Below are 113619 nucleotides of genomic sequence, written 5' to 3' on the forward strand. Positions count from 1 at the left end.
AGCAGTGACTCCCAGCCGAACCCGTACCACACCTGTCCGACGTTGACGATCGACAGATACAGCAGCCACAGCACCAGCCACATCAGCATCGCGACCCACAGCGGCACCCGGTCCGCGGCCCCCGCCACCACCGCGGCGGCGAGCGCGGCCCCCAGCCAGGCGCAGCCGGTGAAGAAGCGGTCCGAGAAGTGGAGGTGGAACAGGCTGGGGGAGCGCCGGAACGGCATGTGCGCGGTGAACCGCGGCACCGGCGTCAGGCCGCGCTCGCCGATCAGGGCCCGCCCCTGGTTCGCCGCGACCATAAAGGCGATCACATACAGGGCCGCCAGCCCCTGTTGGAAGACCAGCCGGGTCAGCCAGTAGTCGGATGAGGTGAACCAGTCCATGCGGAACCGCTCCCTGGGCCTGTTTCCCGGCTCGGTTCGCCCTCGCCGCCGGGCACCCGGCTATCCGTACCACCTACCGCCGGACGCGCGCTGTCCGGCGGGCCCCGGGGCGGGCCGAGTTCATCCGGTCGGCGCGGTGCGCCCGCCGGTCCTCGCTTAACCGGTTCAGGGCCGTCGTGGCGGGGCGGTGCTGCCGCGCGGGGTGAGGGCCGGGGTGGGCGCCTGGTGGGCGCTGGGCGCCGCCTGGCCGAGCACATCGAACAGGCGGCGGGCGACCTCGGCACCGAAGCCGAAGACGTCATGGCTCATCGCCGACAGCGTGGGGTGGGTGAGCTGGCACAGCTGGGAGTCGTCCCAGGCCAGCAGCGAGACGTCGGCGGGCACCGAAAGCCCCATCTCGGCGGTCACCGACAGGCCGGCCACCGCCATGATGTCGTTGTCGTAGATGACGGCCGTCGGCCGGTCCGCCGAGGCCAGCAGCGCCCGCGTGGCGCGCGCCCCTTCCTCCCCCGAGAAGTCGGTGGCGACCGTGCGCCCGTCGGCCAGGCCCAGCTCCCGTACGGCCGCTTCGAAGGCAGCGGTACGGATCACGCTGTGCCCCAGCGTGGCGGGGCCGCTCACCCGGGCGATCCGCCGGTGGCCCAGCGCCGCCAGATAGCGAACCGCCTCGGTGACGGCCGTGCCGTCGTCGGTCCATACGCAGGTGAATCCGCCGGCCAGAGAGGGGTGCCCGGCGGCCACGGCGGGCACCCCGAGCCGGTGCAGCTCGGGGACGCGCGGATCCCCGTCGTGGAGGTCGACGAGAATCGACCCGCCGACCTGCCGCCCCCGCCACCACGCCTCCTGGACCTCGATCTCCTCGCGCACATCCCGCACCAGCCGCAGCAGCAGCGAGCAGGACCGCTCGACGAGCACGCTCTCGATGCCCGAGACGAACTCCATGAACCACGGCTCGAGCCCCAGCATCCGGGCCGGCCGGGCGATGGCCAGGCCCACGGCGTCCACCCGTGCGTTGGACAGCGACCGGGCGGACAGATGCGGCGCCCACCCCAGCTCCCGGGCGGCCTCGAAGATTCGAGCCCGGGTGGCCTGGGAGACGCCCGGGCGGTCGTTGAAGGCCAGCGACACCGCGCCCTTGGAGACCCCGGCCCGCGCGGCGACGTCCTTGATGGTGACGCGCCGCGCCGGCCCTGCCGTGACCTCGCTGTCCATGCACCGACTCCCGCTGCTCGGCTGCCGCTCGCGACGAACGCCACACCCTACCGCGTCGGTAAACCGGTCAAGGTCGATTTTCCGGTGCCCTGGCCGCGAACGGCCACCGGCCGCGCCGCTCGCGGCTCCTCACCCACTCCGCCGGTACGCCGACGAAGCGGATGCCGACGAAGCGGAAGCCGATGGAGCGGAGAAGGGCCCGCGGCCGAGTACCTGGCCGAGCGCGCCCATCGGCGGTTTGAGCAGATCGCCGGCGCGGGGCAGCGACGAGCCCGGCGCCACCAGGCCCCGCAGCCCGGCCGGAAGGGGCAGCCGGTGCCAGGGCACATACCGGCCCACCAGGCCGAAGGCCGCGCGTAGCGGGGCCTGCAGGACGGCGACAGGGCGCGGTGTGACGGGGGTCGGCGGTCCGGCGGGGGCGAGCAGTCCGGTGGGGGTCAGCCGCAGCCCCAGCCGCTGGGCGCCGCTCGCCTCGTATGCGGCCTTGCGGGCGCGGTTGAGGTTGCCCAGCGGGCGGAACTCCTCCGTGGTGTGCCAGGGGTCGAAGGCCAGCCGCTCCACCCGGCGCGCCGCCGAGCGGGCCGCGGCCGCGTCCAGGTCCTGTCGCGGCACGGTCAGCAGGGCCACCGGGATGACGGGCGCGTCGCTCTCCCGCCACTCCACCGAGCCGTCCTCCACCGGGGTGCGGCGCTCGTCCAGATACCGCTGCACACACAGCTCGAAGCTGATGTCGCCGGTGAACAGGCGCTGTGTCAGCTCCCGGTGGAGATAGTCGGGATCGCCCCGGTCGGGCGGCGGGGCCGGGGTGCCGCCGGGAGCGGGGCGCAGCTGGTAGCGGACCGGCCCCGCGTCGCCCCACAGGATCGCCCCGCTGCTCCAGAAGGTCTCGCGGGCCAGCGAGCCGACGGCGTGCCGGGCGGCGGTGTGCACATTGCGGCGCATCCGGGCAGCGGTGGACCAGCCGACGGCCAGCGGCAGCTTCACCAGCAGCCCGAAGGCCTGCTCGGCGGCGCTGCCCGCGCCCGCCATGGCCTTGGCGAAGGCGACGTATTCGCGCGCGTCGGCGGCGTGCGACACCGGGAAACCGGTGGCCAGCAGGTCGTGTGTCCCCTCGGCCCCGGCCCGCACCCGTACGGCCATCCGCCGCAGACCGGGCGCGGCGTGCGGCCGCTCGGCGCCGCGCGCGTCGGACAGCCGCACCGCGGCCGAATACTCGGCGCCCGGCTGCGCGTAGCCGACCCGCAGCACCTCCGGCAGGTCGTCGTGGAAGCGCAGCCGGGCGTTGTCCACGCCGAGTGCCGGCCTGGCCTGGAAGGTACGCAGCAGACGCGCGGGGCTGCCGCCGGGCCGGTACGCCCCCCGCACGCCCACCAGCTCGTGCGCCAGCTTGTCCAGGACCCGCCGCTCCGCCTCCAGGCTGCCGCCCTCGTACCGTTCGTAACAGAGAAATGACGCAGCGTGACGCAGCGTGGGCCGCTCGTGCTGTGCGGTGTCGACCATGGGGGAAGCCTCCGTGCGGAACGGGGAGAGACGCGGTACTGCGGGGCGGCGCGGGCGTGCCGAGCCGGTGCGCGGCGCAGGTCCGGCTCTTGGGTCAGCGTAGGGGCGGGGCATCGGACCCGCAGCTCAGCGCCGCTGGAGGGGTGACCAGCCGGGTCCCGGCCGCTGGGGCACACTGGTCATATGCCGGAATTGCCCGAGGTGGAGGCCCTGGCGCAGATCCTGGCCGAGCGCGCCGTCGGCCGGGAGGTCGCCCGTGTCCACCCCGCCGCGGTCAGCGTCCTCAAGACGTACGATCCGCCGCTGACCGATCTCGAAGGGCGCACCGTCACCGCGGTGCGCCGCCACGGCAAGTTCCTCGACCTGGCCACCGACGGCCCGCATCTGGTCCTCCACCTCGCCAGGGCGGGCTGGCTGCGCTGGCGGGACGGCCTCCCGGAGGACCCGCCCCGCCCTGGCAAGGGCCCGCTGGCGCTGCGGCTGCGCCTGGCCGGCCCGGAGGGCGCCGGCTTCGACCTCACCGAGGCGGGCACCCGCAAGGCGCTGTCCGTCTACTGTGTGCGCGACCCCCAGGAGGTGCCGGGCATCGCCCGGCTGGGGCCGGACCCGCTCGCGGAGTCCTTCACCATCGAGGAGTTCGCCGAGTTGCTGCGCGGAGTGCGCCACCGGATCAAGGGCGTGCTGCGCGACCAGAGCGTCATCGCCGGGATCGGCAACGCCTATTCGGACGAGATCCTGCACGCTGCCCGGATGTCGCCCTACCGGCTGGCAGGCGACCTGACGGAGGAGGAGATCGCCCGGCTGTACGAGGCGATGGGCACCACGCTGCGCGACGCCGTCGGGCGCTCTCTGGGGCTGGCGGCGCGCGACTTGAAGGCGGAGAAGCGCAGCGGTATGCGGGTGCACGGCCGCACCGGCCAGCCCTGTCCGGTGTGCGGCGACATGGTCCGCGAGGTGTCCTTCGCGGACTCCTCCCTGCAGTACTGCCCGACCTGCCAGACCGGTGGGAAGCCGCTCGCCGACCGGCGGCTGTCCCGGCTGCTGAAGTAGCGCCGGCCGGGGCCCTTCAGGCGCGCGTCGTACGCTCGCCGGGGCCGCCTCAGGCACGCGTCGCACTCTCGTAGTCGCCCAGGAAACGGAACTGCCCCTTCTCGACCCGGTTGAGGAACAGCGCGGTGCCCGGCGTCAGGGAGCCGTTTCCCCGCTCGAAGGCGTACGTCTTGGTGATCCCCCGGTACCGGACCGCGCGCAGCCTGCGCGCCATGGACTCCCGGTCGACGCCCTGTGGACCCAACTCGCGCAGCGCCTGGGCGATGAGCCCGACGACGTCGTACGCCTCGGCGGCGTAGCGCCCGGGCGCGGACCCGTACCGCTTCCGGTAGGCGGCAGCGAAGGACCGCGCCGCGGGCAGGGCCGTCGTGTCGCTGAAGGCCGAGCTGAGCAGCCAGCCGTTCGCGGCCTCGCCATGCACACGCCCCGTCCAGCACCGCCCAGGCGCGCGGGTCGTTCTCGAAAGGGTGCTGCCGTACGAAGTCGGCCCCGAGTCCTGCGGCCCGGCGATCACCTGGCGGGCAAGCCGCAGCGCCCGCGCGGAGGTGTCGGGCACCCGGTCGGGGCGCACCGTGAAGTCGGGGCCGGACGGGGTCGGGCTCGCCCGCGGCGCGTCGTTCACCGACGCGGCGCCCCCAAGTCCGAAGGCGTACCCGGGCGCTTGGGGCCCGTCCCGCCGGACCCCGACGAACAGCCGGCCAGAAGCAGGCCGACCGACAAGGCGGCCACACTGCCCCGAAGCACCCCGTGACATCGCACAGTTGCACCCTCCCCCCACACACGACCGTCAATGACACCTTAAAATGCCGCCGTTCCACACCAGACCCGGCGTCATATCCGCCGGGGACTGGACGGCATTGGCCGACCCTGATAGCGCTGTGCCGAGAAGTACCCGCACCACCCACTGTCCCCCCACTCCACTCCACTCCACGGAGCACCATGACCAATGCCCTGATCATCGGTGGCGGAATCGCCGGAACCGTGACCGCGATCGCCCTGCGCAAGGCCGGAATCAACGCGGCCGTGTACGAGGCATATCCCCCAGACGGCACGGCAGGCACAGACGGCACAGCCGACGCAGCCGCCACCGAAGCGGGTGCGTTTCTGCTCATCTCCGCCAACGGCATGGAGGCGTTGCGCACCATCGGCGCACACCAGCCGGTGCTGGACAACTCCTTCCCGGCAGGCCGCGCCGACTTCATCAGCAACACCGGCAAACGGCTCGGCGGGCGACCCATGGCCGGCTCCGAGGAGGGCGCGCTGAGCGCCCGTACGATCAAACGTGCCACCCTGGCACGGGTGTTGCGCGAGGAGGCGGCGCGCCGCGGTGTGCGCGTCGAGCACGGCAAGCGCCTCCTGGCGGCCCAGACCGGCCCCGACGGACGCGTGGTGGCCTCCTTCGCGGACGGCGGGCGGGCCCAGGGGGACCTGCTCATCGGCGCCGACGGAATCCACTCCCTCATCCGCAGGACCATCGAAGCCGCGGCGCCCCGGCCACGCTTCACCGGCCAGCACACGGTGTGCGGCTACACTCGCGACGCCGCGTCGCCCCCGGACCCCGACAGCTACGCCATGATCTACGGCAAGCGCGCGTTCTTCGGCTGCACCACGGCCCCCGACGGCGAGGTCTGGTGGTTCGCCAACACCCCGGGCGCCGAGCTGTCCAAGGACGAGCTCGCGGCGATCACCCCGGAGCAGTGGCGGGAGCAACTGGCCGGTCTGTTCGCGGACGACAACACCCCGGCGGCCGAGATCATCCGCGCGAGCGGCGAGTCCATCGTCGCCACCAACGCCTACGACATCGCCTCGACGCCCACCTGGTCCGACGAGGCGATGGTCCTGGTGGGGGACGCGGTGCATGCCTGTGCGCCGAACGCCGCCCAGGGTGCGTCCCTGGCCATCGAGGACGGCGTGGTGCTCGCCAAGTGCCTGCGCGACCTGCGCACGCCCCGGTCGGCGTTCGCCGCGTACGAGCGGCTGCGCCGCGAGCGGGTGGAGCGGGTGGTCGCGACGAGCGCGGGCCTGGTCCGCCGCACCGTGCCCGGGCCGGTGGGCCGGGCCCTGCGGGACGCGATACTCCCGCGGAAACTCGAGCGGGCGGACGCCGACGGCGGCGCGGACTGGCTGACCGGTTACCGCATCGACTGGGACGAGCGCGTCACCGGGGAGGTGGCACGGGCCCGTCGATAACGAGCCGCGGACGCGGCACGCCGGCTCGGCCTCAGGCCCCCTGGGGTCCGGTCGGCCGGGGGCACCTCCCAGCGGTAGCTGAGGGCGAGCCGAAGGGGCGCGGTCGCTGTCGAAAGGGAGAGCGCGCGGAGGCCCTGAGGTACGAAGGGCCGAGCACGGTCGACCGTCGACAGGGGCTTCAGCGCCCCTCGGGGGCACCTCCCAGCGGTAGCTGGGGGAGAACCGAGCCAAAAAAGGGGCGCGTTTGGCCTGGGCGACCGGGGGGCACTCGAAGCGTTCCGTGAGATCCGCACGCCCGGGAGCCCCGCGTGAACCGAGTCCGCATCGTGATCGTCGGCGCCGGATTCGCCGGCTACCAGGCGGCCCGTACGCTCTCCCGCACCTTGCGGGACGAGGCGGAGATCGTCCTGGTCAACCCCAACGACTACTTTCTGTATCTGCCGCTGCTGCCGCAAGTGGCGGCCGCCCTCCTGGAACCCCGCCGGGTCTCGATCTCCCTCACTCAGACCCTGCCGGGGGTCCGCCTGGTGCTCGGCGAGATCGAGTCGGTCGATCTCGACGCCCGCCGGATCAACTGGACGGACCCCGAGGGCCGGCGTGGCCGGATGGACTACGACCGGCTCGTGCTGTCCGTCGGCAGCGTCAACAAGTTGCTGCCGATCCCCGGCGTGGCCGAGCATGCGCACGGCTTCCGGGGCATGCCCGAGGCGCTGTATCTGCGCGACCACATGATCCGCCAGATGGAGCTGGCCGGGGCGGCCGACGACCCCGCGGAGCAGGCCGCCCGCCGCACCTTCGTGGTGGTCGGCGCGGGGTACACCGGCACCGAGGTGGCCGCACACGGCGTGCTGCTCACCGACGCCCTCGCTCGCCATAACGGCGCGCTGCGCGGCGCCCCGCCGCCGCGCTGGCTGCTGATCGACATCGCGGACCGGGTGCTGCCCGAGCTCGACCGGAGGCTGTCCGACACCGCGGACCGGGTGCTGACCAAGCGTGGCGTGGACATCCGTACGGGCACCTCGGTCAAAGAGGCCACCAAGGATGGCGTGTTGCTCGACACCGGTGAGTTCATCGCGACCCGGTCGCTGATCTGGTGTGTGGGCGTCCGTCCGGACCCGCTCGTGGACGACCTCGGTCTGCCGACGGAGCGGGGGCGGCTGTGCGTCGACCCGTATCTCGCCGTGCCGGGTCACCCCGAGGTGCTGGCCTGCGGGGACGCGGCGGCGGTGCCCGATTTGACCCGGCCGGGCCAGTTCACGCCGATGACCGCGCAGCATGCGCAGCGGCAGGGCAAGGTGGCGGGCCGCAATGTGGCGGCCACGCTGGGGTACGGCACGCGGCGCCCGTACAAACACCACGACCTCGGCTTCACCGTCGACCTCGGCGGGGTGCAGGGAGCCGCCAATCCGCTGCATGTGCCGCTGTCCGGACCGGTGGCCAACCTGGTCACCCGCGGCTACCACCTGATGGCGATGCCCGGCAACCGCGTCCGGGTCGCCACCGACTGGCTGATCGACATGGTGCTGCCGCCGCAGGGCGTACAGCTGGGCATGGTGCGCTCCTGGGCGGTCCCGCTGGACACCGAGGCGCCCGGGCGGGTCCGGATGCCCCATACGGCCCCGGACGGCCGCTGATGGGCCAGGGACCAGAGACCACGAAGGAGCGATATGCAAGACCATCTGCTCAGCGAGCTCGGGCAGCAGCTCCGAGTGGACTCGGTACGGGCCGCGGCGGCGGCCGGATCCGGCCATCCCACCTCGTCGATGTCGGCCGCGGACCTGATGGCCGTCCTGTTGGCGAACCATCTGCATTACGATTTCGAACAGCCCCGCCACCCCGGCAACGACCACCTGGTCTTCTCCAAGGGGCATGCGTCCCCGCTGCTGTACTCCCTGTTCAAGGCGGCCGGGGCGATCAGCGACGAGGAACTTCTCACCTTCCGCAAGCTCGGCAGCCGGGTGGAGGGACACCCCACACCGCGGCTGCCGTGGGTGGATGTGGCCACCGGTTCGCTGGGACAGGGGCTGCCCATCGGCGTCGGCCTGGCGCTCGCCCGCAAGCGCCTGGACAAGGTGAACAGCCGCGTCTGGGTGCTGTGCGGGGACAGCGAACTGGCCGAGGGTTCGGTGTGGGAGGCCGTCGAGCACGGCTGGTACGAGCACCTGGACAACCTCACCGCCATCATCGACGTGAACCGGCTGGGCCAGCGCGGGCCCACCCGCCACGAATGGGATCTGGGCGCGTATGCGCGCCGTCTGCACGCCTTCGGCTGGCACACCATCGAGATCGACGGCCATGACGTCGCCGCGATCGACCGCGCCTACGGCGACGCGGCCTCCACGGTCGGCCGGCCCACGGCGATCATCGCCCGTACCGTGAAGGGCCGGGGCGTGGCCGCCGTGGAGAACCGCGAGGGCCTGCACGGCAAGCCGCTGCCGGACCCCGAGGAAGCGGTCGCCGAACTCGGCGGCGTACGGGAGATGGCCGTACCGGTCCTCGGGCCGCCCGCGGTCGGCGTCGCGCAGCCGTTTCGCGAAGGTCCCCTGACGCTGCCGCGTTTCGACCCGGGCGAAGAGGTCGCGACACGGGACGCGTTCGGGCAGGCGCTGGCCGCGCTCGGCACGGCCCGCGGCGATGTGGTCGTGCTCGACGGCGAAGTGGGCGACTCCACGCGCACCGAGCTCTTCGCCAAGGAGCACCCCGAGCGGTTCTTCGAGTGCTACATCGCCGAACAGCAACTGGTGGCCGCCGCCGTCGGGATCCAGGCACGCGGCTGGACCCCGTACGCGTCCACCTTCGCGGCCTTTTTCACCCGCGCCTATGACTTCATACGGATGGCCTCCATCAGCCGGGCCGACCTCAACCTGGTCGGGTCGCACGCCGGGGTGGCCATCGGCGAGGACGGCCCCTCGCAGATGGGACTCGAGGACCTGGCGGCCTTCCGCGCGGTGCACGGCAGCACGGTGCTGTACCCGTGCGACGCCAACCAGACCGCCCGGCTCACCGCCGAGATGGCCGAGGAGTCGGGCATCCGCTATCTGCGCACCACGCGCGGCAAGACCCCGGTCATCTACCCGCCCTCCGAAAGCTTCCCGATCGGCGGCAGCAAGCTGGTGCGCGCCACGGACGACGACCACGTGACCATCGTCGCGGCCGGAGTGACCCTGCACGAGGCGATCGCCGCCGCCGACCGGCTCGCCCAGGAGGGCATTCACGCCCGCGTCATCGACCTGTACACGGTCAAGCCGGCGGACGCCCAAACCCTGAGGGCCGCCGCCGACCTGACGGGGGGCCTGGTCACCGTCGAGGACCACCACCCCGAGGGCGGGCTGGGTGACGCGGTGCTGGAGGCCTTCTGCGACGGCTACCCGATGCCCCCCACGGCCCGGCTCGCCGTGCGCGACATGCCGACCTCCGCCACCCCGGCGCAGCAACTGGCCGCGGCCGGGATCGACGCGGAGGCGATCGCCGCCGCCGCCCGCCAACTGGTCGGCGCGGCGAACTGACGTACAACCGCTGTGACTGTACGAGGAGCGGATCATGAGCAACGACCGCGGAAAGCGTGTGGTGGTGTTCGGCGCCACCGGCAACACCGGCACCAGCGTCCTCCGGGCGCTCGGCGAGGACCCGGACGTCGCCTCCGTCGTGGGGGTTGCCCGCCGTATCCCCGCCTGGACGCCGCCGAAGGTGACCTGGATCCGGGCCGATATCGCGGAGGAGGCGGACGACCTGGTCCGGCCCCTCGAAGGCGCCGACGCCGTGATCCATCTGGCCTGGCTCATCCAGCCCAGCCACGCCCCGGTGACCACCTGGCGGACCAACGTCCTCGGCAGTATCCGCCTCTTCGAGGCCGTCGCGGCCGCGGAGGTGCCGGTGCTGGTGTACGCGTCCTCGGTGGGGGCGTACTCGCCCGGCCCCCAGGACCGCCGGGTGGACGAGTCCTGGCCCACCCACGGCTGGCCCGAGGCCGCGTACTGCCGCGAAAAGGCATACCTGGAACGGGTGCTGGACGCCTACGAGGGCGAGCATCCGCAAGTGAGGGTGGTGCGGATGCGCCCCGCCTTCCTTTTCAAGGAGCAGTCCGCGGCCGAGCAGCGCCGCCTGTTCCTGGGACCGTTCCTGCCCCGCCGACTGGTGCGCCCCGCCCTGCTGCCGGTGGTGCCCGACATCCACGGACTGCTGCTGCAGGCCCTGCACACCGACGACGCGGCCGAGGCCTATCGGCTCGCGATCGGCCGGGATGTGCGCGGCGCCTTCAACCTGGCCGCCGAACCCCCGCTCGACGCGCGCGTGCTCGCCGAGATGCTGGGTGCCAGGGTGGTCCGGACGCCGCGCATCGCCGCCCGTTCGGCACTGGCCGCCGCCTGGCACCTTCGCCTGGTCCCCGCCTCCCCCCAGCTGTTCGACGCCGCGCTGCGGCTGCCGCTGATGGACGCCGGCCGCGCCCGCGATGAACTGGGGTGGCAGCCGCGGCGCACCTCCGCGGAGACGATCGAGGAGTTCCTGCACGGTCTGCGGCACGACACCGGCATGGAGACGGCACCGCTGGCGGGACACGCGGCCCCGAGCGGTTGAGGGGGTACGGCTACCCGTCCTCTTCCCTGAAATCCTCCCATCGCGCTCTGACCACTCCGTCGGAGTCCGGCACGACGGCGCGCCAGTTCTCCATGGCGGAATCCTTGAGCATGAACGTGAAGCCCTCGTCGGTGATTTCGGAGAGAGAATCCGCGCCACCCGGATAGGAACGGTAGGTCAACTCTCCGGGCGTCAATGGAGCCTTGAAGGCAGTGAAGTCGTCGTCCAGCAGATCCGCGTCGAGCCGCAATTCGGGGTCGGACACGACGGACAGCAGTGAGCGAGGGCGGACGGCTTCGGCCACCTCGGCGGAGTTTTCCGAGGTCACCCGGAACCATCGGTAGCCGTACGCTCCATGGGCCCAGCGCTCGCACAGCAGGGTCAGCTCCGCGGCAGCGGTTCGTACGGCCGCCCAGAATTCCGCATCGGCCGGCCTGCCGACGATCCGTGATTCATCCGCGGGTTCCGATGCCGCGGTGCGCCATTCGAGACTCGCTTCGCCGCCGTGCAGGCCCGCCATCCGGCCGGCCATTTCCGGCGTCATAAGGAGATGTACGAAACCATTCCATCCCGATTCGATGCGCAGCTGATCCGTGCTGGTCAGCCGGCAGTAGGGACCGTGACCGGCCGCCATGCCCACGGCAAGTTCCACAGCCTCCCGCGGGCTGATCTCCAGCCCGTTGCGGAGCGCGGAGAGCTCGTCGGGCAGCGGCTGGCCGACGAACAACTCGCTGACCTCGAGCGTGTCGGCGCCGCTCGCCTCGATCACGGCCCCGAGCACTCCGCGCAACTCCGCGGCGTAAGCATCCCAGCCCTCGGCTTCGCTGAGCGCGTCTCGCACGTTTTCGTCACGAGGGCCGACGGCCAGCTCGGTGACTACTTCGCGATCCACCTGAGGCCTCGTATCTCTCCATTGGGTCCGACATCCAAATCGTAGGTGCCGTCCCGGGCCGAGTCCTTGGTGGACTGGAAGGGATTCTTGAAGTTGGCGCCCTTGAAAATTCCTCCCTTGTGCCCGGTCCGGTCCCAGGTGATGTAGCGCGGCAGAGTCCGCCCCGGCTTCTTGTGCTCCCAGATCGGGGATCCGCCGGCGGATTTTTTGCCGGTGTTTCTGTAGCCCAGGTACTTGGCGATGTCGTCCGATTGCTGACGTGTGATCGGATTGCAGTTGCCGTTGTTGTGGACCAGGACCGCAGCGGTCTTCGTCAGCACATAGTAGGTGTGTATTCCGCCGACCGAGAGGTCGTATGTGCGCTGTCGGACCCGCTGGTCCAGGACCGCGGTGACCCGAAGGGGCGTGCCCTTGGCGCTCCGGAGCATATTGCCGGGGCGGAGGTCGCCGGCCTTTTTCCACTGCCGTGCGTCGGCCAGCCAGAACGGGTGGTTGTCGGTCGCCGTGAGGGTGGCGGACCCTCGGTCCGTGGCGACGGTGATCCGGGTGAAGTCCTTGTCACCGTCGGTCGTGAAGACCTGGGTCACCGGCCGTGCCGCGGTGATTCCGCGTACGGGGTCGGTGGCCGTCACCCGGTCGCCGGGGCGGATGTCCTCGATGGGGCGGCGGGTGCCGTCGGCGAGGAGCACCCGGGTGCCGGTGGGGAAGCTGTGCGGCCTGGCGCAGTTCGCGCTGTTCCGCTCCTGCTTCACCCGGTCCACGAGCCGCTTCACCTCGACCGTCGCCAGCGCGCGGGCGGTGATCAGGGTGTTGGAGGTGTACGGGATGCGGTACTGGACCGGTCGGCCGCCGTTCGCCCGGGAGCGGGCCCGGGCCTCCGCCTTCTTCTGCGCCTCGATCGAGGCGAAGGTCGGGCCGGCGCCCGGGTTGGAGCAGGACAGATTGCCCGAGACGCTGGTGCCGGTGACGGCGAAGGTGCCCTGCTGACTCGTGCACCCGCCGGCGGACCTGCCGTCGATGGTGAAGGTGGCGCTCATGACGGCGGTGACCTTGCCGTCCACCAGGCGGCTCTTCGCGCTGGTGGTGATCTGTCCGGTGAAGCTCTGGCCGGCGGTGCAGCCCCCGGAGCCGCACTTGACCGACCCCGAGCCGCTGAGCGTGAGGGAGATGCCGCTGTCGGTGGCGTTGTTGAGTTCCTTGGTCCGCTTCTCCAGGGTGTCGAGCATCGGGTCGACGGCGTCCCCGGTGACCGGGGCCAGGTCCATGCCCTGGGAATCACTGCCCTCGAGAGGGCCGTCCGTCACCTCCGGGGAATCCTTGGCCGTGGTCAGGCTCACCCTGCCGGCGGCCCCGCTCGGCGTGGGTTCCGTCAGCCGGGACGGGGCGTAGGGCTCCAGGCGCAGCACTCGGTGCGGCTTCTTCTCGGTGATGAGCAGCCGGCCGGCGGATGTGTCCACCGCGAGGGCCGGTGTGCCGTGCACCGTGCGGGGCGACCGAGCCGACTCGCTCGGGGCCGGGGTGCCCGCCAAGGCGTCCAGGGCCCGGGAGAGCTCAGTCGCCAGCGCGGCCGGGGACGGCCGGTGTTCGACCACTTCCTTCGCCGAGTCGGCGCCGCTCCCGTACCCGGCGTCCCATGTGCCGGGAGCCTCCTTGCCGGGCTTGGCGTCCTTGTCGGGTGCGGGGTCCACCCGCCAGCGGGTGAAGGTCTTGCCGCCCACGTTCAAGATTTCGCGGTCGAGCGACTTCTGGCCGTGGCCCATGGTGCCGAAGCGGCTGCCGGAGGCGGTGACGGTGATGTCCCGCTTCGTGGTGTCGGCTGGCGAGGATTCCTCGTAGCGCAGGCCGGGGGCGAGCAGAAGATTGTCGACCGCCTGCCGGAACGGCGCCAGGTTCAGCTTCGGCAGGCTCTTCCGCTTCGCCTGCGGCTCCTCCGATCCCGAGGTGTCGTTCCAGAGCAGCAGCCCGGCCACCAGCGCCAAGATCAGTGCACCGACCCCGCCGAACAGCAAGAACCGCCCGCGCCGCCCCGAGGGCAGCAGCCGCCGTGCTCCGCCGTGCGGCCCCGGCGCCGGCGGTGGGGGCGGCGGGGGCCAGTACGGTGAGCCCGGCGGCGGTCCGTAGGGGGAGTGCTGCGGGGGTGGGTACGGGGTGCCCTGCGGGGGCGCGTACGGGGGCTCCGGCGGAGGCCCGAAGGCGTCCGGGGGAGGGCCGAACCCGCCGCCCTGCGGTGGAGGCGGACCGTACGCGCCGCCCTGTGGCGGCGGGCTCTTAGGTGGCCACTGGCCGTCCGGGCGTGCCGGCTCCGTCATGACATCCCCCGTGTGCTGTCGATGCCGCCGCCGCGAGGTGATCGCGTCACCCGCGGGACTCCCTGCCCCAACTGCAGGTCAGAGAGCCCATGTTCGCAGCAACAGGGCCTGATGGCCAGGGACGCGACCGGTGGCCCCGCGCATCATCGAGTCGCGGACAGGGGCGGCGTGATGCACGGTGGGAGGGGCAGCTCCACGGTGAGGGGAAGGACCATGTCCAACCACACATACCGCGTTGTCGAGGTCGTCGGGTCATCGGGGGACGGCGTCGACGCCGCGATTGCGAGCGGTATCGACCGGGCGTCGAAGACCCTGCGTGAGCTTGATTGGTTCGAAGTCACCGAGATTCGCGGACACATGGAACAAGGGCGGATCGCGCACTACCAGGTAGGGCTGAAGATCGGCTTCCGGATCGAGGACACAGACTCCTGACGCCCGGCGGGCAAGGTCGCCCGTACTGCCTCGTACTGACGTGCGACCGGCCGCCCGGCCGCCCCGGTCAGGGCACCACGGTCACCGGCCAGCGCCCGGCCTTGACCAGCCGGACCGCGACCGAGCCGACGAAGCGGTGCCCCGCCTGCTCCGACGCGCCCACCACCACGGCGTCGGCCTTGAGCTCGTCGGCCGCCTGCACCAGGCCGTTGTACGGATCGCCGCGGAAGGTGTGGAACTCCCAGCGCACCTCGAAGACCCCGCGCAGCTGCTCCGCCGCCTGACGGATCTCCTGGATCAGCTCCTCGGCGACCTGCTCGGTGGTCTGGGCCACCGAGGCCCCCAGCGCCGCCCCCGCGGCCAGCACCGGCTGTACGTAGACCACGGCGAGCAGCGCGCGCTGCCGCCGGGCCAGGCCGGCCGCGTACGACGCAGCGCGCCAGGAAGAATCGGAGCCGTCCACTCCGACCACGATGACTTTCGGGCCGTCCGTTCCGCGTTCGAAGGACGCGGGGAGTTTGTCCACCACATCTGCGAGGCTAGCGCCAGGAAAGGGTAGGTGATCAACCGGCCCGGACCGCGGCGCCCGCGCCGCGACCCACCATGACCGGCAGCGTACGACAGGAGAATCGATGGGCGGAACGCACCGTGGCGAGCTCCTCGCCATCAGTGATCTGCACGTGGCCTACCAGGAGAACCGGGAGATCGTGGAACGGCTGCGGCCGGGCTCGGACGACGACTGGCTGATCGTCGCCGGGGACGTCGGCGAGCTGTTCGCCGATATCGAGTGGGCGCTGGGCCTGCTGAGCGAGCGCTTCGCCAAGGTCATCTGGTCGCCCGGCAACCATGAGCTGTGGAGCCACCCCAAGGACCCGGAGAAGTCCCGTGGCGTACGGCGCTACCAGGCGCTGGTGGACATGTGCCGGGCGAAGGGGATCGTCACCCCCGAGGACCCCTACCCGGTGTGGGAGGGCATCGGCGGGCCGCTGACCATCGCCCCGCTCTTCCTGCTCTACGACTACTCGTTCCGACTCGAGGGCCTGGAGACCAAGGAAGCGGCCCTGGCCCATGCGCACGAGGCGGGGGTCGTGTGCACCGACGAGCACTTCCTCCACCCGGAGCCGTACGCCACCCTCGACGCGTGGTGCCGGGCCCGTGTCAAGGAGACCGAGGCGCGGCTCGAGGCATGCGACCCCGAGCTGCGGACGGTGCTCATCAACCACTGGCCGCTGACCCGGCTGCCCACCCGGGTGCTGCGCTACCCCGACTTCGCCCTGTGGTGCGGCACCGAGCTCAGCGCCGACTGGCATGTGCGGTTCCGCGCCGAGACGGTGGTCTACGGACATCTGCACATCCCCAGGACCACCGTGGAGGACGGGGTGCGCTTCCAGGAGGTGTCGGTCGGCTATCCGAGGGAGTGGAAGCGCCACGGGCTGCTGCCGGAGGACCCGCTGCGCCGGGTGCTGCCGGTGCCGGTGTCCTGACCCGCCGGCATCCCGTACGCGCCCGTCTTGACGGCACCGGCGGGTGGCGCCGTACGGTCACGGCTGTGAACCCTGACGTGGTGTTCCTGCCCGAGACCTACGCCGCCGGTGTCCCGTACGCGCTCTTCGCCGAGGCGCGCGCCACCCGCCCCGTCTGCTGGATCGAGGAACCCGCGGTCGGGGCGTGGCCCGCGGGCCCCGGCTTCTGGGCTGTCTTCCGGCACGCCGATGTCAAACATGTGTTGCGCACCCCGGAGGTCTTCTCCTCCCATCTGGGTGCCACCCAGATCCGCGACCCGGACACGCCCGGCGATCTGGAGTTCGTCCGGGCGATGATGCTCAATCAGGACCCGCCGGACCACTCCCGGACGCGGCGGGTCGTCGCGGCGGCCTTCACCCCGCGCGCGGTGCGCGAGCTCCGGACGGTCATCGAGGCACGCGCGCGGGCGCTCGTCGAGGGCGTGGCACCGCGGGGCGAGGCCGACTTCGTGGAGCTCGCGGCGGATCTGCCGGTGTGGACGCTGGCCCATGTCATGGGCGTCCCCGAGAGCGACCGGGGGCTGCTGTTCGACTGGGCGAGCCGGGTCATCGGCTACCAGGACGCCGAATACGCCGCCTCGAGCACCGCCGAGGCCGCGGGGCTCAGCCCGATGGGACGCACGGCCCTCGTCCACCGGCCGGGGTCGCTGACCCGCCCGGACGGTCGGCCGATGAATCCGCGCTCCCGCGAGGCCCTGGCCGATATGTTCGCCTACGCCCACGCGCTGGCCGAACGGCCCAGGCCCGGCACCGTGATGGCCCACCTACGGGAGGGCGGTCTGAGCCGCGAGGAGTTCGAGAACATGTTCTTCCTCTTCGCGGTGGCCGGGAACGAGACCTTGCGCAACGGCGTCCCCGGCGGGCTGCTGACCCTGCTGGACCACCCCGAGAGCCATGAACTCCTGCTGGCCCGCCCGGAGCTGACCGACTCCGCCGTGGAGGAGATGCTGCGTTTCTGGCCGCCCGTCATCGACTTCCGCCGCACCGCGACCCGCGAGGTGGAGCTGGGCGGGCAGCGCATCCGGCGCGGCGACAAGGTCGTCGTCTACCACGCCTCCGCCAACCGCGACGAGACGGTCTTCACCGACCCCGACCGCTTCGACATCACCCGCAGCCCCAACGACCACGTCAGCTTCGGCCATGGCCCGCACTTCTGCCTGGGCGCGCACCTCGCCAGGCTCCAGATGCGGGCGATGCTGCGCTGCGCGCTGACCCGCCTGCCCGGGCTGCGCCGGGCAGGCGAGCCGGTGCGGCTCACGTCCAACTTCCAGAACGGCCTCAAACACCTGCCGGTCAGCTGGGAAACAGATCGCTGAACGGGTCGGCCGAGTCCCCGACCGACCGGCCGAAGGGCGCGTCGAAGTCCCAGACCAGGAAGAGCAGAAAGACCATCAGCGCGCAGAACATCGCGGACATCACCAGCTCGCGCGGTGTGCGGCGGATCTGCAGCGTGAACAGCAGTCCGACCACCAGCGCCGCGCCGACGACCAGCCCGAGCCAGACCACTCTGGGCATCGTCGGCCCGGCGTTCTGTGCCCGTGCCTGGCGGGCGGCGTCCACCGCGGCGACCTGGTCCACCAGCGGCTGGTAGATATGCCACTCCCGCTCGGTGCGCGGTGTGTAGTCGGTGACATCGCGCCGCAACTCGGCCAGCAGCGTGGCGCCGCGGTCGGTGAGCTCGCCCTTGTCGATCATCACCTGCCACTCCTTGGACACCAGATGGTCCGCATACGCCCGGGCGTCCGCGCGGATGCGGTCGCGTACCGGCGCGGGGTAGCCGGCCGCGCGCTCGCTCACCTCGTGCAGCGCCTGCGCCTCCGTGCGCACGCCGTCCTGAGCGGTGCCGCGGGCCTCCCAGACGCCGGCGATGGCCAGGCCCAGCACGATGGCGTACACCACGCCGATCATCATGGTCATGTACTCGATGACATCGGGGGTCTCCGAGGGGTCGTCGTCCTCGGGGACCCGCCGCTGGTTGAGCAGCGTGACGGCCACGACGAGCGCACAGACCCCCGCCGTCACGAGAATCAGAATCAGCCATTCGGGCATGGGCAACCTCCGTCAGGTCTCGGCGTCGGCGTCAGCCGCGCGACCCGCGGCCGCGCGCGGCGGAGCGCGAGCGCGAACGGGGGCGCAGGGCGGCGGCCGCGAGCACCGCGGGCGCGGTGATCAGCAGGGTGAAGGTGACCAACGAGACGCCGCCGCCCGACTTTTGGGGGGCGGGGGCGTGGTACGCGCGCAACTCCGTGGTACGGGGCGGGCCGGTCGGCGTCGGTGAGCTCGGCAGCTGCGTCCTGGGCGGCTTCTTGGCGGCGGACCGGGACGGCGCCGGGGGCGCGGTGGGGCGTGCGGGGGGCGGCGCGGCCGAGGAGGGCTTCGCGGGAGGGGTGGGCGCCGCGGTGTGGGTGGGGCGGTGCGTCGGCGTGGGCGCGGTCGTCTGCGTGGGGGTGGGGGTGGGCGTCGGCGTCTGCGTGGGGGTGGGGGTCGGCGTGGGGGTGTCCGTCGGCGTAGGCGTCGGGGTCGGGGTCTTTGTGGGGGTGGGCGTCGGCGTCGGACACCACCCCGGCCAGATCACGTCGAGACCCGGAATGCGCACCTCGATGTGGAGGTGGATGCCCCCGTGCGGGCCATGTGCCGAGTGGTCGGGCCCGTCAGCCCCGGCCCGGTCCGCCTCGGCCACGGGGCCCGCCCCCGCCGAGGCGAGTACCAGGGCCGTGGCGAGAATCCCTGAACGCAACGTGCGTTGCCATCGGTTCACGACCGAGATCTTCGGCTGATCGGACCCGTTACAGCCGTATGCCCGCGTGGATTCCCTCGAATAGGTGATTTTGTGCGGAATCTACCCGTCCGGGCTGTGGCTCTGCCGGGCTGAGCGCCCGGCAGAGCCACAGCCTCGAACAGCGGCCTTGAAAGCGTGAATCAGCGGCTTTAAAAGACAGTCACCGCGCGTCCTTGAGCCGTGCCCGGTCCAGGATCGGGCCGGTGTCCACGCCGGGCGGCAGGGTGCCGAAGGCGTGGCCCCAGTCGCCGTCGAGCCGCGAGGCGCAGAAGGCGTCCGCCACCGCGGGGTGGCTGTACCGCACCAGCAGACTGCCCTGCAGGACCAGCGTCATCTGCTCGGCGAGGCGGCGGGCGAGCAGTTGCGCCCGCTGTGGATCGGCGAGCTGCGGCAGCAGATCGCGGAGGCGGGCGACGGCCGCATCCAGCCGCGCGTCCGCCCCGGCGGCGGTGTCCACCTCGGCCAGGAAGGCGTCCAGCGCCCCCGACTCGCGGCCGAGCGCGCGCAGTACGTCGAGGGCCGCCACATTGCCCGAGCCCTCCCAGATCGACAGCAGCGGCGCCTCCCGGTACAGGCGCGGCATGCCGGAGTCCTCGACATAGCCGTTGCCGCCCAGGCACTCCAGAGCTTCGGCCGCGTGTGTGGCGCCGCGCTTGCACACCCAGTACTTGCTCACCGCCAGCCCCAGCCGGCGCAGCGCCGCCTCCGACTCGTCCCCGGTCTGGGCCCGGTCCAGAGCCGTCGCCAGCCGCATCGCGAGCGTCGTGGCGGCCTCCGACTCGACGGCCAGATCGGCGAGCACATTGCGCATCAGCGGCTGGTCGATCAGCTCCGCGCCGAACGCCCGCCGGTGCCCGGTGTGGTGCAGGGCCTGCCGCAGCCCGGCCCGCATGCCCGCCGCCGAGCCGATCACACAGTCCAGCCGGGTCACATTCACCATCTCGACGATCGTGCGCACCCCCCGGCCCGGCTCCCCGACCCGCCAGGCCACCGCGGCGTCGTACTCGATCTCGGAGGAGGCGTTCGAGCGGTTGCCGAGCTTGTTCTTGAGTCGTTGCAGCCGCATGGCGTTGAGCGTCCCGTCGGGCAGCACGCGCGGCACCAGGAAGCAGGTCAGGCCCTCGTCGGCCTGGGCGAGGGTGAGGAAGACGTCGCTCATCGGCGCGGAGGTGAACCACTTGTGACCGGTCAGCAGGTAGCTGCCGTCCGCCTGCGTGAGCGCCCGCGTGGTGTTGGCACGTACGTCCGAGCCGCCCTGCTTCTCCGTCATCGACATACCGGCGATCAGCCCCCGCTTGCCCAGCGGCGGGCGCAGCCCGAAGTCGTAGACGCGGGCGGCCAGCAGCGGCTCGTAGGCGGCCGCGAGCTCCGGCTCGGCGCGCAGCGCCGGGACCGCGGCGTACGTCATGGAGATGGGGCAGCCGTGGCCCGGCTCGGCCTGCGCGAAGCAGTAGAACTTGGCCGCGCGCACCAGATGCGCTCCCGGCCGGGTCTCGGTCCAGGCGGCGGCGTGCTGCCCGCCGGCCACGGCGGCGGCCATCAGCTGGTGGTAGGCCGGGTGGTACTCGACCTCGTCGACGCGGTGGCCGTACCGGTCGTGGGTGTGCAGCACCGGAGGGTGCTCCTCGGCCATCCGCGCCCAGTCCTGGACCTCGGCGGACCCGGCCAGCGCGCCCAGCTCCCGCACCTCCTGCTCGCCCCAGCCCCCTCCGTCCCGCCGCAGGGCCTCCAGCAGGGCCGGGTCGTCGGCCGTGCTGAAGTCGATCAGCGGCGGGGCCTGGTTGAGGACTTCATGCGTGGCACCCATGGCGTCTCCTCGTGTGCGGGGGCCCTGCTCTCTTACACTTCCATCATGCTTGACGAAGAACTGTAATGGATAGGGTTCGGGCACCTATGGACGACACCCGCGATCCCGCTGAACCCCACGCCGCCGACGGAAGCGCCGCCGCCGGGGCGCTCGCGCTGCGCCCGCTGACGGCCCGCTCGATCGTGCTCAGCACCCTGCTCGGCCACCATCCGCCCCAGCTGACCGCCCGCGCCCTGGTCCGCGTCGGGGCGCTGTTCGGCGCCGCGGAGGGCACCGTCCGGGTCGCGCTCACCCGTATGGTCGCGGCCGGTGACCTCGAGCAGCGCGGCGGCGCCTACCGGCTCACCGACCGCCTCCTGGCCCGCCAGGCGCGGCAGGACGACAGCCGCGCCCCCCGTACCCGGCGTTGGGACGGCGGCTGGGAGATCGCGGTCGTCACCTCCGACCGCCGTGCCGCGCCCTCGCGGGCCGCGCTGCGCCAGGCCATGGCCGCCCTGCGCCTGGCCGAGCTGCGCGAAGGCACCTGGCTGCGCCCCGCCAACCTGGTACGGCCGCGCCCGGCCGTCGCCGCCGAGCAGTGCGCGTGGCTCACCGGCGCGCCCGAGGGCGACCCGGTCCGGCTCGCGGCCCGGCTGTGGGACCTGGACGGCTGGGCCGCCCGGGCCCGGCTGCTGTCGGCTGCCCTGGAGCGGGCCGACGGACCGGCCGAGCGGTTCACCGTGGCGGCCGCCGTGCTCCGCCACCTCCTCGCCGACCCGGTCCTGCCCGCCGGGCTGCTGCCATCCGACTGGCCGGGCGCCGATCTGCGCCGCCGCTACGACGCCTTCGAGCGCGAGCTCCGGGCCCTGCTGCCCCAGTACGCGGGGGACTGACCCCGGGAACCGGGGTGTTTCAGGCCGACTCCCGCAGGACCAGTTCGGTCGGCAGGACCAGCGACGGCTCGATCTGCTCGCCGGAGGCGAGGCGCAGCAGTTGATGGGCGAGCCGTTGGCCGATGTGAGCGATGGGTTGGCGGACCGTGGTCAGCGGAGGATCGGTGTAGCGGGTGGTCTCGATATCGTCGAAGCCGACCACGGCGACGTCGTGCGGCACCCGGCGGCCGGCCTGTCGCAGCGCCCGCAGCACCCCCACCGCCATCAGGTCGGAGGCCGCGAACACCGCGTCGAGACCCGGCTCTTCGCGCAGCAGCTCACGCGTCGCGGCCACGCCCGACTCCTGGGTGAAGTCACCGACGGCGACGGTCGCGGACAGCCGCGCCTCGTCCAGCGCCGCCCGGTAGCCGGCCAGCCGGTCGATCCCGGCGACCATGTCCTGTGGGCCCGCGACGGTGGCGATCCTGGTGCGCCCCGAGCGCACCAGATGGCGCACAGCGGCGGTCGCGCCCCCGACGTTGTCCACGCCGACGTACGGCAGGGACACCGGGCCGAGCAGCCGTTCGTTGGAGACCACCGGGATGCCCATACGGGCGAGGGAGGCGGGCAGCGGGTCGGCGCCGTGTACGGAGGCGACCATGACCCCGTCGACATGGCGCGCCAGGGCGAAGCGCTCGATGCGGTCCCGGCTGGCGGGGGAGCGGGCCATCATCAGCACCAGCTGCTTGTCGGCCTCCTCCAGCCGCTGGCTCACTCCGCGCACCACGCCGGGGAAGAACTGGTCGTCGGAGAACACCCGGCCCGGCTCCTCGGGCAGGACGAGCGCGAAGGAGTCGGTGCGCTGGGTGACCAGGCTTCGGGCCGCCTGGTTGGGCACGTAGCCCAGCTCCCGGATGGCCCGCTGCACCGCCTCGCGGGCGTCCTCGCCGACCCTGGTGGAGCCGTTGACGACGCGGGACACCGTGGCGCGCGAGACGCCCGCGTGCAGCGCCACACTCTCCAATGTCGGCCGGGTCCGGTGCATGTGCGCGATACCTCTGTTCTCCGTCGCTCTCCGCCGAGCCGCTGGTCCGTGCCGGTCGGTCGTCACAGCATGGATCACCCGGTGTAGCGGACGGCACCCTTCGGGCAAACTGTCATCGGCTGACGGCTCCTGGCGGCGTCGGCTCAGGGCGCGAGGACGCGGGCGCGGCAGACGGAGGGGGAGCCCCAAGCGGCGCGCAGCGCACGGGCCTTGCGGATCCACAAGGACAGGTCGTATTCGTCCGTGTAGCCGATCGCGCCGTGCAACTGCAGCGCGGTCCTGGCCGCCGCGTACGCCGCCTCGCCCGCGGCGACCTTGGCGGCGGCGACTTCCGCGCCGGCCCGGCCGGTGCCGTCCGCAAGCGCCAGCGCGGCCCCGTACAGCAGCGGCCGGGCGAACTCCAGGGCGACGAGGACGTCCGCGAGTTGGTGCTTGACCGCCTGGAACGAGCCGATCGGGCGGCCGAACTGGGTGCGCTGCTTGGCGTATGCCACGGTCCGCTCCAGCAGCGCGAGCCCGGTGCCGAGTGCTTGGGCGGCCGTCGCGAACGCGGCCCAGTCCGCGGCGCGCGCGGCCGCCGCCACGACGGCCGGGCCGCTCGCCAGCGTCTCGCCGCCGCCGAGCGGCCGGGCCAGCCGCCTGGCCGGATCCAGCGAGGGCTGCACCGGCCCGTGCCCCGGCGCCGCCCGGAGCCGCTCGCCCTCGGCGGCGAACACCGCGTCGGCGGCGTCCGCGTCCAGCGCGTACGGACCGCCCGCGGGCGCCGCGAGCGTGACCATCGCCTGCCCCGCCGCGATGCGCGGCAGCCACTCCTTCGCCGCCGCCGCTGCCGTGTCGCCGTGCTCGGCGAGCGTCGCGAGGAGGACCGCCGCGGCGGCCGTCTCGGCCAGCGGCCCCGGCACCCCGTGCCGGCCTGCCTCGACGTACGCCACCGCGAGCTCCACCGGCAGCGGCCCCGCGCCTTCGTAGCCTGAAGGAACGGCCAGCGCGAACACCCCGGCCTCGCCCAGCCGCCCCCACACCGCCCGCCCCGGCTCGCGCTCGCCCCGTGTCCAGGCCCGTACCGCCGCCGGGGTCCCGGCGGCGGAGAGCATACGGTCCAGGGTGTGGCCGAAATCCTTCTGCTCCTGGTCCAGCAGGAATCTCATCCGTACCGCCCCTTCATCGCTCGTCCCGGCGGGGGACCCGGCCTCATCCACGGCCCTTCGGCAGTCCGAGCAGCCGCTCGGCGATGATGTCGCGCTGGATCTCGTTGGTGCCCGCGTAGACCGGGCCCGCCAGGGCGAAGGTGTAGCCGTCCGCCCAGGCGCCACGCGCGGGCGCGTCGGGGGCGGAGTCGGCGAGTTCGCCGTGGGGCCCGAGCAGGTCAAGGGCCGTCTCGTGGAGGGCGATGTCCAGCTCGGACCAGAAGATCTTGTTGAGGCTCGACTCGGCGCCCAGAGAGCCACCGGCGGCCAGCCGGGAGGCGCCCGCGTAGGCGAAGAGCTCATACGCGCGGGCGCGGATCACCGCGTCGGCCACCCGGTCGCGCAGCGCGGACGAGACGTCGGCCGCGGGGTCGGCGTCGGGGCCGGAGTCGGTTTCGGGGGTGGTGCCGGGGTCTGCGTCGGCCGCTCGTTCGCGCCACAGCGCCGCCAGGCGGCGCGCGGCCGCGGTGAAGCGCCCCGGGCTGCGCAGGGTCAGCCCGCGCTCGTTCCCCGCCGTGCTCATCGCCATCCGCCAGCCCTCGCCCGGCTCGCCGATCACATCCTCGTCGGGCACGAAGACCTGGTCGAGGAAGAGCTCGGCGAAGGCGGGCTTGCCGTCGAGCCGGCCGATGGGGCGCACGGTCACGCCCGGCGCGCGCAGCGGGAACATCAGATACGTGAGTCCGCGGTGGGGAGCCGACGCCCCCCGGTCGCTGCGGAACAGGCCGAAGGCGCGGTCGGCGAAGGCGGCCCGGGACGACCATGTCTTCAGGCCGTTCAACAGCCAGCCGCCGTCGGTGCGTTCGGCGGTGGAGCGCAGGGACGCGAGGTCCGAACCGGATTCGGGCTCGGACCAGGCCTGCGCCCAGATGACCTCGCCGCGGGCCAGCGGCGGCAGCACCCGGGCCCGCTGCTCGGCCGTGCCGTGCTCGAAGAGCGTGGGGGCCAGCAGGCTGATCCCGTTCTGGCTGACCCGGCCGGGCGCCCCCGCCGCGTAGTACTCCTCCTCGAACAGCAGCCACTCGACGAGCGACGCGCCCCGTCCGCCGTACTCCTCGGGCCAGCTCACCGCCGACCAGCGGTCCGAGGCGAGCGTCCGCTCCCAGACGCGGTGGGCGGCGAAGCCCTCGGCGGTCTCCAGGGAGGGCAGGGGCTCGGCGGGCACATGGGCCGCGAGCCACCGCCGCGCCTCGTCCCGGAACGCCTGCTGTCGCTCGGTCAGGTCCAGATCCACCGGAGCTCCCGCCCCCTCCCCGTTCCCTAACAAGTGTTTGGTAGGTTACCGTGGCGCCGTGATGGACAACAAGGCGGACAGCAAGGCCGACCGAGCGCCCTACGTCCCCGGCCACGGCCTTCTCACCGGCCGCACGGCCGTCATCACGGCCGCGGCGGGCACCGGCATCGGCGGCGCCACCGCCCGCAAATTCCTCGAGGAGGGCGCCCGCGTCGTCATCGGCGACGCCCACGCCCGCCGGCTGAAGGAGACCGTCACGGCGCTCGCCGGGGAGTTCGGGGCGGACCGGGTCGCCGGGACGGCCTGCGATGTGACCGAAGAGGACCAGGTGGCCTCGCTCCTCGACCTCGCCGAGGAGGCCCACGGCCGCCTCGACGCCGTCGTCAACAACGCCGGGCTCGGCGGCACCGCCGAGCTGACCGAGATGACCGACGAGCAGTGGCAGAAGGTCATCGACGTCACGCTGGGCGGCACCTTCCGCTGCACCCGCGCCGCGCTGCGCCGGATGAAGGCCGACGGCCGCGGCGGCGTCATCGTCAACAACGCCTCCGTCGTCGGCTGGCGCGCCCAGGCCGGCCAGGCCCACTACGCCGCGGCCAAGGCCGGCGTGATGGCCCTCACCCGCTGCGCCGCCGTCGAGGCCGCCGCCTACGGCGTACGCGTCAACGCGGTCGCGCCGAGCCTGGCCATGCATCCGCACCTGGTGAAGGTGACCACCCCCGAACTGCTCGCCGAACTCACCGAGAAGGAGGCGTTCGGCCGGTACGCCGAACCGTGGGAGGTGGCCAACGTCATCGTCTTCCTGGCCAGCGGCTACTCCTCGTACATGACGGGCGAGACGGTGTCCGTCAGCAGTCAGCACGCATGAGGCGGAAGGGCCGGAGAGGCGGGGCGGGGACAATGGTCATGTGCCGAAGACCAGCGACAACAGCAAGAAGACCACCGTGACCCCGTCCCCCCAGCGACGCCGCGAACTGCTCTCGACGGCGGCGGAGGTGTTCGCCGCGCACGGGTACAACGCGACCACCGTGCGCCGCATCGCCGACGAGGCGGGGATGCTCGCGGGCAGCCTTTACTACCACTTCGACTCCAAGGAGGCGATGGTCGACGAGATCCTCTCCACCTTCCTCGACGAGCTCTGGGCCGGCTACGAGGCCGTGCTCGGCGCCGGGCTCGGCCCCAGGGAGACCATTGAGGCGCTCGTCACCGAGTCCTTCCGGGAGATCGACCGGCACCGGGCGGCGGTCGCCATCTACCAGAAGGAGTCCAAGCACCTCTCCGCCCAGCCCCGCTTCGGCTATCTCACCGTCTCGCAGCGGAAGTTCGAGGACGCATGGCTGGGCACGCTCGAGCGCGGGGTGGCCGAGGGGGTCTTCCGCGCCGACCTCGACATCCGGCTGGCGTACCGCTTTCTGCGCGACACCGTCTGGGTCGCCGCCTCGTGGTACCGGCCGGGCGGACAGCACAGCCCCGAGGAGATCGCCCGCCAGTACCTGTCGATGGTCCTGGACGGCATCACCCCGCGGGCCTGACCACCGGGCTTTGCACCGGTCAACACGGCTTTACACCGGGCTGAAGGAGCGATCATGGCCGAGGCATACATCGTCGAAGCGGTACGGACCCCGGTCGGCAAGCGGAACGGCGGACTGGCGTCCGTCCACCCGGCCGACCTCGGCGCGCACGTCCTGCGCGCCCTGATGGAGCGCTCCGGCGCCGACCCGGCCGCCGTCGAGGACGTGGTCCTCGGCTGCCTGGACACCGTCGGCCCACAGGCCGGGGACATCGCGCGCACCTGCTGGCTGGCCGCCGGGCTGCCCGAGGAGGTCCCGGGCGTGACCGTCGACCGGCAGTGCGGCTCCTCCCAACAGGCGATCCACTTCGCGGCCCAGGCGGTCCTCTCCGGCACCCAGGACCTGGTGGTCGCGGGCGGTGTGCAGAACATGTCGATGGTGCCCATCGCCTTCGCCAGCCGCCAGGCGACCGTCCCGCTCGGGCTGACCGAGGGCCCCTACGCGGGCTCCGAGGGCTGGCGGGCGCGCTACGGCGACCGGCCGGTCAACCAGTTCTACGGCGCCGAGCTGATCGCCGAGAAGTGGGGCATCACCCGCGAGGCGATGGAGGAGTTCGCGCTGCGCTCGCACCAGCGGGCGATACGCGCCATGGACGAGGGCCGCTTCGACCGCGAACTCGTGCCGTACGGGGAGGTCACCGCCGACGAGGGGCCGCGCCGGGACACCAGCCTGGAGAAGATGGCCGGCCTCAAACCGGTCATGGAGGGTGGCCGGATCACCGCCGCCCTGTCCTCCCAGGTCTCCGACGGGGCGGCGGCGATGCTGATCGCCTCCGAACGCGCGGTGCGCGAACACGGCCTGACGCCGCGCGCCCGCGTGCACCACCTCTCGGTGCGCGGCGAGGACCCGATCCGCATGCTGTCCGCGCCGATCCCGGCGACGGCGCACGCGCTGAAGAAGACCGGCATGACCATCGACGACATCGACCTGGTGGAGATCAACGAGGCCTTCGCGCCCGTGGTGCTGGCCTGGCTGCGGGAGTCCGGCGCGGACCCGGAGAAGGCCAACGTCAACGGCGGCGCCATCGCACTCGGCCACCCCCTCGGCGCCACGGGCACCAAGCTGATGACCACCCTGCTGCATGAACTGGAGCGCACGGGCGGGCGATACGGCCTGCAGACGATGTGCGAGGGCGGGGGCCAGGCGAATGTGACGATCATCGAGCGGTTGTGAGTGGGAGCAACCCTACGGTCGACGGACGGAGTCCGCCGCAGGCGCCCGAAGCCCGTGAGGCCCCCTGGGGCCGAGCGGTGCGAGGGGGCCGTGGAGAGTGGGGACCCGCGGCCGCCGTCACGTAAGCCGGCCCAGGACCTCCGCCGCCTCCGCCATCACCCGCTCCACCAGCTCCGCGCACGACGGCAGGTCGTCGATCACCCCGGCGACCTGCCCGGAGGCCATCACCCCGCTGTCCGTACGGCCGTCCACCATCGACGCCTTCAGCAGCATCGGCGTGTTGGCAGCCAGCAGCACCTGACTCCAGGTCAGCTCCTTGCCGTGCTTCAGCGCGAGCCCGTCGCGCACCATCCGCGCCCAGCTCAGCCCGGACAGCCGCCGGAAGGCCGCGGCGTGGCGCAGCGCTCGCGCCAGCGCCGCGGCGCGCCCGGAGCGTTCCAGGGAGGCGACCAGCTCGCTGCGGAGCATCCGGTGGGGGAGCCCGTCGACCGCCGTGGTGACGGTGACGTCCGTGACCGACGCCGCAAGGTAGCGGGCCTTGACCGCGTCCGGGACCGTGCTGTCGGAGGTCAGCAGAAAGCGGGTGCCCATCGCGATCCCTGCCGCTCCGTACGCGAGCGCGGCCACCAGACCGCGTCCGTCGAAGAAGCCGCCCGCCGCCACGACGGGGATGTCGACCGCGTCCACGACCTGGGGCAGCAGCACGGCGGTGCCGACGCTCCCGGTGTGGCCGCCGCCCTCGCCGCCCTGCACCACGATCGCGTCCGCGCCCCAGGCGGCGACCTTCTCGGCGTGTCGCCGCGCACCGACGGACGGGATGACGACCACGCCCGCGTCCTTCAGCCGGGCGATCAGCTCCCGCGTGGGGGCGAGCGCGAAGGACGCGACTCGCACCCCCTCCTCGATGATGATCCGCACCCGGTCCTCGGCGTCCCCCGCGTCCGCCCGCAGGTTCACGCCGAAGGGCGCGTCGGTGCGCGAGCTGACCTCCCGTACGGCCGAGCGCAGCTGGTGCGGGGCCATGGTGGCGGAGGCGAGGATGCCGAGCGCGCCGGCGTTGGCGGTGGCGGACACCAGCCGGGGCCCGGCCACCCACCCCATGCCGGTCTGGACGATCGGATGGCGCACGCCGACGAGCTTGGTCAGCGGGGTGTCCATCAGGCGGGCACCTCCCGCTCGCGCAGCCCCTCCGGGTCGATGACCTCCCGGATCAGCCGCAGTTCCGCGCCCGTGGGCTCGCGGGTGTACGGGACGTCGTCCGCGATGCCGAGCGCGAAGCCGGTCGCCTCCCGCACCTGCTGGGCGGTCACGCCCGGGTGCAGGGAGCGCACGCGCATGGTGCGGTCGGGCGTGCCGAAGTCGAGTACGGCCAGGTCGGTCACGACGCATGGGATGCGGTGGTAGCGGGTGGCGGACGGCCCCGCGGCGGCCGCCCGGTCGTAGCCGACGCCGCAGACCATGTCGACGCGTTCGACGAAGACACGCCGGGAGTGCCGGGGCACCCAGTAACTCGTCGGGTTGTTCAGCGTGTTGACGGGCGCGCCGCGCACCCCCAGCAGCTGCCGACGGGGCCGCTTCCAGTCGCCGATGCAGCTGATGTTCTGGTTGCCGTGCCGGTCGAGCTGGCTGGCGCCCATCATCACGTGCCGCTTGCCGCCGCTCACCAGTGACAGATGCTGGCGGTAGGGCAGCCAGCCCTCCACCACCCCCGGCTCGGTGCCCAGCAGCATGGCCTCGCCGTCCGTGAGCAGCAGGTCGGGCGCGAAGGTGAGCCGGGCCAGCTGGGCGCCGATGCGTGGCACGGTGCCCATGGGGGCGGCCAGGACCTCGCCGTCGCCGCGCCAGGCCTCCGCGCAGGCCACCACGCAGTATTCGGCCCGAGTGACCGTACTCATGCGCCCTCCTTGACGAATGCCGCCACCGCCGTCTGGTACGCGTCCTCGTCGCCGGACAGGAAGCGCTCGGTGAACTCCCGCCACGCGCCCGGGTCGGCGGCGGCCTTCGCGTACGCGCGCTGGAACGCCTCGTCGCGCCCGTAGTCGGGGGCGCAGGAGGTGAAATGGGCGCCGTTCGGGGTCTCGATCACGCCGGTCACCGCGTGGCGCTTGACCAGCAGCGTCTGCGGACCGCCCGCGTCCGCGAACTCCGCGCTGCCCACGACGCGTTCGCAGGAGACATACGCTGTTTCGGCCGCGTCGCAGAACAGGTCGTCGAAGTACGGGTCCGGGCCCAGATACTGGCCGTTGCCGTATGCGTCGGCCCGGTTGAGGTGCACCAGCGCGGCGTCCAGCCGCAGCGCGGGCACCGCCACCAGCTCCTCCCCGTCCTCGTACGGCGAGGTGACCGTCCGCAGCCCCGGGTTGACGGTCATCACGTCCGAGCCGAGCCCCGCCCGCACCGGCATGAACGGCAGCCGGTGGACGGCGGCGGTCAGCCCCCACATGAACATCGCCTCGTCCAGCTCCACCAGTTCGAGGTCCCCGCGCTCGCGCGCCGCCCTGAAGTGCGGTTCGAGCGGGATCGAGTCGAGCGTGGCGAAGGCGGCGACCAGCTTGCGGATCTTCCCGGCGGCGGCCAGCAGCCCGACGTCCGGTCCCCCGTACGAGACCACAGTCAGATCGGTGACCGGCGAGCGCAGCAGCGCCCGCACCAGCGCCATGGGCTTGCGCCGCGATCCCCAGCCGCCGATGCCGACCGTCATACCGCTCTCGATCCGGCCGACGGCCTCCTCCGGGCTCATCAGCTTGTTGCCGGGCCTCAACGCCGCTCACCCGCCTCGGCAGAAAGGCCGGCAGAAAGACCAGAGGAGGAGCCGGACATGAACGCCTCGCGGTGCCGGTCGGCGATGCCGCTCAGGTTGGCCTCGAAGGTGAAGCCCTGTTCGAAGCGGTAGCTGCGGCGCACATCGACCGGGTCGATGCCGTTGATCGCGGCCTTGGCCAGCCGCAGCAGCGCCCCGTCCTTGGCGGCGATCTCGCGGGCCAGCTCCAGCGCCGCGTCCGACAGCTCCGCGCGCGGTACGACCCGCCACACCGAGCCGTGCCGGTGCAGCTCGTCGGCGGTCACGGTGCGCGAGGTGTAGTACAGGGCGCGCATCAGGTGCTGCGGCACCAGCCGGGCCAGATGGGTGGCCGCGCCCAGGGCGCCCCGGTCCAGCTCCGGCAGCCCGAACGTCGCGTCGTCGCTCGCCACGATCGCGTCGGCGTTGCCGACCAGGCCGATGCCGCCGCCGAGGCAGAAGCCGTGCACCGCGGCGACGACCGGGACCTGGCAGTCGTAGACGGCGGCGAACGCCTCGTAGCAGCCGTGGTTGGCGCCGATCAGGGCCTGGTGCCCCTCGGTGCGCTGCATCTCCTTGATGTCCACGCCCGCGTTGAAGCCCCGCCCGGCGGCGGCGAGGACGACACAGCGCACATCCGGGTCTCTGCCCGCGCCGCGCACGGCCGACGCGAGCTCGTACCAGCCCTGCACGGGAAGGGCGTTGACCGGTGGGAAGTCCACGGTGACGACGGCGACGCCCGCGTGTGGGGCGGAGGTGGAGACACCCATGAGCAGATCCGCTACCTTTCCACCAAACATTTGTTAGGCGAGAAGGTAGCAGCGCTCGGGGCGCAGCGGGAGGTGTCACGTGGCCGTCACCATCGACCTGTCCGGGCGCGTCGCGGTCGTCACCGGAGGGACGCGGGGCGTGGGGGCGGGGATCGCGCGGTCGCTGCTCACCGCGGGCGCCGAGGTCGTGGTCTGCGCCCGTCGGCCAGGGGACCGGCCCGTCGAGGCGGCGGGCCGCACGGCCCGCTTCCTGCCGCTGGACGTGCGCGACGCGGACGCCGTCGGCGCCTTCTTCGAAGGGCTGCGCGGCTCGTACGGCCGGCTCGACCTCCTGGTCAACAACGCCGGAGGCAGCCGGTTCGGACTGCTCGCCGACTCCGGGCCGCGCCACGCGGCCCGCGTCGTCGAGCTGAACCTCATTGCCCCCCTGACCGTCTCCCTCGCCGCCTACGAGGTGATGCGGCATCAGGAGCGCGGCGGCTCCATCGTGATGATCGGCAGCGTCAGCGGGACCCGCCCGTCGCCCGGCACCGCCGCCTACGGAGCCGCCAAGGCGGGCCTCGCCAACCTCGCCCACTCCCTGGCCGTCGAGTGGGCCCCCGCGGTCCGGGTCAACACCGTCGTACTCGGCATGGTCCGCACCGAACTGTCCCATCTGCACTACGGCGATGAGGCCGGGCTCGCCGCCGTCGGCCGCACCATCCCCCTCGGGAGGCTGGGCGAACCGGACGAGGCGGGCGACGCCTGCGTCTTTCTCGCCTCCGACCTCGCCGCGTACATCAGCGGCGCCGCCCTGTGCGTCCACGGCGGCGGTGAGCGCCCGGCGTTCCTCGCCGCCGCCAACGTCAACGAGCAGGAGGACCCAAGATGACCGGACTGTGCGCCGGACGCGTCGCCGTCGTCACCGGAGCGGGCCGCGGCCTGGGCCGCGCACACGCACTGGCCCTCGCCGCCGAGGGGGCCAAGATCGTCGTCAACGACCTCGGCGTGGCCCTGGACGGCGCGGCGGGCCCGGGGAGCCCGGCTCAGGACGTCGCCGACGAGATCCGGGCGCTGGGCGGCGAAGCGGTCGCGCACGGCGGCGACATCGCCACCACCGACGGCGCGGCCTCCCTGGTCGCCACCGCCCTCGACACCTACGGCCGGCTCGACGCCCTCGTCAACAACGCGGGCTTTCTGCGCGACCGCATGCTGATCAACCTGGACGAGGACGACTGGGACGCGGTGCTGCGCGTCCACCTCAAGGGCCACTTCCTGCCGCTGCGGCACGCCGCCGCCCACTGGCGCGCCGAGGCGAAGGCGGGCCGCGCCCCGGCCGCCCGCGTGGTCAACACCAGCTCGGGTGCGGGGCTGCTGGGCAGCGTCGGCCAGGGCAACTATTCCGCCGCCAAGGCCGGGATCGTCGGGCTCACCCTCGTGGCCGCCGCCGAACTGGGCCGCTACGGCGTCCAGGTCAACGCCATCGCCCCGGCCGCCCGCACCCGGATGACCGAGCAGACCTTCGCCGAGACCATGGCCGCCCCGGACCAGGCCGACGCCTTCGACGCGATGGCCCCCGAGAACGTCTCACCGCTCGTCGTCTGGCTCGCCTCCGCCGACAGCGCGGGCGTCACCGGCCGGGTCTTCGAGGCCGAGGCCGGGCGTATCACCGTCATGGAGGGCTGGCGGCCGGGCCCGACCGCCGACAAGGGCACCCGCTGGACCCCGGCCGAGGCGGGCGACGCCGCCCGGAAGCTGCTCGCCGCCGCCGAGCCGCCGAGGCCGGTGTACGGGGCGTCATGAGCCCGCCGCGTCCGGCGTACATCCCGCGTGGCGCAGAGCCGCCAGGAAGCGGGCGGCGAAGACGGGGTGGCCCGCGGGCGCGGGGTGCAGCCGGTCCAGGCCCTCGGGTTCCAGCAGCAGCCGCGTACAGCTGGGCCCGAACACCTTCGGGCCGTGGATGTAGTGCAGATTCGCATCCCCGTGCGTACGCAGCAGCTCGACCGCGCGCCGTATGTGCGCCCGGCACTCGCGCATCGACATACCGGAGGGCCCCGGTACCTCCTCCCGCTCGGGCGCGACGATGCTCGACATCACGGCGAACGGGGTCGTGGGATGCCCCTCGCGCACCGTCTGTACGAAGCCGACCAGCGCCGAGGCCAGCGAGTCGCGGTTGTGGCTGCCCAGCGCCTGGATGTTGATCCCGACGCAGACGGTGAGTACATCGGCCGGCAGGTCCCGCATCAGCCGCGCGGCCATCGGCTGAAGCTGGCAGGCCGCGCCCAGCGCCAGCGAGGTCAGCTCCCAGCCGGCGCGCCGGGCCACCAGGGCGGCCCACGTCCGGCTCGGGGAGGCCGCGCCGCGCCCCTGCGAGATGGAGCTGCCGTAGTGCACCCAGCGCGGCCGCCCCTCGCCGCCGTCACGCTCGACCGCCGCGTCCGCGTCCAGCGTCACCTCGCACAGCCGGAACTGATGGTAGAAGGGCAGCCACAGCTCGACCGCGGCCATCCGCCCCGGCAGGCCGTCGACCCGGAACTCCGCGTCCCCGCCGTGCGTCTGGAGCTCAACGGTGGCCGAGTGCCGCCCCTCGCAGAGCACATCCAGCCGCGCCACCTCCGGCGGGCCATTGAGCTTCGGTGCGGGATCCGCCTGATAGCGGCAGGTCAGCCCGGTGCTGTCGGTACGCAGGCCCACCCGCACCCCCGACGGCATCGCCGCCCGCCCCAGCCCGCCCTCGGGCAGATACAGCGCCGCCTCCGGATGCGGCAGCCGCCAGGGCGCGGTCCAGCCGGGGCCCCGTTGCAGCGATACCGCCCCCCGGTAACGCAGCCGTGGGTCGTCGTGGGCCAGACGCACGCCGCACTCTCCTCCGCTTTCCGGCTCGGGGAAGGGCGCGCACCCCGCCCCACCGCGGGCGCACCATGCCCCACACCTCGCACATCGTGCCACGGAGCGCGGCCGAGGCCGACCGGAAATGCATCGCGGACGGACCCTCCGCTACGACAGACTGACGCGGTGCCTACGCGGAGGGGGTGGTGCGATGCCGTGGCCGCGGCGACGCAAGCGACAGGCCACTGACGAGACATCGGAGTCCGAGCAACTGCTCTTCGGCGGACGGCTCCGGTACGACATGGGATTCAGCCGCTACGACGACGCCTATCTGCATCTGTCGTTATGGGCGATGGCGCGCAGGCTCCCGCGCCTGGTGGGCTCCACTGTACGGCTCGCCTGGGCCGCCGACCGCAGGGCGCTGCAAACGGTCGCGGCGGCGGAGATCGGCCAGGGGATCGGCCAGGCGTTCAGCCTGGTCGCGGTGAACGACGCGCTGGCGGCCCTGCTGTCCGACGGGGCGACCGCTGACCGGCTGCACAGCGCACTGCCGTCGCTGATCGTGGTCGGCGTGGTGGCGGTCCTCGGCGCGCTGCTGGCCTCGGCCTCGACGGCCGGGACCGGCCGACTCGAGCCGAAGGTCGAACGGGTCGCGACCGAGCGGTACTTGAAGTGCGCGGCCCGTGTGGAGCTCTCCGCCATCGAGGACGCGGAGTTCCACCGGCTGCTGGACTCCGCCCAATACGGCGCCTCCTCGGCCCGGCGCATGGTCAAGTACTGCGTGGCGGTGGTCAACGGACTGCTCGCCGTCGTCGCCGCCGCCGGAGTGCTGACAGTTCTGCACCCCGTGCTGCTGCCCCTGCTGGTGCTCATCGCCCTGCCGCGCAGCTGGAGCTCGCTGCGCATCGCCCGCCGCCGCTATCTCTCCTTCCACACCATGATCGAGCACGCCCGCGCGGGCCATCTGCTCAGCCGGCTGCTCACCGAGCGCGAGGCGGCGCAGGAGGTCCGGGTGCACGGCGTCGGCGGCTTCCTGCTGCGGCACTTCCGCCGGATGTCGGAGTCCGCGGAGGCGGAGCAGACCCGGCTGGCCGACGCCGCGGCCGGCACCGAGCTGATCGCCGCGACGCTCACCGGCGCGGCGACCCTCGCCACCTACTCGGCGCTCGGCGGGCTGCTGCTCTCCGGCGGCATGGAGCTGTCCGTCGCGGGCACCGCGGTCATCGCGATCCGCACCGGTTCGCAGAACCTGTCCACGCTGGTGCTGCAGCTCAACCAGCTCTACGAGGAGATGCTGTTCGTCCAGGACCTCGACCGGCTGTGCGAGGACGCCGAGCGGTACGCCATTCCCGAGGGCGGGCTGCCGCTGCCCGAGGAGCCGGAGGAGATCCGCTTCGACTCCGTCTCCTTCAGCTACCCCGGCAGCGACCGGCCCGCCCTGGACAAGGTCAGCCTCGCCATCCCCGGCGGGGGGGTGGTGGCCCTCGTCGGCGAGAACGGATCCGGTAAGTCCACCCTGGTCAAGCTGCTCGCCGGGCTCCATCTGCCGGACTCGGGGCGCATCCTGTGGGACGGCACCGATATCGCGGAGGCCGATCGCGCACAGCTCTTCTCCCGGATCGCCATGGTCAACCAGGACTTCAAGCGCTGGCCGTTCACCGCCAAGGCGAACGTCGCGATCGGCAGCCCGCAGAGCCCCATCCGCGCCGAGGCCCTGGACCGCGCGGCGGCCTACGCCGGGGCCGACGACATCGTCGCCGGGCTGCCGCACGGCTGGGACACCCTGCTGGCCCGGGAGTTCCGCGGCGGCCACCAGCTCTCCGGTGGCCAGTGGCAGCGGCTCGGCATCGCCCGCGCCCGCTACCGCACCGCGCCCGTGCTGCTGGTCGACGAGCCCACCTCGGCGCTCGACGCCCGAGCCGAGCTGGCCGTCTTCGAGCAGATCCGCGCGCTCGCGGGGGAGGGACAGACCGTCGTGCTGATCACCCACCGGCTGGCGTCCGTCCGGCACGCCGACCTCATCCACGTCCTCCACGAGGGGCGGCTCGCCGAGTCGGGCACCCCCCAGGAGCTGCTGGACCGGGGTGGCATCTACGCCGAGCTGTTCCATCTACAGGCCTGCCAGTACGACCTCAGCGGGCCGTGACCACCCCTTGGCCGGCGAGGCCGGAGAGGAGGCGATCCTTGCGGCGCGTGGCCTCGGCCGGGTCGCGGACGTCTGCGCTGAGCATCCCGAGGCGGTCCACCAGCTTTTCGACCGCCGCGTTCTGCGCGGGGGAGCGGTCGGGGAGCAGCGGGGACTCGAAGCCGTGCTGCCACACTCTGGCGATCGCGTGGTCGTTCTTCCAGCGCACCTCGCGCAGGTCTCCAACTGCAGTTGGGCGGCGGTGCGGCTGTCCATGCCGCGGTGGGTCCAGTCCTCCGCCTCGCCGTCCAGGTCGAACACCTCGAGACCGAAGCGGTCGGCCTCCTGCCAGATCGGCATGGTCTCGTCGTTCATCATGAAGACGTAGAGGGCGAACTGGCCTGAGTATTCCGACACCAGGAACCGCCTGGTGTCCTCGCAGAGTTCGGGGGTCTCACCGGGATAGCCGACGATGAACGAGACGAAGGAGTGGATCGAGCTGTTCCGCAGCAACTCGAAGGCCACCCGGTTGGCGCGCGCCTTGACCTGTTCGTGCATATAGCCCAGCGTGGTGTCGTTCATCGACTCGAAGCCGATGGACAGCGCGCGGCAGTGGGCCTGCTCCAGATCGGCCACGACGCTCCGGTCGCGGATCGAGTTGGCCCGCGTATACGCCTCCCAGCCCACGTCCGCCTCCGCCAGCAGCGGCAGCAGCGTGCGCAGCCGGGTCGGCGGCACAGTGAAGCGAGACGCTGACATGGGCCCAGATCGGGCTGCACGACAAGCCGTGCGCCCTCCTCGACACCGACGGCTTCTACCAGCCCCTGCTCGCCTTCCTCGCCCACGCCGCGGCCGAAGGGTTCGTGTCGCGCCGCGACGTGGACGGCATCGTGGTCTGCGAGCGGCCCGGGGACCTCCTGCCCGGGCTCGCCGCGCGCGCCCGCTCAGCCTGCTCGGCCTGCTCAGATGGAGACGCCGTGTGAGCGCAGATAGGCCAGCGGGTTGATATCGGAGCCGTAACCGGGGCCGGTGCGGATCTCGAAGTGGAGGTGCGGACCGGTGGCGTTGCCCGTCGAGCCGCTGCGGCCCACCTGCTGGCCGCCGCCCACCTGCTGGCCCGCCCGGACGGACAGCTGCGACAGATGGGCGTACTGGCTGTATCGGCCGTCCGGGTGCTGGATGACCACCTCGTAGCCGTATGCGTCGGCCCACCCCGCCGAGACCACCCGGCCGGCGCCGACGGCCTTGACCGAGGTGCCGATGCCCACGGGGAAGTCGACGCCGGTGTGATAGCCGCTCGACCAGCTGCCCCCGGCCGCGCGGTACGCCGTGCTCGGGCCGACCCCGCTGACCGGGGCGGTGAACTCCGAGGTGCTGGCGGGCTTCTTGGCGGCGGGCTTGTGGGCGGTCCGGTGGTGGCGGTCCGGTTTGGCGGCCTTCGACGGCCGCTCGGCCTTCGGCTTCGCCTTCGCCTTGGCTTTGGGCTCGGCTTTGGGTTCGTGCTTCGCCTTGGGCTTGGCCTTGGCCCCGGAGTCGTTCAGAGAGAGCTTCTGGCCTGGGAAGATCAGATCCGGGTCGCCGCCGACGGTCTCGCGGTTGGCCTGGTAGATCGTCTGCCAGCCGCCGTCGACATCGTGCCGCTTGGCGATCCGGGTCAGCGTGTCGCCGCTGATGACCACGTACGCGCTGTCCTTGGCTGACGTGCGGCCCGGGAGGCTGGTGGGCGTCGGCGTGTCGCGCTTGGTCTGCGGGGTGCGGTCGGCCTGCTGGTGTGTCGTCGCCGACGCGCCCGCGGCCTTGGGCGCACTCTGCGGGGCGGCGTCGGCTCGGGTCAGCCCGGCCCGCCCCGAGCAGTTCGGCCAGGCGCCGGGGCCCTGGGCGTCGAGCACCTTCTCGGCTACGGCTATCTGCTGGTCCTTGGTGGCCAGGTCGGCCCGGGGCGCGTACGCGTTCCCGCCGTACGCCTCCCAGGTGGACTGGGTGAACTGCAGGCCTCCGTAGAAGCCGTTGCCGGTGTTGATGTCCCAGTTCTCGGTGGACTCGCAGTGGGCGACCTTCTCCCAGGTCTCCCCGGAGGCCGCGCCTGCCCCGGCCGCACCGACCAGCGGCAGGGCGATACCGGCGCCGCCCGCGGTGACGCTGAGCGAGGCGCGGGAGATGCGGTTGGGCTTGTAGCGGCGGTGGCGTCCGCGTAAGGCCATGGACGGCTCCTTCTCATGCGCCTTCGCGGCGCGCTGCCGGGCGCGCCAAAGATTAAGGGTGTGGATTTCGCCACAACAAGAGGGAGTTGGGGCACGGTTGAAGGCCGCAACGCGCTGCGCTGCGGTCTCACCGCTGGAGAGTGACGTGGATCACATTATTTCGGTCGGTGTTGCGGGTGGAACGGAGCGTAGTGATTTCAACAGGGCGTGGTGACAGCGGAGTTGTGCGCCCCCTTGGCCGCAGCGCGCCGGGTCGCGCTCGCCCGATGAGCACCCCGAGACTGAGCGGGGAGGAGGACGACCCGGCGCTCAGCCCCTACATCCGGACCGCGAGCGACAGCGCGAACCGCCCTTCGCCGTCGGTCCACCACCGCCGCGGCTGGAGCCCCGCCGCGGTGAGCTCCGCCCGCACCCGCTCCCGGCGGAACTTCGCGGAGACCTCGGTGCGGATCTCCTCCCCGGCCGCGAGATGCACCGCGAGGTCCAGCGCCGGGATTTTCGCGGTGATGGCACCACGGGCCCGCAGCCGCATCTCGATCCACTCGTGCTCGGCGTCCCACAGCGCCACATGGTCGAAGTCCGCCGGGTCGAAGTCCGCGCCCAGCTCCCGGTCGAGGACGGCCAGCACGTTCTTGTTGAACTCCGCCGTGACGCCCTGCGCATCGTCGTACGCGGCGACCAGCGTGGCCTCGTCCTTGACCAGGTCGGTGCCCAGCAGCAGCGCGTCACCCGGAGCCAGCAGGGCGCTGACCGAGGTGAGGAACCCGGCCCGCTCGACGGGCAGCAGATTGCCGATGGTGCCGCCGAGGAACGCCACCAGGCGCGGGCCCGGTGTGTCCTGCGGAAGGGCAAGCCCCTCCAGGAAGTCGGCGACCAGCGCGTGCACCGTCAGCTCCGGGTGCTCGGCGAGCAGGGCGCGCCCCGCGAGGGTCAGCGCGCTCTCGCTCACGTCCACGGGTACGTAGGCATGCAGATCCGGCAGCGCGCGGAGCAGATGGCGGGTCTTCTCGGAGGAGCCGGAACCGAGCTCGACGAGGGTACGGGCGCGGGTCGCGGCGGCGATCTCCGCGGCCCGGGCGACCAGGATCTCCCGCTCCGCGCGGGTCGGGTAGTACTCGGGCAGCTCGGTGATCCGCTCGAACAGCTCGCTTCCGCGGGCGTCGTAGAACCACTTCGGCGGCAGCTGTTTGGGGGTCCGGGTAAGCCCCTCGGCCACATCCGCGCGCAGCGCGGCGGCCGTGGCGTCGGCGGGCAGGGTGCGGGTGATGGTGAAGGGGCTCACAGGGAAGCCTCCTTGAGCGCGGTGAGCTGAACATCGGAGCGAGTGGCGGTGAGCAGGGTGCGGTCGGGGACGTCGGTCCAGCGCGGGTCGTCGTCGTACGGCTCGGAGGCGACCACCACGCTGTGGCCCGGATCGGCCAGATAGCTGAGGGTGTCGCCCCAGGTGGTGGCGGCGATGGTCTCACCGTCCGTGAGCAGCAGATTCAGCCGCGACCCGGGCGCCGAGGCGGCCACCGTGCCGGTGGTCTCGCCCAGCGCCGTGGGCAGGTCGTGGCCCAGGCGCAGCCGGTGCAGCGTGAGCGCCCACAGGAACGCCGCGTCGCAGCGCGCCTCCAGCCGCAGCAGATCGGCGGGCGGCAGGGTGGTGACGAGGTCGGCCACGGAGTGGGGCCAGTCCTCGACCCTGCCGTTGTGGCTGAACAGCCAGGCCCCCGAGGCGAAGGGGGCGGCGCCCGCCTCCCCGTCGGCGCTCGCCTCCGAGGCGTTGCGCACGGCGGCCAGCAGCGAGCCGGTCCGGATCACCCGGGCCAGATCGGTGAACGACGGGTCGGCCCAGATGGGCCCGGCGCGCCGGTAGCGGGCGGCCACCGGGTCGCCCTCCGCATACCAGCCGACGCCGAACCCGTCGGCGTTCATCCGGCCGTGCCGCTGCCGCCGTGGCTCGTACGACTGGCGGTACAGCCCGTGCGGGGGCGCGATGAGGAGTTCCCCCACGGGGGTGTTGGGTCCGAGATAGGCGAGATGCCGGCACATCGGCATCACCCCCTTCCGGTTCACGCTTCCCCGGGCGCCGCGTCGCGCGCGGTGCGGAAGCCCGAGAAGATCTGGCGGCGTATCGGCAGGTCCCAGTTGCGGAAGGTGCCGCGGCAGGCGACCTGGTCCACGGCGAAGGAGCCGCCGCGCAGCACCTTGTACGCGTCACCGAAGAAAACCTCCGAGTACTCGCGGTACGGAAAGGCCCGGAACCCCGGGTAGGGCAGGAAGTCGCTGGCCGTCCACTCCCATACGTCGCCGATCAGCTGCCGGACGCCGAGCGGCGAGGCACCGCGCGGATAGCTGCCGGCCGGGGCCGGCCGCAGATGGCGCTGGCCCAGGTTGGCATGGACCGGGGTGGGGTCGGCGTCGCCCCAGGGGTAGCGCCGGGACCGGCCGTCGGCCGGATCGTGCCGGGCGGCCTTCTCCCACTCCACCTCGGTGGGCAGCCGCCGGCCCGCCCAGCGGGCGTAGGCGTCGGCCTCGTACCAGCTCACATGCACCACGGGCTCATCGGGCCGCACCGGCTCCGTCACACCGAACCGCCGGCGCAGCCACTGCCCACCCTCGCGCCGCCAGAACAGCGGCGCGGTCAGGCTGTGCTCGCGGATATGGCGCCAGCCCGCCGCGGTCCACCAGCGCCGCCGCTCGTAGCCGCCGTCCTCGATGAACCGCGCGTAGGCGCCGGCCGTGACCGGGGCGGTGTCCATGAAGAAGGCGGGGACCACCCGCCGGTGGGCCGGGCGCTCGTTGTCCAGGGCCCACGGCTCGGTGGAGGTGCCCATGGTGAACGAGCCACCGGGGATCAGCACCTCCGCCGGCAGCGCGGCGCCGTCAGTGCTTTCCGGCGGGGGCGGGGCGGTGAGCGCGGCGGGCCCCTGACGCAGCTGGTGGGTGATGAGCATCGTCTCGTCGTGCTGCTGCTCGTGCTGCGCGATCATGCCGAACGCGAAGGCGGCGTCGACCAGCGGCCCGCCCCGCAGCGGGATCCGCTCGAGCACATCGAGCACCCGGCCGCGTACATCGGCCACGTATCCGCGGGCCTCGGCGGGCGGCAGCAGCGGCAGCGAGGGCCGCTTGGCGCGCGGGTGCTCGAAGGCGTCGTACACCGAGTCGATCTCGGGGCGCAACGCCTCCTGCCCGGCGACCGCGCGCAGCAGCCACTGCTCCTCCTGGTTGCCGATGTGGGCCAGGTCCCAGACCAGCGGTGACATCAGCGGGGAGTGCTGGGCGGTGAGGTCGTGTTCGTCGACGCAGGTGGTGAGGGTGCCGGTGCGCTCGCGCGCGCGCCGCAGCGCCGCTACGGCGCTCAGGCGCAGCGCTTCGGGGTCGGTGTCGGGGCCGGGAGCGGTCATGGCCGGTACTCCTTCCCGGTGACGGGGGTGAGCAGATCGTCGGCGGGACACCTGCCGCGGGCGACATAGCGGTCGGTGAAGGCGGCGACGGCGGAGATGATGGCGGGGGAGGCCCCGAGCCGGGGCAGCGCCTCCAGGGCCGTGGTGAAGCAGACGGTCGCGGCGGCGCGCAGCTCGGGGTCGGCGAGGGCGTGGCGAGCGGCGGAGCGCCACAGCGGATTGGCGGGCGCGGGTTCCGGGCCCGCCGTTTCGGCGAGGGGTTTCACCACGCGGTAGACGGTCTCCGTCGCCTCGGGGTCGTCGAAGAGGGCCACGGTGACGGCGAGCGGCACGATCCAGCCGTCGTCGCCGCGCTGCGCGTCGATCATGCGCAGCTCCAGATGGCCGCGGGGGCGGACGGGCGGGAAGAGGGTCGATATGTGGTAGTCGAGGTCGTCCCGGGTGGGCGGCCGGGGCGCGCCGGTGCGGATCCAGTCGCGGAAGGTGAGCCCGTACGGCACGGCCCACGCCTCCTCGCCGTCCCGGATGGCCATCACGGGCGCGTCCAGCACATACCCGGCCCAGGCGGCCCGCAGGTCCGGGCCGGCAGGTGGCGCCAGCGTCCGGCCCGGGTCCATCGCGGTCCACAGGGCCTGCCGCGTCGAGCGGTAGCCGGTGGGCACGCCCTGGCGCAGGGGAGAGTTGGCGAAGGCGGCGGTCAGCACGGCCCCCAGCAGATGGGCCAGCCGCCAGCGCCGCCCGACGCCGAGCAGTCCCGGCTCGTCGTGGCCGGCGTCCACACACACCTGCACGGAGGCCGTGTTGCACATCATGGAACGCCCGGCCGGTCCACGGCGGTCGAAGTAGCTCTCCATCGTGGCGTAGCGGGGAGTGGCGAGAAACCGGCGTGGCGGGCGCCAGGGGTCGTGCCCGTGGCCGGCTATGCCCAGGCCGAGGCGGGCGAGGAGCGGGCGTACGAGCGCCAGATCGGCGGCGGCGGACTCCACCAGGGCGGTGAGCGAGCCGGCCGGGAGGGAGCTGAGCTCCAGCTGGCCGCCCGGTTCGAAGGTGAGCTTGGACCGGAGCGGCAGTTCGCGCAGTGCGGTGACCGCGGCCTCCAGCCGGGCGGTCTCCACGGGGCGTGCGGGGTGGTGCACATCGTGTACGAGCCATTCGAGCTCGACACCGAACCGCCGGGGCGGTCCGGTCTTGAAACAGATGCCGCGTATTCGGGCCTCTGTCTCGGCTTCGTTGATCGCCTGGTTGTCGGGCACAGTCGTCATCTCCCGTCCCGTGTGGATGGGCTCGGTTCGCGCGCCCTTCTGGGGGTTGCTGCGAGCCGCGTTGCCGCTGCCCACCCTCACCTGTCGGTGGCGTCTGACTCAAGGGCCCATCCAGCCTCAGGGCCCGTCCAGAGTCGCACAAGAGTGCATTCGTCGCCCGGCGGAGTGATCCGGACGCGCCTCGCCGGACGGTTCCGCTGGTCGTACCGACTGGTTAGTATGCGCTCGGCGCGGGGATCGCGCGCCGACCGACAGGGTGTGGGAGGCCACCGGTATGCAGGCATGGCGAGTGCACGAGACGGGCGAGCCGCGTGCGGTGATGCGCCTGGAAGAGGTGGCGGAGCCGGCCGCCGGGCCCGGACAGCTGCTGCTGCGGGTCAGGGCCGCCGACGTCAACTTCCCCGACGCCCTGCTGTGCCGCGGGCAGTACCAGGTGCGCCCGCCGCTGCCGTTCACCCCCGGCGTCGAGGTGTGCGGCGAGGTCCTGGCCGTCGGCGAGGGCGCGCAGGGCCGCCCGGGCGACCGGGTCATCGCCACCCCCGCGCTGCCCACCGGCGGCTTCGCCGAGACCACGGTCATCAGCGCCGCGGCCGCGCTGCCCGCGCCCGACGCGCTGGACGACGCGCAGGCCGCGGCGCTGCACATCGGCTACCAGACCGGATGGTTCGGCCTGCACCGCCGGGCCCGGCTGCAGCCCGGCGAGACGCTGCTCGTGCACGCCGCCGCGGGCGGTGTCGGCAGCGCCGCCGTCCAGCTGGGCAAGGCCCACGGGGCGCGGGTGATCGGCGTGGTCGGTGGCGAGGACAAGGCCAAGGTGGCCCGGGAGCTCGGCTGCGACCTGGTGGTCGACCGGCGGCACGAGGACATCGTGGCGGCCGTCAAGGAGGCCACCGGCGGACGGGGCGCCGATGTGATCTACGACCCGGTCGGCGGCGACGCGTTCGCCAAGTCGGTCAAGTGCGTGGCCTTCGAGGGCCGGATCGTGGTCGTCGGATTCGCCAGCGGCGTCGTCCCCCAGGCCGCCCTCAACCACGCCCTCGTCAAGAACTACGCCATCCTCGGCCTCCACTGGGGCCTGTACAACACCCACGACCCCGCCGCCGTCCGCGCCTGCCACGACGAGCTGACGCGCCTCGCCGCCCAGGGCACGGTCAGCCCCCTGGTCAGCGAGCGGGTGCCGCTGGACGCGGCAGCCGACGCCGTCCAGCGCGTCGCGGACGGCACCACCACCGGCCGCGTCGTGGTGGTCCCGGGCCAGCGCGGGCGAGTGAGCCGAAGGGGCGCGACCCTGTCGAAAGGGAGAGCGCGCGGAGGCCCCGAGGAACGAGGGGCCGAGCACGGTCGACCGTCGACAGGGGCTGAGGCGCCCCGGAGGCGAACCGAGCCTCCGAAGAAAGGGGCGGAGGGCCGATGAGTACGGACAGGGAACAGGTGACCGCCGACGGACTGCGCGACCAGGTCAGGCAGCTGCTCGCCGAGCACCCCGTGGCCACCACGGCCAGGCTGGACTTCCTGCGGGCCCGTTTCGACGCCGGACTCGCCTGGATCCACTACCCGGTGGGGCTCGGCGGCCTGGGTGCCCCCCGCTCCCTGCAGTCCGTCGTGGACACCGAGCTCGAAGCCGCGGGCGCGCCGGACAACGACCCCCGCCGCATCGGCATCGGCCTCGGCATGGCCGCGCCCACCATCCTCGGCTTCGGCACCGACGAGCAGCGCACCCGTCTGCTGCGCCCCCTGTGGACCGGCGAGGAGGTGTGGTGCCAGCTGTTCAGCGAACCGGGAGCCGGCTCCGACCTCGCGGCCCTCGGCACCCGGGCGGTGCGCGACGGCGACACCTGGGTGATCGACGGGCAGAAGGTCTGGACGTCCAGCGCCCACCTCGCCCGCTGGGCGATCCTCATCGCCCGTACCGACCCGGACCTGCCCAAGCACCGCGGTATCAGCTACTTCATCTGCGATATGACCGACCCGGGGGTCGAGGTGCGCCCGCTGCGCCAGATCACCGGCGAGGCGGAGTTCAACGAGGTCTTCCTCACCGGCGTGCGCATCCCCGACAGCCGGCGCCTCGGCGAGGTCGGCGAGGGCTGGAAGGTCGCCCAGACCACCCTGATGAACGAGCGCGTCGCCATCGGCGGCGGCCGCGTCCCCCGTGAGGGCGGCATGATCGGCCGGATCGCCACGGCCTGGCGCGAGCGGCCCGAGCTGCGTACCCACGATCTCCACCAGCGGCTGCTCGGGCTGTGGGTGGAGGCCGAGGCGGCCCGGCTGGCGGGCGAACGGCTGCGCCAGCAGCTCGCGATGGGCCAGCCCGGCCCCGAGGGTTCGGCGATGAAGCTCGCCTTCGCCCGCCTCAACCAGGAGATCAGCGGCCTGGAGGTGGAACTGCTGGGCGAGGAGGGCCTGCTGTACGACGACTGGACGCTGCGCCGCCCCGAGCTCGTCGACTTCACCGGGCGCGAGGCCGGCTACCGGTATCTGCGCGCCAAGGGCAACTCCATCGAGGGCGGCACCTCCGAGGTGCTGCTCAACATCGTCGCCGAACGCGTCCTGGGCCTGCCGTCCGAGCCGCGGACCGACAAGGACCTCCCGTGGAAGGACCTGCCCCGATGAGCACCCCGGACAAGCTCTCTTCCGAGGCCGACCTGCTCTACTCCGAGGCCGAGGACGATCTGCGCGCCGCCGTGCGGTCGCTGCTCGCCGACCGCTGCCCGCCCTCCGCCGTGCTTGCCGAGGTGGAGAGCCGCCGCCCGTACGACCCCGCGCTGTGGCGCTCGCTCGCCGTGGAGATGGGGACGGCCGGGCTGTTGGTGCCCGACAAGCTGGGTGGACAGGGCGCCACCGCACGGGAGGCCGCGGTCGTGCTGGAGGAGCTGGGCCGCTCGGTCGCCCCCGTTCCCTATCTCACCAGCGCCGTGCTCGCCGTCTCCGCCCTGCTGGGCTGCGACACCGATGAGGAGCAGGTGGCCCGGCTGCTCGGCGGGCTCGCCGAGGGGAGTGTGGTCGGCGCGCTCGCGCTTCCGCTGTCCACCGGGCCCGGCGGCGCGCCGCCCGGGACCGTCACCGCTGGCGCCGACGGCGCCCTGAGCGGCCGGGTCGGCGGCGTGGCGGGCGCGGTCGGGGCGGATGTGCTGCTGGTCCCGGCCGAGGGCCCGGACGGGTACGGGCTCTACGCCGTGGGCGTCACCGGTGTCACCGGCGGCGTCACCGTCGAGCCGCTGACCGCGCTCGACCTCACCCGGCCCCTCGCCGCGCTCCACTTCGCTCAGGCCCCGGCCCGCCGCCTCGCCGGGCCCGACCGCGCCCGGGCCGCCGTCGGCCGGGCCGTTATGGCGGGGGCCGGGCTGCTCGCCTCCGAGCAACTGGGTCTGGCCGAATGGTGTTTGGCGGAGACCGTACGGCACACCAAGGAGCGTCATCAGTTCGGCCGCCCCATTGGTTCGTTCCAGGCGCTCAAACATCGAATGGCCAGGCTCTGGCTGGAGCTGGTCTCCGCCCGCGCCGCGGCCCGGCACGCCGCCGACGCGCTCGCCGCGGACAGCCCCGAGGTCCCCATCGCGGTGGCGGTCGCCCAGTCGTACTGTGCGAGGGTCGCGGTGCACGCTGCCGAGGAGTGCGTGCAACTGCACGGCGGGATCGGCATGACCTGGGAACACCCGGTGCATCTCTACCTCAAGCGGGCCAAGAGCGACGAGATCGCGCTGGGCACCCCCGGCCGCCATCGCGAGGCGCTGGCCGGGCTGGTGGACCTGCCCGCCCCTGTCGGCTGAGCAGTCCCGCTCCCGGCCGCCGCGCGTGGTGCTTCGCGCGGCCCCGGGAGCGGCCGGGGCGTGCCGTCCGAGGGCGAGCGGGTTGTGGCATCCGGGAGCGGCCGGGGCGTTCGCACCCGTGATCGGCACTCGTATGGAGCACCGTGATGGCGCGGGTCAAGGGCATAACTGGGCGAAACTGGCGGCCGGATTCCGATCCTCATGAAGCGCCTGAGGAGGCTCGCCATGGCCATTTCGATCTCCGTGGTCCTACTGCTGCTGATCCTGGCGGTGGTCTTCCTGCGGAGCGGAGGGCTGCGTATCTCCCATGCGCTGGTCTGCGTCACGCTGGGCTTCTACCTGGCGAGCAGCAGCATCGCGCCCACCATCTCCGAGGGGCTGGCGGCGACCGCGGACGTAGTCAGCAGCGTCCGGCCCTGACCGGCGGGTCGCGCGGGCTCAGCGGCGGTCGTCGGGCTGGGACGGTACGTCGGGCCGGGACCGTACGTCGGGCCGGGCGCGGCTGAACACCGCGATCCCATTGGGGACCAGCCGCTCGGTGCCGCCCGAGGGATGGTTGCGCACCGTCAACCGCCCACCGTCCGCTTCCCGCGCCACAAGCGTCGAGGAGCCGCCGCCGTCGAGGTTGACCACATCGTCGGCGCCGAGGCCCAGCATCACATCCGCGAGCTCGCTGAGGGTCAGCCCGGCGCGGTAGGTCATCTCGCCGTCCAGCACCAGCAGATACAGCCGATGCCCGCGGTCGCCGATGCCCGCCGCCGTGCGCACCGCCCCGGTGAGCGGGTCGAGCCCGTCCAGCCTGTGGCGGTCGCGCACGATCGGAAAGCCGCCGAGCGCGAAGGCGAACCGTGGGCCGCGTGTATCGCGCAGCCCGTAGTCGAAGCGCACCGGGTCGCCCACCCGCAGCTCGCGCAGCGCCCGCGCCCCCGCCTCCCGCCCCACCAGGACGAACGAGTCGGCCTCGATCGGGCCCTTGCCGGGCGTGACCGCCCGCTCGGCGACCCGGCCCTCACGCACCGTCACCTCGAAGGTCTCCGCGCTGCAGGGCGCCGACCGGGCGGTGTCCACACCGCAGGTGGCCCGCACCCGGGACGCGCTGCCCCACTCGGAGGTGTAGGCCCCGATACCGTCCACGGCCACCGCGTACTGGTTCAGCCCGCGCAGCGGCCTGGTGCCCCGTCCCTCCGCCGTCACCGTGCCGCGCAGGGTCAGCCGACCCACCCGGGCGATCCGGTCGGCGCCGACCCCGATGACGTCCTCGGTGGAGGTGCCCAGCGGTGCCGCCGGGCCGAACCGCTGGCCCTGGGGCACCGCCGACTTGAGTGGCAGCCCGCCCGTGACCTCCGGGCCCACCGCGGCGCCCGTCGCGTCCACGCCGGGGTGCTGGGTCTCGGTGATGTCGAAGAAGTCGCCGTTCACGGCGGCGATCGCGGAGCGCTCGGCGGCCATCGTGGAGACCCGGGCGCGAGAGGCGACCGCGTCGGGGTGGAGCAGGTCGAGCGAGACCTCAGGCTGCCGTAGATCGACGGTGAGCAGATGGCCCAGCGCCGTGCCGTGCGAGGTGGCCAGTGTGAACTGGCGGTACTCCACGCCGGGCGCCGGCGCGGTGTGCTCCAGATAGCGGGGCGCGGCGTGGAGGGTGGGCACGGAACCCGCCCCGGCCGGGCCCGCCCCGGCCAGTACGCCCCAGGCGAGGACCACCGCCACCGCCGCGCACGTCGGCCTGGTGACCGCACATTTCTTCCTGGTTCCCGCGCGTCTTCTCACTGCCACGGCGCGCCTCCCGTCAACCACCAGGCCAGGGCCATCGCTTCGGGGCGCGCCGCGAGTGCCGCGGGAACGGTACGGAAATGGCCGGAGACCACCCGCGGAACTCTTCGCACGCCCCTGCCCAACCGGCCCACGCCGCCCCGATACTCACTGGCGTCCGTCGTGCAACCTCGGCCCCGAGCCGGGGCAAGAGCCGGGAGGCCCCCATGGTCCGCCGTACGCGCCGTGCCTTTGTCATCACCCTCGGAGCAGCTGTGGCGGGCGGGATAGCCGCCCCCGCATACGCGAGTTCGGGCTCCGGCAGGGGCAAGCCGCCGCTGGCCAGAGCCCACGCCCACAACGACTACGAACACCCGCATCCGCTCACCGACGCGCTCTCCCACGGCTTCGGGAGCGTCGAGGCCGACATCTGGCTGGTGGACGGCCAGTTGCTGGTCGCCCATGACGCGGAAGACCTCGACCCCACCCGCACCCTGGAGTCGCTCTACCTCGACCCGCTGGCGCGGCGCGTCAAGCAGAACGGCGGCCGGGTATACCGCGGCCACGACCTGACGCTCCAGCTGCTCATCGACATCAAGACCTCGGGCGAGCCCACCTACCTCGAACTCGCCAAGCGCCTGCGCCCCTACCACTCGATGCTGTCCAGCGCCCACGGCGGCGTCGGCGGCCGGGTGCGCCGCTCCGCGGTGACCCCCGTCATCTCGGGCGACCGTGGCGCGCGGGCCCCCATGGAGGCCGAGCGAGTGCGCCACGCCTTCTACGACGGGCGTCTCGAGGACCTGGGCAGCGGTGTGCCCGCCTCCTTCATCCCGCTCATCAGCAGCAACTGGACGCAGAGCTTCAGCTGGCTGGGCGCCGGTCAGATGCCGTCGGCCGAGCGGGACAAGCTGCGTCAGATCGTGGGCTCGGCGCACGCCAACGGCCAGCGCGTCCGCTTCTGGGCCACCCCCGACGTGGCGGGCGCGGAGCGCGAGGCACTGTGGCGCGAACTCCTGGCCGCCGACGTCGACTACATCAACACCGACGACCTGGCGGGTCTGGAGAACTTCCTGCGCGGCGCTCACTGACCCGCCCCGCGGACTCACGGCAGTCACTGGCAGATCGTATGATCACCACACGCGCCTCCCTGGGAGGCGCGTGTCGGCCAGTCGGGCGACAGCACTGACGACACGCCGAAGCAGGCGGGCCACAGGGCTCAGCCGGGCCGCAGGGCTCCCCCTGGATGCCTTACGCGCCGCCCTCCCTCAGCGCCGCCGGGTCGTCCAGAACCCCCTGAACCACCGAGCCCGCCGCGCCCAGCACCGGGCCGTCGGAGCCCAGCCGGGAGACGGTCACCACGTCCTGGCCCGGCCTGGCGGGATCCGTGAGCCGCTGCGCCAGTTCCCGCTCCAGGGCGGGCAGCAGCCAGGGCGCCAGCGGGGTGAGCGCCCCGCCCAGCACCACCTTCTGCGGGTCGAGAAGGTTCACCGTGCCCGCCAGGGCGATGCCCAGCGCCGCACCGGCGCCGCGCAGCGCGCGCCGCACCTCCTGGTCGCCGTCCGCCGCGCGCCGGGCCAGCAGGGTGATCCGGCTCCCGGGAGCCCGGTGCTCGTCGGCGGCCTGCTCCGCGGGGATGCCCCCGGCCCGCAGCACGGCCTCCTCGCCCGCGTACTGCTCCAGACAGCCGCGCCCGCCGCATACGCACGCGGGGCCCTCGGGCCGCACCGGCACATGGCCCAGCTCGCCCGCGAATCCATGCGTTCCGCGCAGCAGCCGTCCGTCGATCACCACGGCGGCACCGATACCGATCTCGGCCGAGACATGCACGAAGTCACGCGGCGCGGGGTCGTGCCCGCCGAGCCACAGCTCCGCGAGCGCGCCCAAGTTGGCCTCGTTGTCGACGGTCAGGGGCAGGCCCGGCAGCGCCTCGCGCAGTGCGGGGCCCACATCCACGCCCTCCCAGCCGAGGTTCGGCGCCCGCACCACGACGCAGGACTCGCGCGCCACCAGCCCGGGCACCGCGACCGCGAGCCCCACCGGCCGCAGCCCCTCGCCCTCCGCCTCCGCCGCGACACGCCGTACGAGCTCGGCGAGTCGCCCGAGCACGGGGCCCGGCGCGCCGTCCCGGTTCGCCGACTCGACCTGGGCCCGTACCCGCACCCGCCTGCCGAGGTCCATCGCGCACACCGCCAGGTGGTCCACGCCTATCTCCGCGCCAAGACCGGCCGGTCCGCGCTCGTTGAGCTGCAGCGCGCTGCCGGGGCGGCCGACCGTGCCCGGCCGGGACGGCCCGAGCTCCACCAGCAGCCCGTCCCGGGCCAGCTCGTCGACAAGCGTCGAGACGGCGGCCCGGGTCAGCCCGATCCGGGCCGCGACGGCGGCGCGGGACAGCGGGCCGTGCGCGGCCACGGCGTGCAGCACGAGGGAGAGGTTGCGTCTGCGCATCGCCTGCTGAGTGTTGGGCAGTGGCGCTGCCACCTGACGGTTCTCCTGTCTTTCCCGTGGGTCCCGACGGTCCCGGACCCCGCGCTGTGCCTCCGCGGCCCTGCCTCGACCTTAGACCGTCCGGCAGTAGGGCCCGTGGCGTCGCGTGCCGATGGGCGGCTCCCCCGTAGCTCCGCACGGGAGGTGCCCCCAGCCGCACCCCGCTCGTCGCACGCAGGGGGTACCGCCCAGCGGTAGCTGGAGGAGCCGCGCGCTCTCCTCACGGGGCACGCCCATGCTTGCCCCTCGACCCTCCCCCTCGGCCCTGGCGGGCCTGGGCGGTGCCCCCTCCTTCACCCGCGCTCCCTACTGCCGGACGGTCTTACGGCGTGGAGCTGCGCAGCAACGCGTCGGCATCGGACAGGACCCCGCCCAGCCGCTCCAGCGCCACCTCGTCGCGCTTCACCGGCTCGTACGAGGGCCCCTCCGCCGTCTTCCAGCGCCGGGCCACCGCCGCCGGATCCTCGCCCAGCAGCAGGCCCGCGGCCTGGGCGGCCGCGCCGAGTGCGACCAGCTCCTCGGCCTGGGGCACCTGGACGGGCCGGCCACTGAGGCGGCGCACCGTCTCCCGCCACGCCGCGCCCTTGGCGCCGCCGCCGATGAGCAGCAGCGGAGCGTCGGGCGCGGCGTCCGCGTCCAGGACCCGGTCGAGCGCGGTGAGCAGCGCGAACACGGCCCCGTCATAGGCGGCCTGGAGCACCTGACCCGGCGTCGTGTCGTGGCGCAGCCCGTACAGCAGCCCGGAGGCCAGCGGCAGGTCGGGGGTGCGCTCGCCGTCGAGGAACGGCAGCAGGACGGCCGAGCCGCCCGGCTCCACCGCCTCGCGGTCGCGGCCGAGCAGGGCGGCGATCCGGTCCACGGCCAGCGTGCAGTTGAGCGTGCAGGCCAGCGGCAGCCAGGCGTCCCGCGCGTCCGCGAACCCCGCGACCACCCCGGTGGGGTCGGCGGGCCGGTGCGCCGAGACGGCGTAGACGGTGCCGGAGGTGCCCAGGCTCAGCACGGGCTGCCCCGGCCGCAGGCCGAGGCCGAGGGCCGCCGCCATGTTGTCGCCCGTGCCGGTGGCCACCAGGGCGCCGGCGGGCAGCGGCAGGCCGGGCAGATGCCGTACGGTCCCGGCCGCCTCCCCGTGCCGCAGGACGCGCGGCAGCAGCTCGGGGGAGAGGCCGACGCGCTCCAGGATCTCCTCGTCGTACGACTCGGTCGCCGACGCCCACCAGCCGGTGCCGGAGGCGTCGCCCCGGTCGGTCGTGCCCTGGCCGGTGAGCCGTTCGGTGAGGTAGTCGTGGGGGAGCCGCACGGCGGCGGTGGCCCGCGCGGCCTCGGGTTCGGTCTCCTTCAGCCAGGCCCACTTGGTGACGGTGAAGGCGGGTGCGGGCACGCTGCCGATCCGCTCCGCCCACGCCGCGGGCCCGCCCAGCTCCTCGACCAGGCGGTCGCGCTGCGGGGCCGACCGCACGTCGTTCCACAGCAGCGCCGGGCGCACCGGGCGCCCCGCGGCGTCCAGTGTGACCAGGCCGTGCTGCTGGCCGCCGACCGAGATCGCGGCCGCCTGCCGGGCGTGCGCCCCGCACTGGCCGAGCGCCGCTGCAAGCGCCCCCCACCACTGCTCCGGGTCGTTCTCCTTGCCGTCACCCCCCGCTCCACCGCCGACGGTGTGCGGCGCCTGGCCGCGCGCGACGACCTGGCCGGTCGCGGCGTCGACGACCAGCGCCTTCGTGGACTGCGTGGAGCTGTCCACGCCGACCACCAGCGGTCCCTCGGGCACGGGCACGGCTGCTGCTGCCATCGCGCTCTCCCTTTCACGTTCCTGTGTACGGCTGGTCAGGTGTGAGGCTGGTCAGTGTGAGGCCGACCAATCTCCGGCTGACCAGTGTCCGGCTGAGTGGGGCTTCCCCGGAATGCTCGTGCATACTAATTTGTAAAGCGCCATGACGAAATAGGCGAGGGAGCCGCCATGAGCTACAACCCCACCCCCGAGGACAAGTTCACCTTCGGTCTGTGGACGGTCGGCTGGCAGGGCAGGGATCCCTTCGGGGACGCCACCCGCCCGGCGCTCGACCCCGTCGAGTCCGTGACGCGGCTCGCCGAGCTCGGCGCGTACGGCGTAACGTTCCACGACGACGACCTGATCCCCTTCGGCGCCTCCGAGACCGAGCGCGAGTCACACATCAAGCGCTTCCGGGAGGCCCTGGACGCCACGGGCATGACGGTGCCCATGGCCACCACCAACCTCTTCACCCACCCGGTCTTCAAGGACGGCGCGTTCACCGCCAACGACCGGGACGTGCGCCGCTACGCGCTGCGCAAGACCATCCGCAACATCGACCTCGCCGTCGAGCTGGGCGCCAAGACCTATGTCGCCTGGGGCGGGCGCGAGGGCGCCGAGTCCGGCGCCGCCAAGGACGTACGCGCCGCGCTCGACCGGATGAAGGAGGCCTTCGACTTGCTCGGCGCCTATGTCACCGAGCAGGGCTACGACCTGCGGTTCGCCATCGAGCCCAAGCCCAACGAGCCGCGCGGCGACATCCTCCTGCCGACCGTCGGCCACGCCCTCGCCTTCATCGAGCGGCTGGAGCGGCCCGAACTGTACGGCGTCAACCCCGAGGTCGGCCATGAGCAGATGGCCGGGCTGAACTTCCCGCACGGCATCGCCCAGGCGCTGTGGGCGGACAAGCTCTTCCACATCGACCTCAACGGGCAGTCCGGCATCAAGTACGACCAGGACCTGCGCTTCGGGGCAGGCGATCTGCGGGCCGCCTTCTGGCTCGTCGACCTCCTGGAGACGGCCGGCTACCAGGGCCCGCGCCACTTCGACTTCAAGCCGCCGCGCACCGAGGACATCGCGGGCGTCTGGGCGTCCGCCGCCGGGTGCATGCGCAACTACCTCATCCTCAAGGAGCGGGCCGCCGCCTTCCGCGCCGACCCGGAGGTCCAGGAGGCGCTGCGCGCCTCGCGCCTGGACGAACTGGCGCTCCCGACGCTCGGCGAGGGGGAGACCCTGGCCGGTCTGCTCGCGGACCGCGCCGCCTTCGAGGAGTTCGACGTCACGGCCGCGGCGGAGCGCGGCATGGCCTTCGAACGCCTGGACCAGCTGGCGATGGACCACCTGCTGGGCGCCCGCGGCTGACCGCAGGCGGCGGCCGGCCCGCGTGCTGGTGGGGGCCGGCCGCCGACGGTATGGACGTGGGCCGGCCGCCGATCCAGCCCCCCGACGGGACCGGCGGCCGGGTTCCGGGGGACCGGAGCCGTCAGGGCGTCCAGTCGCCCAGCCAGTCCGCGATCTCGTAGTCCGCGGCCTGGGAGTCGCTGAGCTGAGGCCGGTCGGTGCTCGCCGACCCCGAACCCGCCCCGGTGTTCTTGTACTCGGCGAACCGGTCGTCCTTCCAGGAGAAGCCGCTCATATCCGTCCACGGGGTGGTCCGGACCGCGGCGCTCAGGGAGGTGTTGCGGACGATGGCCTGCGGGTCGAGGCTCGCGTCGCCGCCCGCGTGCCAGGGGCGGCCGAGGTAGTGGCTGCGGTCGCTGACATCGCCGGTGACGTTGCTGTTGATGATCAGGAAGCCGTGTTTGCCGGCCGCGGTCGAGGGCGCGGCCACGTATCCGGCCGAGCTGCCGTCGTACCGCTTGACCAGCCGTATCGTCGACTTGGTGATCACGGCGGAGGCGCGGCCGAAAATGAAGTCGACATTGCCCTGGATCCAGGCGTTGTTGACGTACACCCGGCCGACCTTGTCCTTGCTCGCCGAGTCCAGCAGCAGGGTGTCCTGGTCGCCCAGGGCCCCGATGTTGTCCAGGACGATCTTGTCGCCCGCGGTGCGCAGCGCGACCGCCTGCTTGTCGGTGATGCTGGTGTTCGCCTCGTTGAAATCGTTGACGAACTGCAGATTGCGGGCCTGGAAGTCGTCCGCCTCGACCGCGAAGGTCGCGCTGCCGCTGGTGCCGTAGGTCCCGCCGCCGGGCTTGGGGGTGCCCGAGGCGTTGTTGTAGACGATGGTCACGTCGTTCTTGCTGCTGGTGGTGCCCACCAGCCGGATATGCGGCTTGTTGCTGGGGATCTTCACGGTCTCGCGGTACGTGCCGGGCTTGACGGAGATGGTGACGGCGGAGGTGTTGTTCGCCGGCACAGCGTTGACCGCGGCCTGCACGGTGGTGTAGTTGCCGCTGCCGTCCTTCGCTACGACGATCGTCGCCGCGGCCTTGGCCTGCGCCGCCGGTGCGCCCGCGGCGACCAGCACGGCACCTGTGGCCAGGGCGAGTGGGGCGCTGACGAGCGGTCCAGTGAGGCGCCGCCGGGGGCGCCGGTCCGTTGTGGACATGGGGGGTGACTCCATCCCGTGGAGACGTGCCGGACATGCTGATGCCCTGCGGTTGCCGCGCGGGGCGGAAAGGTTGCCGGGTGGGGTTGGCCGGTCGGGGGTACGGGGCTGGTCTTCGCCGGGCCCGCGGGGTCGGGCACGCCCCGGCTACCGCCGGGCGGGGTGCCCGCGGCCTTCGGCCGGGGAGGCGTCTCCGGTCGGCGGTGGCCGTCGCGGCGAGGTCGCGGCCCGCCCGCCGCGGCGCGGCTCCGTGGCCGTCTTCGGCAGTGGTCGGCGAGGGGTGGCGGTGGACGGGCGCGGCGCGGACCCGACGACTGCGCCGCATGGCGCCGCGCCGAGGGCCGGGGGTCGGGGGTGCGCCGTGCGGCGCGGACGGCCGGGGTGACCTCGGCGGCGCGGGCGGTCAAGGGCCCTCTGCCAACCCCGGCCCTCACAGCTCCGGTTGCTGCCGGTCGCCGATGACTCTGCCACGGAGCGCCTGGTTCACCCTGGCGGTGCGGCGGCCCGCCGTCCCTCGCCCAAGTCCCCTCCGCGGCGCCGACGCTCAGGCGCACCGCCGAGCAGTGGGCGCCGCCCGGAGATGGCGGCGGCCAGTACGCCGCGGCGTGGCTGGGCGGCGGGCCCCGCCGCGCCGTCGGGCTGTCCTCTGGCCGCCGCGGGCGGTCGACGGCTCGGCGCGCGGACCGCGTCGCGTAGGACGGGGCGCTGTCCCGGGTCGGCCAGAGGACGGCGCGGCGGCGCCCTGGTGAGAGCGTCCCGTTCAGTGGCGGCCGCTGTCCCCTCGCGGGAGCAGCGGCCGCCGCCCGCGCGGCACCGTCAGCTCGTGGCCCTCGAACCCTCCGCCGCTGCCGCTACCCCCGACGCCGCGGGCGCAGGCACCGCGTCAAGGGTCGCCAGCGCCGCCGCCGGGTCGTGGTTCGACGGCCCGGCCGGCCACCAGCGGCCGCGCTCCTTGCGGTAGGGCCACCAGCGCCCGTCCCGGCCGTAGCGCAGTTGCACGTCCGTGCCGACCACCGTCCAGCGGTGGCCCGCCGCCCGCAGCCGCGGCGCCCGCTCCTCGCCCTCCCAGGCGGCGGCGAGCGAGGCGCGGGCCCGCGCAAGTGCCTCGTCGGCCGGGGTCCACTCCTCTTCCAGGACGGCGAGCCCGGCAGGCCCGCCGTGCCCCCAGGCGCGCACGGCACGCGCCAGTTCGACTCGGTCGCGGCCGCAGCCCGCGGCGAGACGGTCGGCGACACCGGCCGGAGGGCCGGCGGCGGCCAGCCGCACCGCGTCCTGCCAGAGTGTGAGCGCGTTCGGCAGCGGGGCCGTGGTGTGGCCGGGCGCCAGCGCCTCGGCCAGCAGCCGGTGGGCTCGTATCGCGGCGTCCGCCGCCAAGAACTCCAGCGCGGCGACGTCCAGCCCCGGCGCCGGGTCGCTGCCGCCGCTCAGCGCCGGCGGCCGACCGGGCTCGGCCACGGCCGGCGGGGGCGCGGGCAGCGGCGGCCGGGAGGCGGCAGCGGCGAACGCCTCCTGCGCCGACACGCCCTCCGGGGCGTGGCCTGCGGCGTCGTGCGGGGCGCGCTGCCCGGCGGCGCGCGCCACGCTGCGTACCTGGAGCTCGTCCAGGAGTTCGCGCTCCCCCCGGCCGCGCATCAGCAGCAGTACGAACGGGTCCTCGTCCAGCAGCCGGGCGACCTGGTAGCACAGCGCGGCGGTGTGCGGGCAGTGGTCCCAGGCCTCGCATCCGCACTGCGGCTCCAGATCGCCGATCCCCGGGAGCAGTTCGACGCCCGCGGCCGCCGCGTCCTCCGCGAGCTGCGGGGGCATGTCCCGGTCGAGCAGGGCGGCGATATGCCCGGCCCGGTCGGCGACCACGTCCAGCAGCCGTTCCCACTCGGCACCGGTCAACTCCTGCAGCAGCACATCGGAGCGGTGGGGCGTACGGTCGCGATCCCGTACCACCGCCGTGATCCGGCCCGGCCGTACGCACACCGCCCCGACCGCGCCCTCGCGCGCGTGTTTGCGCCCGCGCCCCAGCTGCTGCCCGTCGAGCGCCGTGTCCTCCAGCGCCTTCAGCCACGCCCGGCCCCACCAGGTGCTGGCGAAGCCGCGGCCGCGGGCGGGCGGCAGGGCCTCGAAGGTGCGCTCGCGCCCGTCGTACGCCGCCTGGCCGTCCCCGGTGTCGCTCATCGCTCGGTCCCCCTCAACTCCACGAGCTGTGCCAGCTCGGCATCGGTCAGTTCGGTGAGCGCCGCCTCCCCGGCGCCGAGCACCGCATCCGCCAGTTCCCGCTTGCGCTCGAGCATTGCGGCGATCCGGTCCTCCACCGTGCCCTCGGCGATCAGCCGGTGCACCTGCACCGGCTGGGTCTGCCCGATCCGGTACGCGCGGTCGGTGGCCTGCGCCTCCACGGCCGGGTTCCACCAGCGGTCGTAGTGCACGACATGCCCGGCCCGGGTGAGGTTCAGACCGGTGCCCGCCGCCTTCAAGGACAGCAGGAACACGGGCACTTCGCCCTCCTGGAAGCGGTCCACGAGCTCCTGACGGCGCGCCACCGGCGTGCCGCCGTGCAGCAGCTGCGCGCCGATGCCGCGCGCCGCCAGGTGGTCCTTGAGGAGGCGCGCCATCTGTACGTACTGGGTGAAGACGAGCACGCTCGCGTCCTCGGCGAGGATGGTGTCCAGCAGTTCGTCCAGCAGCTCCAGCTTTCCCGACCGGCCGGGGATGACGGGCCGGTCCTCCTTCAGATACTGCGCGGGGTGGTTGCAGATCTGCTTCAGGCCGGTCAGGAGCTTGACGATGAGCCCGCGCCGGGCCAGCCCGTCGGCGCCGGAGATCTCGGCCAGCATTTCGCGCACCACCGCCTCGTACAGCCCCGCCTGCTCCTTGGTGAGCGACACGGCGCGGTCCGTCTCGGTCTTCGGCGGGAGTTCGGGCGCGATGCCCGGGTCCGACTTGCGGCGCCTGAGCAGGAACGGGCGGACGAGCTTCGCCAGGCGGTCGGCGGCGGCCGGGTCGTTCCCGCTCTCGACGGCCTGGGCGTAGTGGGCGCGGAACCACCCGAGGCCGCCGAGCAGCCCGGGCGTCGTCCAGTCGAAGATCGCCCACAGCTCGGAGAGGTTGTTCTCGATCGGGGTCCCGGTGAGCGCGACGCGCGCCTTGGCGCCGATGGTGCGCAGCTGCTTGGCGGTCGCCGAATACGGGTTCTTGACGTGCTGCGCCTCGTCGGCGACCACCAGACCCCAGCCCTCGGGCACCGCCTCGGCCAGCCGTGGCGCGTCGAGGCGCATCGTCCCGTACGTGGTGAGGACGAACTCCCCGTCCGCCAGGTCCTCCAGGGTGCGCGCGGCGCCGTGGAAGCGGCGCACCGGGGTGCCGGGCGCGAACCGTTCGATCTCGCGCTGCCAGTTGCCCAGCAGGGAGGCGGGCGCGACCACGAGGGTGGGCCCGGCGGCCTCGGGGACGGCCTGGCGGTGAAGGTGGAGGGCGATCAGGGTGATGGTCTTGCCAAGACCCATGTCGTCGGCGAGCGTGCCGCCGAGACCGAGCGACGTCATCCGGCTCAGCCAGCCCAGGCCCCGCAGCTGGTAGTCGCGCAGGGTGGCGGCCAAGCCCGCGGGCTGGGTGACGGGTCCGTGGCGTGGGCCCTCGGGGTCGGCGAGACGGTCCCGCAGCGTGGCCAGCCAGCCGTCGGCCCGCACGTCGACGCCGGTGCCCGCGGCCTCGGTCCGGCCAGTCAGGACGGCGCCGAGGGCGTCGGCGGTGGTGATGTCGCGGTCCTCGCGGCCGCGGGCCCGGCGGACCGCCTCCGGGTCGATGACGACCCACTGGTCACGCAGCCGAACCACCGGGCGGGCGGCCTCGGCGAGCCGGTCCAGCTCCGCCCGGGTGAGCTCCTGGTCGCCGACGGCGAACCGCCAGCTGAAGCGGAGCAGCGCGTCGGCCGACAGGTACGAGGGCATCGCGGATCCGGCCGGGTCCGGCCCCTCGCCCTCGGCACCGCCCTGCGGGCCGACGACGGCACGCGCGGTCAGCCCCCGCGCCAGCTCCTTCGGCCAGTGGACCTGAACTCCCGCGGCGTCCAGCGCCTCGGCCGCCGGGCCGAGCAGTTCGACGACCTCCTCGTCGGCGAGGTCGAGCGCGTCGGGCACGGCGGCCGACAGCAGCGGTGCGAGCGGCGCCCAGGCGCGGGCGGCCCGGCGCAGCGTCAACAGCGCGTCCATACGGGCGCGCGGGCCCAGGGCCGCGGCGGCGGCCGAGGTGCCCGCCCACACCTCGGCGGCGTCCGCCAGCAGGGCCGGGTCGGCCAGGCTGTGGAGTTGCAGGACGGCGCGGAAGCGGGGACCGGAGGGGGCTTTCCCGTTTCCGTCGCGGTGGTCGTTGTTGCGCTCGCCATCGCCGTCGCCGTCACCATCGCCGGTGAGGTCACCGCTGCCGGTGAGATCACCGTCCAGCAGCTCGATCCGCAGCGACAGCCGGACGCCGGCGTCGTGCCCGGCGGCGAGATCCGCCGCCCAGGCCCGCTGCGCGGGCAGGCGCTGCGGCTTGGCCGCGGCGAAGGCAGGGCCGCCGGCGGCCAGGGCCGCCGCGGGCGAGCGCGGCAGCCCGTCCGCGACCGCGTCGAGGAACGCACGGATGTGCCGCTCCGGCTCCGGCAGGCGTAGCGGATCGGTGCCGGGCAGGGGTACGGCGTGGGCGGCCGGGGGCATGGCGGCGGCCAGGTCACGCACCCGCCGCAGATCCTCCTCGGCGAGCGGGCCGACGCGCCAGGCGTCGTGGTCGGTGGCCGTGAGCCCGGGCAGCAGCCGTCCGCGGGCGGCGAGCTGGAGGGCGAGCACCGCGGCGGCGCCCCAGAAGGCCGCCGTGGGATCGGCCTGGGAGGAGGGGGCGTGCGCGGCGCGTGCCCGGGCGCGGGTGAGCACCGGAAGCGCCTCGGCCAGGGGCAGGACGAGGGCCCGTACGGCGCGGATACGGATGCCCGGGCGGCTGCCGTCGGCCCCGGCGTTTCCGTCGTTCGCGTCGTCCCTGTCGTTCTCGGCGGCAAGGGCAGGGACCACGACGGTGATCTCTTCGGTGGTACCCGGGCCGGTGGGTTCCGGACCGTCCGGCCGCCAGAAGGCGACGCGTCCGGTCCGCGCGGGATCGGCGGGGAGGAAGACGGTGGTACAGCGGCTGAGTTCGGCGATCTCGGAGGGCGTTGCCACGGTGGGTGGTGTCACGGAGCTGACGCATTCCTCAAACTTGACTAGTGGGAGCCGCCGAGAGTACCTGACGAGTGGCCCGGCCGGGCGGGCGTCCGGTGTGAAGCACCTCACCTGCATCCTTCGCACTCAGGAACCGCACGCCGTCGGTGTCCGTTGACAGAAGTGAAGCGGCATGAGCCGCGAAGGAGGCAGAGGGAGATGTCCAAGCGCGCTGTGGCCGTCGCCGGGGGTGCGGCGATAGGAGTGATCCTGCTGTGCCAGCTGCTGCCGTTCTGGGCGGCGGTCCTGGTGATCGTCGGTGTTCCCACACTGGCGTACCTGATGCTCGACCCTTCTCAGCGGCGCAGACTGCGCCGGGTGTCGCGCAAGGAGCTTGGGCGCTGACCGCGGCCGTGGCAGCTGCCCCGTCCGCCGGTGACCGGCGCCGCGCCATCGGGTTCGCCCCGATGGCGAATTCCCGGATGGAAACCGGGAGAAGGGGCGCGGCGGGGGACGGCGGACCGTGGCGTGGCGGAGCCGGACCGCCGGCCGGGCTCGGGGCCCGGGGTGACATGCGCCTGGGAGTGACCGCGCAACACCGATCGCGGGTGTCACCCGGACCCCGTCCATCCGCGCCGTGAAGGCCCGGCCGGCCCGGCGGTCCTCGTCGCCTTGGCCCTGTCGGCCCGCGGTCCGATGTTCCTTAAATGACTTGTGCCGTTGACCGGCGCCGGGCCATGATCCGCACCATGACGCATGGAAAGGACGGCCTCGCGATCTCTCGGTGATCGCCCATGGCCGCATACGGAACTCCTCAGCCGCTGACCGCTTCCTGGCTCCGGGCGCACTTCGACCCGCTGCCCTTCCCCGCCCGGATGAGCGCCCTGGCTCGCTACGCCCGCACGCTCTCCCCGGGCGCCTGCAGCGCCCTGCGTACCGCCCTCGACACCTCCCCGGAGCCGGACGACCGGCACCTCGCGCTGTTTCTCGCCGTCGTCCGCCGCGACCTCGATGCCGTGGCAGCCGCTCTCGCCGACCCCCTGCTGCGGCGCCGCGCCCTGTCGGCGGCCATCCGGCTGCCGGTGCCCGAAGAGGCCCTGGCCCAACTCGCCTTGAGCGAGAGCCGTTCCGTACGGCATGAGACGTACCGCGTGCTGCGGGCCGGCCGGCGTACCGCGCTCGCCGACCGGCTGCTGCCGCGGGCGCACGCCGCGTACGGCCCCGCTGACGCCGCCCGTCTGCTGCCCGCGTGCTCACCCGGCGTGGCGGCCGAGTGGCTGCCCCGCCTCGACCCGCCGATCGGTGTCCTGCACACCCTCGCCCGCACCGCCCCGGCGGCCGTCGCCGCCCGGCTGGCGGCCGAATACGACGCGTGCGACGACTACGGCCGACGGCGACTGGCCCGCCGCCACCGCCTGTTGGCCGCCGTCGTGGCCGAACGCGACACCGATGCCGGGCTGCTGCTCTTCGAACGAGCGCCGACGCTGATCGACGGCCGCGGCGCGGTGGCACTGCTGCACAAGCCGCGGGAGGTGCTGGCGATCCTCCGGCGAGCCGCGTCCCGCGCCGACGGCGACGGCGACGGGGCTGGTGGGGTGGGATGGACGCCCACCCTCCGGCTGCCCACTGGGCCGCTGCCCCGGCCCGTGCTGCGGGCACTGCGCGCCCTCACCCCTGAGGAACTGGCCGAGCTGGCCGAAGCGGCCCAGTCGGGCGCCGGTGGCATCCGCTTGTACGGCCCCGACCGGCTCGACATCACCCCCGACCACCTGCTCACGCTCCTCCCCGCCGCGACACGGCGTCGCATCGTCGAAGCCCGCATCCCCGCGCGTGGCCTCGGCAGGAGGGCCCGCTTCAACGCCCTCGCCGCACTCGACCCGGCGGACCGCGCGGACCTTCTGCGCCCCGTCCTCGCCCGGCCGCACCGCTCGCCGACACTGCGCAACCAACTCGCCGCGGTGGCTCCGCTCGTCGACGCCGAACCGATCCTGCTCGAGGCGGCGGCGGGCCACCGCCCCTACGAACGCGCGTACGCCTGGCGTGCCCTCCTCGCATGCGCCGAGCTGAACGCCGACCCCGCGGAATTCGCGCGGATCGTGGCAGCCTGCGAGCGGGCCTGGCACGACAGGGAGGAAGTACGGCGCGTCGCGCTGGAGCAGGTCGCCGGCGCGCCGCGCCGGATGCTGGCCGCGGTACCGCTGAGCGTGTTGCGCGACGCGGCGCTGACCACCGTCCACTCCCGCGACTCCACGCCAGCCACGGTCGCCGCCGCCGAACGGTGGCTGCGCCGCACCACGGAGAGCGCGGCGGCTCGGGGAGACGCCGAACGGGCGGCACAGACGGCCCGTCTGCTGTGCCAGGTCGTACGCGACCCGCGCCGTCGCGGCCCGGTCGCGCCGCTGAGGCTCGACGCCCGGGCGGCGGCGGCCATCTGGGCCGGGACGGCCCCCGACCACGTCGGCGAACCGACCGACCGCCCCTCGGCCCAGGGCGGCGAACCGACCGGACCGGTTGGCTGGCCGAGCGGACCGAGCGGGCAGGCCGTCCGACCGACCGGGCAGACGGAGAGCCACCTCCCCGCCTCCCGGCTCGTACCCCTCGCGGAACTCCTCGCGCCCCATCTCGCCGAACTCCCCACGCTGGATGCGCTGGTGGGCCACACCGCGCTCGACGGGGAGGATCCCGGGACAGCCGCCCGCGCTGCCGCGGCATGGATCGCGGCCCCCGCCACGCGGGAGCGGCGCTGCGCCCAGCTGATCGCTTCTGACCCGTCGTTGGCCACCGTGGAGCCGGTGCTGCGGACCCTGGCCGCCCGCCGTACCGATCTATTGGAGGACGTATTGCGCGCCTCCCGGCACGGGTTGCCCGGTCAGCTGTCGCGCCGCCCCGCCGACCGCTGGGTGCCTCGTCTGCCGTACTCCGTCACCGGCCGGTGGACCGCGCGGACACGCCGCCTGCTGGACACCTACCTCGCGGCGGTGACCGCCGACGACGAGGCTCCGCCGCGCGCCCGCGCCGACGCGGCGGCCCTGCTGCGTGACCCGGCGCTCCTGGCAGACCTGGCGTCCAGCGCACCGCAGCCCGTGGCCGCGGCGGCGCTGACCGCACTGGGCGAAACCGCGGCGCTCGGTGCCTACTTCGACCGCCCGCCAAACACCCGCCAGACCGACCGGCGCGGCCCGGCCGACACGCTGAGCGGCGACACGCCCGACCGCGCTGCGGCCGACCCGGCCGTCGCGGAAGCGCATGTGACTGGTGGCGATGCGGTGGGTGTCGAGGTGCCCGGTGAGGTCGTGGGTGATGCCCGTGCCGTGGGACCAGGCGGGCCTGGCCCGGTCTGGCCCGATGCCTCGGAGCCGGGCATGGCTGACCGGGACACGTCTGCTCCTGGCGCGCCTGGCCGCGGCGCTGCCGGTCCGGGTTCGCGTGACTCCGCCATGCGCGAGGCGTCTGGCCGGGAGCAAGCTCGCCGGGCCGAGTTTGGTCCGGCGGAAACTCGATTGGCCGGTGGCGACGGGCCCGGCGTCGAGCCGCCCGGTGGGGACACCGTCATCCCTCGCCCCGCTGGCCCAGGCGCGTCCGGGCCGCAGACCGCTGACCGGGACACGCCCGTCGGCCCGCACAAGCCCGCGGCCCCCGACGTCGTGCTTTCTCTCCTCCTCCAACACGCCGGAACCGGCGGCGCCCGGGGGCGGGCGGCGATGGCAGGGGTGCGGCGCCTTCTGGGTGGCGTGTCCGATCGGAGGGCCGTCGCACTCCTCGCACCCGCTGTGCGCTCGGTGTCGGCGCCGGTCGGCAGCCGTAAGGAGGCCGTCCGCGCTCTGGCCGAGCTGCCCGGCGACGCGGCGTTCGCCGCGCTGCTCGCGGCCTGGGACGAGCCCGGGCAGCACCGGGACGTGCGGGTGGTGCTCGTACGCCCGCTCCTCGCCCGGGTCGGCGCGCCGGGCGTGGCCGACCGGCTGAAGGAGTGTCTGTACGAGCCGGCCGTCCTCGAGGCCGTGATCGTGAGCGATCCGGAAGCGGCGGGGATCCGTGCTCGCTCGGCGTACGCGTCCTTCCTCGCCGACGTGGTCCGTACCGGGGACGACGAGGCGGCCCGGGCCGCCTGCGCCGCGCTGCCGCACTGCATGGTTGCCAGGACGACCGGGACGTTCGAGGAAGGGACTGGCGCGCTGGCGGCGGCCGCCGTCGCCACGAACCGGCCGTCAAATGTGTGGCGCGCCGCGGTGGACGCGCTCGGGCGTGTCCCTGGAGAAGAGGGAGCCTCCGCCCTGCGCGGCGTGCTCGAGACCTTGGTCGCACGGACACACAGCGACACCGATACCGACACCGACACCGGCATCGACGACGACGGGGCGAGCGGACGAGGCGAACGCGCCGACGCGCTGCGGCGGCTCGCAGGGTGCGGGTCCGCCGTCATCAACCGGCTCGCCCAAGAGACGGCCGGTGAACTCTCGCCGGGCGACGCCGTGGTGGACGCGCTCCTGGCCGCCGGGCTGCGCCGCGAGGCCACCGGCGCCTTGGTGAGCGTTGCCTGTGCCGCCCTGCGCGCGGGCGACCCCGGCCTCGACCGCTGGGAGCGCTGTCTCTCGCTGGCCCGGGAACGGCCGGACCGCCTGCGCTTCGACGACTACGTCGCGTTCGATCACGACGACGAGCATGTGCGGGCGGCGGTGCTCACCGTCATCGGCGTGTTGCGCGAGCGCGGCGACGCAGCGGGTGGGCTGACGGCGCTCGCCTTGGTGAAGGGGATGGGCGTCAGGAGCGGCTGGCCGGACCCGTGGCGGGCGGAGATCGACGAGCTGTGTAGGCACCCCGACCCGGATACGGCCGAGGCGGCCCTCCTCGTCGATCCACACCGCCGCTGGTGACACGAGACGAGGGGTGGCGGTCCGCGGCCGGGGCGATCCGTACGCCGGAGTCCCGTCCACGCACCGGAGGCGGCGATTCGCGCACCGGTCAGGTGGGTGCCGCCCCACAGATCGGGGCGGTGCTCCCTGCCGGTGATCTTCGCCGTAGCCCACTGCGCAGTGCCACTCGCAACTCCGCCCGAAGCAGCGCCACGGCCGGCGGTCCACGGATCCGACGCCGACTCAGCCAGGCCGTACGGCCAGTCGGTCCAGTGCCGTCAGCAGGCCCGGCAGCTCTGGGCCGCGGCCGACCGGCAGTACCTCTCCCGGCGCGTCGTCCATCAGCACGAACGCGATGTCATCCGTACGGGCCACGATGCTCCAGCCGGGCCCGTCGGCCCGCAGGGTCCGCGCGTCACCTGAGGCGAAGGCGGAGCGGACGCGGCCGAGCGGCGGGGGCGCGTCCAGATATCCGCGCGCCTCCTCCAGTACGCGTCGCACACCCCCGTGCGGCTTCTCGCCGGGAGACACGAACGTGACGTCGCTGTCGACCTGTTCGCGCCACAGCGCCCACTGCAGCGCGATCTCGTCCGCGCCTAGCCGCCGCTGCGCCGGGCCCCACCGCTCGGTGTCCGGCGGGGCGAGCGGCGACGTGGACGCCTCCCCGCCCTGTGGGCCGGGTTCGGGGTCGTGCGGCGCGGGGACGCCCGGCGCGGCGACGGCCACCGCGAGTGGCCAGCCGGGGAGGGAGACGACTACCGTGCGCTCGTCGATGGCCAGGTCGTATTCCATCCCGCAGTCCCACGCGGCGACGGCGCAGGCGACCAGCGACGCGTCGTTGGTGACGACGGTCCACCGGGCGCCGTCCCCGTCCTGGCCCATCACCAGGCCGTAGCCGGCCCCGTACGGCTCGAGGCCGAGCGCGGCGCAGGCCTCGGGATAGTCGTCGCCCAGCACGCTCGGGAACTGCGCGGGCGTCAGCACCACCGCGGTGAGCACATACAGCGCGTCGTCGTCCGAGTCCTCACTGGCAGGCACGGCAGCCTCCTCTTTTGCGGTACCGGAATACGGGGCCAATGCGTTGTGCGGCGCACCTTAACCAGCCAGTAGCCACGGCGTCGAGACTTTGTGCGCGGATGCGGATCGAGCCTGTCGGCCGCACCGCCCTCAGGCGCCGCCGGTCGTCCGCAGCGAGTCCAGGGTGCGGCGCAGCCAGGACTGTTCGGCCTGGTTGGTGGCGCGGGCGATGGTGAGGATGCCGCGCCGGAACGGGTCCTCGATCTCCTCGGCGCGCAGCGGCCGGTCGTCGTCGTAGAAAAAGCTCGTGGGTTGCCGCAAGAACGCCAGCCGGCGCTCCAGCACTCTCGCCTGGGCCGCCGGGTCCTCCAGGTGTCGCAGAAACGCGAGCACGGTGAACCAGCGGTTCTCGTCGGTGATATCGGCCTGTGCCGGCTCCGTGAGGCGGCGACGGAGCTCGGCTCGGCCCCCGGCGGTCAGGGTCAGCACGTGCCGTGGCGCGGCACCCGTGCCCGGCTGGGTCTCGCGGGCCAGCAGCCCGGCCATCTCCAGACGCTTGATCGCCGGGTACAGCGTGCTTTCGGCCACGGGTTTGACGTGCCCGGTCAGCGCGGCGATTCGCTTGCGCAGCTCATAGCCGTGCAGCGGCGTGTCGCAGAGGAAGCCCAGGATGGCGAGTTCCAGCATGTGCGCATTGTTCCGCAAGGACGCTGTATCTCGACCTCGTGATACAGCGGCGGCGATGCATGATTCTGTCTGCTCAGCCCTGACGGACCGCGAGGGCCAGGAAGCGCGTGTCCCGGTCCGTGTACGAGGTCAGCTGCCAGCCCGAACGGGACAGCAGCGGGCGCAGGTTGGGCTCGGCCCGCAGATCGTCGGGGGTGATCGGGCGGCCCTTCCGGGCGGCGAGCGCAGCCCGTCCCACGGGGTGGAACAGCGCGAGCCGGCCCTGGGGGCGCACCACCCGGGCGAGCTCCCGCAGTCCTGCCTCGGGCTCGGGAAGGTGGGAGATCAGCCCGGCGCCGAACACCGCGTCCAGACAGCCGTCGCGCAGCGGCAACCTGGTGACGTCGGTGAGGGCGAGCGCCGCGTCCCGGCGCCGGTCGGCGCGGATGGCAGCCGACAGCATCGCGGGCGTGGCGTCGGCGCCGAGGACCGTTCCGGTGGGGCCGACGGCGGCGCGCAGTGCGGGCAGGGCGCGGCCGGTACCGCAGCCGGCGTCGAGCACCGCGTCCCCGGGGCGCAGGCCGAGGTCGGCGACGGCGGCGGCGTAGGCGGGGCCGTCGTCGGGGAAGCGGGTGTCCCAGTCGGCGGCCCGCGGGGTGAAAAAATCCCGGACCTCGGCCAGGCGATCGGCGGGGGTGTGCTGGTGGCTCATACGACTCCTCGGGCGGGCCGGATCTGAAGGTAACTGAGGGGAAACCTCTGAGCGAGAACCTGGATAGTGTGCATGTTCGGGCATCGGCCGATCGTTCTGTCATCTGTCCCTGTCAAATTCCAGCATCTTCCGAATGCGCCCCCTGCGCGCGCCCCCTCCCGGCTAGCGTCCCTGGGCCATGGGACAGCTCCCGACAGAAGGAGAGGGCCATGACCGAGCACCGCAGAATCGCCGCCCGCTTCCCGGACGGCATCGACTGCCTTCTGGATGATCTGGTGGTCCGCGTCGGGGACGTACGACACGCCGTCGTACTGTCCGGTGACGGAGCGACGGTGAGCGCTTCCCGCGGGCTCAACCGCCGTGACGCCGAGCAACTGGCCGCCGTCGCCTCCGGCTTCCACGGCCTTGCCGTCGGTGCGGCGCGCCGACGGGCGCGCGGTGCGGCGCGCCAGACCATGGTGGCGATGGAAGCCGGCAATCTGTTCGTCGTGGCGGCGGGCGAGGGCTCGTACCTGGCCGTCCTGAGCGCGGCCACCGCCGACCCGGCGCTGATCGCCTCCGAGACGGCCCGGCTCGTCGAGCGGGTCGAGGAGCATCTGCGCGCCCACCCGCGCCTCCCGGAGACCCCGGCCGCCCCCGCCTGACCGCGATGCGAGCGCTGACCTGGCAGGGCAGGCGGGGTGTGCGGACGCCCGTGAACCGCGTGAAGGCCGCGCGCGGCTGAGGGCGGGCGCGGCTGAGGGCGGGCGGCCGCTTGGCCGCCCTCCATGCGGGTACTCGCCTGCTCATGGCTGGAATCGAGCTCAACAGTGCCGCGTTCGACGACCACGACCGGATCCCCCGCCGGTACACCAAGGACGGGGAAGACCTCTCGCCGCCGCTGACCTGGTCCGGCGTCCCCGCCGGCACGGCCGAGCTGGCCCTGCTGTGCGAGGACCCGGACGCCCCGTCCGGGCCGTTCGTCCACTGGCTGGTCACCGGCATCGCCCCCTCCAGCGGCGGCGTGGGCAGCGGACGGACGCCCGCGGGCGGCGTGCCGCGCACCAACGGATACCACCAGCAGGGCTGGGGCGGGCCGCACCCGCCCGCGGGTGGTCAGCCGCACCGGTATTTCTTCCGGCTGTACGCCCTGCCCGAACCGCTGGTCCTCCCCGACGAGCCGTCGGCCGACGAGGTGCACCGCGCCGTCGACCGCAGCCAGCTCGCGAGCGGCACGCTGGTCGGCCTCTATCAGCGCTGAGTCACCTGTCCCAAGCCTTGGTACCTGATGTCCCAGGCCCTGAACCGGCTGCCCCTACCCCCAGCCCTCGTCGGAGGCCCGTCGGGGAGCGATGGGTTTCGGCCGAATCCGGCTAGTCGGCGACGTCGGCGAGAGCGATGACTTTCTCGATGCGGACCCGCACCAGCAGCTCGCCCGGGACGCCATTGCGGGCGCCGTACTGCTCCGCAAGGTCCTCACCCATGTACCGAGCCGCGATCCGGGTGGCCCAGTCGCGGACCTCCTCCAGCCGGTCGCTCAGCTCGGCGCGCCCCTGCAAGGTGACGAACGAGAACGGGGGCCGGTCATCGTCCACACAGAGGCTGACCCGCCCGTCGCGGGCCATGTTGCGGCCTTTGACGGTGTCCGCGCCCGTGTTGAAGACGATGTCGTCGCCGTCGAGCAGGAACCACACGGGCGCGATATGCGGGCTGCCGTCGGCCCGCACGGTCGACAGCTTCGCCGTGTGGGTGCCCTCCGAGACGAACTTCTGCCACTGATCCTTGGTCATTTTCCGTGCCATGTCTCCATCTTGTGTCAAGCGGCGCACATCGGCGCGCCGACAGGCGGGCCGGGTTGCCCGGAGAGCGGCAGTGAGAAAGGCTTGCCCGGCAGCTGTGGTGGTTGGCCGGACGGGGAGGAACGGTATGGCACTCAGCAAAGGGCTCGATTGGCTGCTGGACGATCTGACGGAGCGGATCGCACAGATACGGCATGCCTTGGTGCTCTCGAACGACGGGCTGGTCACGGGCGCCAGCTCCACGCTCGTGCGGCAGGATGCCGAACATCTTGCCGCCGTCGCCTCGGGGTTACACAGCCTGGCCAAGGGGTCCGGGCTTCACTTCCGCACGGGGCGGGTGCGGCAGACGATGGTCGAATTCGAGGAGGGCGTGCTGTTTGTGACGGCCGCCGGGGACGGTAGCTGTCTGTGCGTACTCAGCGGCCCGGACGCCGACGTCGGTCAGGTCGCGTACGAGATGGCGCTGTTGGTCAATAGGGTGGGGGAGCACCTGGGGGTCGAGGCGAGACAGGAGAGCGGGGCGCCAAGCGGGCTGTGAGCGGAAGTTATCCACAGGCCTGACGGGCGGTCTCGCTCAGCGGCTACAGTCGTCACTGTCAGTGATCGACCAGTCGCGGGGGAGGACCGTCGTGGTAGTGGGGGACCGTCAGAAGGCGCTTCAGGAGTCGTGTCAAACGCTTCAAGAGTCGCCTCGGACATCGCCGCCTCGGACATCGCGTCAGAAGCCGAGGAAGAGTCCGGTGCCGCCGGTGCCGGACGGGGGCGAGGAGACCATCGCGTTCGACAGAGCCGCCAGGGAGCTGGGCCTCAAGCGCGGCGAGTTCGAGCTGGCCGTGCAGCTGGGCGAGGTGCGCACCGTCGCCGTGGGCGCCATGGGACGCCGGGTGGCGCGTGCGGAGCTGCTTCGGCTCGCGGCTGCCGAGGGCTTCCCGAGCGCGTTGCGCGCCCGGCTGCGCGTGGTGGGCACGGCCGAGGGAGCCGAGCTGCTGGGCATCAGCCAGGGCCGGTTCACCCGCCTGGCGCGCGGTGGCTTCTTCACTCCGGTCCGTTTCTATGTCAACCGGTACCGGGCGGTGGTATGGCTGTATCCGGCCGCGGAGCTCGGCGCGTTCGCCGGGCGGGAGCCCGCCCTGTTGACCGGACGTATCCCGGCCGGGCTGCGTGCCACACTCGACGAGGGGGAGGATCAGCGGGCCGCCAGATGGCGTCGCCGCCGCGTCGAGCAGTTGCTCGCCCTGACCGACGACCCCTGGGAGCGGGCCGCGGTATGGGCCGCGCTGCTGACCCCGGCCGAGCTGGACGCGGTCGTCACCGACCCGGCCGAGCGGGCGTGTCTGCGTGAGCTGATGCCCCGGCTCGCCCCGGTGCCCGCCGGGACCGGCCCGGCGGCGGAGGTGACCGCCGCCCTGGTGGCGGCGGACGACCCCGCGGAGATCCGGCGCTGCCGGGCCGCGCTGGAGACCTGTGTGCAGGACGCCCGCGAGGCGCGACCGATCCAGCCACCCGTCCAGCCGCCCGTCCCGCTGCCGATCGAGGTGGCGGAGTCGCCGGGTAGCGAGCCCGCCCCGTCTCCCGCGCGGCCGCGCAGGCGCCCGCTCTGGCACCGCCTCGTCCGTGGGCGCCGAAGTGCGGCGGACGGCCCCACGGCTGCCTACAGGGGGCGGAAGAGCCCTTCCTGCACTACGGAGACGAGCAGTCGACCGGCCCGGTCGTAGATCCGGCCGCGGGCCAGCCCGCGCCCGCCGGTGGCGATCGGCGACTCCTGGTCGTAGAGGAACCACTCGTCGGTGCGGAACTGCCGGTGGAACCACATGGCGTGGTCCAGCGAGGCCATGTCGAAGCCGCGGCGGCCCCACAGCGGCTCCACCGGCACCCGCACCGCGTCCAGCAGCATCATGTCGCTCGCGTAGGCGAGCGCGCAGGTGTGCACGAGCGGGTCGTCGCCGAGCGGGCCGACCGCCCGCATCCATACAGCGCTGCGCGGCTCGGCGCCCTCGAGCTCCTGGGGCGTCCAGCGCAGCCGCTCCACATACCGGATGTCGAAGGGCTGACGGCGCGCCATTCTCTCGAGCGACTCGGGGAGCGCCCCGAGGTGCTCGCGGATCTCGTCGGCGAGCTTCGGCAGGCTCTCCGGCTCAGGCACCTCGGGCATCGGCAGCTGTTGTTCGATGCCCGGCTCGGGAAGATGGAAGGAGGCAGTCAGATTGAAGATCGTCCGACCCTGCTGGACGGCGACGACCCGGCGCGTGGTGAAGGAGCGACCGTCGCGGACGCGCTCCACCTGGTACACGATCGGCACCCCCGGCCGCCCCGGGCGCAGGAAGTACGCGTGGAGCGAGTGCACCGGGCGCTGCCCGTCGGTGGTCCGTCCCGCGGCCACCAGCGCCTGCCCGGCCACCTGCCCGCCGAACACCCGCTGCAGCGACTCGTCGGGGCTGAGGCCCCGGAAGATGTCCAACTCGATCTGCTCCAGGTCCAGCAGATCGACCAGGCGCTCGGCGGGATTGGTCATCGGTGGTGCTCCTTCACTGGTGGTGCTCACCGCGGGGTTGGGCCCCGCTTGTTCGGGCCCCGACTGTTCCGGGGCCGTGACGCCTGGGAGGCTACAGCTGCCCCACCGCGGTGATCCGCACCACCGCCCGGCCCTCCTCGTCGGAGGCCGCCAGGTCGACCTCCGCCGAGATGCCCCAGTCGTGGTCACCGTTCGGGTCGTCGAAGGTCTGCCGCACCCGCCACAGCCCGTGCTCCGGCTGCTCCTCGATCCGCAGCAGCTTCGGACCGCGCGCCTGCGGGCCGGTGCCCAGGTCCTCGTACTCCTCCCAGTACGCGTCCATCGCCGTCGCCCACGCGTCCTCGTCCCAGCCGGAGTCGGCGTCCATCTCGCCGAGCTCGGCCACCTTGTCCAGCGCGGCGAGCTCGACCCGGCGGAACATCGCGTTGCGCACCAGGACGCGGAAGGCGCGCGCGTTCGCGGTGACCGGCCGGACCTGGTCGGCGCGCTCCTGAGCCTCCTCCGCGGACTCCTCCTCGGGGTTCGCCAGCTGTTCCCACTCGTCCAGCAGGCTGGAGTCGACCTGCCGCACCATCTCGCCGAGCCAGGCGATGATGTCCTGGAACTCATCGGACTTCAGATCGTCCGGCACGGTGTGGTCCAGGGCCTTGAAAGCGCTGGCGAGGTAGCGCAGCACGATGCCCTCGGTCCGCGCCAGGTCGTAGTACGAGGTGAACTCGGTGAACGTCATCGCGCGTTCGTACATGTCGCGGATCACCGACTTGGGCGACAGCGGGTGGTCGCCGACCCACGGGTGGCTCTTGCGGTAGAGGCCGTAGGCGTGGAAGAGCAGTTCCTCCAGCGGCTTGGGGTACGAGACGTCCTGAAGCCGCTCCATGCGCTCCTCGTACTCGACGCCGTCCGCCTTCATCGCAGCCACCGCCTCGCCCCGGGCCTTGTTCTGCTGGGCCGCCAGGATCTGCCGTGGATCGTCCAGGGTCGACTCGACGACCGAGACCATGTCCAGGGCATAGGAAGGGGATTCGGGTTCCAGGAGCTCGAAGGCGGCGAGCGCGAAGGTGGACAGCGGCTGGTTCAGCGCGAAGTCCTGCTGCAGATCCACCGTCAGCCGTACGGTCCGCCCCTCGGCATCGGGCTCCTTGAGCTGCTCCACCACGCCCCCGTCCAGCAGCGAGCGGTAGATCGCGATGGCCCGGCGGATATGGCGCAGCTGGTTCTTGCGCGGCTCGTGGTTGTCCTCGAGGAGACGCCGCATCCCCTCGAAGGGGTTGCCCGGCCGGGCGATGACCGACAGCAGCATCGCGTGGGTCACCCTGAAGCGAGAGGTGAGCGGCTCGGGCTCGGAGGCGATCAGCTTTTCGAAGGTGTTCTGTCCCCAGCTGACGAACCCTTCGGGCGCCTTCTTACGCACCACCTTGCGCCGCTTTTTCGGATCGTCCCCGGCCTTCGCCAGCGCCTTCTCGTTCTCGATGACGTGCTCGGGCGCCTGCGCCACGACAAAGCCGGCGGTGTCGAACCCGGCCCGCCCGGCGCGGCCGGCGATCTGGTGGAACTCCCTGGCCCGCAGCGTCCGCACCCGCTGGCCGTCGTACTTCGTCAGCGCGGTGAACAAGACCGTGCGGATGGGCACGTTGACGCCCACGCCCAAGGTGTCCGTACCGCAGATGACCTTCAGCAGCCCGGCCTGCGCCAGTTTCTCCACCAGCCGCCGGTACTTCGGCAGCATCCCGGCGTGGTGCACTCCGATACCGTGCCGCACATAGCGGGACAGGTTCCGGCCGAACTTGGTGGTGAACCGGAAGTTTCCGATGAGCGCCGCGATCTCGTCCTTCTCCGCCCGCGTGCACATATTGATGCTCATCAGGGCCTGGGCCCGCTCCACCGCGGCCGCCTGGGTGAAGTGCACGATGTAGACGGGCGCCTGCCGGGTCTCCAGCAGCTCGGTCAGCGTCTCGGTCAGCGGCGTGGCGCGGTACTCATAGCTCAGCGGCACGGGCCGGGTCGCGGACCGCACCACCGAGGTGGGCCGCCCGGTGCGCCGGGTCAGGTCCTCCTCGAACCGGGTCACATCGCCGAGCGTCGCCGACATCAGCACGAACTGGGCCTGGTCCAGCTCGAGCAGCGGGATCTGCCACGCCCAGCCGCGGTCCGGCTCCGCATAGAAGTGGAACTCATCCATGACCACTTGACCGATGTCGGCGTCCTTGCCGTCCCGCAGGGCGATGGACGCCAGCACCTCGGCCGTGCAGCAGATCACCGGCGCGTCCGCGTTGACCGACGCGTCGCCGGTGAGTATCCCGACGTTCTCGGTGCCGAAGAGCTTGCACAGCTCGAAGAACTTCTCCGAGACGAGCGCCTTGATCGGCGCGGTGTAGAAGGTGACCTCGTCCCGGGCGAGGGCGGCGAAGTGAGCGCCCGCCGCCACCAGGCTCTTACCCGAGCCGGTGGGGGTGGACAGGATGACGTTCGATCCGGACACCACCTCGATCAGCGCTTCCTCCTGGGCGGGGTAGAGCGAGATGCCCCGCTCCTCGACCCACGTGGAAAACGCCTCGAAAAGGGCGTCGGGGTCGGCGTCGCTCGGCAGCTGATCGATAAGAGTCACGCCCCTATACTGCCTGCTTTCCCGCGTCGGCCGGGAACCGACTGCTGGGACGAAGATCGTCCGCCGCTAGGCTGTGCCCGGCGAGTGGGCCGAAGGGGCACATCGAGCCCTGGAGAACTTCCCAAGAGACAGACCCGCGCATGCGCGGGCACGAACAGGGGCGGGGATAAGACCATGATGGGACCGGCGCATTCGCTGTCCGGGGCGGCGGCCTGGCTGGGGGTGGGCGCGGCGGCTGCGGCTGCGGGCCATGAGATGCCCTGGCCGGTGCTGGTCGTCGGCGCTCTGATCTGCGCCGGGGCGGCGCTCGCCCCCGATCTGGACCACAAGGCCGCGACGATATCCCGCTCGTTCGGGCCGGTCTCCCGGGGCCTGTGCGAGGTGGTCGACAAGCTTTCGCACGCGGTTTACAAGGCGACCAAGAAGCAGGGCGACCCGCGCCGCTCGGGTGGCCACCGCACCCTCACCCACACCTGGCTGTGGGCAGTGCTGATCGGCGCGGGCGCCTCGGCGCTCGCGATGATCGGCGGCCGCTGGGCGGTGCTCGCGATCCTCTTCGTCCATATGGTGCTGGCCGTCGAGGGGCTGCTGTGGCGCATGGCGCGGGTCTCCAGTGATGTGCTGGTGTGGCTGCTCGGCGCCACCAGCGCCTGGATCCTCGCTGATGTGCTGCACAAGCCGGGCAATGGCGCCGACTGGCTGTTCACCGAGCCGGGTCAGGAGTATCTGTGGCTCGGCCTGCCGATCGTCCTGGGGGCCCTGGTACACGACATCGGGGACGCGCTCACCGTCTCCGGCTGCCCGATCCTGTGGCCCATACCGATAGGCCGCAAGCGGTGGTACCCGGTCGGGCCCCCGAAGGGGATGCGCTTCCGGGCGGGCAGCTGGGTCGAGTTGAAGGTGCTGATGCCGGCCTTCATGGTGGTGGGCGGGCTGAGCGGCCTCGGGGCCCTCGGCATCATCTGACCCCGTGGTCAGGCGGCGCGGGCTGACCCCGCGACCCGGCGGCTGGGTTCGTGACCCGGCGGCGCGGAGCGAGCCGCGCCGCCGGGGTGGTCGCTACTGGTGCCAGGAGCGCCACAGCGCCGCGTAGGCGCCGCCCGCAGCGACGAGTTCGTCGTGGCTGCCCAGCTCGCTGATCCGGCCCTGCTCGACCACCGCGATCAGGTCCGCGTCATGCGCGGTGTGCAGCCGGTGGGCGATGGCGACCACGGTCCGGCCCTCCAGCACCCGGCCCAGGGACCGCTCCAGGTGCCGCGCCGCCCGTGGATCGAGCAGCGAGGTGGCCTCGTCCAGGACGAGCGTATGCGGATCGGCCAGGACCAGCCGGGCCAGAGCGATCTGCTGAGCCTGCGCCGGGGTCAGCGCCAGCCCGCCCGACCCGACCTCGGTGTCCAGACAGTCCTCCAGGGCCCGCGCCCAGCCGTCGGCGTCCACCGCGCTCAGGGCCGCCCACAGCTCGGTGTCCCGCGCGGAGGTGCGGGCCAGCAGCAGATTGTCGCGCAGCGACCCCACGAAGACATGGTGCTCCTGGTTGACCAGCGCCACATGCTCGCGCACCCGCTCGGCCGGCATCTGCGCCAGCTCCGCGTCGCCCAGCGTCACCGTGCCGGTCCGGGGCGCGTAGATCCCGGCGAGCAGCCGACCCAGGGTGGACTTGCCCGCGCCGGACGGTCCGACCAGGGCCAGCCGCGTCCCCGGCCGTACCCGCATGGTCACCCCGTGCAGCACATCGCTGTCCGCCCGATATCCGAACCGCACCTCGTCCGCGCGCACCTCCCGGCCGCCGGGCGTCACCGTGTCGTCGGCCGAATCCGGCTCGATCTCCCGCACCCCCACCAGCCGGGCCAGCGACACCTGCGCCACCTGCAGCTCGTCGTACCAGCGCAGAATCAGCCCGACCGGCTCCACCAGCATCTGGGCCAGCAGCGCCCCCGTCGTCAGCTCGCCGACCGTCATCCAGCCATGCAGCACAAAGGCGCCGCCGATCATCAGGACCGACCCGGTGATCAGCGAGTACGTCACATTGATCACGGGGAAGAGCACGCTGCGCAGCCAGAGTGTGTACCGCTCCCACGCGGTCCATTCGCGGATCCGGCGGTCGGACAGGGCGGTCCGCCGGTCACCCAGCCGCTGCGCCTCGATGGTCCGCCCGGCGTCCACCGTCTCGGTGAGGGACGAGGCCACCGCCGCGTATCCGGCGGCCTCCGAGCGGTAGGCGCTCGGCGCCCGGCGGAAGTACCAGCGGCAGCCGATCACCAGCACCGGGAGTGCGATCAGCACCGCCAGCCCGAGCGGCGGCGCCGTCACGGTCAGCGCGCCGAGCAGCAGCACCGTCCACACGACCCCGATGGCCAGCTGGGGCACCGCCTCGCGCATCGCGTTGGCGAGCCGGTCGACGTCGGTGGTGATCCGGGACAGCAGATCGCCGGTCCCGGCCCGCTCCAGCACGCTCGGCGGTAGGCCCACCGACCGTACGAGGAAGTCCTCGCGCAGATCCGCCAGCATCCTCTCGCCCAGCACCGCGCCGCGCAGCCGCACCATGCGGACGAACGCGGTCTGCACCGCGAGCGCCACCGCGAACAGCGCGACGGCGCGTCCGATGTGCAGGTCACGCTCTCCCGCCGCAAGGTCCTCGACCAGCCCGCCCAGCAGCTGCGGGCCGACCATGGAGGCGATCACGGCGGTCGCGTTCACGGCCATCAGCACGGCGAAGGCCGTTCGGTGCCGCCGCAGCAGCTCGCGGACGTAGTCCCGCACGGTGGCGGGGGTACCGACCGGCAGTGTCGTCGCCGACTGCGGTGCGGCGGGGTCATAGGCCGGTGGGGCCACTCCGATCATGCCGACTCCCCGATCTTTCCGATCCGCCCCGCGGCCCCGGGCCCCGAAGCGTCGTGCCCCGTGGCCCCGTGGTCGGCCCCGTCCCCGTTCGGGTCCGTTTCCAGGTCTGCCTCAGCCGGTTCATCCGGCTCATCCGGTTCGCGCGTGACCACCGCGCGGTATGCGTACTCGGTGCCCAGCAGTTCGCGGTGCAGCCCCGCGGCGGCCGCCTTGCCGTCCCGTACGAACACCACCCGGTCGGCCCGGTCCAGCAGCAGCGGGCTGGAGGTGAAGACCACGGTGGTCCGCCCCGTCCGCAGCCGCCGCAGGCCCTGCGCGACACGCGCCTCGGTGTGCGAGTCCACCGCGGACGTCGGCTCGTCGAGCACCAGCACCTCCGGGTCGGTCACCAGCGAGCGGGCCAGCGCCAGCCGCTGCCGCTGGCCACCCGACAGGGAGCGGCCGCGCTCGGTGATCCGCGCGTGCAGCGGGTCCGCCGCGCCCGAGCCGCCCACCGATGCCTGGGCGAGCGCGTCCAGCACATCGCCGCACTGCGCCGCCTCCAGCGCCTCCGTCACCGTGACCGCCCCCGAGCGGGGCACATCGAGCAGTTCGGCGAGCGTGCCCGACAGCAGCACCGGATCCTTGTCCTGGACCAGCACGGTCCGGCGCGCCGCGGCCAGCGGCACCTCGTCCAGCCGAACGCCGCCCAGCAGCGCCGACGGCGTCCGCCCGGGCTCCGCCTCCGCCTCCGCCGCGCCGCCGCCGGCCTCGCCCTTGGCTTTGTCGTCCTCGTCCTTGTTGTCCCCGTCGTCCGGAGCGTGCCCGCCGAGCCGGTCGGCCAGCCGTCCCGCCAGGTCCGGGTCGCCGCACACCACCGCGGTCAGCTGTCCGGCGGGTGCGAGCACTCCGCTCGCCGGGTCGTACAGATCGCCACCGAACTTCTCCCCGTCCGCCCCGTCGGCCGCCGCCCCCGCGCCGGAGCCTTCGGCGCCGTACGAGGAGCGCCGCAGCCCCAGCACCCGGGCGGCGCGCCGCGCCGAAGGCCGGGAGAAGGAATACGCCATCGCGATCTCTTCGAAGTTTCTCAACGGGAAGAGCAGAAAGGTCACCGCGCTGTAGACCGTCACCAGCTCGCCCACCGAGATCTGCCCCTCCCGGGCGAGCGTCGCCCCGTACCAGACGACCCCGATCATCAGCAGCCCCGGCAGGGCGACCTGCACCGCGGCGATCAGCGCCCACATGCGGGCGCTGCGCACCGCCGCCGTCCGCACCTCCTGCGAGGCCCGCCGGTAGCGGTCGAGGAACAACTCCTCGCCCCCGATGCCGCGCAGCACCCGCAGCCCCGCCACGGTGTCCGAGGCCAGCTCGGTCGCCCGGCCGGCCTTCTCCCGCTGCTCGTCCGCCCGCCGTGTGGCCCGGGGCAGCAGCGGAAAGACAGCCAGCGCCAGTGCGGGCACGCCGAGGGCCACCACCATCCCCAGCGCCGGCTGATAGACGATCAGGGCCACACACACCCCGACGGTGGTGATCGCGGCCGCCGTAAAGCGGGACAGCGCCTCCACGAACCAGCCGATCTTCTCCACATCGCCGGTGGAGACGGCCACTACCTCGCCCGCCGCCACCCGCCGCGTCAGCGTCGAACCCAGGTCGACCGCCTTGCGCGCCAGGAGCTGCTGTACCCGCGCCGCCGCCGTGATCCAGTTGGTGATCGCCGCCCGGTGCAGCATGGTGTCGCCGAGCGCGGTGAGCGCGGTCAGCCCGGCGATCAGCCCGCCGGCCAGCGCCAGCCGCCCGCCCGAGCCGTCCACGACCGCCTGGACACCAAAGCCGATGGCCACGGGGAAGGACACCAGAGCGGCCATGTGCAGCAGACCCCACAGCGCCGCCTTCACCTGCCCGCCCAGTTGATTTCTGCCCAGCCACCACAGGAAGTGGGGTCCTGATCGGACGTCGGGTAGGCCGGGATCGGGGTACGGAAGATCGCGAATGTGCATGACGTCCCAGGGCTCGGGCGGGGTGACGGGCAGGCAGGAGCCGTGAAAGACTCGCGCCCCACCCCTGCGGCATTCAACTGGTTTTCCCGTGCCGGTACCCGGAACACGCCAATCCCGCGTGCGTCGCCACGACGCGGAAGTGGGACGATGGGGCACATGCGAATTTCCGGCACGACGTCCATGCGTGCGGCGGCCGCCACCGGCGCCGCCCTCATCCTCCTGACAGCCTGCGGTGGCGCGGGCGGGGACGGCGACAAGAGCGGTGGCCAGGGCAAGCAGGCGCTGCGCAGCTCCGCCCCCGTGTCGGATCCCACGCGCATCCCGAAGGTGGGCGACGCTCTCCAGTCGAAGATCCCGGCCGACTCGCGCCAGGTCGTCGCGGTCTACGGGAATGGCGTGAACTCCGCGGACGCGACTGTGGTGCTCTACACGAAGCAGGGCAAGAAGTGGGAGCTGACCCGCAGTTGGGCCGCACACAACGGCAAGCGCGGCTGGACGACCGGCCATCACGAGGGCGACAAGCGCAGCCCGGTCGGCGTCTACTCGCTCAGCGACGCGGGCGGTGTGCTGCCGGACCCCGGCGCCCGGCTGCCGTACAACCAGGCCGCCGCCTTCGCTGCCCCGCACTACTGGCCCAAGACCCACTGGCACGACTTCGACTACGTCATCGCCATCGACTACAACCGCGTCAAGGGCACCTCACCGCTCGATCCGACCCGGCCTCAGGGCCAGAGCAAGGGCGGTTCCATCTGGCTGCACATGGACCACGGCAGCGGCACCTCGGCGTGTGTGAGCCTGCCCAAGTCCGGCATGGAGTACCTGCTGAAGAACCTCGACCCCGCGCTGCACCCCGTCGTGGTGATGGGGGACAAGGCCCACCTGGCCGCGTGAGCCACGGGCCGGGTGTGACGGAACGGCCCGTCACACCCGGCCCGGCAGCGGGTTCGGATGGGTTTGGACCTCTCATCGCGGCACGAGGGAGGCCCGCAGCACATCGATCACCTCGTCGTCGCGGACCTGCGCGAAGTCCTCGTACCACAGGCCGACCGCCTGGAACGGGTCGGGCTGGTCCAGGCACACCAGGTCGTCGACCTCCGGCCGGACCGCCGCCGCGGCCTCCCGTGAGCACACCGGCACCGCGAGGATCACCCGGGCGGGCTCGCGATGGCGTACGGAGCGCAACGCGGCCCGCGCGGTGACTCCGGTGGCCAGCCCGTCGTCCACCACGATCACCGTGCGGTCCCGCAGGTCGGCCGAAGGGCGCTCACGGCGGTACAGCTGCTCCCGGCGGCGCAGCTCGGTGCGCTCTTCCCGGGCCCGCGGGGCGAGCTGGGCCGGTGTCAGGTCGAGCAGGGCCAGCGCCCCCTCGTCATACAGCGGCGGGTCGTCCCCGGCGAGGGCGCCGACGCCCAGTTCGGGGTTGAACGGGGCGCCGATCTTCCGGGCCACGAGCACGTCCAACGGCACCTGCAGCGCCTGGGCGACCTCGTCCGCCACCGGCGCGCCGCCCCGGGGCAACGCCAGCACCACGGGATTCCTCAACCGCTCGCCCCGCGGCGGCTCGCGCAGCCGCTCGGCCAGCTTCCGCCCGGCTTGCCTCCGGTCGCGAAAACGCATCGTCCCACCTCTCCCTCCGCCCCTTCCGCGGCCGTCCCTCGCGTCTGTGCGGCTGTCCCTTGCGTCGGCCCCGTGGGGCTAGGTCTGCTCCGCTCGTCGCTCCTGAGTTCCCGTCGGCCGGGGCGGTATGCGCGGACAGGATTTTCACCGTTGTTACACCGGGCCCTTCCGTAGGCGATCACGCTCCGCCATAGTGACGCATCGCGGAATTTACTTTCCGCATCTCAGAAACTAGCTCGGAGGTGTCCACGTGCCGCTCGCCGCACCATCCCTTCCCCTGCGCGCCCTGAGACTGCTGCGCACCTCGCTGTTCACGCAGGTCGCCTGCGCCCTCGTACTCGGAATCGCCGTCGGGCGGCTGTGGCCGGACGTGGGGACGGCCGTTCAGCCGCTCGGCGACGGATTCGTGCGTCTGATCAAGGCGGTGATCGCCCCGCTGGTCTTCTGCGTCGTCGTCGCCGGGATCGCCAAGGCCGGGGACCTCAAGGCGTTCGGGCGGATCGGGCTCAAGGCGCTCATCTGGTTCGAGGTGGCCACCACCGTGGCGCTGCTCCTCGGACTGCTGGCGGCCAATCTGGCCGGCCCCGGCACCGGTATGCACGTCGACCCCGCCACGCTCGACTCCTCAGCCGTCGACGACAAGACCGGCGGCGGACATCTGCCCTCGACCTCCCAGTTCATCCTGGATGCGCTGCCGGATAACGCCATCGGCGCCTTCGCCCAGAACTCCCTGCTCCAGGTCCTCGTGCTGGCCTGTCTGGTGGGCGCGGCCCTGCTCCACCTGGGCAAGACGAAGGTGCCCGCGATCCTGCCGGCCATCGAACAGGCCCAGGAGGTCGTCTTCGCGATCGTCGGCTTCATCATGAGGCTCGCCCCGCTGGCGGTCTTCGGCGCCATGGCGCATCTCGTCGGCCAGTACGGGATGGGGGCCCTGACGACGTACGGGAAGCTGATCGCGCTCTGCTACAGCGTCGCGCTGCTCTTCCTGGCGCTGCTCGGGGCGGCCCTCAAGGCGATCACCGGGCTGAGCCTGTGGAAGTTCGTCAAGTACACCCGCGAGGAGATGCTGCTGGCCCTCGGCACCGCCTCCAGCGAGACCGTTCTGCCGCGGGTGATGCAGAAGCTGCGCGCGGCCGGGTGCCGGGACGACGCGGTCGGGCTCGTGCTCCCCACCGGATACTCCTTCAACCTCGACGGCGCCTCCATCTATCTGTCCATCGGCACGCTGTTCATCTCCCAGGCGGTCGGTGTGGACCTGAGCCTGGGTCAGCAGATCACTGTCGTCCTCGTGCTGATGCTCACCAGCAAGGGCATGGCGGGCGTGCCCGGTTCGGCCTTCCTGGCGCTCTCGGCGACGGCCTCGGCCCTCGGAGTGATCCCCGCGGCCGCCGTCGCGCTGCTGCTCGGCGTGGACCGGATCATGGACTCGATGCGGGTGGCGACCAATCTGCTCGGCAACTGTGTCGCCGTCTTCGCCGTCTCGCGCTGGGAGGGCGCGCTGGACATGGCGAAGGCCAAGCGTGTGCTCGACGGTGAGCGGTCGGCCGTCGAAGAGGAGGCCGCGGCGCCGGCCGAGGCTGCTCCGGACACGCACACGGACGCGGAGGCCGCCCCGCCCGCGGGGTCCCCCGCGGCGGGGCTCTGAGCCGGGCGCACGGGCAGCGCCTCGGGGGCGGTTTCCTCAGCAGCGGCCCTGGTCGGGTGTGCCGGCGAGCGTGTCCAGCAGCTCGCCCAGCATCTCGCGCTGCCGGTCGGACAGGGGGGCCAGGATCTCCTCCGCGGCGGCCCGGCGCGCGTCGCGCAGCGCGCGCAGCGTCGCGCGGCCGGTGTCGGTGAGCTCGACGCGCACCACGCGGCGGCTCTCCTGATCGGGCGCGCGGCGCACGGAGCCATGCGCCTCCAGGGCGTCCACCAGCGTCGTCACGGCGCGCGGGACCACTTCGAGCCGCTGCGCGAGGTCCGCCATGCGCGGCGGCCGGTCGCTGTGCGCCACCATGCGCAGCAGGCGGGACTGGGCGGGGGTGATGCCCAGGGGCTCCATATGCCGCTTCTGGGCGCGGTGCAGTCTGCGGGTCAGGCGCAGCAACTGCTCCGTGAGGAGGCCTGAGGTGTCGGAGGCGGACATGATCGCAGTCTATCAGGACAAGGTTCATTGTGAGTATAGGTAACAATGAGCTATGCTCGGCAAAATGCTGCGCAAGGCCGCGCCCGTACCGGGTCGCGTGCCACCCACCCTTGCTCAGAAGGAGCCCATGCACCACGACGCATCTCAGTGGACCTCACCTTCCGCCGACCCCGAGCAGCCCGCCCAGCTGCGGCGCATCCTCGGGCTCTTCCGCCCCTATCGTGGCCGCCTCGCCCTCGTCGCCCTGCTGGTCGGCGCCTCCGCCCTGGTCTCCGTCGCCTCGCCGTTCCTGCTGCGCGAGGTCCTGGACACCGCGATCCCCGAGCGCCGCACCGGACTGCTGACCCTGCTCGCCCTCGGCATGATCGCCGCGGCCGTCGTCACCAGCGTCTTCGGAGTGCTGCAGACCCTCATCTCCACCACCGTCGGCCAGCGCGTCATGCACGATCTGCGCACGGCGGTCTACGACCGGCTGCAGCGCATGCCGCTCGCCTTCTTCACCCGCACCCGCACCGGCGAGGTGCAGTCCCGGATCGCCAATGACATCGGTGGCATGCAGGCCACCGTCACTTCCACCGCGACCTCGCTGGTCTCCAACCTCACCAGCGTCGTCGCCACGGTCGTCGCGATGCTCGCCCTCGACTGGCGGCTGACCGTCGTCTCGCTGCTCCTGCTGCCGCTGTTCGTCTGGATCAGCCGCCGGGTCGGGCGCGAGCGCAAGCGGATCACCTCGCAGCGCCAGAAGCAGATGGCGGCCATGTCCGCGATGGTGACCGAGTCCCTGTCGGTGAGCGGGATCCTCCTCGGCCGCACGATGGGCCGGTCCGAGTCGCTGACCCGGGAGTTCGCCCAGGAGTCCGAGCGCCTGGTCGGTCTGGAGGTGCGCTCCAGCATGGCCGGGCGCTGGCGGATGTCCACCATCGGCATCGTCATGGCCGCCATGCCCGCCGTCATCTACTGGGCCGCCGGGATGGTCCTGGACTCGGGCGGCCCCTCCGTCTCCATCGGCACCCTGGTCGCCTTTGTCTCGCTGCAACAGGGACTGTTCCGGCCCACGGTCAGCCTGCTGTCCACTGGAGTGGACATCCAGACCTCCCTCGCCCTCTTCCAGCGCATCTTCGAATACCTCGACCTGCCGATCGACATCACCGAGCCCGCCGAGCCCGTGCGGTTGGTGAAGGTGCGTGGCGAAGTCCGCTTCGACCGCGTTGACTTCTCGTACCCGAAGGACGCGAAGGAAGCGAAGGACACGGGGGACCTGAAGGGCTTGAAGAGCTCGAGGCCCACGCTCAGAGGCATCGACCTGACCGTCCCGGCGGGTGGCAGCCTGGCCGTCGTCGGGCCGACCGGCTCCGGCAAGACCACGCTCAGCTATCTGGTGCCGAGGCTGTACGACGTCAGCGGCGGCCGGATCCTGATCGACGGTGTGGACGTCCGCGACCTCGACTTCGACACCCTCTCCCGCGCGGTCGGCGTCGTCTCCCAGGAGACCTATCTCTTCCACGCCTCCGTGGCCGACAATCTGCGCTTCGCCAAGCCCGACGCCACGGACGAGGAGATCGTGGCGGCCGCGCGGGCCGCTCAGATCCATGACCACATCGCCTCGCTGCCCGAGGGCTATGACACCCTCGTCGGCGAGCGCGGCTACCGCTTCTCCGGCGGCGAGAAGCAGCGGCTGGCCATCGCCCGCACCATACTGCGCGACCCGCCCGTGCTCATCCTCGACGAGGCGACCAGCGCCCTGGACACCCGCACCGAGCACGCGGTGCAGCAGGCCATCGACACCCTCTCCGCCGGACGGACCACGATCACCATCGCCCACCGACTGTCCACCGTGCGGGACGCCGACCAGATCGTGGTCCTCGACGGCGGCCGCATCGCCGAACAGGGCAGTCATGAGGAACTGCTGGCCAAGGGCGGGCGCTACGCCGCCCTGGTGCGGCGCGACGAAAACCTCGCGCCTGTGGCCCCGGCAGGGTAGGCCCGCGGCGGCCCGCTAGCGGGAGAACTCGGCGCGCACCGCCTCCGTGTGCTCGCCGAGTGCGGGCACCGGCCGCATCGCCGCCTGCCGTCCGTCCACCTCGACCGGCGGCAGCAGACCGCGCAGCGGACCCACCGGGGAGTCGAAATCCCGCCACCGCGCGCGTGCTTTCAGCTGCGGATGGGCGGCGAACTCCGCAACGTCACGGAGCCGGGCGTTCGCGATGCCCACCCCGTCCAAGAGCGCGATCAGCCCGTCCGCGGTGTGCGTCGCAAAACACTCCTCGAGCTCCGCCGTCAGCTCCTCGTCATGCTCGTGGCGCGCCGGGTTGTCGGCGAACCGCGGATCGCGGATCAGCTCCGGGCGGCGCAGCACCTGCTCGCACAGGGCGATCCACTCGCGGTCGCTCTGCACACTGAGAAAGACCCGCCCACCGTCCCCGCAGTGGTATGGCCCATACGGCGAGATGGACGGATGGCGGGCGCCGCTGCGCATGAGCGGAGCCCCGCCGTAGGCCTGCGCGAAGTAGGGATGGCCCATCCATTCGCCGAGCGCGTCCAGGAGGCTGACGCTCAGATCGCTCCCTTCGCCCGTACGCTCCCGCTCGTACAGCGCGGTGAGAATCCCGCTGTAGGCGTACATCCCGCCCGCGATGTCCGCGATCGAGATCCCGGGCCGCGCCGGGGCTCCCGGGTCGCCGGTGATCGACAGCAGCCCCGCCTCGCACTGGACCAGCAGGTCGTACGCCTTCTTGTCCCGGTAGGGGCCATCGGGGCCGTATCCGGAGATGGCGCAGGTGATCAGGCGTGGATGCCGGTCGCGCAGCACCGGCGCGCCGAGGCCGAGCCGGGACACGGCGCCGGGCGCGAGATTGTGCACGAACACATCCGCGGCGGCGATCAGCGCGTCGAGCAGCCTGCGGTCCGCGTCGCCCTTGAGGTCGAGGACGACGCTTTCCTTGCCGCGGTTGATCCAGACGAAATAGGCGGACAGGCCCTTGACGGCACGGTCGTAGTCGCGGGCGAAGTCCCCCCGCCCCGGCCGTTCCACCTTGATGACGCGGGCGCCGAGATCGGCGAGCTGGCGGGTGGCGAACGGGGCGGCCACGGCCTGTTCCAGAGCGACGATGGTGATGCCGTCCAGGGGCTGCGCGTGCATGGGCGACTCCTTCGGTGCGTTCTCAGGCACCTTTCTTCCCCGCTCGGGGCGGCGGCCGAACGCCCGCCGCCCCCGGGGCCGGGCCCGTCAGCCGAACAGGCCGCGCAGAAAGGCGATCTGCTCGGCCTGCTGGTGCACGCCGCCGCCCTCATGGCCGTTGAAGGCCCACACCTTCAGGTCCTTGTCGCCCGCGTAGTGGTTGTACGCGGCGAAACCGCAGGACGTGGGGGTGATCTCGTCGCGCAGCGCGGTCGAGAAGAGAGCGGGTGCAGTTGCGCGGACGGCGAAGTTGAGCCCGTCGAAGTGGTCCATCGTGGCCAGGACCTGGTCCGCCAGGCCGCGCTGGCCGGCGCAGAACCGGGCCACTTCGCCGTACGGATCGGCGTCCGTGATCTCCACGGCGCGGCGGATATGCGTCATGAACGGCACATCGATCAGCGCCGCGGTCAGATCCGGCACCAGACCGGCCGCAGCCAGGGCCAGGCCGCCGCCCTGGCTGCCGCCGCTGACGACGATCCGCCCCTCGTCGACCAGCGGATGCGTGCGGGCGGCAGCTACGGCGCGTACCGCGTCGGTGTACAGCCGACGGTAGTAGTAGTCGTCCGGGGACAGGATCCCCTTGGTCATCTTGCCGGCGGCCTCGGGCCCGGTGCCGCCGACCGGGTCGGGCGTGGTGCCGGGGTTGTTGGGGGAGGCGCCCTGGCCGCGGCTGTCCATGACGAAGACCGCGTAGCCCACCGACGGCCACAGCAGCCAGTTGTGCGGCAGACCCCGGCCGCCGTTGTAGCCGATGTACTGCACCACGCAGGGCAGCGGGTCCGCCGCGTCCCGCGGCGCCAGCAGCCAGCCGCCTATCCGGTGCCCGCCGAATCCGGAGAACTCCACGTCGTAGGTGTGCAGACGGGCGAGCCCCGCGTCAGTCTCGGTGAACACCGCGTCCAGAGCGTGCTCGCCCGACTCGGCGAGGGTGCGCTCCCAGAAGGCGTCGAAGCCGTCGGGCTCGGGCAGCGCAGGCTGGTAGGTGCGCAGTTGGTCCAGGGGCATGTCGACGAACACGGCGGGGGTACCTCCCGGGTGAGTGGTGCGACGGTGCGGGTGGGTCGGGACGAGCGATTCGGGGGCGGCAAGCGCTTACCTTAGCGATAGCGCTCATCCCCGTACATGATCGTCCGGATATCCGATCAGTGTTCGAGTTCTCGGTCACGAGAGAGGGCCGGGCGGGGGAGCGGTGCTGGAGCGGAGCACGAGCCGGGTGGACAGCTCCGTCCGAGTGCCCTCGGGCACCTCGCCCGACATCAGCCGCAGCAGACTGCGCAGCGCCGTCGCCGCCATCTCGGACAGCGGCTGACGGACCGTGGTGAGCGCGGGCGTGACCCAGCGGGCCTGTGGGAGGTCGTCGAAGCCCACCACGCTGAAGTCGTCCGGGACCCGCAGCCCCCGCTCCGCCAGTGCCTGATACACGCCCAGCGCCATCTGGTCGGAGCAGGTGAAGACGGCGGTGGGCGGCTCGGGCAGTTCCAGGAGCTCACACATCCGCTGATAGGAAACGGTTTCATCGAAGTTGCCGTACCGCACATAGTCCGGCGGGACGCGCAGCCCGGCCGCCGCCATTGCCGAGCGGTACCCGGCGACCCGGGCGCTGCTGCACTGCTTGCGCCGATAGCCGCCGATCACCGCGATCCGCCGGTGCCCGAGGCCGATCAGGTGCTCCGCCGCGCTCACCCCGCCCTGCCAGTTGGCGGCGCCGACGGACGGCACACCGGGCGGCGGTTCCAGCACCGGGTCGATCATCACAAACGGGATGCGGTGCTCGTCCAGCCAGGCGTACTGGGTGGGCGTCAGCTCGGCGAGGTTGAACAGCACCCCGGAACTGCCGCGGGCGCAGAGCTTGTCCAGCCAGCCGCGCTCGGGGCGGCCGCCGCGGGTGCGGGTGAGCCCGGCCGAGACCACCACGTCAAGCCCCGCGTCGTGTGCGGCCTGCTCCACACCGTGCAGCACCGCGCCCGACCACGCGGTGTCCAGCGAGTGAACCACCAGGTCGATCAGAGCCGGCGGCTTGGACGCCTCGAAGCGGGGCCGGCGCACATACCCCAGGCGGTCCAGCACCTCGGTGACCCGGCGCCGGGTGTCCGGGGCGACATCCTCCCGGCCGTTGACCACCTTCGAGGCGGTGGGCACCGACACCCCCGCCTCACGGGCGATGACCGCCAGGGTAGGCCCCGTCGACCCCGAGGATCGCGCCATCGAGAATCCCCTTCCGTACCCGCCGGTTGGCGAAAATTTCGAATACGGGAACTCGCCCGCTCGAAGCGTTGACCGGATAGCAACCGGTTCCTACATTAAGGGGCCCCAAGTCGGCGGGGAACCCCTCAGAATTGAGGATGCGGCAACTGGTTGATATCGGACCGAAACTTTCGAAAACCTTAAGACAGGCCCCGTACGCTGGGGGGCGTACGGGGCCGCGGTGCGGGTGTCTACAAGCCGTAGCGGCTCTTGAGGTGGCGCCAGAAGTCGCGGTACATCCACTTGTCGAACTCGGTGATGTGATCCGCCGTTCCCGCCTGCATCAGGAAGCCGCCGACACCGGTCGGGGTCCAGTCGTAGAAGTCGTCCAGACCGTAGGTGTGGCCGATCTCGTGCAGCAGGATATGGATGTTGTCCTGGTTCACCGCGCCGACCATGTACTCACTGCCGATGCGCTGGCCCCAGTCGCCGCCCGCGCCGCCGCCGAAGCCCTTGGTGAGCCAGAGCGACTGGTCGTAGTGGCGCGCCGCGCCGCCGGGACACTTGGAGTAGTTGCCGTCCTGGTGGAAGAAGCGACCGCAGTCGGGGGAGCACTGCGGCGCGCCTTCGCTCTCCAGCCCGGTGTAGATGTCCACCGAGTTGTCGGTCCACTGGAGGGTCGAGCGGTTCTTGACGGCCCAGCCGACGATCTTGACCGGGACGTCGTTGTACGGGAAGCCGTCGAAGCCCGCGACGGAGTCGATCCACTTCTTGGACTGCCGCTTGAGGGCGGTGTGGATCTGGTCGCGCAGCGCGGCGCTGACGGGCTGGTCGGATTCCCAGCGCACGCAGTAGTTGAGGCTGCCCTTGTTGGCCATCACCTGGTCCCAGCCGTAGTTCTTGAAGCCGTACAGGTCCGGGTAGGTGGACTCGACGTGCTTCCAGACCTCGTCCAGCGGCCGGACGAGGTTGCTCGGCGGATTCCAGGTGTCGGCGGGCGCCGAGGTGGCGGCCCCCGCGGGTGCGGAGAAGCCGATGACGGAAAGCGCCCCGGCCGCCACGGCGACCAGGAGCATTCGGAGTCTTCTTGACAGTGGCATGGCGGCTCGCTTCCGGGTCGGGAAGTGGAAGCGGACGGCACGCCCCCGTGGAGGGGCGGTACGGGTGCGTGGCCGCCCGCGACGGTTGGTCGCCGCCGCTCACCGAAACGTTGCCGCCGTTGCCCACTGGGAAACGCCGCCGTCGCCTGCCGGAAGACGCCGCGATCGCGACCGCCCCCGCCTCCGCCGCCGTCGTGCGGAGCGGCCCCGGCCCTGGGCCCTGACGCGGCCCTAACGCCGCCGTCGCCGCCTGCGGCGCTTGCTCCAGAACCAGCCCGCCGGGGGCTCATCCGCGCGCCACGGCTGTGGCTCGGGCGCGCCCCGCCGCCAGCGCGCGGTCAGCATCCGGGTGCGCGCGGTGGGCTCGGACACCTCCGCGCCGCGTATGAAGTCCTGGTCCAGGACCACGTCGTCCCAGTCGCCGGACTTGCCGGGCGCGCTGGGCTCGTCGGGGTCCGCTCCCCGGTCCGTGGAGCCGGTGCTCAAGGGACACCTCCCGTCCGCCGGTGCCCTTGGGCACAAGACCGTGTTCCTCAAGCGCCCAACGTCCGGACTGTCCGGCGAGTTCCGCAGCAAGGTGCGCAGGCATGTCGCGCGGGAGGATCGCGCAAGCGCTTACACCGGAATCCACACCCGCATCGCCCCCGCCTCCCGGTTCGCCCACGCGTAGTACGGGATCGCCGTCACCCGGACCGGCTCGGCGGCGAGGGCATGCGGTGCTCCGAGCGCGCCGGGTGCTCCGGGGGTTCCGGGTGCGCCGCCGTCGGCATCGGCGTACGGCCACCAGCCCTCGGGCCGGACCTGGGGGCGCAGCGCCCCGGCCGTGATCGCGGTGACCCCGCCGAGCAGTTCCGGCCGGTGTGTGGTGTGCGGCGCCGCCCCGGGGTCGAGCCGGACGCGGTCGAGCCTGAGATCGGCCGGCTGGTCCTGCGTCTCCAGGCAGTACACCAGCGGACCGCGCTCGATCGCGACGCAGCCGCGCACCGCGTCCACCCGGGGGTCGGGCCGGGTGAGCCGGGGGCGCAGTGGCAGGTCGAGCACCACCGTCTCGCCCGGCCGCCAGCGGCGCCGCAGCCGCAGCCAGCCGCCCTCGGCCCGCCCGGCCACGGCCTCGCCGTTGACCGTCGCCCCGTACTCGTCCGCCCAGTGCGGGATGCGCAGCGAGAGGGTCCAGTCCCCATCGCCGGGGACCTCGTCCACGACGACGGCGATCCGGCCCTCCCAGGGGTAGCCGGTGCCCACCCGCACCGCCCCGCCGCCCGCCGCGTACGACCCCGACGCGTACTGGTGCAGCTGCAGGCCGTCCGCGTCGCCGCTGGCCACGTAGTGCGGCAGCGACGCCAGCAGCCGCATCACGTTCGGCGGGCAGCAGGCGCAGCGGAACCACTCCGTGCGGCGCGCCCCCTGGTCGCCGTGCGGGCCGGCGTAGTCCTCGCGGACCTGGAGCGGGTTGACGTACAGCCAGCGGTTCCCGTCCAGCGAGACACCCGACAGGAAGCCGTTGTACAAGGTCCGTTCGATCAGGTCGCTGTAGCGGGCCTCGCCCGTCAGCAGCGCCATGCGCCAGCCGAACTGGATCGAGGCGATGGCCGCGCACGTCTCGGCGTACGCCCGGTCCGGCGGCAGTTCGTATGCGTCGCCGAACGCCTCCAGGTCGTGCCGGGAGCCGACGCCACCGGTCAGATAGGTCTTGGTGGCGGCCATGTCCTCCCACAGCCGCACCAGCGCCTCCCGCAGCCCGGGGTCGCCGGTCTCGGCCGCCAGGTCGGCGGCCCCGGCGAGCAGATACAGCTGGCGTACGGCGTGCCCGGTGACCCCGGCCGCGTCCCGCACCGGGGCGTGGTCCTGCCAATAGGGTGCGCCGGGGCGGCGGTCGGCCTCCCGGTCCACGGCGCCGTCGCCGAGGGTGCCCGCTCCGCGCCGGTCCACGAAGTAGCCGGCCAGGTCGAGATAGCGCCGCTCGCCCGTCTCCCGGTACAGCTCGACCAGCGCCGTCTCGATCTCCGGGTGTCCGCATACGGCGTCCACCGGCTTGCCGGGGCCGAAGGTGGCGTCGATGTGGTCGGCGAACCGCACCGCCACGCCGAGGAGTTCATCGCCTCCGGTGGCCCGGTGGTGGGCGATCGCGGCCTGGATGAGATGGCCCGCGCAGTAGAGCTCATGACCCCAGTGCAGCTCGGTCCACCGCTGGGCGCCGGGCCTGACCTGGTAGTACGTCTGGAGGTAGCCGTCGGTGTCCTGTGCGGCCGCCACCAGCTCGGTCAACCGGCCGACATGCCGGGCCAGTTCCCCGTCGGCCCCGGCTGCCCCCGTACCCCCAGCCGGCACCTCAGCTCCTTCGGCCAGCTGCCAGGACGCGGCCTCCAGCCACTTGTGCACATCCGAGTCCTGGAACTGGAAGTCGCCGCTGAACCCCGGCGTCTTCGCCCCGGCGGCCGCCCGCAGATTGTCCAAGTTGCCCGCCTCCTCGAGCCGGTGCGGCCCCTGCGCGATGCTCACCTCGGCGTTGGTACGGCGCCTGGCGGCCCAGAAGCCGCCGGTGATACGGGCTGTGGTGGCCGGGCGCAGTGCGGTGTGCGCACCCATGGAGAGTCGGATCGGTCCTGCGGTCATCTGCCTACCACTTCTTCCTGGTCACAGACATGGAAACCGGTTGTCGCGGCGAGCTTAGGTAAGCCTGTGCTCCGCGACAAGGCTTCCGTCTCGAGATGAACGGCCGGGGCTCCGCGGCGTTTTCGAAAGTTTCGCACCTTCCTCAGGGACTGTCAGAAGTCATCAGAAGCCTTAATCTCCGAACAAAATCGATCACCGTGGTCCGTCATCAGGAGACAGACATGAGCCGCAGTGAACAACAACCCGGCCGCCGGCTGGTCCTCAAGGGCGCCCTCGCAGCGGGCGCCGTCGTGGGCGCGCCCGGCCTGGCCCACGCCGCGGGCCCGCCCGCCGCGCCGGCCAGGGCCAAAGCCGCGCCGGCCGGGGCCAAGGCCGAGCCGTACCGCAATCCGCTGGTCCTGCAGCGAGCCGATCCGCATATCGTCAAACACACCGACGGCTACTACTACTTCACCGCCACCGCACCCGAGTACGACCGCATCATCCTGCGCCGCTCCAGAACCCTGCAGGGCCTGTCCACCGCCGCCGAGTCGGTGATCTGGAAGAAGCACACCAGCGGCGACATGGGCGCCCACATCTGGGCGCCCGAGATCCACTTCATCGACGGCAAGTGGTACGTCTACTTCGCCGCGGCACCGGCCAACGACGTCTGGAAGATCCGGATGTGGGTGCTGGAGAACGCGAGCGCCAACCCGTTCACCGGGACCTGGACCGAGAAGGGCAGGATCACCACCCCACTGGACTCCTTCTCCCTCGACGCCTCCACCTTCGTCCACCGGGGCACCCGTTATCTCGTCTGGGCCCAGTCCAATCCGGCCGTCGGCAACAACTCCAGCATCTACCTCGCCCGGATGGCCAACCCATGGACCGTCACCGGCCCACAGGTGGAGATCTCACGCCCGACGTACGACTGGGAGACCCGCGGCTACAAGGTCAACGAGGGACCCTCGGTCCTCCAGCGGAACAACAAGGTCTTCCTGACGTACTCCGCCAGCGCCACCGACAGCAACTACTGCATGGGGCTGCTGACCGCCTCCGCGAGCAGCGACCTGCTGGACCCCGCGTCCTGGGCCAAGAGCCCGACGCCGGTCTTCACCAGCAATGACACCACCAAGCAGTACGGTCCGGGGCACAACTCCTTCACCGTCGCCGAGGACGGCCGCACCGATGTCCTCGTCTACCATGCGCGCCAGTACAAGGACATCACCGGCGATCCGCTGCACGACCCCAACCGCCACACCCGCGTCCAGACCCTGCGCTGGAAGGCCGACGGCACCCCGGACTTCGGCATCCCGGTGGCCGACGCGCCCGTACGCGAGGCGAAGGCGACGTCGCGGTACACCATGACCGCGTTCACCAACAGCAGCGAGTCCAACATGTACGTCTACGACTCACCGGACGCGCTGGCCTACACGCTGCTCAAGGGCCCGGCGTACACGCCCCCGGCTCAGCTGATCCGCGACCCCAGCGTCATCAAGCACACCGACGGCTACTACTACATCGTCTACACCACCAACTGGACCGGGAGCACCATCGGCTTCGCGCGCAGCCGAGACCGGGTGAACTGGACCTTCGTACGCGACCACACCCTCCCGGTGGCCGGTCTGGAGCGCACCTGGGCGCCCGAGTTCTTCGTGGACACCAACGGCAGCGTCAACGTCATCGTCTCGCTGGACACCACGTCCACCTCCGGCCAGACCTTCCGGCCGCATCTGCTCACCGCCACCGACGCCGCGCTGTCCTCGTGGACCACCCCGAAGCCGATCACCGGCCTGGACAGCGCCAACTACATCGACACCTTCGTCGTCCGCTACGCCGGTCAGTACCACGCCTTCACCAAGCAGGAGACGACGAAGTACATCGAGTACGCGACGGCCACCAGTCTCGGCGGGCCGTACACCTTCCGCGGCACCGGCGACTGGGCGGGCTGGGGCAGCTGGCGCGAGGGACCCGCGCTGGTCCATCTGGACAGTGGCGCCTGGCGCATCTACTTCGACGGCTACGCGGACCACAAGTACTACTACAGCGACAGCCTCGACGGATTCCGGACCTGGACCCCGATCAGGGAGCTGCCCGGCCTCTCCGGATTCGCGCGCCACTTCACCGTCCTGAAGGAGAGTGTGTGATGCCCGCCCCGAAGACGAGGCGCCCCCGCCTCTGGACGCTCGTGGTCGCTGTGTGCGCGGCCCTGCTGGCCCCGCTGCTGTGCGCGTCCGGCGCGCAGGCCGCCCCCGTGACCGTCCTCAACGGGACACAGTACGCCTCCACCTCGGGCGATCCGGTGCACGCCCACGGCGGGGGAGTCATCAAGGTCGGCGCGTACTACTACTGGTTCGGCGAGAACCGCAACGCGGACAACACCTTCCGCTATGTGTCCGCCTACCGCTCGAAGGACCTCAAGAGCTGGGAGTTCCGCAGACACGTGCTGACCCAGGCGACGGACCCCGAGCTGGCGAAGGCCAATATCGAGCGGCCCAAGGTCCTCTACAACCAGCGGACCAAGCAGTTCGTGATGTGGATGCACAAGGAGAACGGCACCGACTACAGCGAGGCGCGCGCCGCGGTCGCCACCTCCCCGACCGTCGACGGCGACTACACCTGGCGGGGCAGCTTCCGGCCGCTGGGCCAGCACATGTCGCGGGACATCACGCTGTTCCAGGACAACGACGGCACCGGCTATATGGTCTCGGCGGCCAGGGAGAACTATGACCTGCAGATCTACCGGCTGACCGACGACTACACAGGTGTGGCGAGCCTGGTGGCCAACCCCTGGCCCGGCGGCCACCGCGAGGCGCCCGCCCTCTTCAAGCGCGGCAACGTCTACTTCATGCTGACCTCCGGCGCCACCGGCTGGAACCCCAACCAGCAGAAGTACGCCACCGCGACCGACCTGGCCGGGCCGTGGACCGAGATGGCGAATATCGGCGACGCGACCGCGTACGGCTCCCAGACCGCGTATGTGCTGCCGGTGCAGGGCGATGGCGCGACGTCCTATCTGTATCTGGGCGACCGCTGGGGCAACTCCTTCGGCGGCAAGGTCAACGACTCCCGCTATGTGTGGCTGCCGCTGTCCTTCCCGACCTCGCGCACGATGACGATGGACTGGTTTCCGCAGCTGGCCATCGACACCGAGGCGGGCACGGTGACCGGCTCCGGCGGGCCGTACCGCACGCTGGTGGCCCGGCACAGCGGTAAGTGTGCCGACATCACCTCGGCCTCGCAGACCGATGGCATCGCGGCCGTGCAGTACACCTGCAACGGCGGCGGCAACCAGCTGTTCTGGTCCAAGGACGCCGGCGGCGGCTACGTCCAGCTGGTCGCCCGGCACAGCTCCCAGTGTCTGACCGTCAGCGGCGGCTCCGCCGACGACGGCGCGAAGGTCGTCCAGTCGGCCTGCGGCGCGGGGGCGAACCAGCAGTGGCAGGCCACGGACACCGGCGACGGATATGTGCGGCTGACCTCCCGGAGCAGCGGCAAGTGTCTGGATGTGGCGGACGAGTCCACCGCGGACAAGGCCGCGATCGTGCAGTGGACCTGTACGGGTGGCGCCAACCAGCAGTGGCGGCGCGGCTGACCGGCCCCACACCTGTTACTGCTGGGGCTGTTGACTTCCGTGGAAGTGTCGGTACCGTCGCCATGTACAGCATGTCGGACGTTGTTCGTAATTTCGAACCTCTGTGAGGGGAGAACATGAACGAACCAGTCGACAGACGGCACTTCCTCGCCACCACGGCCTCCGGTGCCGCGGCCGTCGCGCTCACGGCCGCGGCCGGAGGCACGGCCATGGCCGCCGCCCCTGCCACTTCCACCGGCCCGGCCGCACCCCGCGGCCGGGCACGGGCGCTCACCGGCGTCCGGCCGTTCCCGCTCGGCGCGGCCACCCTGCTGCCGAGCGCCTTCAAGGACAACCAGTCCCGTAACACCGCCTAGCTGCGGTACGTCGACATCGACCGGCTGCTCCGCACCTTCCGGCTCAACGTCGGCCTGGCGAGCGGCGCCCAGCCGTGCGGCGGCTGGGAGAGCCCGGCCACCGAGTTACGCGGCCACAGCACCGGCCATCTGCTGTCCGGGCTGGCCCTCAGCTACGCCAACACCGGCGACACCGCGCTGCTGGACAAGGGCCGCAAGCTGGTCTCCGCGCTCGCCGCCTGTCAGGCGAAGTCCCCGTCGGCGGGCTACCAACAGGGCTATCTCTCGGCCTTCCCGGAGAATTTCTTCGACCGGCTGGAGTCCGGGTCCGGAGTTCACCGCGACCGCGGGTGGCGAGACCGCCACCCTGCTCCCCATCGCCGCGTCCACCACCAGAACTACAACGTCTACTGGCTGACCGGCGAGCCGCCCACCCCGCCGCCCGCCTTCGCCGCCTGGCACCGGTTCGACGAAACCGGCGGGACCAGCGCCGCCGACGCCACCGGCAACGGCAAGACCGCCACGCTCACCGGCGGCGCCTCCTGGACCACCGGCAGAACGGGCGGCGCGGTCGCGCTGAACGGCACCGACGGATACGTCGCCCTCGCCGACGACCTCCTGACCGGGGCCACCGCGTACAGCGTGGCGGCCTGGGTCCGGCTGGACGGCCAGGCCGTGGAGTGGTCCCGGATCTTCGACATCGGGACCGGCGTGACCGCCGACATGTTCCTCACCCCGCGCGCCGACTCCGGCAAGCTGCGCTTCGCCATCACCGCGGGCGGAGGCGACGCCGAACAGCGCATCGAGGCGGATCCGCTGCCGACCGGCCAGTGGACCCATGTCGCGGTGGCCTACGGGTCGGGCACCGCCGTGCTGTATGTGAACGGGCGCGAGGTCGGCCGCAACGCACAGGTCACCGTGGAGCCGCGCCACTTCGGCAACCATCTGCGCGCCGCGCACCTCGGCAAGCCCCAGTACCCCGACCCGTACCTCAAGGGCGCGCTCGACGACTTCCGCGTCTACGGCAGGACGCTGACCGCGGCGGAGGTCACGACCCTGGCACAATGACCACGATTGACACCGAGGTCGAAGCAGATACGAGAACCACACGGGAACGAGGACGACGCACATGGTCTATCTCGCCGCCGAGGGCCGCTACGGCTCCATGCACTACCAGCGCTGTGGTCGCAGTGGCGTGCTGTTGCCGAAGGTCTCCCTGGGCCTGTGGCACAACTTCGGCGACACCCACCCGATCGAGACCCAGCGCGACGTGCTGCGCCGCGCCTTCGACCTCGGGGTCACCCATATCGACCTGGCCAACAACTACGGTCCGCCGCCCGGCAGCGCCGAGTCCAACTTCGGCACGATCTTCGCCCAGGACTTCCGCCCCTACCGCGACGAGCTGTTCATCGCGAGCAAGGCCGGATATCTGATGTGGCCGGGCCCGTACGGCGAATTCGGCTCGCGCAAGTACCTCCTCGCCAGCCTCGACCAGTCCCTGACCCGGATGGGCCTGGACTACGTCGATGTCTTCTACTCCCACCGCTTCGACCCGGACACGCCACTCGAAGAGACCATGGGCGCGCTGGACACCGCGGTGCGACAGGGCAAGGCGCTCTACGCGGGCCTGTCCAACTACCCGCCCGAGGCCATCGAGCGGGCCGCCGCCATCCTCAAGGAACTGCGCACCCCGTACCTGATCAACCAGCACCCGTACTCCATCCTGCAGCGCGGGGTGGAGGGCGGGGTGCTGGAGGCATCCGCGCAGGCGGGCGTCGGTGTCATCGCCTTCTCGCCGCTCGCCCAGGGACAGCTCACCGACCGCTACCTCAGGGGGGTGCCCGCCGACTCCCGCATGGCGCTCGGACACTTCCTCAAGCGCGATGTACTCACCGAGCAGCGGATCTCCCTGCTGCACGCCCTCAACAAGCTCGCCGAGGGCCGTGGCCAGACGCTTGCCCAGATGGCCCTGGCCTGGGTGTTGCGCGACCCGCGCGTGGTGTCCGTGCTGATCGGCGCGAGCAGCGTCGCCCAGCTGGAGCAAAATGTGGCGGTGCTCGACTCGCCCGCCTTCACCGACGCCGAACTGGCCGAGATCGACCGGCTCTCGGCCGAGAACGGCGTCGAGATCCCCTGACCGCCCCGGTCGGCGTTTTTGGCCGACCGACTGTCACAGAGAGGTGGTGGCCCCGGGCTCGCCGAGCCCGGCGGTCCACTCCTCGACCAGCTCGACCAACCCCTCCCGCCGGTCCTCGTGCAGATAGTGGCCGCACCCCGGCCACGCCTCGACGCGGGAGTACGGGTGGGTGAGCGAGGCGCGCTCCCAGTCGGCCGGCGCCTCGTTCGAGTACACGCCCAGCACCGGGCAGCGGCGGCGCGCCAGATACGCCCGCGCCGCCGCCCGTGCGCCGAAGGCGTCCGGCGCCAGATACATTCCGTCGCGGCACCGGGCGAGCACTTCCGGGTCCATCGCCGCCATCAGCCGCTCATGGCGCGCCCGCACCGCGGGCGGGGTGTGCGGTCCGAAGGCCCCGCGGACGAACCGCACGGCCCACCCGGCTCCCTCGGCCCGCAGCGCCTCCTGCTCGGCGGGCAGCCGGGCCAGCTCCGCCTCGTCGGCGCCGTACGCCGGGTCCAGTACCACCACGGCCCGTACGAGGGCGGGGTGCTCGACGGCCAGCGCGGTGACGGCCTGCCCGCCCATCGAGTGGCCGACGGCGACGACGGGACCGGTGTCCAGGCGGTGCAGCAGGGCCGCGAGGTCGGTGGCGAAGTCACGCGGCCCGTAGTCCCCGTCGGCGGGCGCGGGGGAGCGGCCGTGGCCGCGCAGGTCCGGGGCGAGCACCCGGTGCCGGCGCGACCACGCGGCCAGGTGCGGTGCCCACTCCCCGGCGTCGCCGCCCCAGCCGTGCACCAGCAGCAGCGGGGGAGCGCCCGTACCGCCCTGGTCGCAGCGGAGCGGCACGGCGGACGGGCGTGTGGTCATGCTGGTTTCCTTCCGGTGGCGGACGGCTGGGGCAGATCCTGCCAGAAAGCGCTTTCCCCCGCGCCCGCCGGCTCAGTGGCCGGTGAAACGCGGGGCACGCTTGTCGAGGAACGCCCGCATGCCCTCGGACTGGTCCTCGGTGGCGAACAGGGCATGGAAGGTCCGCCGTTCGAACAGCAGCCCCTCGCGCAACCCCACCTCCAGGGCCCGCTCCACCGCCTCCCGGGCGGCCCTGACCGCGGTCCTGCCGTACGACGCGATGGCGGCGGCCACTTCCGCCGCCTCCGCCATGAGCTGGTCGTCCGGCACGACGCGGGAGACCAGACCGCAGCGCTCGGCCTCCTCGGCGTCCATCGTCCGGCCGGTGAGGATCAGATCCATCGCCTTGGCCTTGCCCACAAGACCGGTGAGCCGCTGGGTGCCGCCGATGCCCGGGATCACGCCCAGCCTGATCTCCGGCTGGCCGAACACCGCGGACTCGCCCGCGAGGATCAGATCGCACATCATGGCCAGTTCGCAGCCGCCACCGAGCGCATAGCCGCGGACGGCGGCGATCTTCGGGGTGCGCAGCGCGGCGAACCCCTCCCAGCCCGCGAAGAAATCCTCCTCGGACATCTCGGCGAAGGACTTGGCCGCCATCTCCTTGATGTCGGCGCCCGCGGCGAAGGCCCGCTCGGACCCGGTGATCACGAAGCAGCCGACGTCCGGGTCGAGGTCCAGCGGTGACAGGGCCGCGACCAGCTCGGTCATCACCTCGCTGTTCAGCGCGTTGAGCACGGTGGGGCGGTGCAGCCGCGCGGTGACCACACGCCCATGTTGTTCGATCTTGATGACGTCCATGATGTCTCCCTACGAGTCCCAGATGGCGCCGTACGCGGGGATCCCGCGGCGCTCCATGCCCTGGACGACCTGCCAGGTCAGCTTCTTGTTGGAGATGCAGATCACGGCCTCAGCCCCGAAGTCGGCGTACGCGGCATAGGCCAGCTCGACCATGTCGGGCTTGCCGTGTTCGGAGGTGTCCCAGATGAGCGCGTCGGGCTGGACGGCGAGGATCTCGTCGACCAGCCGGTCGCCGTAGGTCCTGCGCGGATCGCGGGTCGCCCAGACCAGACGGGCCGGAACCGCGCGGGCCAGCAGATGGGGCAGACAGGGGCCGATACCGCTGCCGGTGGCCACATAGACCACCTTGGTGAACAGGGTCTCGATATTGGCCACGCCCGCCGTGGTGATGCCCTTGACCCAGACGTGGGAGGGCGCGTCGTCGATGAACTTCCCCGTCCAGTCCCCGGCGCGGGAGATGGTGAGGCGGAACCCCGTCTCACCGGGGGCGGGCACATTGGCGAATGAGTGCCACTCCAGCAGCGGGTTGCGGCTGATGGCCGTGGACGACCCGGCGAACGGCGTCACGCCGTGGTCGAAGCGGACGAGGGCCACATGCGAGGAGGGGCGCTCGATGGCCACCGGCACCCGGCGCAGCCGCAGCCACGGCAGGGCGACGCTGAAGGTCAGCACGGCCACGGTCCACAGCTCGGGAGCCGTCAGCAGGGCCGCCGCGGCGGAGGCGCCACCCCGCTCGTCGAGCGTGGTCAGCACGGTCTGCGCCCAGAGCAGCGCGAGCGCCGCCCAGCCGCCGAAGCGGTGTGCCTTCTCGAAGTGGTCGTGGAACCGCGCCCGGAAGGGCGGCAGCGCGGTGGCCACGATGGCCACCAGCAGCCCCAGCAGCGCATACGAGACGGCGAGCGTGGCGGCCGGAGCCCCGTGCCGGGTGAGCGAGCCGACCAGGGCCAGAAACCACAGCGCGCCCGCGGTGGCGCCGCCGACGTGCAGCCCACCGAAGTGGTAGACCTTGGCCAGTGTCCAGCGGATCCGCAGCGGCCAGCTGGTGGGCGCCGCGGTGGCGAGCCGGAACAGCAGATTGATGACGTACTGCTGGCGGACCACGACCGCCAGCAGGAAGTTCGCGAGTGCGGCGTGGGAGAGGGTCCGCGGTCCGAGCCCCCCGTCCGCGCGGGCGGCGAGGAAGACCAGATTGACCGCCCATACGAGCGCGATCAGCCGGTTGTAGTGCATCAGGCGCGGATGCTTGAGGATCCGCCGTGGCAGCGATGTCGGTGGCGGCAGCGCCACCTTCGCCCGGGGCGCCGGGGCCACGGTGCGGGCGGGGGTCATGACGCCACCTCGCCACTCGTCCGGCGCTCGGCGGCCAGTTGCAGCAGGGCCGCCTTGTCGACCTTTCCACGGCTGGTGAGCGGCAGCGCCGCCATCGGGTGCACCGCCCGCGGCACGCAGTAGTAGGGGAGCGCGGCGGCCACGGCCCGCCGCGCCGCCTCGGGGTCGAGATGGGCGGGCGAGACGAAGGACACCAGGCCGGTGTCGTCCGGTTTCAGCGTCACCGCGCGGGCGCAGCCGGGCAGCGACTCCAGCACCGCCGACACCGAGTCCAGCTCCACGCGGAACCCCCGCACCTTCACCTGGTCGTCGGTCCGGCCCAGATGTTCCAGCTCCCCGTCGGGTGTCCAGCGGCCCAGGTCGCGGGTGCGGAACATCATCCGGCCCCCGCCCAGGAAGGGATCGGGCACATAGCGCTCGGCGTTCAGCGCGGGGTTGTGCAGATAGCCGGCCGACACCCCGTCACCGCCGGCCCACATCTCCCCCGTCTCGCCGATGGCGCAGGGCCTTCGGTCCGCGTCGAGGACGTACACCGTGTTGTTGGGGGTCGGGCGGCCGATGGTCAGGCGCAGCGCGGCGGGGTCGTGGCGCTGCATGGTGTTCACGATGGTGGTCTCGGTCGGTCCGCACGCGTTGTAGAAGGTGCAGAAGCGGGCCCACCGGTCGGCGAGCCGTCGCGGGCAGGGCTCCCCGGCCACGGCCGCCACCTTCACGTCTCGGCACAGGTCGGGGTCGATCCGGCTGAGCACGGTCGGGGTCGCGATGACCACGTCCACCCGCCGCACGGTCTCGGCGATGTCCTTGCCGCGGATGACCAGGGTGGCGCCGTGGCTCAGGCAGCCCAGGATCTCCCACGCGGCCATGTCGAACGCCACATTGAGGATCTGGCTCACCCGCGTCCCGGGGCGCATACCGAGGTCGCCGGGTTCGGTCAGCAGGATGTTGCAGACGTTCCGATGGGTGACGGTGACCCCGTTGGGGCGCCCCGTGGTGCCGGAGGTGAAGAGCACATAGCAGCCGTCGTCGCCCCGGACGGGCCGGGCGGGCCGGAACGCCGCCGTGTCCCCGCTGCTCACCGTCATGGTGTCGATGGCGACGAGGACGTGGCCGTCGGGCACCGGGATCCGGTCCGCGAAGCCGGAGGTCGTGAGGATGACGCGGGTCCGGGCGGTGCGGATGACGTGGTCGAGCTGGGCGCGGGGGGTCAGCCCGGCGTCCTGCGGCACATATGCCGCTCCGGCCTTGAGCGTGGCCAGCAGACCGACCAGCATGGGGATGGAACGCCGTACGCATAACGCCACGTTGTCGCCGGGACGCACGCCGAGCCGGGCCAGGTGCGCGGCCAGCCGGTTCGCCTGCCGGTCCAGCTCTCCGTAGGTGATGGTCGCGCCGAGGTGTTCGGCCGCGACGGCGTGCGGACCGGTGGCGGCGTGCTGTTCGAAGGCGTGGTGGACACCGGCCCAGGGCACGGCCGCCACCGGCCCTCGGCCGAACCGCTGGAAGAGGTGGCGGTCGTCCTCGGACAGCTCGTGCAGCGGATGTGTGGACCAGGCGGGTGCCGTGTCCTGTTCGCTCGGTTCCTGGTGCGTTGTTTCCGGGTGCATCGTGTCGATTCCTTCCGCGGTGATAGGGCCCAACCGCCCGTGCGCGCGGTCGTGTCCGGGCATGAGGGCGCGCCGATCGGCGCACCGGGCGCGGTGTTCGGTATTTCGATCAACGTTCGATTGAACGGGCCCAAGGCGTGCCAGGACTGGCGGGTGTGGGGGAGAAGCGCGTGCCGTGTGTGTCGAAGAGTCGGCGCTCCGGCGCTGAGCGGTTTGCGCGGGGCCCGGCCCGGGTCACACGGGCATCGTGTGGCACAGGTGCATCAGCCGTCTCTCTTGTTGAGAGCTTAAGGACGTGGCGGGTGGCTGCGGAAGACGGCTGATAGGCGCAAGTCGGCCAGGATCCCACTAGAGTCCGGTGGCGCCAAATGGTACGGCTTGCGGTGTTGATGCCGACCTGGCGGCGGTACGCGCGCGATTGCGGACGAGGAACCCGTCGATGGCCGGGCCGGTGCCGCGTGGCCGAGACCGGTCAGGTTCGGGCAAGGGTTACGGTTGCGTCCCATGAGCGGCGAGACGGGCTTGCGGGAGCGCAAGAAGCGGCGGATGTACCGGACGATCTCCGAAACGGCGATCTCCCTGTTTCTGGAACGGGGCTTCGACCAGGTCTCCGTCGCCGATGTGGCCGCCGCGGCCGAGGTGTCCAAGCCCACCTTGTTCCGGTACTTCCCGGCCAAGGAGGACTTGGTGCTGCACCGCTTCGCCGACCACGAGGACGAGGCGGCCCGGGTGGTCCGGGACCGTACGGCGGGACAGTCGCCTCTGGCCGCGCTGCACCAGCACTTCCTGGCGGGGCTGGAGCGGCGCGATCCGATCACCGGCCTGAACGATGTGCCGGGCGTGCTGGCGTTCCAACGGCTGCTGTACGGGACGCCCAGCTTGGTGGCGCGCATGTTCGAGTACATCAGCAGATCGGAGGAGGCGCTGACCACCGCGCTGAGCGCGATCGGCGGACCTGAACCGGATGACCTCGCGGCGCCGGACGACGTTACGCCACGCCTCGCCGCGGGCCAGATCATCGCGGTCCAGCGGATCCTCGGCCAGGACAACTGGCGCCGGATCGAGGGCGGTGGGAGCGCCGACGAGGTCTACCCGGGCGCGGTGGCCGCCGCCGACCGTGCCTTCGCCATGCTGCGTACGGGGCTCGCTCCGTACGCCGGATAGGATGAGCCGTCGCAGCCGCGCGCCCACGAGTCGCCGCATGCGCATCACCGCAACGCAATCATCGCAACGGAGTCGCAACCTTGGCCACCAGGCGGATCCCGGTCGTACTCGTCACTGGTTTCCTGGGCTCCGGAAAGACCACCATGCTCAACCACCTGCTGCGCGGCAGCGTGGACACCCGCATCGGCGTCATCGTCAACGACTTCGGAAGCATCAATATCGACGCGATGGCCGTCGCCGGTCAGGTCGACTCCATGATCCCGATCGAGAACGGCTGTCTGTGCTGTGCCGCCGACTCATCCGAGATGGACGAGATGCTGGCCCGGCTCACCGAACCGGCGCTGGGCATCGATGTCATCGTGATCGAGGCGAGCGGCCTCGCCGAGCCGCAGAGCATGATCCGTACGCTGCTCTCCAGCGAGAACGAGCACATCGCGTACGGCGGACTGGTCGAGGTCGTCGACGCCGTGGAGTTCGAGAACACGCGTGAGCGCCACCCGGAGCTCGACCGGCATGTGCGGGCAGCCGACGCGGTGGTGCTCAACAAGGCCGACCGGGTCCGGGAGCCGGAGCGCACCCGGGTGCTGGAGACACTTGCCCGTATCGCCCCGGGCACCCCCGTCGTCACCGCCGAACACGGGCGCGTCGACCCCGACTTCCTCTTCGACCGCGGCCCCGGCGCGCCGGACGAGGAGCGGTTCCACCAGCTCTCCTTCGCCGAGGTGTGCTCGGACGAGGACGACTGGCACGAACACCTCCACGCCGCCTACCAGAGCGTGGAGTTCACCGCAGACCGGCCGCTGGATCCGCGCCGGTTCATGGAATTCCTCGACGGCCGGCCCGCCGGGCTCTTTCGGATGAAGGGTTTCATCCACTTCGCCGCCCCCGGACACGGCGAGAAGTTCGCCCTGCACGCGGTCGGCTCCTACCTCCGCTTCCAGCCGTCGGACTGGGCACCCGGCGAGGCCCGGATGACACAACTGGTGATGATCGGGGCCGGAATCGACGCCGACACCCTCGCCAAGGAGCTGGCGGACTGCGTGGCCGCCGCCCCGGAAACCGTCGGCGACCACCACATGATGGGTGTCCTGAGGTATGTCCGGGAGCCGGCGGATGGGCCGGACACGGATGAGCCGGACGTCGCGGAGCCGGGCCCGGCCGACGCGTCACACATGGATTGATCGCGCCCGGCGCACAACCGTCGCCGCCGATCAGCAGTCCTCCAGGGTGTACCCGAGATGAACTCTGTACCAACAGCAGGAGGACTTGTGCGTCATCGCTCCATTGCCACCGCCGTGCGCTGCGCGATGGTGGCCGCACTCGTGACCGCCCCCGCCTTACTGTCCACTTCAACTGCCGGCGCCGCCGAGCAGGGTGCCACCGGCACCTCCCTCGCCGGGGCCGCGCCGCGGGCCGACTTCGACAAGGACGGCCACCCGGACGTCGTGGTCTCGGCCCCCGCCGCCACGGTCGGCGGCAAGACCCGCGCCGGCTATGTCGCGGTGGTCTACGGCTCGGCCACCGGGGCGGACATCACCCACCGGCAGATCATCAGCCGGGAGACCGCAGGCGTCCCCGGCGACCCGGCGGACGGGGCCTGGTTCGGCTACCGCACGGTCGCCCGGGACCTGGACGGCGACGGCTACACCGACCTGGCCGTGCAGTCCGCGGGTGACTCGCCCGTCACCGTCCTGTGGGGCTCGGCGGGCGGGCTGACGGGCGGCACCGCGCTGCCCGACTCGACCAGCACCGACGACGGGATCCTGGCCGGCGGCGACTTCAACGGCGACGGCCACGCCGACCTGGTCGCGGAGGGCACCGGCGAGGGCGAACTGCGCGTGCTGTACGGCCCGTTCACCCGCCAGGGCACTGCGGCCACCGCGAACACCCTGAACACGGGCCGTACCTTCGGCCCGACCGAAATGGTCGCGGGCGACATCAACGGCGACGGCTCCGACGACCTGGTCACCACCCACGCCTTCGAGGAGATGTCCGAGCCGAGCCTGTACTGGAAGGGCGGCGCGAGCGGCCTGGGCTCGGCGCCGACCCGGATCGACCACGCCGCCTCGGGCACCATCGGCGACGTCGACAAGGACGGCTACGCCGACCTGATCATCCGGACCGTCCCCGGCAACGTGGTGGAGAACCTGCCGTACGACCACGGCACCATCAAGGTCCTCTACGGCTCCGCGAGCGGCCCCGGCGCCACCCGCACCAAGGTCATCGACCAGAACACCGCGGGCGTGCCCGGGGTGAACGAGGACGGCGACCAGTTCGGTTACTCGCTGAGCGCCGGTGACGTCAACGGCGACGGGTACGCGGACGTCGCGGTCGGCATCCCGTACGAGGACCTGGACGGCGGCGTGGACGCGGGCAGCGTCGTACAGCTCTACGGCGGCGCGGGCGGCCTCAGCGGGACCGGCGCCCAGGCGTTCACCCAGGACACCGCGGGCGTCCCGGGCGCCGCGGAGGCCGGGGACCACTTCGGCGCGGCCGTGCGGCTCGGGGACACCGACGGCGACGGCAAGGACGACCTGGCCGTGGGCGCGCCCGACGAGGACGGCACCTATACCTCGAGCGGTGCGGCCTGGGTGCTGCGTGGCGGCACGGGCGGGCTGACCACCACCGGGGTCGTCTCGTTCGGGCCGAACGCGCTGGGCGGCCCCGAGGCGGACGCGCAGCTGGGCCGCGGCTTCGCGCGGTAGCGCGCCGCCACACGGCCGCACAGCGGGGAGGGGGCGCGGGCGCCGCGACACACACAGTGCCCGCACCTCAGCGCCTCAGGTCGATTCCCGGATCACGAGTTCGGTGGGGAGGATCACCCCGGACGGCTCCTCGCCGCCGATCTGCGCCAGCAGCACCCGCACCATTTCGGCGGTGATCCGCTCCCACGGCTGGCGGATCGTGGTCAGGCGGGGGCTGGTGGCCAGCGCGGCAGGGGAGTCGTCGAACCCGGCCACGGCGACGTCCTGCGGCACCCGCCGCCCGCTCCGCCGCAGCGCGGCCAGCACGCCCTGGGCCATCAGGTCCGAGGCGACGAAGACGGCGTCCAGGTCCGGCGCCCGCGCCAGCAGCTCGGCCGCCGCCCGATCGCCGCTGGCACGGCTGTAGTCGCCCGAGACCACCAGCTCCTCGTCCGCCGCCAGGCCCGCCGCCGCGAGTTCTTCGCGGTATCCGGCGAGCCGGTCGACGCCGCCGGGGGTGTCCAGTGGGCCGGTGACGGTCGCTATGCGACGGCGGCCGGTGTTCAGCAGATGGCGCACCATGTCGCGGGCCCCGGCGCGGTCGTCGGCGGCGACGTAGGCCATCCCCGGGCTCTGGACCAGCGGTTTGCCGCAGGCCACCAGCGGCACCCCGGCCTTCCGCAGCCGGGTGGCGAGCGGGTCGCCGGAGTGGCTGGAGACCAGCAGCACCCCGTCGACATGGCCGCCGGTCAGAAAGCGCGTGATCCGCCGCCGCTCCGGTTCGTCGCTCGCGCTCATCAGCAGCAGCGTGATGTCGTGTGCGGCCAGCGCCTGGGTGCAGCCGCGCAGCAGCACACTGAAGTTGGGGTCCTCGAAGAACCGCTCCTGCACCTCGGTGAGCAGGAAGGCCACCGAGTCCGACCGGCCGGTGATCAACGAGCGGGCATGCCGGTTGACGACATAGCCCGTCTTGCGGATGGCGGTGTTGACCGCCTCCTGCGCCGCCGGGCTCACATAGTGCCCACCGTTGAGGACGCGCGAGACGGTGCCGCGCGAGACTCCGGCCTCGCGCGCCACGTCATGGATGGTCGGTGGCCGTCGTCGGCCGGGGGTGCTGTTGCCGGTGCGGCTCATGCGCGTTCTTGTCTCTCCAGATATCGCTTCGTCGGTCAGGACTTTACGGCCCCGGAGAGCAGATCCAGACTCCAGAAGCGCTGGATGACCAGGAACAGCGCGATGAGCGGGATGATGGCCAGCAGCGCTCCGGTGATGACGAGGGTGTACAGGGCCGGAGTGGCGGAGCCCTGCCGAAGCAGGGTGAACAGCCCCAGGGTGACGGGAAACTTCTCGTCGTCGCCGAGCATGATGTACGGCAGCAGGAAGTTGTTCCAGATGGCCACGAACTGGAAGAGGAAGACCGTGACCAGGCCGGGCCGCATCATCGGCAGCGCCACCGAGCGGAAGATCCGCCACTCTCCCGCCCCGTCCATCCGCCCCGCCTCGACCATTTCGGCGGGGACGGCCGCGGCCGCGTAGATCCGTGCCAGATAGATCCCGTACGGCGACAGGATGTTCGGCAGCAGCACTGACAGATAGGTGTCGGCCATGTCGGCCTTGGCCAGCAGCAGGTACTGCGGTACGGCGAGGATCACCGGGGGCATCAGCACCCCGGTCAGCAGGACGTTGAAGATGGCCTCGCGGCCGCGGAACCGGTAGCGCGCCAGGGCGTAGCCGGACAGGGCGGAGACGGCGCAGGACAGCAGCGCGCCGAGCCCCGCGTACAGCAGCGAGTTGGCCATCCACCTCCAGTACACACCGTCGCGGTACGCGGACAGGTCGGCGATGTTGTCCGCGAATCCGGTGCCGGGCAGGAAGGTGAAGGTGGAGAAGAGCTCGCCTCCGCTCTTGGTGGAGGCGATCGCGACCCAGGCGACCGGCAGCAGGCAGTAGAGGGCGCCGAGCAGCAGCAGGGCGGTGGGGATCCAGGAGGCGCGGCCGCGGACGGCCGTGGTGGCGGTGGTGGCGGTGGTGCTCATCGGGCGTCTCCTTGACCGGTACGGGCGCCCGCGAACCTCAGGAATCCGAAGGACAGGACCAGGGTGACGACCGCGATGATCATCGAGGTGGCGGCGGCCGCGTACAGATCGCCCTCCACGAAGGCCTTCTGATGGACATCCATCAGGGGGCTCCAGGTGGTGGAGACCGAGTTGGTGAGCGGCTTGAGGGTGGTCGGTTCGCTGAACACCTGCACGGTGGCGATGATCGAGAAGAAGAAGGTGAGCACGAGGGACGGGGCCACCATGGGGATCTTGATGCGCAGTGCGATCTGTATCTGGGAGCACCCGTCGAGCCGCGCCGCCTCGTAGATCTCGGCGGGTATGGATCGCAGCGAGGTGTAGATCACGATCATGTTGAAGCCGGTGCCGCCCCACACCGCGATATTGGACAGGGACGCATAGAGCCCGTTGCCGTCCAGCAGCTCGGGCCGCGGCAGCCCCGCCTTGTCGAGCAGATAGTGGAACGGGCTCACATCGGGCAGATAGAGGAACCCCCACAACAGCGCGGCGACCACGCCGGGGATCGCGTACGGAAGGAAGATCGCCAGCCGTGAGAAGCCGCGCAGCAGGGTGTCCTTGCGGCCCCGCCGGTCGGCGTCGAGCAGCAGCGCGAACAGCAGGGCCAGGCCCAGCATCGTGGGCACGACGATCAGGCCGTATCCGAGGACGCGCTGGGCGCCGTCGAGCAGTTCCGGGTCGTGCAGCGCGTCGGTGTAGTTGGAAAGACCGGCCCACACCTCCTCCCGGGCGCCCTTGCCAAGCCCCAGGCCCTTGACGTCGATCTTGTGGAGGCTGAGGTAGAGGGCGTAGCCGATGGGCAGCGCGAACAGACCGGCGAACAGGAGGATCGCGGGAAGGAGGAAGACATAGGGGGCGCGGCGCGGACCGTGCCCCGTGGGGCGCAGGGTCACTCGGAGACCTCGAAGCCGTGCTTCTTCAGATCGGTGACGGTGGCCTGCTGCATGGCCGTCAGCGCGGCGCCGAAGTCGGACTTGTTCTTGGCGGCCTTGCCGAAGCTGTCGTTGAAGGACGCGTACGCGACGTTGACGTTCGGCCCCCAGGCGGCGGGTGCGATGCCCTCGGTGATCTTGGCGACCTTGGCGTAGAAGTCGGGCTGGTCGGGGAAGAAGTCGGGCGCCTTCTTCAGCGCGTCGCCATTGTGCGCGGTGGTGGCGGCCGGGTAGACGTCGCACACCTTCACCAGCGCGGCGACCGCCTTCGGGTCGGTGTTGAGCCACTTGGCGAACTTCGCGGCGGCGTCCTTGTGCGCGCTGTCGTTGCTGACGGCGGTGGAGGAGCCGCCCCAGCTGCCGGTCCAGTTCGAGCCCTTGCTCCACTGAGGGAGGGGCGCCATCGCCCATTTGCCCTGGGTGTCGGGGGCCGCGGTCTTGAGGGTGCCGGGGGCCCATACCGCGCTGACCCAGGCGATCTGCTTACCGGTGTTGAGCGCCTTGTTCCAGGCCGGGGTGTACATCGGCTGGTTGTCGATGGCCCCCTCCTTGACCAGGCCGCCCCAGAAGTCGGCGACCTTGCGGGTGGGGGCGCCGTCGATGGCCACCTTCCACTTGTCGCCGCGGGTGGTCCACCAGCTGGCGCCGGCCTGCTGGGCCAGGCCCGCGAAGAGCCCGGAGTCATTGGCGGAGAATGTGGTGAGGGCTTTGTCCGGGGCCTTCTCCTTGAGCTTGCGGGCGGTGGCCGCGAACTCCTCCCAGGTGGTGGGGACCTGGAGGCCGTACTGCTGGAACAGGTCCTTGCGGTAGTAGAGCATCATCGGCCCGGAGTCCTGGGGCAGGGCGTAGACCGCGTCCGTGCCGAGGGTGACCTGGCGCCAGATGCCCGCGGCGAACTCGCCCTCGGAGCCGCCCACCTGACCGGATATGTCGGCCAGCACATCGTTGCTGACCAGGGTGGGCAGCGCCTGGTACTCGGCCTGCACCAGGTCCGGGGCCTTATGCGCCTTGGCAGCTGTGATGATCTTGGTGACGAGGTCGTCGCCGGACGCCTGCTTCTTGACGGTCACCTTGATGTCCGGGTGTTCCTTGTTCCAGATCGCCGCGACCTTCTCGAGGTCGGGTGCCCAGGCCCAGTAGGTCAGCTCGACCGGACCGTCCGAGTCGGCCGAGTCGTCGGACGAACCGCAGCCGGTGAGCAGGGCGGTGGCCGACAAGGCGGCCGTGACCGATACCGCGAGGACACGAAGGTTGACGGGGTGATGGTTCACGAATGCCTCCCTGGGCGATCTGTGAGCGTTCACAGTAGAGAGAACAGTAGAGAAACGCAGATGACGCTTGTCAATGCTCGTTGCCATGCGGTTATCTGGGGGCGGCCGCTGCCCTGTGGTCTGTGTACGTTCCCAGTGATTCCCAGGAGTTGCGATGGCTGGCCTCGCTTATGGCGGCGACTACAACCCCGAGCAGTGGCCCGAATCCCTCTGGCCCGAGGACATCCGGCTGATGCGCGAGGCCGGGGTCACCATGGTCAGCGTCGGGATCTTCTCCTGGGCGCTGCTGGAACCCGAGCCCGGACGCTACGACTTCGGCTGGCTGGACCGGCTGCTCGCCCTGCTCCACGAGGCCGGTGTCGCCGTCGACCTCGGCACCCCCACCGTGGCCCCGCCCGCCTGGTTCTACCGCGCCCACCGCGAGGCGCTGCCGGTCAGCCGGGAGGGCGTGCGCTACGAGTTCGGCTCACGCGGCGCCGTCTGCCACAGCTCGCCCGCCTACCGCCGGGCCGCGGCCGCCATCACCGAACAGCTCGCCCGGCGCTACGGCGACCACCCCGCGCTCGCCCTGTGGCATGTGCACAATGAGTACGGAGTGCCGGTCAACGCCTGCTACTGCGACACCTGCGCGGACGGCTTCCGCCACTGGCTGCGCGAGCGCTACGGCACCCTGGACGCGGTCAACGACGCCTGGGGCACCGCCTTCTGGGGCCAGCGCTACGGCGCCTTCGAGCAGATCAACCCGCCGCGCGCCACCCCCACCGTCGCCAACCCCGCCCAGCGTCTTGACTACGCCCGCTTCGCCGACGCCACCATGCGCGCCAACTTCACCGCCGAGCGCGACATCCTGCACCGGCTGTCCCCCGGCATCCCGGTCACCACCAACTTCATGACCGCGCTCAGCCAGTGCGACTCGGTCGACTACTGGGCCTGGGGCCGCGAGGTCGACCTGGTCACCAACGACCACTATCTGATCACCGACGGCCGCCGCACCCATGTCAACCTCGCCATGGCCGCCGATCTGACCCGCTCCGTCGCCGGCGGCGCGCCCTGGCTGCTGCTCGAACACTCCACCAGCGGCGTCAGCTGGCAGCCGCGCAACCCCGCCAAGCGGCCGGGGGAGATGGCCCGCAACAGCCTGGGGCATGTGGCCCGCGGCTCCGAGGGCGCGCTGTTCTTCCAGTGGCGCCAGTCACGGCACGGCGCGGAGAAGTTCCACTCGGCGATGGTGCCGCACGCCGGCACCGACAGCCGCGTATGGCGCGAGGTCGTGGCGCTCGGGGCCGACCTGGCGAACCTGGGCGAGCTGCGGGGCAGCCGTACGGTGGCCGACGCGGGGATGGTCTGGGACTGGGAGTCCTGGTGGGCGCAGCGGCTGGAGTGGCGGCCGAGCGAGGACCTGGACGCGCGCGAACGCGCCGACAGCTTCTACGAAGTCCTCTACGACCGCCACCTGACCGTCGACTTCGCCCACCCCGAGGCCGATCTGAGCCGCTATCCGCTCGTCGTCGTGCCCGCCCTCTACCTCGCCACCGCACGCGCCGGGGACAATCTGCGCGCGTACGTCGAGGGCGGCGGCACCCTCGTCGTCTCGTGTTTCTCCGGCATCGTCGACGAACACGACGCCGTGCACCCCGGCCCCTACCCCGGTGTGCTGCGTGATGTCCTGGGCCTGGTGGTCGAGGAGTTCTCGCCGCTCACCGAGGGCGGGCGGGTGCGCCTGACCGGCCCCGGCGGGGCCGAGCTCACCGGCGACGTCTGGTCCGAGATCGTGGTGCCACGCGGCGCCGAGACCGTATGGACCTACGCCGACGGCTTCGCGGCGGGCCACCCCGCCGTCACCCGCCACCGGCTCGGCCGGGGCACCGCCTGGTACCTCTCCACCCGGCTCGCCCCCCACGACCTGGCGACCCTGCTCGCCCCCGTCTGTGCCGACGCGGGCCTCGCGGACCGCCCCGACCTGCCCCGCGATGTGGAGGTGGTGCACCGTACCGGCGACTGTGGCAGCTACCTCTTCGCGATCAACCACGGCGACACCGACGCCAAGGTGCCCCACCCCACGCCCGGCACCGAACTGCTCACCGGCGAGCGCAGCGCCGGACACCTCGCGGTGCCCGCGGGCGCCGTCCGCGTACTGCGCCTGGACGGCTGAACGACCGCAACTCCGCTCATGCCCCTCCTCCCGCTCAGTCTCGGCGCGCTCCACTGCGCGGGCTTCCTTCGTCACTGCTCGCTCCTCCATCGCTGCGCGGCTCCTCAGTCCAGCCCGCGCAGCGCGCCAAGACACGCTCATACCCCCACTCGCTCATTGTCGAAGGGACTCGACGATGCACGACATACGGAGCACCACCCGCACCCTGCTGCGAACCGCCGCGTTCCCCGCCCTCGGCGCGCTGCTGCTGACCGCGCTCCCCGCGCCGGCCGCACACGCCGCGAGCACCCTGGCCAACACCGGATTCGAGGCCGATGGCACCGGCACCGCCACCCCGTCCGGCTGGAGCACCTACTCCGCCGCCGGCAACA

The 113619-nt window shown here is 72.4% G+C and carries 97 protein-coding genes and 1 pseudogene (2 of these 98 cut by a window edge); 43 read left to right on the forward strand and 55 right to left on the reverse strand.

Annotated elements, in window-relative coordinates; genetic code table 11:
* The 3 genes from ACH4U7_RS03065 to ACH4U7_RS03075 all read right to left on the reverse strand — a co-directional run.
* Window positions 1-386, reverse strand: the beginning of a protein-coding gene (locus ACH4U7_RS03065; RefSeq protein WP_398526269.1) for a lipase maturation factor family protein. It extends 1060 nt beyond the left edge of the window; 386 of the gene's 1446 nt are visible here — the first part of the coding sequence; its start codon is at window positions 384-386; its stop codon lies beyond the left edge, outside the window.
* Window positions 387-551: 165 nt separating this feature from the next.
* Window positions 552-1598, reverse strand: a complete 1047-nt coding sequence (locus ACH4U7_RS03070) for a LacI family DNA-binding transcriptional regulator (RefSeq protein ID WP_398526270.1) — start codon at window positions 1596-1598, stop codon at window positions 552-554.
* A 129-nt stretch (window positions 1599-1727) separates the two neighbouring features.
* Entirely contained in the window at window positions 1728-3098 is a 1371-nt protein-coding gene (locus ACH4U7_RS03075; protein ID WP_398526271.1) for a hypothetical protein, read from the reverse strand.
* Window positions 3099-3281: 183 nt separating this feature from the next.
* Here ACH4U7_RS03075 and ACH4U7_RS03080 point away from each other — a divergent pair, with 183 nt between their 5' ends.
* The gene (locus tag ACH4U7_RS03080; RefSeq protein WP_398526272.1) at window positions 3282-4148 is read left to right on the forward strand and encodes an Fpg/Nei family DNA glycosylase; all 867 of its coding nucleotides are present in this window, start codon (window positions 3282-3284) and stop codon (window positions 4146-4148) included.
* Between the two features lie 49 nt (window positions 4149-4197).
* On the opposite strand, the gene ACH4U7_RS03085 is transcribed toward ACH4U7_RS03080, so the two are convergent.
* Window positions 4198-4770 carry an ABC transporter substrate-binding protein gene (locus tag ACH4U7_RS03085; protein ID WP_398526273.1) on the reverse strand — a complete coding sequence of 191 codons (573 nt, stop codon included), beginning with the start codon at window positions 4768-4770 and terminating at the stop codon, window positions 4198-4200.
* Between the two features lie 317 nt (window positions 4771-5087).
* On the opposite strand from ACH4U7_RS03085, the gene ACH4U7_RS03090 reads away from it, so the two are divergent.
* The 4 genes from ACH4U7_RS03090 (at window position 5088) to ACH4U7_RS03105 (ending at window position 10913) form a co-directional block, all read left to right on the forward strand.
* Entirely contained in the window at window positions 5088-6338 is a 1251-nt protein-coding gene (locus tag ACH4U7_RS03090; RefSeq protein WP_398526274.1) for an FAD-dependent monooxygenase, read from the forward strand.
* Between the two features lie 308 nt (window positions 6339-6646).
* A complete protein-coding gene (locus tag ACH4U7_RS03095; RefSeq protein ID WP_398526275.1) occupies window positions 6647-7972 on the forward strand; it encodes an NAD(P)/FAD-dependent oxidoreductase in 1326 nt (441 codons plus the stop codon).
* A gap of 33 nt (window positions 7973-8005) precedes the next feature.
* Window positions 8006-9844, forward strand: coding sequence for a transketolase (locus tag ACH4U7_RS03100; RefSeq protein ID WP_398526276.1), 1839 nt, complete (start codon window positions 8006-8008; stop codon window positions 9842-9844).
* A gap of 34 nt (window positions 9845-9878) precedes the next feature.
* Window positions 9879-10913: an NAD-dependent epimerase/dehydratase family protein gene (locus ACH4U7_RS03105; RefSeq protein WP_398526277.1), complete on the forward strand. Its 1035-nt coding sequence runs from the start codon at window positions 9879-9881 to the stop codon at window positions 10911-10913.
* Window positions 10914-10923: 10 nt separating this feature from the next.
* Here ACH4U7_RS03105 and ACH4U7_RS03110 read toward each other — a convergent pair whose 3' ends face one another.
* Together ACH4U7_RS03110 and ACH4U7_RS03115 are read right to left on the reverse strand one after the other, a co-directional pair.
* A complete protein-coding gene (locus ACH4U7_RS03110; RefSeq protein WP_398526278.1) occupies window positions 10924-11754 on the reverse strand; it encodes a hypothetical protein in 831 nt (276 codons plus the stop codon).
* A gap of 35 nt (window positions 11755-11789) precedes the next feature.
* Window positions 11790-14114, reverse strand: coding sequence for a toxin C-terminal domain-containing protein (locus ACH4U7_RS03115; RefSeq protein ID WP_398526279.1), 2325 nt, complete (start codon window positions 14112-14114; stop codon window positions 11790-11792).
* A 213-nt stretch (window positions 14115-14327) separates the two neighbouring features.
* On the opposite strand from ACH4U7_RS03115, the gene ACH4U7_RS03120 reads away from it, so the two are divergent.
* Window positions 14328-14546, forward strand: a complete 219-nt coding sequence (locus tag ACH4U7_RS03120; RefSeq protein WP_398526280.1) for a dodecin — start codon at window positions 14328-14330, stop codon at window positions 14544-14546.
* A gap of 67 nt (window positions 14547-14613) precedes the next feature.
* Here ACH4U7_RS03120 and ACH4U7_RS03125 read toward each other — a convergent pair whose 3' ends face one another.
* Entirely contained in the window at window positions 14614-15075 is a 462-nt protein-coding gene (locus tag ACH4U7_RS03125; RefSeq protein WP_398526281.1) for a universal stress protein, read from the reverse strand.
* Between the two features lie 103 nt (window positions 15076-15178).
* Here ACH4U7_RS03125 and ACH4U7_RS03130 point away from each other — a divergent pair, with 103 nt between their 5' ends.
* Together ACH4U7_RS03130 and ACH4U7_RS03135 are read left to right on the forward strand one after the other, a co-directional pair.
* Window positions 15179-16030 (forward strand): metallophosphoesterase, encoded by an 852-nt coding sequence (locus tag ACH4U7_RS03130; RefSeq protein ID WP_014174347.1) that lies wholly within the window; start codon window positions 15179-15181, stop codon window positions 16028-16030.
* A gap of 65 nt (window positions 16031-16095) precedes the next feature.
* Window positions 16096-17385 (forward strand): cytochrome P450, encoded by a 1290-nt coding sequence (locus ACH4U7_RS03135; protein WP_398526282.1) that lies wholly within the window; start codon window positions 16096-16098, stop codon window positions 17383-17385.
* Here ACH4U7_RS03135 and ACH4U7_RS03140 read toward each other — a convergent pair.
* The 3 genes from ACH4U7_RS03140 to ACH4U7_RS03150 form a co-directional block, all read right to left on the reverse strand.
* Window positions 17363-18118, reverse strand: a complete 756-nt coding sequence (locus ACH4U7_RS03140) for a hypothetical protein (protein WP_398526283.1) — start codon at window positions 18116-18118, stop codon at window positions 17363-17365. The two genes, ACH4U7_RS03135 and ACH4U7_RS03140, sit on opposite strands and share 23 nt — an antisense overlap.
* A 31-nt stretch (window positions 18119-18149) precedes the next feature.
* Window positions 18150-18827, reverse strand: a complete 678-nt coding sequence (locus ACH4U7_RS03145; RefSeq protein ID WP_398526284.1) for a hypothetical protein — start codon at window positions 18825-18827, stop codon at window positions 18150-18152.
* Between the two features lie 181 nt (window positions 18828-19008).
* Complete coding sequence (locus tag ACH4U7_RS03150) at window positions 19009-20655, reverse strand: acyl-CoA dehydrogenase family protein (RefSeq protein WP_398526285.1); 1647 nt, start codon at window positions 20653-20655, stop codon at window positions 19009-19011.
* Between the two features lie 86 nt (window positions 20656-20741).
* Between ACH4U7_RS03150 and ACH4U7_RS03155 the strand changes: the two genes are divergently transcribed.
* The gene (locus tag ACH4U7_RS03155) at window positions 20742-21527 is read left to right on the forward strand and encodes a PaaX family transcriptional regulator C-terminal domain-containing protein (RefSeq protein WP_398526286.1); all 786 of its coding nucleotides are present in this window, start codon (window positions 20742-20744) and stop codon (window positions 21525-21527) included.
* Between the two features lie 19 nt (window positions 21528-21546).
* Here the strand turns inward: ACH4U7_RS03155 and ACH4U7_RS03160 are convergent, their stop codons facing one another.
* From ACH4U7_RS03160 to ACH4U7_RS03170, 3 genes are all read right to left on the reverse strand, one after another.
* On the reverse strand, window positions 21547-22551 hold the full coding sequence (locus ACH4U7_RS03160; RefSeq protein WP_398526287.1) for a LacI family DNA-binding transcriptional regulator: 1005 nt from the start codon (window positions 22549-22551) through the stop codon (window positions 21547-21549).
* A gap of 143 nt (window positions 22552-22694) precedes the next feature.
* The gene (locus tag ACH4U7_RS03165) at window positions 22695-23699 is read right to left on the reverse strand and encodes an acyl-CoA dehydrogenase family protein (RefSeq protein WP_398526288.1); all 1005 of its coding nucleotides are present in this window, start codon (window positions 23697-23699) and stop codon (window positions 22695-22697) included.
* A 43-nt stretch (window positions 23700-23742) separates the two neighbouring features.
* On the reverse strand, window positions 23743-24972 hold the full coding sequence (locus ACH4U7_RS03170) for an acyl-CoA dehydrogenase family protein (protein WP_398526289.1): 1230 nt from the start codon (window positions 24970-24972) through the stop codon (window positions 23743-23745).
* A 61-nt stretch (window positions 24973-25033) separates the two neighbouring features.
* On the opposite strand from ACH4U7_RS03170, the gene ACH4U7_RS03175 reads away from it, so the two are divergent.
* From ACH4U7_RS03175 to ACH4U7_RS03185, 3 genes are read left to right on the forward strand one after another with little or no spacing between them, the layout of a single operon-like run.
* Window positions 25034-25840, forward strand: coding sequence for an SDR family oxidoreductase (locus ACH4U7_RS03175; RefSeq protein WP_398526452.1), 807 nt, complete (start codon window positions 25034-25036; stop codon window positions 25838-25840).
* A 40-nt stretch (window positions 25841-25880) separates the two neighbouring features.
* Complete coding sequence (locus tag ACH4U7_RS03180) at window positions 25881-26504, forward strand: TetR/AcrR family transcriptional regulator (protein WP_398526290.1); 624 nt, start codon at window positions 25881-25883, stop codon at window positions 26502-26504.
* Window positions 26505-26558: 54 nt separating this feature from the next.
* A complete protein-coding gene (locus tag ACH4U7_RS03185; protein WP_398526291.1) occupies window positions 26559-27716 on the forward strand; it encodes an acetyl-CoA C-acetyltransferase in 1158 nt (385 codons plus the stop codon).
* 117 nt (window positions 27717-27833) lie between these two features.
* Here the strand turns inward: ACH4U7_RS03185 and ACH4U7_RS03190 are convergent, their stop codons facing one another.
* Genes ACH4U7_RS03190 through ACH4U7_RS03205 form a run of 4 tightly spaced genes read right to left on the reverse strand, consistent with a single transcriptional unit; the run spans window position 27834 to window position 31265 of the window.
* Window positions 27834-28874 carry an NAD(P)H-dependent flavin oxidoreductase gene (locus ACH4U7_RS03190; protein WP_398526292.1) on the reverse strand — a complete coding sequence of 347 codons (1041 nt, stop codon included), beginning with the start codon at window positions 28872-28874 and terminating at the stop codon, window positions 27834-27836.
* On the reverse strand, window positions 28874-29611 hold the full coding sequence (locus ACH4U7_RS03195; protein WP_398526293.1) for a CoA-transferase subunit beta: 738 nt from the start codon (window positions 29609-29611) through the stop codon (window positions 28874-28876). Before ACH4U7_RS03195 ends, ACH4U7_RS03190 begins: the two co-directional genes overlap by 1 nt.
* Window positions 29608-30456 carry a CoA transferase subunit A gene (locus ACH4U7_RS03200; protein ID WP_398526453.1) on the reverse strand — a complete coding sequence of 283 codons (849 nt, stop codon included), beginning with the start codon at window positions 30454-30456 and terminating at the stop codon, window positions 29608-29610. Before ACH4U7_RS03200 ends, ACH4U7_RS03195 begins: the two co-directional genes overlap by 4 nt.
* 17 nt (window positions 30457-30473) lie before the next feature.
* The gene (locus tag ACH4U7_RS03205; protein WP_398526294.1) at window positions 30474-31265 is read right to left on the reverse strand and encodes an enoyl-CoA hydratase family protein; all 792 of its coding nucleotides are present in this window, start codon (window positions 31263-31265) and stop codon (window positions 30474-30476) included.
* Between the two features lie 79 nt (window positions 31266-31344).
* On the opposite strand from ACH4U7_RS03205, the gene ACH4U7_RS03210 reads away from it, so the two are divergent.
* Together ACH4U7_RS03210 and ACH4U7_RS03215 are read left to right on the forward strand one after the other, a co-directional pair.
* Window positions 31345-32136 (forward strand): SDR family oxidoreductase, encoded by a 792-nt coding sequence (locus ACH4U7_RS03210; protein ID WP_398526295.1) that lies wholly within the window; start codon window positions 31345-31347, stop codon window positions 32134-32136.
* Window positions 32133-33047 (forward strand): SDR family oxidoreductase, encoded by a 915-nt coding sequence (locus ACH4U7_RS03215; protein ID WP_398526296.1) that lies wholly within the window; start codon window positions 32133-32135, stop codon window positions 33045-33047. The genes ACH4U7_RS03210 and ACH4U7_RS03215 overlap by 4 nt, the downstream gene beginning before the upstream one ends.
* Here ACH4U7_RS03215 and ACH4U7_RS03220 read toward each other — a convergent pair.
* Window positions 33042-34100, reverse strand: coding sequence for an SGNH/GDSL hydrolase family protein (locus ACH4U7_RS03220; RefSeq protein ID WP_398526297.1), 1059 nt, complete (start codon window positions 34098-34100; stop codon window positions 33042-33044). The genes ACH4U7_RS03215 and ACH4U7_RS03220 overlap by 6 nt on opposite strands.
* A gap of 184 nt (window positions 34101-34284) precedes the next feature.
* Between ACH4U7_RS03220 and ACH4U7_RS03225 the strand changes: the two genes are divergently transcribed.
* Window positions 34285-36219, forward strand: a complete 1935-nt coding sequence (locus ACH4U7_RS03225; RefSeq protein WP_398526298.1) for an ABC transporter ATP-binding protein — start codon at window positions 34285-34287, stop codon at window positions 36217-36219.
* On the opposite strand, the gene ACH4U7_RS03230 is transcribed toward ACH4U7_RS03225, so the two are convergent.
* Window positions 36184-36957 carry a hypothetical protein gene (locus tag ACH4U7_RS03230; protein WP_398526299.1) on the reverse strand — a complete coding sequence of 258 codons (774 nt, stop codon included), beginning with the start codon at window positions 36955-36957 and terminating at the stop codon, window positions 36184-36186. The genes ACH4U7_RS03225 and ACH4U7_RS03230 overlap by 36 nt on opposite strands.
* 14 nt (window positions 36958-36971) lie before the next feature.
* Here ACH4U7_RS03230 and ACH4U7_RS03235 point away from each other — a divergent pair, with 14 nt between their 5' ends.
* Window positions 36972-37181, forward strand: coding sequence for an LOG family protein (locus tag ACH4U7_RS03235; protein ID WP_398526454.1), 210 nt, complete (start codon window positions 36972-36974; stop codon window positions 37179-37181).
* On the opposite strand, the gene ACH4U7_RS03240 is transcribed toward ACH4U7_RS03235, so the two are convergent.
* The 5 genes from ACH4U7_RS03240 to egtA form a co-directional block, all read right to left on the reverse strand.
* Window positions 37161-38399 (reverse strand): transglycosylase family protein, encoded by a 1239-nt coding sequence (locus ACH4U7_RS03240; RefSeq protein ID WP_398526300.1) that lies wholly within the window; start codon window positions 38397-38399, stop codon window positions 37161-37163. The genes ACH4U7_RS03235 and ACH4U7_RS03240 overlap by 21 nt on opposite strands.
* Before the next feature lie 316 nt (window positions 38400-38715).
* Window positions 38716-39681, reverse strand: a complete 966-nt coding sequence (gene egtD / locus ACH4U7_RS03245; protein ID WP_398526301.1) for an L-histidine N(alpha)-methyltransferase — start codon at window positions 39679-39681, stop codon at window positions 38716-38718.
* A complete protein-coding gene (egtC, locus tag ACH4U7_RS03250; protein ID WP_043489259.1) occupies window positions 39678-40433 on the reverse strand; it encodes an ergothioneine biosynthesis protein EgtC in 756 nt (251 codons plus the stop codon). The genes egtD and egtC overlap by 4 nt, the downstream gene beginning before the upstream one ends.
* Window positions 40434-40453: 20 nt before the next feature.
* Window positions 40454-41788: an ergothioneine biosynthesis protein EgtB gene (gene egtB, locus ACH4U7_RS03255; protein WP_398526302.1), complete on the reverse strand. Its 1335-nt coding sequence runs from the start codon at window positions 41786-41788 to the stop codon at window positions 40454-40456.
* Window positions 41785-43050, reverse strand: coding sequence for an ergothioneine biosynthesis glutamate--cysteine ligase EgtA (gene egtA / locus ACH4U7_RS03260; protein ID WP_398526303.1), 1266 nt, complete (start codon window positions 43048-43050; stop codon window positions 41785-41787). Before egtA ends, egtB begins: the two co-directional genes overlap by 4 nt.
* Before the next feature lie 274 nt (window positions 43051-43324).
* Here egtA and ACH4U7_RS03265 point away from each other — a divergent pair, with 274 nt between their 5' ends.
* From ACH4U7_RS03265 to ACH4U7_RS03280, 4 genes are all read left to right on the forward strand, one after another.
* A complete protein-coding gene (locus tag ACH4U7_RS03265) occupies window positions 43325-44464 on the forward strand; it encodes an NADPH:quinone oxidoreductase family protein (protein ID WP_398526304.1) in 1140 nt (379 codons plus the stop codon).
* Window positions 44461-45660, forward strand: coding sequence for an acyl-CoA dehydrogenase family protein (locus ACH4U7_RS03270; protein WP_398526305.1), 1200 nt, complete (start codon window positions 44461-44463; stop codon window positions 45658-45660). The genes ACH4U7_RS03265 and ACH4U7_RS03270 overlap by 4 nt, the downstream gene beginning before the upstream one ends.
* A complete protein-coding gene (locus ACH4U7_RS03275; protein ID WP_398526306.1) occupies window positions 45657-46817 on the forward strand; it encodes an acyl-CoA dehydrogenase family protein in 1161 nt (386 codons plus the stop codon). The genes ACH4U7_RS03270 and ACH4U7_RS03275 overlap by 4 nt, the downstream gene beginning before the upstream one ends.
* A 225-nt stretch (window positions 46818-47042) precedes the next feature.
* Window positions 47043-47237 carry a hypothetical protein gene (locus tag ACH4U7_RS03280; RefSeq protein ID WP_014174314.1) on the forward strand — a complete coding sequence of 65 codons (195 nt, stop codon included), beginning with the start codon at window positions 47043-47045 and terminating at the stop codon, window positions 47235-47237.
* 18 nt (window positions 47238-47255) lie between these two features.
* Here the strand turns inward: ACH4U7_RS03280 and ACH4U7_RS03285 are convergent, their stop codons facing one another.
* A complete protein-coding gene (locus ACH4U7_RS03285; protein WP_398526455.1) occupies window positions 47256-48524 on the reverse strand; it encodes a phosphodiester glycosidase family protein in 1269 nt (422 codons plus the stop codon).
* Window positions 48525-48793: 269 nt separating this feature from the next.
* Here ACH4U7_RS03285 and ACH4U7_RS03290 point away from each other — a divergent pair, with 269 nt between their 5' ends.
* On the forward strand, window positions 48794-49654 hold the full coding sequence (locus tag ACH4U7_RS03290) for a phosphatidylinositol-specific phospholipase C/glycerophosphodiester phosphodiesterase family protein (RefSeq protein ID WP_398526307.1): 861 nt from the start codon (window positions 48794-48796) through the stop codon (window positions 49652-49654).
* A 160-nt stretch (window positions 49655-49814) separates the two neighbouring features.
* Here ACH4U7_RS03290 and ACH4U7_RS03295 read toward each other — a convergent pair whose 3' ends face one another.
* Complete coding sequence (locus tag ACH4U7_RS03295; protein WP_398526308.1) at window positions 49815-51044, reverse strand: ROK family protein; 1230 nt, start codon at window positions 51042-51044, stop codon at window positions 49815-49817.
* A 328-nt stretch (window positions 51045-51372) separates the two neighbouring features.
* Window positions 51373-52836, reverse strand: a complete 1464-nt coding sequence (xylB, locus tag ACH4U7_RS03300; RefSeq protein WP_398526309.1) for a xylulokinase — start codon at window positions 52834-52836, stop codon at window positions 51373-51375.
* Between the two features lie 168 nt (window positions 52837-53004).
* Here xylB and xylA point away from each other — a divergent pair, with 168 nt between their 5' ends.
* The gene (xylA, locus tag ACH4U7_RS03305; RefSeq protein WP_398526310.1) at window positions 53005-54177 is read left to right on the forward strand and encodes a xylose isomerase; all 1173 of its coding nucleotides are present in this window, start codon (window positions 53005-53007) and stop codon (window positions 54175-54177) included.
* 121 nt (window positions 54178-54298) lie between these two features.
* Here the strand turns inward: xylA and ACH4U7_RS03310 are convergent, their stop codons facing one another.
* From ACH4U7_RS03310 to ACH4U7_RS03320, 3 genes are all read right to left on the reverse strand, one after another.
* Window positions 54299-55366, reverse strand: coding sequence for a pectinesterase family protein (locus ACH4U7_RS03310; protein WP_398526311.1), 1068 nt, complete (start codon window positions 55364-55366; stop codon window positions 54299-54301).
* Window positions 55367-56182: 816 nt separating this feature from the next.
* Window positions 56183-57535, reverse strand: coding sequence for an SWF or SNF family helicase (locus ACH4U7_RS03315; protein ID WP_398526312.1), 1353 nt, complete (start codon window positions 57533-57535; stop codon window positions 56183-56185).
* Window positions 57532-60564, reverse strand: coding sequence for a DEAD/DEAH box helicase (locus ACH4U7_RS03320; protein WP_398526313.1), 3033 nt, complete (start codon window positions 60562-60564; stop codon window positions 57532-57534). The genes ACH4U7_RS03315 and ACH4U7_RS03320 overlap by 4 nt, the downstream gene beginning before the upstream one ends.
* Window positions 60565-60747: 183 nt before the next feature.
* On the opposite strand from ACH4U7_RS03320, the gene ACH4U7_RS03325 reads away from it, so the two are divergent.
* Window positions 60748-60933, forward strand: coding sequence for a hypothetical protein (locus tag ACH4U7_RS03325; protein ID WP_089506083.1), 186 nt, complete (start codon window positions 60748-60750; stop codon window positions 60931-60933).
* Between the two features lie 389 nt (window positions 60934-61322).
* Window positions 61323-65399: a hypothetical protein gene (locus tag ACH4U7_RS03330; protein WP_398526314.1), complete on the forward strand. Its 4077-nt coding sequence runs from the start codon at window positions 61323-61325 to the stop codon at window positions 65397-65399.
* A gap of 222 nt (window positions 65400-65621) precedes the next feature.
* On the opposite strand, the gene ACH4U7_RS03335 is transcribed toward ACH4U7_RS03330, so the two are convergent.
* The 3 genes from ACH4U7_RS03335 to ACH4U7_RS03345 form a co-directional block, all read right to left on the reverse strand.
* Window positions 65622-66416, reverse strand: a complete 795-nt coding sequence (locus ACH4U7_RS03335) for a hypothetical protein (protein WP_398526315.1) — start codon at window positions 66414-66416, stop codon at window positions 65622-65624.
* Window positions 66417-66545: 129 nt separating this feature from the next.
* The gene (locus tag ACH4U7_RS03340) at window positions 66546-67082 is read right to left on the reverse strand and encodes a PadR family transcriptional regulator (RefSeq protein WP_398526316.1); all 537 of its coding nucleotides are present in this window, start codon (window positions 67080-67082) and stop codon (window positions 66546-66548) included.
* 73 nt (window positions 67083-67155) lie between these two features.
* Window positions 67156-67773, reverse strand: a complete 618-nt coding sequence (locus ACH4U7_RS03345; protein ID WP_398526317.1) for a class I SAM-dependent methyltransferase — start codon at window positions 67771-67773, stop codon at window positions 67156-67158.
* Between the two features lie 209 nt (window positions 67774-67982).
* Between ACH4U7_RS03345 and ACH4U7_RS03350 the strand changes: the two genes are divergently transcribed.
* Together ACH4U7_RS03350 and ACH4U7_RS03355 are read left to right on the forward strand one after the other, a co-directional pair.
* Window positions 67983-68417 (forward strand): roadblock/LC7 domain-containing protein, encoded by a 435-nt coding sequence (locus ACH4U7_RS03350; protein WP_398526318.1) that lies wholly within the window; start codon window positions 67983-67985, stop codon window positions 68415-68417.
* Window positions 68418-68560: 143 nt separating this feature from the next.
* Window positions 68561-69013 (forward strand): YbhB/YbcL family Raf kinase inhibitor-like protein, encoded by a 453-nt coding sequence (locus tag ACH4U7_RS03355; RefSeq protein WP_398526319.1) that lies wholly within the window; start codon window positions 68561-68563, stop codon window positions 69011-69013.
* 112 nt (window positions 69014-69125) lie between these two features.
* On the opposite strand, the gene ACH4U7_RS03360 is transcribed toward ACH4U7_RS03355, so the two are convergent.
* The gene (locus ACH4U7_RS03360; protein WP_398526320.1) at window positions 69126-69554 is read right to left on the reverse strand and encodes a PPOX class F420-dependent oxidoreductase; all 429 of its coding nucleotides are present in this window, start codon (window positions 69552-69554) and stop codon (window positions 69126-69128) included.
* Window positions 69555-69678: 124 nt separating this feature from the next.
* On the opposite strand from ACH4U7_RS03360, the gene ACH4U7_RS03365 reads away from it, so the two are divergent.
* Together ACH4U7_RS03365 and ACH4U7_RS03370 are read left to right on the forward strand one after the other, a co-directional pair.
* Entirely contained in the window at window positions 69679-70089 is a 411-nt protein-coding gene (locus ACH4U7_RS03365; RefSeq protein ID WP_014174296.1) for a roadblock/LC7 domain-containing protein, read from the forward strand.
* 202 nt (window positions 70090-70291) lie between these two features.
* Window positions 70292-71266, forward strand: a complete 975-nt coding sequence (locus tag ACH4U7_RS03370; RefSeq protein WP_398526321.1) for a DUF6397 family protein — start codon at window positions 70292-70294, stop codon at window positions 71264-71266.
* Here ACH4U7_RS03370 and ACH4U7_RS03375 read toward each other — a convergent pair.
* Together ACH4U7_RS03375 and ACH4U7_RS03380 are read right to left on the reverse strand one after the other, a co-directional pair.
* Entirely contained in the window at window positions 71203-72063 is an 861-nt protein-coding gene (locus ACH4U7_RS03375; RefSeq protein ID WP_398526322.1) for an acyl-CoA thioesterase, read from the reverse strand. The two genes, ACH4U7_RS03370 and ACH4U7_RS03375, sit on opposite strands and share 64 nt — an antisense overlap.
* A 91-nt stretch (window positions 72064-72154) precedes the next feature.
* Window positions 72155-74668 carry a DEAD/DEAH box helicase gene (locus ACH4U7_RS03380; protein WP_398526323.1) on the reverse strand — a complete coding sequence of 838 codons (2514 nt, stop codon included), beginning with the start codon at window positions 74666-74668 and terminating at the stop codon, window positions 72155-72157.
* Between the two features lie 174 nt (window positions 74669-74842).
* On the opposite strand from ACH4U7_RS03380, the gene ACH4U7_RS03385 reads away from it, so the two are divergent.
* On the forward strand, window positions 74843-75634 hold the full coding sequence (locus ACH4U7_RS03385) for a metal-dependent hydrolase (protein WP_385611760.1): 792 nt from the start codon (window positions 74843-74845) through the stop codon (window positions 75632-75634).
* 93 nt (window positions 75635-75727) lie between these two features.
* Here ACH4U7_RS03385 and ACH4U7_RS03390 read toward each other — a convergent pair whose 3' ends face one another.
* Together ACH4U7_RS03390 and ACH4U7_RS03395 are read right to left on the reverse strand one after the other, a co-directional pair.
* Window positions 75728-77509, reverse strand: a complete 1782-nt coding sequence (locus tag ACH4U7_RS03390) for an ABC transporter ATP-binding protein (RefSeq protein ID WP_398526324.1) — start codon at window positions 77507-77509, stop codon at window positions 75728-75730.
* Window positions 77506-79485 carry an ABC transporter transmembrane domain-containing protein gene (locus tag ACH4U7_RS03395; RefSeq protein ID WP_398526325.1) on the reverse strand — a complete coding sequence of 660 codons (1980 nt, stop codon included), beginning with the start codon at window positions 79483-79485 and terminating at the stop codon, window positions 77506-77508. The genes ACH4U7_RS03390 and ACH4U7_RS03395 overlap by 4 nt, the downstream gene beginning before the upstream one ends.
* Window positions 79486-79641: 156 nt before the next feature.
* On the opposite strand from ACH4U7_RS03395, the gene ACH4U7_RS03400 reads away from it, so the two are divergent.
* Complete coding sequence (locus tag ACH4U7_RS03400) at window positions 79642-80376, forward strand: L,D-transpeptidase family protein (RefSeq protein ID WP_398526326.1); 735 nt, start codon at window positions 79642-79644, stop codon at window positions 80374-80376.
* Window positions 80377-80448: 72 nt separating this feature from the next.
* Here the strand turns inward: ACH4U7_RS03400 and ACH4U7_RS03405 are convergent, their stop codons facing one another.
* The gene (locus tag ACH4U7_RS03405) at window positions 80449-81102 is read right to left on the reverse strand and encodes a phosphoribosyltransferase (protein WP_398526327.1); all 654 of its coding nucleotides are present in this window, start codon (window positions 81100-81102) and stop codon (window positions 80449-80451) included.
* Between the two features lie 250 nt (window positions 81103-81352).
* On the opposite strand from ACH4U7_RS03405, the gene ACH4U7_RS03410 reads away from it, so the two are divergent.
* Window positions 81353-82747, forward strand: coding sequence for a cation:dicarboxylate symporter family transporter (locus tag ACH4U7_RS03410; RefSeq protein ID WP_398526328.1), 1395 nt, complete (start codon window positions 81353-81355; stop codon window positions 82745-82747).
* A gap of 36 nt (window positions 82748-82783) precedes the next feature.
* On the opposite strand, the gene ACH4U7_RS03415 is transcribed toward ACH4U7_RS03410, so the two are convergent.
* On the reverse strand, window positions 82784-83227 hold the full coding sequence (locus tag ACH4U7_RS03415; protein WP_398526329.1) for a MarR family winged helix-turn-helix transcriptional regulator: 444 nt from the start codon (window positions 83225-83227) through the stop codon (window positions 82784-82786).
* Window positions 83228-83354: 127 nt separating this feature from the next.
* On the opposite strand from ACH4U7_RS03415, the gene ACH4U7_RS03420 reads away from it, so the two are divergent.
* Window positions 83355-85208: an ABC transporter ATP-binding protein gene (locus tag ACH4U7_RS03420; RefSeq protein WP_398526330.1), complete on the forward strand. Its 1854-nt coding sequence runs from the start codon at window positions 83355-83357 to the stop codon at window positions 85206-85208.
* 15 nt (window positions 85209-85223) lie between these two features.
* Here the strand turns inward: ACH4U7_RS03420 and ACH4U7_RS03425 are convergent, their stop codons facing one another.
* From ACH4U7_RS03425 to ACH4U7_RS03450, 6 genes are all read right to left on the reverse strand, one after another.
* Window positions 85224-86366, reverse strand: a complete 1143-nt coding sequence (locus tag ACH4U7_RS03425; RefSeq protein ID WP_398526331.1) for a CaiB/BaiF CoA transferase family protein — start codon at window positions 86364-86366, stop codon at window positions 85224-85226.
* Window positions 86367-86453: 87 nt separating this feature from the next.
* Window positions 86454-87422 (reverse strand): acetylxylan esterase, encoded by a 969-nt coding sequence (locus ACH4U7_RS03430; protein ID WP_398526332.1) that lies wholly within the window; start codon window positions 87420-87422, stop codon window positions 86454-86456.
* 144 nt (window positions 87423-87566) lie between these two features.
* Entirely contained in the window at window positions 87567-88610 is a 1044-nt protein-coding gene (locus ACH4U7_RS03435) for a LacI family DNA-binding transcriptional regulator (RefSeq protein ID WP_089506065.1), read from the reverse strand.
* A 230-nt stretch (window positions 88611-88840) separates the two neighbouring features.
* Window positions 88841-89665, reverse strand: a complete 825-nt coding sequence (locus tag ACH4U7_RS03440) for a hypothetical protein (protein ID WP_398526333.1) — start codon at window positions 89663-89665, stop codon at window positions 88841-88843.
* Between the two features lie 255 nt (window positions 89666-89920).
* Window positions 89921-90175 carry a hypothetical protein gene (locus ACH4U7_RS03445; protein WP_398526334.1) on the reverse strand — a complete coding sequence of 85 codons (255 nt, stop codon included), beginning with the start codon at window positions 90173-90175 and terminating at the stop codon, window positions 89921-89923.
* A 129-nt stretch (window positions 90176-90304) separates the two neighbouring features.
* A complete protein-coding gene (locus ACH4U7_RS03450) occupies window positions 90305-92302 on the reverse strand; it encodes a glycoside hydrolase family 127 protein (RefSeq protein ID WP_398526335.1) in 1998 nt (665 codons plus the stop codon).
* A gap of 221 nt (window positions 92303-92523) precedes the next feature.
* Here ACH4U7_RS03450 and ACH4U7_RS03455 point away from each other — a divergent pair, with 221 nt between their 5' ends.
* From ACH4U7_RS03455 to ACH4U7_RS03470, 4 genes and pseudogenes are all read left to right on the forward strand, one after another.
* Window positions 92524-94428 (forward strand): family 43 glycosylhydrolase, encoded by a 1905-nt coding sequence (locus ACH4U7_RS03455; protein WP_398526336.1) that lies wholly within the window; start codon window positions 92524-92526, stop codon window positions 94426-94428.
* Window positions 94428-95876, forward strand: coding sequence for an RICIN domain-containing protein (locus ACH4U7_RS03460; RefSeq protein ID WP_398526337.1), 1449 nt, complete (start codon window positions 94428-94430; stop codon window positions 95874-95876). The genes ACH4U7_RS03455 and ACH4U7_RS03460 overlap by 1 nt, the downstream gene beginning before the upstream one ends.
* Window positions 95877-95992: 116 nt before the next feature.
* Window positions 95993-96232 (forward strand): hypothetical protein, encoded by a 240-nt coding sequence (locus ACH4U7_RS03465; protein WP_398526338.1) that lies wholly within the window; start codon window positions 95993-95995, stop codon window positions 96230-96232.
* A 15-nt stretch (window positions 96233-96247) separates the two neighbouring features.
* Window positions 96248-96604 (forward strand): annotated as a pseudogene (locus ACH4U7_RS03470) (beta-L-arabinofuranosidase domain-containing protein); the annotation flags it as partial.
* Between the two features lie 14 nt (window positions 96605-96618).
* Here ACH4U7_RS03470 and ACH4U7_RS03475 read toward each other — a convergent pair.
* Complete coding sequence (locus ACH4U7_RS03475) at window positions 96619-96912, reverse strand: hypothetical protein (protein ID WP_398526339.1); 294 nt, start codon at window positions 96910-96912, stop codon at window positions 96619-96621.
* Between ACH4U7_RS03475 and ACH4U7_RS03480 the strand changes: the two genes are divergently transcribed.
* Together ACH4U7_RS03480 and ACH4U7_RS03485 are read left to right on the forward strand one after the other, a co-directional pair.
* Window positions 96830-97279: a LamG domain-containing protein gene (locus ACH4U7_RS03480; RefSeq protein WP_398526456.1), complete on the forward strand. Its 450-nt coding sequence runs from the start codon at window positions 96830-96832 to the stop codon at window positions 97277-97279. The genes ACH4U7_RS03475 and ACH4U7_RS03480 overlap by 83 nt on opposite strands.
* Before the next feature lie 61 nt (window positions 97280-97340).
* On the forward strand, window positions 97341-98348 hold the full coding sequence (locus ACH4U7_RS03485; protein ID WP_398526340.1) for an aldo/keto reductase: 1008 nt from the start codon (window positions 97341-97343) through the stop codon (window positions 98346-98348).
* A gap of 33 nt (window positions 98349-98381) precedes the next feature.
* Here the strand turns inward: ACH4U7_RS03485 and ACH4U7_RS03490 are convergent, their stop codons facing one another.
* The 4 genes from ACH4U7_RS03490 to ACH4U7_RS03505 all read right to left on the reverse strand — a co-directional run bounded on the left by ACH4U7_RS03490 (window position 98382) and on the right by ACH4U7_RS03505 (window position 102970).
* A complete protein-coding gene (locus ACH4U7_RS03490) occupies window positions 98382-99197 on the reverse strand; it encodes an alpha/beta fold hydrolase (RefSeq protein WP_398526341.1) in 816 nt (271 codons plus the stop codon).
* Between the two features lie 72 nt (window positions 99198-99269).
* Window positions 99270-100037 carry an enoyl-CoA hydratase-related protein gene (locus ACH4U7_RS03495; RefSeq protein WP_398526342.1) on the reverse strand — a complete coding sequence of 256 codons (768 nt, stop codon included), beginning with the start codon at window positions 100035-100037 and terminating at the stop codon, window positions 99270-99272.
* A 9-nt stretch (window positions 100038-100046) separates the two neighbouring features.
* Complete coding sequence (locus tag ACH4U7_RS03500) at window positions 100047-101366, reverse strand: hypothetical protein (RefSeq protein ID WP_398526343.1); 1320 nt, start codon at window positions 101364-101366, stop codon at window positions 100047-100049.
* A complete protein-coding gene (locus tag ACH4U7_RS03505) occupies window positions 101363-102970 on the reverse strand; it encodes an amino acid adenylation domain-containing protein (protein ID WP_398526344.1) in 1608 nt (535 codons plus the stop codon). Before ACH4U7_RS03505 ends, ACH4U7_RS03500 begins: the two co-directional genes overlap by 4 nt.
* Window positions 102971-103474: 504 nt before the next feature.
* Between ACH4U7_RS03505 and ACH4U7_RS03510 the strand changes: the two genes are divergently transcribed.
* From ACH4U7_RS03510 to ACH4U7_RS03520, 3 genes are all read left to right on the forward strand, one after another.
* Entirely contained in the window at window positions 103475-104134 is a 660-nt protein-coding gene (locus tag ACH4U7_RS03510) for a TetR/AcrR family transcriptional regulator (RefSeq protein WP_398526345.1), read from the forward strand.
* Window positions 104135-104214: 80 nt separating this feature from the next.
* A complete protein-coding gene (locus ACH4U7_RS03515; protein ID WP_398526346.1) occupies window positions 104215-105315 on the forward strand; it encodes a CobW family GTP-binding protein in 1101 nt (366 codons plus the stop codon).
* Between the two features lie 87 nt (window positions 105316-105402).
* On the forward strand, window positions 105403-106839 hold the full coding sequence (locus tag ACH4U7_RS03520; RefSeq protein ID WP_398526347.1) for an FG-GAP-like repeat-containing protein: 1437 nt from the start codon (window positions 105403-105405) through the stop codon (window positions 106837-106839).
* A gap of 75 nt (window positions 106840-106914) precedes the next feature.
* On the opposite strand, the gene ACH4U7_RS03525 is transcribed toward ACH4U7_RS03520, so the two are convergent.
* From ACH4U7_RS03525 to ACH4U7_RS03540, 4 genes are read right to left on the reverse strand one after another with little or no spacing between them, the layout of a single operon-like run.
* Window positions 106915-107952, reverse strand: a complete 1038-nt coding sequence (locus ACH4U7_RS03525) for a LacI family DNA-binding transcriptional regulator (RefSeq protein ID WP_398526348.1) — start codon at window positions 107950-107952, stop codon at window positions 106915-106917.
* 35 nt (window positions 107953-107987) lie between these two features.
* Window positions 107988-108854, reverse strand: coding sequence for a carbohydrate ABC transporter permease (locus ACH4U7_RS03530; protein WP_398526349.1), 867 nt, complete (start codon window positions 108852-108854; stop codon window positions 107988-107990).
* Complete coding sequence (locus tag ACH4U7_RS03535; protein ID WP_398526350.1) at window positions 108851-109786, reverse strand: carbohydrate ABC transporter permease; 936 nt, start codon at window positions 109784-109786, stop codon at window positions 108851-108853. The genes ACH4U7_RS03530 and ACH4U7_RS03535 overlap by 4 nt, the downstream gene beginning before the upstream one ends.
* A complete protein-coding gene (locus ACH4U7_RS03540) occupies window positions 109783-111096 on the reverse strand; it encodes an ABC transporter substrate-binding protein (protein ID WP_398526351.1) in 1314 nt (437 codons plus the stop codon). The genes ACH4U7_RS03535 and ACH4U7_RS03540 overlap by 4 nt, the downstream gene beginning before the upstream one ends.
* A gap of 154 nt (window positions 111097-111250) precedes the next feature.
* Here ACH4U7_RS03540 and ACH4U7_RS03545 point away from each other — a divergent pair, with 154 nt between their 5' ends.
* Together ACH4U7_RS03545 and ACH4U7_RS03550 are read left to right on the forward strand one after the other, a co-directional pair.
* Window positions 111251-113248: a beta-galactosidase gene (locus ACH4U7_RS03545; protein ID WP_398526352.1), complete on the forward strand. Its 1998-nt coding sequence runs from the start codon at window positions 111251-111253 to the stop codon at window positions 113246-113248.
* Between the two features lie 175 nt (window positions 113249-113423).
* On the forward strand, window positions 113424-113619 hold the beginning of the coding sequence (locus tag ACH4U7_RS03550) for a glycosyl hydrolase 53 family protein (protein WP_398526353.1). Its footprint extends 1388 nt past the window's final position; 196 of the gene's 1584 nt are visible here — the first part of the coding sequence; the start codon lies at window positions 113424-113426; its stop codon lies beyond the right edge, outside the window.

This window comes from Streptomyces sp. NPDC020845 (assembly GCF_044334165.1).
Classification (GTDB): domain Bacteria; phylum Actinomycetota; class Actinomycetes; order Streptomycetales; family Streptomycetaceae; genus Streptomyces.

What these genes read in the sequence shown, in the direction of transcription:
- ACH4U7_RS03070 (WP_398526270.1), bottom strand. Translation starts at nt 1,598, where the DNA reads ATGGACAGCGAGGTCACGGCAGGGCCGGCGCGGCGCGTCACCATCAAG.
- ACH4U7_RS03075 (WP_398526271.1), bottom strand. Translation starts at nt 3,098, where the DNA reads ATGGTCGACACCGCACAGCACGAGCGGCCCACGCTGCGTCACGCTGCG.
- ACH4U7_RS03080 (WP_398526272.1), top strand. Translation starts at nt 3,282, where the DNA reads ATGCCGGAATTGCCCGAGGTGGAGGCCCTGGCGCAGATCCTGGCCGAG.
- ACH4U7_RS03090 (WP_398526274.1), top strand. Translation starts at nt 5,088, where the DNA reads ATGACCAATGCCCTGATCATCGGTGGCGGAATCGCCGGAACCGTGACC.
- ACH4U7_RS03100 (WP_398526276.1), top strand. Translation starts at nt 8,006, where the DNA reads ATGCAAGACCATCTGCTCAGCGAGCTCGGGCAGCAGCTCCGAGTGGAC.
- ACH4U7_RS03105 (WP_398526277.1), top strand. Translation starts at nt 9,879, where the DNA reads ATGAGCAACGACCGCGGAAAGCGTGTGGTGGTGTTCGGCGCCACCGGC.
- ACH4U7_RS03115 (WP_398526279.1), bottom strand. Translation starts at nt 14,114, where the DNA reads ATGACGGAGCCGGCACGCCCGGACGGCCAGTGGCCACCTAAGAGCCCG.
- ACH4U7_RS03120 (WP_398526280.1), top strand. Translation starts at nt 14,328, where the DNA reads ATGTCCAACCACACATACCGCGTTGTCGAGGTCGTCGGGTCATCGGGG.
- ACH4U7_RS03130 (WP_014174347.1), top strand. Translation starts at nt 15,179, where the DNA reads ATGGGCGGAACGCACCGTGGCGAGCTCCTCGCCATCAGTGATCTGCAC.
- ACH4U7_RS03140 (WP_398526283.1), bottom strand. Translation starts at nt 18,118, where the DNA reads ATGCCCGAATGGCTGATTCTGATTCTCGTGACGGCGGGGGTCTGTGCG.
- ACH4U7_RS03150 (WP_398526285.1), bottom strand. Translation starts at nt 20,655, where the DNA reads ATGGGTGCCACGCATGAAGTCCTCAACCAGGCCCCGCCGCTGATCGAC.
- ACH4U7_RS03155 (WP_398526286.1), top strand. Translation starts at nt 20,742, where the DNA reads ATGGACGACACCCGCGATCCCGCTGAACCCCACGCCGCCGACGGAAGC.
- ACH4U7_RS03160 (WP_398526287.1), bottom strand. Translation starts at nt 22,551, where the DNA reads ATGCACCGGACCCGGCCGACATTGGAGAGTGTGGCGCTGCACGCGGGC.
- ACH4U7_RS03165 (WP_398526288.1), bottom strand. Translation starts at nt 23,699, where the DNA reads ATGAGATTCCTGCTGGACCAGGAGCAGAAGGATTTCGGCCACACCCTG.
- ACH4U7_RS03175 (WP_398526452.1), top strand. Translation starts at nt 25,034, where the DNA reads ATGGACAACAAGGCGGACAGCAAGGCCGACCGAGCGCCCTACGTCCCC.
- ACH4U7_RS03185 (WP_398526291.1), top strand. Translation starts at nt 26,559, where the DNA reads ATGGCCGAGGCATACATCGTCGAAGCGGTACGGACCCCGGTCGGCAAG.
- ACH4U7_RS03190 (WP_398526292.1), bottom strand. Translation starts at nt 28,874, where the DNA reads ATGGACACCCCGCTGACCAAGCTCGTCGGCGTGCGCCATCCGATCGTC.
- ACH4U7_RS03195 (WP_398526293.1), bottom strand. Translation starts at nt 29,611, where the DNA reads ATGAGTACGGTCACTCGGGCCGAATACTGCGTGGTGGCCTGCGCGGAG.
- ACH4U7_RS03200 (WP_398526453.1), bottom strand. Translation starts at nt 30,456, where the DNA reads ATGAGCCCGGAGGAGGCCGTCGGCCGGATCGAGAGCGGTATGACGGTC.
- ACH4U7_RS03205 (WP_398526294.1), bottom strand. Translation starts at nt 31,265, where the DNA reads ATGGGTGTCTCCACCTCCGCCCCACACGCGGGCGTCGCCGTCGTCACC.
- ACH4U7_RS03215 (WP_398526296.1), top strand. Translation starts at nt 32,133, where the DNA reads ATGACCGGACTGTGCGCCGGACGCGTCGCCGTCGTCACCGGAGCGGGC.
- ACH4U7_RS03225 (WP_398526298.1), top strand. Translation starts at nt 34,285, where the DNA reads ATGCCGTGGCCGCGGCGACGCAAGCGACAGGCCACTGACGAGACATCG.
- ACH4U7_RS03230 (WP_398526299.1), bottom strand. Translation starts at nt 36,957, where the DNA reads ATGTCAGCGTCTCGCTTCACTGTGCCGCCGACCCGGCTGCGCACGCTG.
- ACH4U7_RS03240 (WP_398526300.1), bottom strand. Translation starts at nt 38,399, where the DNA reads ATGGCCTTACGCGGACGCCACCGCCGCTACAAGCCCAACCGCATCTCC.
- egtC (WP_043489259.1), bottom strand. Translation starts at nt 40,433, where the DNA reads ATGTGCCGGCATCTCGCCTATCTCGGACCCAACACCCCCGTGGGGGAA.
- egtB (WP_398526302.1), bottom strand. Translation starts at nt 41,788, where the DNA reads ATGACCGCTCCCGGCCCCGACACCGACCCCGAAGCGCTGCGCCTGAGC.
- egtA (WP_398526303.1), bottom strand. Translation starts at nt 43,050, where the DNA reads ATGACGACTGTGCCCGACAACCAGGCGATCAACGAAGCCGAGACAGAG.
- ACH4U7_RS03265 (WP_398526304.1), top strand. Translation starts at nt 43,325, where the DNA reads ATGCAGGCATGGCGAGTGCACGAGACGGGCGAGCCGCGTGCGGTGATG.
- ACH4U7_RS03270 (WP_398526305.1), top strand. Translation starts at nt 44,461, where the DNA reads ATGAGTACGGACAGGGAACAGGTGACCGCCGACGGACTGCGCGACCAG.
- ACH4U7_RS03275 (WP_398526306.1), top strand. Translation starts at nt 45,657, where the DNA reads ATGAGCACCCCGGACAAGCTCTCTTCCGAGGCCGACCTGCTCTACTCC.
- ACH4U7_RS03280 (WP_014174314.1), top strand. Translation starts at nt 47,043, where the DNA reads ATGGCCATTTCGATCTCCGTGGTCCTACTGCTGCTGATCCTGGCGGTG.
- ACH4U7_RS03290 (WP_398526307.1), top strand. Translation starts at nt 48,794, where the DNA reads ATGGTCCGCCGTACGCGCCGTGCCTTTGTCATCACCCTCGGAGCAGCT.
- xylB (WP_398526309.1), bottom strand. Translation starts at nt 52,836, where the DNA reads ATGGCAGCAGCAGCCGTGCCCGTGCCCGAGGGACCGCTGGTGGTCGGC.
- xylA (WP_398526310.1), top strand. Translation starts at nt 53,005, where the DNA reads ATGAGCTACAACCCCACCCCCGAGGACAAGTTCACCTTCGGTCTGTGG.
- ACH4U7_RS03310 (WP_398526311.1), bottom strand. Translation starts at nt 55,366, where the DNA reads ATGTCCACAACGGACCGGCGCCCCCGGCGGCGCCTCACTGGACCGCTC.
- ACH4U7_RS03315 (WP_398526312.1), bottom strand. Translation starts at nt 57,535, where the DNA reads ATGAGCGACACCGGGGACGGCCAGGCGGCGTACGACGGGCGCGAGCGC.
- ACH4U7_RS03325 (WP_089506083.1), top strand. Translation starts at nt 60,748, where the DNA reads ATGTCCAAGCGCGCTGTGGCCGTCGCCGGGGGTGCGGCGATAGGAGTG.
- ACH4U7_RS03330 (WP_398526314.1), top strand. Translation starts at nt 61,323, where the DNA reads ATGGCCGCATACGGAACTCCTCAGCCGCTGACCGCTTCCTGGCTCCGG.
- ACH4U7_RS03340 (WP_398526316.1), bottom strand. Translation starts at nt 67,082, where the DNA reads ATGCTGGAACTCGCCATCCTGGGCTTCCTCTGCGACACGCCGCTGCAC.
- ACH4U7_RS03345 (WP_398526317.1), bottom strand. Translation starts at nt 67,773, where the DNA reads ATGAGCCACCAGCACACCCCCGCCGATCGCCTGGCCGAGGTCCGGGAT.
- ACH4U7_RS03350 (WP_398526318.1), top strand. Translation starts at nt 67,983, where the DNA reads ATGACCGAGCACCGCAGAATCGCCGCCCGCTTCCCGGACGGCATCGAC.
- ACH4U7_RS03355 (WP_398526319.1), top strand. Translation starts at nt 68,561, where the DNA reads ATGGCTGGAATCGAGCTCAACAGTGCCGCGTTCGACGACCACGACCGG.
- ACH4U7_RS03360 (WP_398526320.1), bottom strand. Translation starts at nt 69,554, where the DNA reads ATGGCACGGAAAATGACCAAGGATCAGTGGCAGAAGTTCGTCTCGGAG.
- ACH4U7_RS03365 (WP_014174296.1), top strand. Translation starts at nt 69,679, where the DNA reads ATGGCACTCAGCAAAGGGCTCGATTGGCTGCTGGACGATCTGACGGAG.
- ACH4U7_RS03375 (WP_398526322.1), bottom strand. Translation starts at nt 72,063, where the DNA reads ATGACCAATCCCGCCGAGCGCCTGGTCGATCTGCTGGACCTGGAGCAG.
- ACH4U7_RS03385 (WP_385611760.1), top strand. Translation starts at nt 74,843, where the DNA reads ATGATGGGACCGGCGCATTCGCTGTCCGGGGCGGCGGCCTGGCTGGGG.
- ACH4U7_RS03390 (WP_398526324.1), bottom strand. Translation starts at nt 77,509, where the DNA reads ATGATCGGAGTGGCCCCACCGGCCTATGACCCCGCCGCACCGCAGTCG.
- ACH4U7_RS03395 (WP_398526325.1), bottom strand. Translation starts at nt 79,485, where the DNA reads ATGCACATTCGCGATCTTCCGTACCCCGATCCCGGCCTACCCGACGTC.
- ACH4U7_RS03400 (WP_398526326.1), top strand. Translation starts at nt 79,642, where the DNA reads ATGCGAATTTCCGGCACGACGTCCATGCGTGCGGCGGCCGCCACCGGC.
- ACH4U7_RS03405 (WP_398526327.1), bottom strand. Translation starts at nt 81,102, where the DNA reads ATGCGTTTTCGCGACCGGAGGCAAGCCGGGCGGAAGCTGGCCGAGCGG.
- ACH4U7_RS03415 (WP_398526329.1), bottom strand. Translation starts at nt 83,227, where the DNA reads ATGTCCGCCTCCGACACCTCAGGCCTCCTCACGGAGCAGTTGCTGCGC.
- ACH4U7_RS03420 (WP_398526330.1), top strand. Translation starts at nt 83,355, where the DNA reads ATGCACCACGACGCATCTCAGTGGACCTCACCTTCCGCCGACCCCGAG.
- ACH4U7_RS03425 (WP_398526331.1), bottom strand. Translation starts at nt 86,366, where the DNA reads ATGCACGCGCAGCCCCTGGACGGCATCACCATCGTCGCTCTGGAACAG.
- ACH4U7_RS03435 (WP_089506065.1), bottom strand. Translation starts at nt 88,610, where the DNA reads ATGGCGCGATCCTCGGGGTCGACGGGGCCTACCCTGGCGGTCATCGCC.
- ACH4U7_RS03440 (WP_398526333.1), bottom strand. Translation starts at nt 89,665, where the DNA reads ATGCTCCTGGTCGCCGTGGCGGCCGGGGCGCTTTCCGTCATCGGCTTC.
- ACH4U7_RS03450 (WP_398526335.1), bottom strand. Translation starts at nt 92,302, where the DNA reads ATGACCGCAGGACCGATCCGACTCTCCATGGGTGCGCACACCGCACTG.
- ACH4U7_RS03455 (WP_398526336.1), top strand. Translation starts at nt 92,524, where the DNA reads ATGAGCCGCAGTGAACAACAACCCGGCCGCCGGCTGGTCCTCAAGGGC.
- ACH4U7_RS03460 (WP_398526337.1), top strand. Translation starts at nt 94,428, where the DNA reads ATGCCCGCCCCGAAGACGAGGCGCCCCCGCCTCTGGACGCTCGTGGTC.
- ACH4U7_RS03465 (WP_398526338.1), top strand. Translation starts at nt 95,993, where the DNA reads ATGAACGAACCAGTCGACAGACGGCACTTCCTCGCCACCACGGCCTCC.
- ACH4U7_RS03475 (WP_398526339.1), bottom strand. Translation starts at nt 96,912, where the DNA reads ATGTCGAAGATCCGGGACCACTCCACGGCCTGGCCGTCCAGCCGGACC.
- ACH4U7_RS03485 (WP_398526340.1), top strand. Translation starts at nt 97,341, where the DNA reads ATGGTCTATCTCGCCGCCGAGGGCCGCTACGGCTCCATGCACTACCAG.
- ACH4U7_RS03490 (WP_398526341.1), bottom strand. Translation starts at nt 99,197, where the DNA reads ATGACCACACGCCCGTCCGCCGTGCCGCTCCGCTGCGACCAGGGCGGT.
- ACH4U7_RS03495 (WP_398526342.1), bottom strand. Translation starts at nt 100,037, where the DNA reads ATGGACGTCATCAAGATCGAACAACATGGGCGTGTGGTCACCGCGCGG.
- ACH4U7_RS03500 (WP_398526343.1), bottom strand. Translation starts at nt 101,366, where the DNA reads ATGACCCCCGCCCGCACCGTGGCCCCGGCGCCCCGGGCGAAGGTGGCG.
- ACH4U7_RS03505 (WP_398526344.1), bottom strand. Translation starts at nt 102,970, where the DNA reads ATGCACCCGGAAACAACGCACCAGGAACCGAGCGAACAGGACACGGCA.
- ACH4U7_RS03510 (WP_398526345.1), top strand. Translation starts at nt 103,475, where the DNA reads ATGAGCGGCGAGACGGGCTTGCGGGAGCGCAAGAAGCGGCGGATGTAC.
- ACH4U7_RS03525 (WP_398526348.1), bottom strand. Translation starts at nt 107,952, where the DNA reads ATGAGCCGCACCGGCAACAGCACCCCCGGCCGACGACGGCCACCGACC.
- ACH4U7_RS03530 (WP_398526349.1), bottom strand. Translation starts at nt 108,854, where the DNA reads ATGAGCACCACCGCCACCACCGCCACCACGGCCGTCCGCGGCCGCGCC.
- ACH4U7_RS03545 (WP_398526352.1), top strand. Translation starts at nt 111,251, where the DNA reads ATGGCTGGCCTCGCTTATGGCGGCGACTACAACCCCGAGCAGTGGCCC.